This is a genomic window from Roseovarius carneus (assembly GCF_020141465.1).
Taxonomy (GTDB): domain Bacteria; phylum Pseudomonadota; class Alphaproteobacteria; order Rhodobacterales; family Rhodobacteraceae; genus Roseovarius; species Roseovarius carneus.
Genome location: NZ_JAHSPD010000001.1, coordinates 1,721,005 through 1,831,594 on the forward strand (window position 1 = coordinate 1,721,005; position 110,590 = coordinate 1,831,594).

Genomic DNA, 110,590 nt, shown 5'->3' on the forward strand with positions numbered 1-110,590 from the left:
GGTGGCCGCCTGCATCAAGGCTCATGCCGAGGATGGTGTCGCCGGGCTTCAGCAGCGCGAGGAAAACGGCCTGGTTCGCTTGGCTGCCCGAGTTGGGCTGCACATTGGCGAAACCACAGCTGAAAAGTTCCTTCGCGCGCTCAATTGCCAGCGTCTCGGCCACGTCCACATACTGGCACCCGCCATAGTAGCGGCGTCCGGGGTATCCTTCGGCGTATTTGTTGGTCATGACGGAGCCTTGGGCCTCCATCACGGCGGCCGAGACGATGTTTTCAGACGCGATCAACTCAATCTCGTCGCGCTGGCGGCCCAGCTCGGAGGTGATCGAGGCGAAAATCTCAGGGTCGCGCGTTGCCAGCGATTCGGTGAAAAAATCTGTATCGGGCTTCAGAGTGTTCTGCTTGTTCATGAGGATCATCTCCATGTTGGCGGTAACAGTTGCGAATTTCCTATCGGAAACATTATCGAAATGGAACCCAGTAAATCGACAATTCCATGCCTGTATGCGGCGACACTGGTACATAGCGCGAAACTGTGTTTCGATCAGCGTGAAATTGCTTGAATCCAAGACAGGCGGCACGGCATGACACAAAAGATCGCCTTCGTGGCCAGCGATGCACCGACCGCGCAGATCGCACGGGCTGCCCTTGCCACGCGGTTTGGCGCGGTGCCAGAGGCGCAGGCAGATGTTGTCGTGGCCTTGGGCGGCGACGGATTTATGCTGCACACGTTGCATGCGACGCAAGACCTCGATGTGCCGGTCTACGGGATGAACCGGGGCACGGTCGGGTTCTTGATGAATGAGTATAGCGAGAGTGACTTGCTGGAGCGGTTGGCGGCGGCGGAGGAAGAGGTGCTGAACCCTCTGGTGATGCGCGCGGAATGTGTGAATGGCGAAACGCACCGTGCGCTGGCGATCAACGAGGTGTCGCTGCTGCGGGCGGGGCCTCAGGCGGCGCAGCTCAAGATCAGTGTCGACGGCCATTTGCGGCTTGAGGAGTTGGTCTGCGATGGCGCGCTTCTGGCCACACCTGCGGGCTCCACCGCATATAACTATAGCGCGCATGGGCCGATCCTGCCGATTGGTTCGGACGTTCTGGCGCTGACGGCGGTGGCGGCATTTCGGCCCCGGCGCTGGCGCGGGGCCTTGTTGCCAAAATCGGCGACGGTGCGGTTCGACACGGTTGATCCGGGTAAACGGCCAGTCAATGCGGTGGCCGACAGTCTCTGGGTTGAGAATGTGCTCTGGGTTGAGGTCGCATCGGAGCCCAGCATCGCGCACCGCATTCTCTTCGATCCCGGCCATGGGCTGGAAGAGCGGCTGTTGCGCGAGCAGTTCGTCTAACGAGGGCTTGGGGCGGAACCACCCCGCGCTTGGTGCGTTGAGTTGCCAGAGGGGCCCGCTAGGCCCGCAACCAAACGCAACCGATAGGAGGCCCGATATGAACTGGGACCGCATTCAAGGGAACTGGACACAATTCAAAGGCAAGGTGCGCGAGCATTTTGGCGAGTTGACCTATGACGATCTGGCGGAGGCTGAGGGCAACCGTGAGCAGCTTATCGGCAAGGTGCAGGAACGCTATGGCATCGCCAAGCAAGAGGCCGAGGCGAAGGTCGACGAACTGGCCGCACAGCTTTGAATAGCGCGAAAAGCGGCCCCTGATTTCCGGGGGCCGCTTTTTCTATTTTGCGTAACCGATGGCTTGCAATGCGCTGCGGATTTCGTCCAGGATCGCTGGGTCATCAATCGTCGCGGGCATTTTGAACGCCTCGCTATCGGCGATCTTCACCATCGTCGCGCGCAGGATTTTGCCTGAGCGTGTCTTGGGCAAACGGTCTACCACCAATGCGAGTTTGAAGGCGGCTACGGGGCCGATCTTCTCGCGGACAAGCGTCACGCATTCCTTGGTGATGTCATCATGCGCGCGCTCTACGCCCTTGCTCAGGCACACAAACCCAACCGGCATCTGGCCCTTGAGTTGATCGGTCACGCCGATCACGGCGCATTCCGCCACATCCGGGTGGGCCGCAAGGACCTCCTCCATCGCGCCGGTGCTGAGGCGGTGACCTGCCACGTTGATCACATCATCCGTGCGCGCCATGATGTAGAGATACCCATCCTCGTCGATCATGCCCGCATCGCCCGTCTCGTAATATCCCGGAAAGGTGGTCAGATAGGATTTGAGATAGCGCGCCTCAGCGTTCCACAGGGTTGGTAATGTGCCGGGGGGCAGGGGAAGCTTGATCGCAATCGCGCCAAGCGTGCCCGGCGCTACCTGGAACCCTGCCTCATCGAGGATTTGAACGTCATAGCCGGGCATCGGCATGGCGGGGGAGCCTACCTTCACGGGCAGCGTCTCAATCCCCGTGGGGTATCCTGCGATGGTGAAGCCTGTCTCGGTCTGCCACCAATGGTCGTAGACGGGGACTTTCATCACGTCCTGTGCCCAGACAATCGTATCGGGGTCCGCCCGTTCGCCCGCGAGATAGAGCGCACGCAGGCAGGAAATGTCGTAATCCTTGATCGCCTCGCCCTTGGGGTCTTCGCGCTTGATCGCGCGCAAGGCGGTGGGGGCGGTGAAAAAGCTGCGCACATTATGCTCGGATATGACGCGCCAGAATGTGCCTGCATCGGGCGTGCCGATGGGCTTGCCCTCGAACACCACAGTGGTGTTGCCGTGGATCAGAGGGCCGTAGCAGATATAGCTGTGCCCCACGACCCAGCCCACGTCTGAGGCGGCCCAGAACACATCGCCGGGATCAACATTATAGACGTTTTTCATGGTCCAGTTGAGCGCGACCATGTGCCCGCCCGTATGCCGGATCACACCCTTGGGCGCGCCCGTGGTGCCAGAGGTGTAGAGGATATAGGCAGGATGATTGCCCTCGACGGGCACGCAGTCTGCTGGTGTTGCACCGGCCTGAAACCCGTGCCAATCGACATCGCGGCCCGGCTCAAGATGGGCAACCTCCTGCTCGCGCTGGAAGATCACGCAGAACTCGGGTTTGTGGGCGGCCTCATCAATCGCGCCGTCAACGAGGGGTTTGTAATGGACCACGCGGCCCGGCTCCAACCCGCAGGAGGCGGCGATGATGGCTTTGGGGGTGCAATCGTTGATACGCACGGCAAGCTCGGAGGCCGCAAACCCGCCGAAGACCACGGAATGGACCGCGCCGAGCCGCGCACAGGCCAGCATCGCCTCAAGCGCTTCGGGCACCATTGGCATGTAGATGATAACGCGGTCGCCTTTCTCAATGCCCTTGGCGCGCAAAGCCCCGGCGAGCGAGGCCACGCGGGTCTGAAGCTCGGCGTAGGTGATCTCGTGTTTGGTTTTCGTGATCGGGCTGTCATGGATGATTGCGATCTGGTCGCCGCGCCCGGCCTCAACATGGCGGTCCACAGCGTTGAAGCATGTGTTGGTCATACCATCGCTGAACCACTCGTAAATCGGCGAACCCTCGTCAAAGAGCGCCTTGGAAGGTTTGCGGGTCCAGTCGATCGCCTCTGCGGCCTGCATCCAGAAGCCTTCGGGGTCGGCCTTCCAGCCGTCATAGATGTCTTTGTAACCCATGCTCTTATCCTCCATTCGCTGGCCTTGTGTGTTAAGCGGCAGCGGTCTTTGCGTCCAGTGTCCCGCGCAGAATTGCGCGGCTTTGTTCAGCCGTAATTGGCCACCGGGGTGCCTGCGATTGCGGCCATGTTCAACAGCCCCCGTGCGGTGACGCCCGGTGTCACGATATGCGCGCGGTTGCCCATGCCCATCAGGATAGGACCCACTTCAAGCCCGCCACCCTTCATTTTCAGGATGTTGCGCACGCCCGAGGCCGCATCGGCGTTGGAGAAGATCAGCACATTTGCTGCGCCTTCCATCCGGTTGTCGGGCAAGAGCCGCGCGCGCAACTCCGCGTCGAGGGCTGCGTCCACGTTCATCTCGCCCTCATAGGAAAAATCGCGCGGGGCCGCGTCCAGTATGTCGAGTGCGGCGCGCAGACGCTTGCCGGAATCGCTGCCTTGATTGCCAAATTGCGATTGCGAGCAGAGCGAGATCTTGGGCTCGATCCCGAAACGGCGGACATGGCGCGCGGCACCGATGGCGCTCTGGGCCAGCTCTTCGGGGGTGGGATAGACGCGCACATGCGTGTCGGCGATGAAGAGCGGACCATCCTCTAGGATCATCATCGACAGTGCACCATGCGGCGTATATCCCGGCCCACCAAGCACCTGCGTGACATAGTTGAGGTGCCAGCGATATTCGCCAAACGCACCGCAGATCAGGCTATCGGCCTCGCCGCGATGCACCATGACCGCGCCGATGGCGGTGGTGTTGGTGCGCATCACGGCCTTGGCTAGGTCCGGGGTGACCCCGCGCCGTTTCATGATCTCGTGGTAGCTGCCCCAGTAATCGCGGTAGCGCGGGTCATCCTCGGGGTTGACGATGTGCACGTCGCGTCCGGGGCGGATATCGAGGCCCAGCCGCTCGCAGCGTGCCTCGATGACCTGTGGGCGGCCAATGAGGATGGGCTGCTCTGATGTTTCCTCCAACACGGCCTGTGCGGCGCGCAACACGCGCTCATCCTCGCCCTCGGCAAAGACGATGCGGCGTGCGTCTTTGCGGGCCGCATCGAAGACCGGGCGCATCAACAGCGAGGATTTGAACACCGATGCGTCCAGATCAGCCTTGTATGCTTCAAGATCCGCGAGGGGTCGCGTCGCCACACCGGATTCCATCGCGGCACGCGCCACGGCGGTGCTGACGATGCCCGACAGGCGCGGATCAAAAGGCTTGGGGATCAGGTAGTCCGGCCCAAATGTCATCTCCTCGCCCTGATAGGCCGCCGCGGCCTCGGCCGAGGTGGAGGCGCGGGCAAGCTCCGCGATCCCGTCCACGCAAGCGACCTGCATGGCGTCGTTGATCTCCGTGGCACCCACATCGAGCGCGCCGCGAAAGATAAACGGGAAACAGAGCACATTATTGACCTGATTGGGAAAATCCGAGCGTCCCGTGGCGATAATGGCATCGGGCGCCACGGCCCGTGCGGCGTCTGGCATGATCTCGGGGTTGGGATTGGCCAGTGCGAAGACAATGGGCTTGCGCGTCATCTTTGCGACCATCTCAGCCGTCAGGACATTGGGGCCGGAGAGGCCAAGGAACATATCCGCGCCGCTGATGACATCGTCGAGGGTCCGCAGATCCGTAGCCTGCGCGAAGGCGGATTTTTGCGGGTTCATATCCTCAACGCGCCCCTCATAGACCAGACCGTGAATGTCGCAGAGCCAGATATTCTCGCGCTTCACCCCCAGCTTCAGCAGCATGTTGAGGCAAGCAATCCCCGCCGCACCGCCGCCGGTGGAGACGATCTTGATATCGGCAAACCGCTTTCCCGCGACGTGCAGCGCGTTTGTGGCCGCGGCCCCCACAACAATGGCCGTGCCGTGCTGATCATCATGGAAAACGGGGATATTCATCCGCTCGCGGCAGATCTGCTCCACGATGAAGCAGTCGGGGGCCTTGATATCTTCGAGGTTGATCGCGCCGAATGTGGGCTCCAGCGCGCAGACGATATCGGCGAGGCGCTCAGGGTCTGCCTCGTTCAGCTCAATATCAAAACAATCAATATTGGCGAATTTCTTGAAGAGAACCGCCTTGCCCTCCATCACCGGCTTCGATGCCAGCGCCCCGATATTGCCCAGCCCCAGCACCGCCGTGCCGTTGGTCACCACAGCGACCAGATTACCGCGCGCAGTATAGCGGCTTGCCGTGGTGGGGTCGGCCTTGATCTCCAGACAGGCCTCGGCCACGCCGGGCGAATAGGCGCGGGCCAGATCGCGGCCATTGGCGAGGGGTTTGGTCGCGCGAACCTCAAGCTTTCCGGGTTTTGGAAATTCGTGATAGGCCAAAGCGGCCTGTCGCAGGTTCTCTTTTTGCGTATCGCTCATTGGGGCTGCGCGTCCTTTTGATGGGGTCCCTGTGGGGTCCGGGGCTGGGGTGCAAACTGCACCTTTGAGGCGCGGGGCGCAATATGGACGTTGCGCGGTCGGGACCCGGGCCATTGCCCTTGGCCGCGCCATCTGGAATGAAGGGGCGCGCAAATCAGGAGAGCCGCCATGCAAGAGCATCTGACCGTCGTCAAACACCCGCTGGTTCAGCACAAGCTGACCCTTATGCGCGAAAAGGGCACGCCCACGGCGGTCTTCCGGCAACTTCTGCGCGAGATCAGCCAGCTTTTGGCCTATGAAGTCACACGCAGCCTGCCGATGACCATGCGCACCATCGACACGCCGATGCAGGAGATGGAAGCGCCCGTTCTGGCAGGGCGCAAGCTTGCGCTGATCTCGATCCTGCGGGCTGGCAATGGGTTGCTGGACGGGATGCTGGAGCTGATTCCGTCGGCGCGGGTCGGGTTTGTCGGGCTCTACCGTGATGAAGAAACGCTGAAACCTGTGCAGTATTATTTCAAAGTGCCTGACCAATTGGGCAAGCGGATGGTGATCGTGGTCGATCCGATGCTGGCCACCGGCAACAGCTCTGCCGCCGCGGTGGACCTTTTGAAGGGCGCAGGCGCCAAGGATATCCGGTTTTTGTGCCTTTTGGCGGCGCCCGAAGGGGTCGCGCGGATGAAAGAGGCGCATCCCGATGTGCCCATTGTCACCGCATCGCTGGACGAGCGCCTCAATGATATTGGCTATATACTGCCCGGTCTGGGCGATGCGGGTGACCGTATGTTCGGCACGAAATAAGGCGCAAGAGCGCTTTACTCGCCTAGTGATTTGAGGCAAGATTCCCCTACATCTTGTGGGGGCAATATGAAGCTATTCAAAGCAATTGCGATTGTGGCTTGTGCTGCATCGCTTATCCCGGTCGATGCAGGGGCTCAGGCACTGCGCAACGCCGGAGAACCAGCAGAGTTTCCGCCATCATCCTTCACGGGTCGGCAATATGTCGACAGCAATGGCTGCGCGTTTATCCGCGCCGGGATCGACGGTAATGTGACTTGGGTGCCGCGCGTGACCCGCAGCCGCGAGCTGTCTTGTGGGTTCCAGCCAACCTTGGTGGCCCGTGCGCCTGTATCAGAGCCTGTGCCAGAGCCCCGTGCGACAGTGGCCGCCGCTCCGCAAGCCGCGCAGCCCAGTGTGCGCGTGGTGCAGGCCCAACCCACACCCGAGACAGTGCGCGTCGTGCGCACACAGCCCTCAGCGCAAACCGCAGCGCAAACCGTGGTGCCTGTGCGCCGCGTAGCCACCCCAACCGTCACCGCGCCGCGCAGCACGCCCGTACTGGCGGCACCCGTGCCGGTGCGGCCCACCGTTCAGACCACCACCCGCCGCGCGCCTTCCCAACTGGCCAGTGCCAATTGCGGTGCCAATGCGTTGTCGCGGCAATACCTGCACTCCTCGACACATAGTGTCCGTTGCGGGCCGCAGCGCGAGGATCACGTGACACGCGTGCCATATTCCGCCGCGCCCTCCTCTTATGTGCCGCGCACCGCACCTGCGCCGAATTACGCGCAGACGGCCCAAGTGGTGACGCCCGACACAAGGATCGCGCCGCGCCATGTGGTGCGTGACCAGCGGCTGAGCACCCAAGGGGTGAGCATCCCCGAAGGCTATAAACGTGTGTGGATGGATGGCCGTCTCAACCCGCAGCGCGCGCATCAGACCTTCGCCGGCAAGGCGCAGATGGATTTGATGTGGACCCGCACCACGCCGCGCCGCCTGATTGAGCGGCAAACAGGCCGCGAGGTGACGGCGCTGCATCCTGGTTTGAAATACCCTTATACCAGCTATGCGGCGCAGCCTGAGCATGTGACGAACAAACATCTGGCCTCCCAAGTGAACATGTCGAGCCGGACATTGCCTGTGGCGGTGGCGGAGCCTGCACGCGCGGCGAGCCACCGTTTCGTTCAGGCGGGCATCTACCGGACGCGCGCGCAGGCGCAGGTCGAGGCACGACGTGTCGCCAGCATGGGTCTGCCCACGCGGCTTGGCACAATACGGCGCAATGGCGAGGATCTGAGCATCGTTCTGGCCGGACCGTTCAACAGCCAGAGCGCGCTGACCTCCGCCATGACCCGCGTGCGCGGGGCCGGATTTGGCAATGCGGTGCTGCGGAAGTAAGCGGCCTCATAGCCCAGAAACGAGAGAGCCGGGTCCTGAGAGGGGCTCGGCTTTTTGCATTTCTGGGGTCTATCCGCCGCAGATACCTTGCAGGCGCAGCCAGTCGGCATCGCGTAAAAGCGGCTCTGGCACCTCGGCGGCAAAAGGGTCGGCTTCGATCAAGGCGAGCGTGCTTTCGCCGGAAATATCGTGGGCATAGGCATAAGGTGTGCTGCGCAGCCCGGCCTCCTCAAATGCTTGCAGCAGCACCTCATCGGGCACAGGTGCGGTGGGACGGGTCAGCATCGCCTCACCATATCGTTGCAGAGCGGCATCGCCGGGATTGCCCGTGGTCAACAGGCGCAAGGACGCCATGATCCCGCCGGTGCGCAGCAGATCATCAAGCGGGTCCGTGGATCTTGCGCGCAGGGATTGCGCGAGGGCAAAGCCTGCGACGACATCGGGTTCGTCGTAATCCTCAACCAGCGTGTGGTTGATCAAGATCGCGCCCCCCGGAAGGCTGGCCGTGCTGGCCACACCGCCCCGCAGGATGGTGAGCTGACCTGGGTTGATACCGGGCAGGCGTTCGGCAAGCAGGGCCAGTGCGGCGCGTCCACCGGGGGCGCGGCAAGGCGGGCCGGTCACGACCGATATCTGCTGCATCAGCGCCTCACCAATCGCCGCGCGTTTGACCTCGGGCACCACGCGCAGCGCATGTTCGCGCACAGCGCCGGGCAACCAGAATACCACAAGCGCGCCCACCGTGGCGACAGAGCCTGCTAGCATCGCCAACCGGAGCCGTCCGGGATGCGGGCGACGGCGCTCCACGGCGGTGCGCAATTGCTCAATCGCGTCGATCATCGCGGCTTCGTCCGCTGCAATCTCAAGCGTTTCGCCAGAATCGCCATCGGGGTGAAAGATTGCTGGGCGGTGGCCGGGATTGGCGCGGCTCACAGCCGGGATGGACCAATGGGCGAGGGGGCGGTCCCGCATGTCGGTGATCACGAGCGTGGCTTCGCCCACCGAAATTACGACTTCGGTGCGCTGGTCATCCGGGCTTGCGCGCCACAGGCCCGAGGCCTCAAGGCGGTCATAATTCTGGAGTGCTGTCATCTGCTCATGGGTTTGATATGCGGCCTTTTTTATCTGGCCTGATTTACCTCAACGGCCCAAGCCTAGCACGGGGGCCGGGGCCGCTCAATCGCCACGATCAAAGGTCTTTGGCAATGATGCGCAGCTCAAATTTCTGGATTTTGCCTGTGGAGGTTTTTGGCAGCTCTTGAAAGACCACTTTCTTGGGTGTTTTGAACCCCGCAAGCTTGGTGCGGACATGGGCGATGATCTCGGCCTCGTTACCCACCTCGCCCTCTTTCAGTTCTACAAAGGCACACGGCACCTCGCCCCATTTGTCGTCAGGCTTGGCCACCACGGCGCACAAAAGGACGGACGGATGCGTCATCAGCGCACCCTCCACCTCGATGGAGCTGATGTTTTCGCCGCCCGAGATGATGATATCCTTGGCGCGGTCGCAGATCTGCAAATAGTGATCGGGGTGCTGAAGGGCGATATCTCCCGAGTGGAAATAGCCGCCCCTGAAAGCCTCTTCTGTCGCCTCGGGGTTCTTGAGATAGCCTTTCATCACGGTGTTGCCGCGGATCATGATTTCGCCTTGGGTGGTTGCGTCCTTTGGGGTTTGGGCCATGGTCAGGCCGTCCATCGCGGTGATGTCCTCGGCCATCGGCATAGGCATGCCCGTGCGCGCCTTGATCGCGTAACGCTCCTCGGCGGGTTTTTCGTCCCATGCGCTGTGCCATGTGCATTCGGTGACGTGGCCATAGGTCTCGGTCAGCCCGTAGACCTGCATCACGTTAAAGCCCAACGGCTCAATCGCGGCGAGGGTGGCAGCAGGGGGTGGCGCGCCCGCGGTAAAGACCTCGACCGTGTGATCGAAATCACGACGGTCCTCTGGCTTGGCGTTGACGATGGTGTTGAGCACGATGGGCGCGCCACCGAAATGTGTGGCCCCTTCATCGGCAATGGCGTCATAGATGGCCCCCGCCGTGATATCGCGGCAGCAGATCAGCGTGCCGCCCAAAAGCGGTAGCATCCATGTGTGGTTCCAGCCGTTGCAATGAAAGAGCGGCACGATTGTGAGGTAGCGCGGATGGCGCGCCATTTGCCAGCTGATCGCGGTGCCCATCGTCATCAGATACGCGCCGCGGTGATGGTAGACGACGCCCTTGGGCCGCCCCGTGGTGCCGGACGTATAGTTGAGCGCGAGGCTCTCCCACTCATCTTCGGGCATGATCCATTGAAAATCCGGATCGCCCGAGGCCAGAAGATGCTCGTATTCCGCGTGCCGTCCTGAGCTGATTTGGCCCGCTTGCAGGTCTTCCACTTCGATCAGCAGGGGGGCGTGCCCTTCCATATGCGCGATCGCACTCTCAGCAAGGCTCAGGAATTGCGGGTCAACCAACACGACCTTGGCGTCGCCATGCTCAAGGATATAGGCAACTGTATCCACCTCCAGCCGCGTGTTGATCGTGTTGAGCACCGCCCCAGCGGCGGGCACACCGAAATGCGCCTCGGCCTGTGGGGGTAGGTTGGGGATCAGGGTCGCTACCACATCGCCGGGATTCACCCCCAGCTTGGCGAGGCCCGAGGCAAGACGCGTGCAGCGCTCGTAATATTCGGCGTAGGTGCGGCGGATAGTGCCATAAACCACCGCCTCATACTCGGGATAGAGCAAGGCCGCGCGGCGCAGATGTGACAGGGGCGTCAAGGGGACAAAATTGGCTTGGCGTCTCTCCAGCCCTGTTTCGTCTTTCATCCAACCCATGACGGCATCCTCCCCAGGTGATTCTGTCTTTGTATAGCCGGGTGAGGATATGGGCTTTGGCCGGGTGTTCAATTGTTAATGCGTTTCGCGCGGCATGTGGGGGCGTTAGGGTGGCGTTCATGATCCTATCACCTGGCCGCAATTACATCTTTGTGCACATCCCCAAAACGGGGGGAACGGCGCTCAGCGTTGCGTTGGAAAGCCGTGCGATGAAGGATGATATCCTGATCGGTGATACGCCGAAAGCGCGGCGGCGGCGCGGGCGGCTCAAGGGCGCGCAGGCGGCGGGGCGGATTTGGAAGCATTCAAGCCTTGCTGATATTGACGGGCTGGTGGCCCGTGATTTCGTTGAGGGCGCGTTTCGCTTTGCCTTGGTGCGCAATCCGTGGGACCGGGTGGTGAGCTACTACCACTGGCTGCGCGATCAGAGCTTTGATCACCCGGCGGTGCATCTGGCTGCCCGCGTGGGTTTTGCAGAGTTTGTGCAGAATGACGTGACGCAGGAGGCCTTGCGAGGTTTGCCTTATGGCTCATACTTGCGCGGCTGGGACGGGCTGGAACGCTCCGCGCATTTCATCCGGCTGGAGCATTTCGCGCAGGATGCGGCCCCGCTTTGGGCACATTTGGGTTTTTCTCTGGAGCTGCCGCATCTCAATGCGTCACGCCGTGAGGCTGGTTATCGCCACTATTACACCACCGCCACGGCACAAGTGGTCGAAGCGATCTGCGCCGAAGATATCGCGCGATTCGGCTATTCCTTCTGAGTGGGATCGATTGTGGCGCTATTGTTTCCGGGCTTTGCCTAACGCGTTTCGAGAAAAACCTGATGCGCTATTTTTCTTGAAACGCGCGCAATTTATAAGGTCTGCGCGCGTTTCAAATTATCTTCGTGCCTCAAGCATAATTTGAGACGTCTCAGGCCGCTTCTGAGGCATTGCCAAAACGGGCGTAGAAGCTTTGAGCCTTGCCCGCCATTTCGATTAGCAGTGCGGGTGGGGCAAAGCGCGCGCCATGCGCCTCAGAGAGTTCATTGCAGCGGGCGGCTGCATAGGGCGTGCCGATCATGTCGAGCCACGCAAACGGCCCGCCCGACCATGGCGCGAAGCCCCAGCCGAGGATCGCGCCCACATCACCTTCGCGGATATCCTCCAACACACCTTCTTCCAACGCGCGCACGGCCTCCAGAACTTGGGCGAACATCAGGCGGTGTTTTACCAGGGTCAGGTCCGGTTGCGCCCCATGCACGGGGTATTTCGCGCCAAGGCCGGGCCAGTATCCCAGCCGCTTGCCCTTGTCGTCATAGTCGTAAAACCCCGCGCCGGATTTGCGGCCCAAGCGGCCCTCGCCCTCCATCCAGAAGATCACCTCATCGACCGCCGCGTCCGGATAGGCGTCGCCCATCGCGGTCTTGGTGGCGCGGGCGATTTTCGCGCCCAGATCAATGGAGGTCTCATCGACCAGTTGCAGCGGCCCGACGGGGAACCCAAGCTGGCGCGCGGCATTGTCGATGAGCGCAGGTGTCACCCCTTCGGCCACCATGCGCAGGCCCTCGTTGATGTAGGGGATGATGCAGCGATTGGCATAAAAGAACCGCGCATCATTCACCACGATGGGCGTCTTGCGGATTTGGCGCACATAATCCAGCGCCTTGGCCGTGGCCCGCGGGCCGGTCTGGCTGCCCTTGATGATCTCGACCAGCATCATTTTCTCGACCGGGCTGAAGAAATGGAGGCCGATGAAGTTCTCCGGCCGCACGCTTGCCTTGGCCAGATCACTGATCGGCAGGGTGGAGGTGTTGGTGGCGAAGATACACTCCTCGCCCACCACGGCCTCGACCGCCTTCGTCACCTCAGCCTTGATTTCCGGGTCCTCGAACACCGCTTCAATGATCAGATCGCAGCCCTTGAGAGCTGCGTAATCCGTGGTGGCAGTGATCATGGCGAGGGCCGCGTCCTTCTTGGCCTCAGTCGCTTTGCCGCGTTTGATGCCTTGGTCCATGTAACTTGCGGTATAGGCTTTGCCCTTGTCCGCCGCGTCTTGCTTTTGGTCGATAAGGACAACTTCCATCCCGGCCATGGCCGACACAAGCGTGATGCCTGCGCCCATCATGCCCGCGCCCATGACACCGATCTTTTTGACAGTCGCATCGGGCACATCGGGGCGGTTAGCACCTTTCTCCAGCGCTTCTTTGTTGATGAAGAGGCTGCGGATCATGGCGCTTGAGGAGGGATCGAGCAGAATATGCGTGAACCAGCGCGCCTCGATCTTGAGTGCTGTGTCGAATGGCACGAGCGCGCCTTCATAGACGGCGCTCAGCAGGGCCTTGGCGGCGGGAAACGCGCCTTGGGTCTTGCCATTTACCATGGCTGAGGCACCAACGAAGGTCATGAACCCCGCCGGATGGTACGGCGCGCCACCGGGCATTTTGTAGCCCTTCTCGTCCCACGGCTTAACGATATTGGGCTCCGACAGCACCCATGCGCGGGCGGCGTCCATCAACTCATCGGCGGGCACCACCTCATCCACCACTCCGGCGGATTTGGCCTTTTTGGGATCGTTGAGTTTGCCTTCCAAAAGAAGCGGTGAGGCGCCCATCGCGCCCAGCTTGCGCACAAGCCGCGTGGTGCCGCCCGCGCCGGGAAAGATGCCGACCATGATCTCGGGCAGGCCAATCTTGGCCTTTGGGTTGTCGGCGGCAAAGATGCGGTGGCACGCGAGCGGAATTTCCAAGCCAATGCCAAGCGCTGTGCCGGGCAGGGCGGCGGCGATCGGCTTGCCGCCTTTGTTCTTGTCGTCCATGCCGCCGCGCTCGATCTTGCGCAGGATGGCGTGCATGCCCATTACGCCGTCGAAAAGGCCGCGTGCCGGGTCGTCGCCCGCATCCTCTTTCATCTTGGCGATGATGTTGAGATCCATGCCGCCTGCAAAGCTGCCCGGCTTGCCTGAGGTCAGAACGATGCCTTTCACGGCATCATCGGCCAATGCGTCATCAATCAGCGCCTCAAGGTCCAGAAACCCTTGGCCGTTCATCACATTCATGGATTTGCCAACCGTGTCCCAAGTGATGATCGCAACGCCATCGGCGTATTTTTCCAGTGTAAAGTCAGTCATTCCTGCACCTCAATCCCAACTTCTTGCAAGAATTTAAAAAGTTCTGGCGTCATTCTGTCTGCTTTCTGTGTGGATTTGAGAAGGCTTCTAAGGTCGATCAATTCGAAGTTTGACCAAACGTGATCCAGCTTCCCTGGCCCTTTAAATTGGTCAGCTGTTTTCCAAAGGGCCCGCATGCATGAACGCATTTCTGCAACCGTACAGTTGTTGCTTATCCAGACACCAGTGCCATGCGCACCGGGATCATTGATAAAACCGTTAGGTTCAAAAGCATTTTTTTTAAGAAGCCCCCGCAATGCACTGTATGTGTCGCCGTTCAGTGAAATGCGTATTGATGCCCTATAAATGTTGACGCTGTGTTTTGGTTTTTTCGTCATAATGTCACACCCGCTCGATGATGGTGGCCGCACCCATGCCGGATGCGATGCATAGCGTGGCGAGACCGACCTCCTTGTCGGTGCGCTCAAGTTCGTCCAGCAGCGTGCCGATGATGATCGCACCCGTGGCCCCAAGGGGGTGACCCATCGCGATGGAGCCGCCATTGGGATTGACGAGAGCCGGGTCCACATCGAAGGCCTGCATGAAGCGCAGCACGACCGAAGCGAAGGCCTCGTTCACCTCGAAAAGGTCGATATCATCGATATTCATGCCCGCATCGGTCAGGATTTTATGCGTGGCAGGCACAGGGCCGGTCAGCATGATCGTGGGGTCCGTCCCGATCTTGCAGGTCTGACGGATGCGGGCGCGGGGCTTGAGCCCGTAGGCGCGGCCAAACTCCGCATCGCCGATCAGAACGCCCGCCGCCCCGTCCACAATCCCCGACGAATTGCCCGCGTGGTGGATGTGGTTGATCCGCTCCAGATGGGGGTATTTCATCTTGGCCACCGCATCAAAGCCCGGCATCACCTCGCCCATTGCCTGAAAGCTGGCGTTCAGCGCGCCCAGCGTTTGCATATCGGTGCCGGGGCGCATGTATTCGTCGTGGTCCAGAATGGTCAGGCCGTTCTGGTCGATCACGGGCACGATGGATTTGGCAAACCGTTTGTCATCCCACGCGGCCTTCGCGCGCTTCTGGGATGTGACGGCGAGTGCGTCGGCCTGATCGCGGGTAAAGCCATATTCGGTGGCGATGATATCGGCGCTGATCCCTTGGGGGACAAAATAGGTGTCCATCGCCACGCTTGGGTCCACGGCAATCGCCGCCCCGTCGCTGCCCATGGCCACCCGGCCCATCATCTCGACCCCGCCCGCGATATAGGCGCGGCCCGCGCCGCCCTTCACCTGATTGGCGGCGATGTTCACGGCCTCCATACCGCTTGCGCAGAACCGGTTGATCGCAAGGCCCGGAATGCTCTCATCAAGGTCCGAGGCGAGGACCGCAGTGCGCGCAAGACAGCCGCCTTGCTCCATCACTTGGGTGACGTTGCCCCAGATCACATCCTCGACCGCGTGGCCCTCAAGCCCGCTGCGCTCTTTCAGCGCGTTGAGCACCTGAGCCGAGAGGCGCACGGCCGTGACCTCATGCAGGCTGCCATCTTTGCGGCCCTTGCCACGCGGCGTGCGCACGGCGTCATAGATATAGGCTTCGGTCATTGGGGTCTCCTGTTCAGGCGGGTGTCAGGCAGGGTAGTATCAAGCACGGTCAGCGGGGCTGCCGGGCATCAAATTGTAAGGGTGCGCCCAGCCGGGCAGGGCCTCGATATGGCCAAGCCAACGGTCGATATTGGGCCAGTCGGCGCGGGAAAAGCCGAAGGGCTCGGGGTAGAAAAGATATCCGCAACAGCTGAGGTCGGCATTGGTCACGGCACTGCCCACGATCCAGTCGCGGCCCGTCAGATGCGCGTCAAGCACGGCATAGGCGGCTTTAAGACGGCCTTGGGTGAAGGTGATCACCTCGGCGGGGCGTTTGTCCTCTGGCAGGAAATTCATCAAGAACCGGGCCATCCCGGCTTGTGAGCTGAGCTTGTGATTGTCCCAGAACACCCAGCGCATCACCTCGCGCGCCTCCTCGGGGGTCTGGCCGCCGAATTTGCCGGTCTTTTCGGTGACATACATCTGGATGACGCCCGATTGGGTGATCGTGGTGTCGCCATCGACCAACACAGGCACTTCGCCCATCGTGTTAATCTTGCGAAACGCGTCTGTGCGGCCCTCACCGCCAAAGAAATCGACGTAGACAGGCTCCCACGCGGCGCCCGAAAGCTCCAGCGCCAGCGCGGCTTTATAGGCATTGCCGCTCTCGCCCATACAGTAGAGTTTCATTGTCATCGCGTGTCTCTCCGGTTCTGTGGTGCTGGCCGTCGCGCTGTCTGTGGTGCTGGGCTGCGTGTATTCATTTCTTGCGCGCCTCTAGATCGGTATTGAATATCCTCAGGCGGTGCTCGAACGTGTCTTCGTTGATCACACTGTCGAAATTCTCAAAGAGAAACGACAGCGCCTCGCCCTCGTCCAGCCCCGCCTCCTGACTGAATTTGCGCAGCCGGCGGTAGCCATCTTCGGTCATGGCCGCGTTGAAGCGGCGGGTGAGGCGAAAGCGTTTGGGCATGGGTTTCCCTTCGGGGTCAGAACTGGCTGGCCTCTAGCGACATGACGGTCTCCGCGCCGGTCTCAATCCGGGCGAGGCGCAGCGCTGTGGCGGGCAGGCGGCGCGCCATATAGTAACGCCCGGTGGCCAGCTTTGTCTCGTAAAATGCTCGGTCCCCGGTGCCCTCGTCCAGCTTTGCAAGGGCGGCTTTCGCCATGCGCGCCCACATCAGGCCAAGGCAGACATGGCCAAAGAGATGCATGAAATCATAGCTGCCCGCGAGGGCGGCGTTTGGATTTTTCATGCCGTTCTGCATGAAGAACATGCCCGCCGCCTGAAGATCCTTGGAGGCCTTTTTCAAAGGCTCGGTGAAAGGCTCCATGCCGGGCGTGTCGGCGTTTTCCTTGCAGAAGGTTTTGACCATATCAAAGAAGGCCATTACATGCTTGCCGCTGTCCTGGGCCAGCTTGCGGCCCACCAGATCAAGCGCCTGTACGCCGTTTGCTCCCTCGTAGATCATCGCGATCCGGGCGTCGCGCGTATATTGCGACATGCCCCATTCTTCGATGTAGCCATGCCCGCCGTAAACCTGTTGTGCCAGCACGGTCATGTCGTAGCCCTCGTCGGTGAGGAACCCCTTGATCACGGGTGTCATCAGCGAGATCAGGCCTTCGGCAGCGGCATCATCGCTGCGCATCGACCGGTCGATCAGGTGCGAGCCCCAAAGAAGAAATGCACGGCCCCCTTCGATGAAGCTCTTTTGATCCATAAGGCTGCGGCGGATATCGGGGTGCACGATCAGCGGATCAGCGGGGCCGTCCGCATTTTCCGCGCCCGTCACGGCGCGGCCCTGAAGGCGGTCCTTGGCGTAGATCACGGCGTTTTGGTAAGCCGCCTCGGCCTGAGCGAGGCCCTGCATGCCCACACCGATCCGCGCCTCGTTCATCATGGTGAACATCGCGCGCATACCTTTGTGCATATCGCCCAAGAGATATCCCTTGGCCCCGTCATAATTCATCACGCAGGTGGAGTTGCCGTGGATGCCCATCTTGTGCTCGATCGCCCCACAGGACACGCCGTTGCGGCCCCCAAGGGTGCCATCAGCGTTCACGTGGAATTTGGGTACGATAAAGAGCGACACACCCTTGATGCCCTCTGGCCCGCCGGGGATCTTAGCCAGCACCAGATGGATGATATTCTCGGCCATGTCATGCTCGCCCGAGGAGATGAAGATCTTTTGCCCTGTCAGGGCATAGGAGCCATCGACCTGCGGTTCTGCCTTGGTGCGCATGAGGCCAAGATCGGTGCCGCAATGGGGTTCGGTCAGGTTCATCGTGCCGGTCCATTCACACGACGTCATCTTGGGCAGATAGGTATCTTTTTGTGCTTGAGTGCCATGCGCAAGGATCGCGGAGGCCGCACCATGGGTGAGGCCCTGATACATGGTGAAGGACATGTTCGCGGCCGAGGAAATCTCGCCTACAGCCGTGTACATCACATATGGCATGTTCTGCCCGCCATATTCCTCGGGTAGGTCTACGGCCGTCCAGCCGCCCTCTTTCACCTGCTCAAACGCCTCTTTGAAGCCGGTGGGCGTGCGCACCACGCCGTTTTCCAATGTGCAGCCTTCGGTGTCGCCCACGAGGTTTAGGGGGGCCAGAACACCCGATGCGATCTTGCCCGCCTCCTCAAAAATGGCGGCGGTGAAATCGGCGTCCAGATCGGCGTAGCCGGGTGTCTCTTGGTGCGAGGCTTCGAGCACATCGTGGAGAATGAATTGCATGTCTTGGATGGGGGCGGTGTAGCTGGGCATCGTCGGCTTTCCCTGTCTTAGGCGTGTCGGTGTTGCGGGCACGCATGTGTGCCGCGACGGCTGCGCTTTATTCGGCGGCCTTGTCGGATTTGGAGCGCGCGACCAGGGTCTGCTCCACCCATGTCATCTGCTCGCGCAGCTCATTGATGGCGCCACTTAGCTCGTCGCGTTGAACCTCCATGTCACGCAGGCGCTCGGCGGCAAGCTCGTGCGTGCGCAGCATTTGGGTGTGTTGCTGATCGCCCGTGTCGTAGAGGTCCAGGAGTTGCCGGATCTCCTCAAGGGTGAAGCCAAAGCGCTTTCCGCGCAGGATCAGCTTGAGCCGGGCGCGGTCGCGTTTGGTGAAGAGGCGCTTTTGACCCTCGCGGATTGGCGCGAGCAATTCCTTGGCCTCGTAAAAGCGCAAGGTGCGCGGTGTTACCTCGAACGTGTCGCACATTTCGCGGATTGTCAGTGTGTTGTTTGCCATGGGTCATGGGCCCCTGTCTTGTGTCTCGGTTACCCTTGATCTGGGGCGGTGAGGGGGCGGATGCAACAGCACATGACGTTGACGTAAACAAGACGTTACGTCACTTTGGGTGCTCGTTTGGGCTTAGCCCTTCAAATTCCCCGCCGTGACGTCGCGCAACGCCTGAAGCTCGGCTGTGGCCGTGTCAATTTGGGTGCGTTGCTCGGCCAATTCGGCGAGTTGCTTGTCCGCGAGGGCGATCCAGCTGCGCATCTGCGCTTCGGTGCCTTCGTTCTCATAGATCAACAGCCATTGCCGGATATCCTCCAGCGAGAATCCGAATTTGCGCCCCCGCAGGATCAGCGTCATTCTGGCTTTTTCGCGTGGCCCGTAGAGCCGCGAGCGCCCTTGCCGCTCGGGGTGCAGGAGCTCGATATACTCGTAATATCTCAGGGTGCGCGGGGTCACATCGAAATGCGCGCACATCTGTTTGAGCGTGAGGAGCGTTTCGGGCATTGGCGATCCTGACCTGTCAGGATGATGAGTGGGCTTACAAGACTGCCTGAAAATGTGGCATAAATAAAGCCCTGCGAGAGGAAGACATGATCACAAGTTAGTGCTTGCGCCCCTGCGACCAACGGCAAATAAAGAGGCCACTCCGAGCTTGAGGCCCTATTGCCGCGCCATGCCAGACACACCCAACCATCCCGCCATGGCCTTTTTTCAGGCGCTGCCCCATGCCCAAGCGCTGGGCGTGATCGCGCAGAAGATGGCCCAAGGTCATGCCGAGATGTCGATGCCATGGTCCGAAGATCTGGTGGGCGATCCTGAAACGGGTGTGATCCATGGCGGTGCGGTCAGCGCGCTTATGGACACCTGTTGCGGTGCCGCCGCGATGAGCCATCCCAGCGCCAAGGGGGCTACGGCCACGATTGGTCTGCGCATTGATTACATGCGTCCCGCCACGCCTGGACAGACTGTGCGCGCTGTGGCCGAGTGTTTTCACGTCACCCGCTCGGTCGCGTTTGTGCGGGCGATGGCGCTTGATGACGATACGACGCGCCCGGTGGCCACGGCGACCGGCACGTTCACGATTGCGGAGGCCTGAGCGATGGCGCGCACCCGGCCCGAGCCTGTGCAGGTGATCAAGCAGCGCCGCGACGAGGCGCTGACCGCCCTTGTGACGGGCGTGGCCTATATTCGCTTTCTGGGAATTGAGTTTGACAGGCGCGGGGATGAACTGACCGCACTCATGCCGTTTCGCGAGGCATTGATCGGCAACCCGCAACTGCCTGCACTGCACGGCGGGGCCACAGCCGCGTTTCTGGAGGTGACGGCCATCATCGGCCTCAGCTGGGCCATGCTCTGGCCCGAGATCGAAAGCGGTGCGTTTGACGCAGGACGCCTTGCTGCCGGGCAAATGCCGCGCCTGCCCAAGACGATTGATTTCACCGTGGATTACCTGCGCTCGGGCTTGCCGCGTGATGCCTATGCGCGCGCCGAGATTTCGCGGGCCGGACGGCGCTATGCCTCTGTGCGCGTGGAGGCGTGGCAGGACAACCGCGCGCGGGCCTTTGCACAAGGTGCGGGCCACTTCCTGATGCCGCGCCGCGATGTCTGACCCCGCCGCACCCCGCGAGATCACGCATAAACGTGTTCTCAATGTCGCGGTGCCCATCGTCATATCCAACGCGACCATACCGCTTCTGGGCCTTGTCGATACGGGTGTGGTCGGACAGTTGGGGGAGGCGGCACCGATTGGGGCTGTGGGCATAGGCGCGATTGTTCTGACCTCGATTTACTGGCTCTTCGGCTTTCTGCGTATGGGCACGAGCGGGCTTGCAGCCCAAGCGCATGGCGCGGGCGAGACAGGCGAGGTGGCCGCTTTGCTGACCCGCGCCTTGATGATCGGGGTGGTGTCTGGCGTGGTGCTGATCCTCGTACAGGTGCCGCTATTCTGGGGCGCGTTTCAGATTGCCCCCGCCAGTGATGAGGTCGAGACCCTCGCGCAGGGCTATATGGAGATCCGCATCTGGAGCGGACCTGCACTGATCGCGATGTATGGCGTCACCGGCTGGCTGATTGCGCTGGAGCGGACGCGGGCCGTTTTGCTCATTCAACTGGTGATGAACGGGTTAAACATTGCGCTGAACTTTTGGTTCGTGCTGGGCCTTGATCTGGGGGTAAACGGCGTGGCTTGGGCCACGTTCATTGCGGAATGGTGCGGGCTGATACTGGGCCTGTGGCTCTGCCGCGAGGCGTTTCGGGTGCCTGCGTGGTGCGACTGGCCCCGCGTGTTTGACCGGGTGCGGCTCAAACGAATGGCGGTGGTGAACTCCGACATCTTGATGCGGGCGCTGATGATCCAGATGATTTTCGTCTCGTTTCTTTTTCTCGCGGCTGATTTTGGCGACACGACCCTCGCGGCCAATCAGGTGTTGGTGCAGCTTCTCTATGTCACCTCCTACACGATGGACGGGTTCGCCATCGCGGCGGAATCTCTGGTGGGCCAAGCGGTGGGGGCCAAAGCGCGCGCAAGGCTGCGCCGGGCGGCGATCGTGACCAGCCAATGGGGGCTTGGGGCCTGCGTTTTGATGGCCGCCGGGTTTGCGCTCGGCGGACCTGCGCTGATCGCGCTTATGGCCAAGGCGGAGGATGTGCGTGCGGCCGCCGTGATCTTCCTGCCCTATATGGTGGCAGCCCCAATCCTTGGTTGGGCCGCATGGATGCTGGATGGGATTTTCATCGGTGCGACCCGCACCCGCGACATGCGCAATATGATGGCGGTGAGCCTTGCGGTCTATGTCGCCGCCGTTCTGATCCTCGTGCCGGTGATGGGCAATCACGGGCTCTGGACGGCCCTTTTGATTTCCTTCGCGGTGCGTGGGGTGACGCTGGCGCTGCGCTATCCGGCGCTTGAGCGTGCGGTCTAGGCTGTCGTCCTGATCCTTGAGCGTTGGACGACCCATATGGTGATGAGCGGAGCGAGAAGGCCTATCAAGGCGGCAATGATCAGCACGGTGCCAAGTTGGCTGTAATCTGCCTGAATCGTAATCTCGCCTGTGCTGCGGTCGGTCACCTCGCGCGACACCACGAAGATCTGGTTGAGGTATTTCGTCAAAAGTGCGCTGGCCGAGAGGGCCAGATTGGTAAAAGACGCCATGACGGCAAAGAACGTGGCCTTGAGATTGTCGGGCGCATTACGCGCGATCCATGCCAGCATCGGGATGAGGGCGATCTGGCTGAGCGGACTTTCGGCGGCGGTATCGAGCACAGCGATGAAACGCGCATCGACCACACCCCCGGTCAGCGGTGCTGTGATATCCTGCACGCCATAGTAAAGCCCGATATTGGGCAGCGCCAGAACCCCGCCCAGCACGGTCAGCATCAGGTAGACCCAAACCAGCTTGTGCCCCGCAATCAGCGGCCTCAGCGCGATCATCGCGGCCAGTGTCAGGATGGCGGCCACCAGTTGCAGCACCGACAGGAACTGCTGATCAAAGCCCAGCACGTCGATGGAGAACCACGTGGCCCCCTGACCGGGCAGGGGCACGGCGCGGAAGACGAAGACGATAAGGGCGGTGCCGACGAGCATCCGCGCCTGCTCGGGCGTGAGCACACGGACCAGTTGGCGCATCAACGCGATGATGATGGTCATGGAGCCCGCAAAGACGATTTCCTGACTATAGGGCACATCCAAAAGCCCCACGATGAGCGAGAGGGCCACAAACGCGCCGCCGCCGATGAAATACCACGGGTTTGCCTTGGTGGGTGGGCCGGGCCGCTCCTCGAAGGGGCTGGGGTCCTGGCCTTGGGCGCGGGCACGTGCGGCGGCGCGGCGGCGTTGCAGCCCGGCCAGAACAACGCCGGAGACAGAGATCAGCGGCACGCAAAGGGCGATGGCGTAGATTTGGGCATAGACCTCGGATTTGGCCGCGTCCTCCAGCAGCTCAACCCCGGCAAAGCCCACGATATTGACGCCTGCCACAATCAGCGTGCCACCGATGAGGGCCACCCGGCCCAGCGTCTGCATCGTCGTGTGCAGCCCGCGCAGCGTGTCCTCATCAAGCGGCATGCCAGAGGCATCCACACTCGGCACCGCCTCCACCGACATGGCGTCGGCCACGGCGTCCTGAAGCACCAAACCGCAAGGCGCGAGCAATGTAGAGGTGACAAACCACGCCTCGGCGGGCATCACCATCTCCATCATCGCAGGCGCGGAGACCAGCAGATACATGATGCTGAGGCTTGCGCCCACAAGCGCCGCCCCGATCCAGATCAAAAGCCATTTCCAACGCCAGATAATATCCACCAGATGGCCCAGCGGCATTTTCAGCGCCCAAGGCAGCCCGGCCCAGAAAGCCAGCCCAGCAAGGAACGCGGCGCTCAGGTCAAGGTATTCCTTTACGAAAAACGTGCCCACGATGGCGGTCAGCGTGGATATCCCAAAGGCCAGATAGACCATGAGCGGGGGCAAGAAAGACCAGCGCATCTGGCGCGCAAGATCAAAGATTACGGCGTCGATCCACGTGGCGGCGCGGCTCACAGCCACGCCTCTCGTTTGGTGCCGACGGCGCTTGCGACGCTCGCGTGCCCGTCCGTCTCCAAGAGCCGCTCAAGCCCGTGGCAAATCTCTGGGATGAGCGAGAGCCCGCGATAGACCAGAGCGGAGTAAAGCTGCACCGCGCTCGCGCCTGCGCAAATCTTGGCATAGGCATCCTCGGCGCTCGCGATCCCGCCCACCCCGATAAGGGGCACGCGGCCTTTGCTGAGATGGCTGAGCTGCGCCAGAACCCGCGTCGACTTCTCCATAAGCGGCGCACCCGAAAGCCCGCCCGCCTCGGATTTATGCGCCGAGCGTAGGCCACCCCGGTCCAGCGTCGTGTTGGTCGCGATAATGCCGTGCAGGCCCGCGCTTTGCACCACGTCCACGATCTCGCCAAGGGCTGCATCATCCAAATCAGGGGCGATCTTGAGGAAGATCGGAATAGGTTTTTCCAGCCAATTGCGCGCCTCCATCACCCCTGCCAGAAGCGCGCTCAGCGCCGCACCGCCTTGCAGGTCCCGCAGCTTTTCGGTGTTTGGCGAGGAGACATTCACCGTCGCAAAATCAAGGTGCCGCCCGCAATGGGCCAGCACACGGGCAAAATCCTCAGCCCTGTCATCGCTGTCTTTATTGGCCCCAAGGTTGAGGCCGATAACCGCGTCTTTCGGTCGGGCGCAGAGCCGCTTGGCCGCCGCCTCCATCCCCTCGTTGTTAAAACCGAAGCGGTTGATCACCGCGCCATCCTCGGACAGACGGAAAAGCCGGGGCCTCGGGTTGCCCTCCTGCGCGCGCGGTGTGATCGCGCCTACCTCCAAAAAGCCAAAACCGGCCCGCGCCAAGGGCGCCAGTGCCTCAGCGTTTTTATCAAACCCAGCCGCCAGCCCCACAGGGTTCGCAAGCTGCAACCCCGCCACCTCGCACCGTAAACGCGCGCTTGTGATCTGCCCGGGCAATCGCACCGCGCCCAAGCGGAGCCCTTTGAGCGCCAGCCCATGCGCGCGCTCGGGATCGAACTGCCGCAACGCCGTCAGCCCTGCGCGTTCCCAAAGGCTCATTCCACCCCCGCCGGAAACTGATGCACGCCGCCGACCAAGGGCAAAGGCTGCGCCCATGCCACATCCGACAGGCGCAACGCGCGGTAAAGATGCGGAAACTCCGCCCCCCCGCGCGACACTTCCCATCTCAGGTTATCGCCCAGCCGCTCGGTCTCGACCCCCAAAAGCATGAGCCCCTCGGCCCCGGCAAAATGCTTGGCTGCCGTCTCCGCCGCCTGCGCGGGTGTCGAGAAATGCACGAACCCATCGGCCAGATCCACTGGTGCGCCCATGGTCTCGCCCTTGGCCCGCAGATCAGCCCATTCCGGGCCACGCAATATCTTATAAATCACCATGGCTCCCGTGATGCCCGGCAGGTCCAAAGCCGTCAAGGCCCGTGCTTCTTCTTGCCTCAAATATCCCGGGGGACGTGGAATTTCCGGTGGAAATTCAACGTGGGGCAGAGCCCCAATCCCCCTTAACAATCACGTGTGCACGGGGCATAGTTTGCAGGCCCCGATTTGCAGGTCCAGAGAAGGACGCCCGATGAACACCGTTAAAGATCAGTATGAGGCCTATCCCTATCCTGCCCGCGATCCGGCGGATGAGGCGAAGCGCCTCATTCAAGGCTCACCCTCGCATCCGTTGGAGTTTGACCATTTCCTTTATGGCGGCGCGCGGGACTGGTCACGGCCGCTGCGCGCGCTCTTTGCCGGGGGTGGCACCGGCGATGGTTTGATCCAGTTGGCGCAGATTATGGAACAGGTCGGCCGAAAGGCCGAGATCACCTATATTGACCTCAGCACGGCCTCGCGCCGCATCGCCGAGGCGCGGGCCAAGGCGCGCGGCTTGACCTCGATCCGCTTCCTGACCGGGTCACTTCTGGATGCGCCCGATCTCGGCCAGTTTGACTACATTGATTGCTGCGGTGTGCTGCATCACTTGGCCGATCCGGCGGCGGGATTTGAGGCTTTGCGCGCGGCGCTGGCGCCCGGCGGGGGTATGGGGTTCATGGTTTATGCTCCTTATGGCCGGGCCGGGGTCTACCCGCTTCAGGCCGCATTCGGCGCGCTCTATGCAGGGCAGCCGCCCGAGGCGCGGCTCAAGACGGCGCAGGCGATTGTGGCCAATCTGCCTGAGGGGCATGCCTTCCGAGCCAACACCAATCTGGGCGATCACAAGGACAGCGACGCAGGCTTCTATGACCTGCTGTTGCACTCACAAGACCGGGCGTTTGATGTGCCGGAGCTTTTGGAGATACTGGAGCAAACCGGCTGGGCGCTCAGCGGCTTCACGATGCCAGCGCTCTACGATCTGGCGCGGATCGCGCCTGTGCCGGAACACATGAGTGCTGCGGAGCAAATGGCCGTGGCCGAACAGCTGCGCGGGACGATCAAGACCCATGTGGGCTATCTCGTGGCCGCAGATGAGGCCCGCGGGCCTGCGCGCGGCACGGACCGGCGCCTTGTGCCACATCTCAAAGGCGTGGCGGCCCCGGCCTTGGCTCAGGCGATTGCCAAAGGGCAGGCCCCTAAGCTGACCTTTCCGGGCATTGAGGCCACGCTGCGCCTGCCAAAACCCTCGGCACCGCTCATTGCGGGGATCGACGGCAAACGCAGCCTTGCGGACCTTGCCGCAGGCGCGAAGATCGACCCGGTGGCGTTCGGCGCGCTTTGGCCCAAGGTGGAGGCGGAACTGACCTCTTGGGGGATGCTTCTCTACTCATCCATTCTGCGCTGAGCCGATGTGCGGACGATTCGCCCTCACCCTACCGGATGATGCGATGGCGCAGCTCTTTGCGGCGCGTCCCGGCAATGATCTGCCGCGCGTGCCAAACCGCAATGTTTGCCCGACGGATTCTGTGCATGTGGTGACGGCGGAGGGTGGGCGGAGCCTCTCGGCGATGCGCTGGGGCTTCTTGCCCGCGTGGTACAAAGCGCCGAACGCTGGCCCGCTTTTGATCAATGCGCGGGCCGAGACGGTTGCAACCAAGCCAGCCTTTCGGGAGGCGTGCCGGGCACGGCGCTGCCTGATTCCGGCCACGGCGTTTTATGAGTGGACTGGGGAGAAGGGTGCCAAACAGCCGTGGCGGATCGCGCGGAGCGATGGTGCGCCACTGGCTTTTGCGGGGATATGGCAACGCTGGGGGCCTGAGGGCTTGCCCACTTGTGCGATTGTCACTTGCGGGGCGAATGAGGTGATGGCGCGGCTGCATCATAGGATGCCGGTGATTGTGGAGCCCGGTGACTGGCCGCTCTGGCTGGGTGAGGCGGGGCATGGGGCGGCCACGCTGATGCAGGCTGCGGCGGAGGATGCTCTGGTGTTTGAGGATGGCGGGCCGGTTTAAGCTCTGGTCTCAGGCGCCGTCGAATGCGCAGATCGTTTGGACGTCCATACCGAGCGCTTCAAGCCGCTTTCGCCCGCCAAGCTCGGGCAGGTCCACTACAAACGCACAGCTCAGGATCTTGCCGCCCAAACGCTCGATCAGACGGATGCCTGCCTCAGCCGTTCCGCCTGTGGCCAGAAGATCATCAACCAGAAGGATCACCTCGCCCGCCTCGATCGCGTCCTCATGCAGTTCCACCGTGGCTGCGCCGTATTCCAGCGTATAGTCTTGGCTGATTACCGCACCGGGCAGCTTGCCCGCCTTGCGCACGGGCACAAACCCTGTGCCAAGCTGATGCGCCACCGCACCGCCCAGGATGAAGCCGCGCGCTTCAAGCCCGACCACTTTGTCAATCCGCTGTCCCGCGTAAGGATGCAGCATCTGATCGACGGCCATGCGCAGCCCTCGCGGATCGGCGAAAAGCGTGGTCACATCGCGGAACATGATGCCGGCATGGGGGAAATCGGGGATGGTGCGGATGTAATCGCGGACAGTTTTGGTGGGCTGCATTAATAAGGCTTTCGTAAATATATCAAGGATTTGCGGCACGGCGCAGGAAGGCTGTGGCGATGCCCATCGCAATCAGGGCCGTGCCGCCGCCACGGGTGAGCCATGTGATCACCGACGGCCGCCCGATCGTATGGCGCAGACGATCCGCAAGCAGCGCAAAGATCAGCGCGTTGAGCGCGGCGAGGGTGACGAATGTCGCGATGAGGATGGCGAATTGCGGCCCGAGCGGCGCATTCAGCGTCAGAAACTGGGGCACGAAGGCGACGAAGAAGGCGATGGATTTGGGGTTCAGCGCCGTGACGGCGGTGGCGTTCCAGAAGACGCCGCGCGAGGAGATTTCCGCGCCTTTGGGCAAGGCAAATCCTTGGGACGGGGCGCTTCGGATCAGCCTGACCCCCAGCCAGATCAGATAGATCGCACCGGCCCATTTGAGCACGGTAAAGAGCGTGGCCGAGGCCATGACCAGCGCACCGAGGCCCAGAAGTGAGGCGGTGATCGCGACGAAATCACCCAAGGCCACGCCCGCCGCACAGGAGACGGCAACGCTGCGGCCTTTGGAGAGCGCATAACTGAGCACCATAAGGACGGTCGGTCCGGGGATCAACAAGAGCGCGGTGGACGCGGCGACATAGGCCAGCCATATCTCGAAGGTCATTTTTGAGGCTCCTTATGAGCGGGTCAGAACGCGGCCCGCGACCGCATCAAGCCGCGCCAGAATGGCCGGATCACGCGCCTCGGGCGCTGTGATGATGGCGTATTCCAGCGCGCGGTCACAGCCATGGGGGCAGGGCGCGCGGTCCTTGCCCAGAAGTGTCGGGAGGGCCGCGATGGTGCTGCGTGCGTTGCCTGCATTGCCCATCAGCGTCTCGATGATCTGGGTCACATCCACCTCGCCATGATCTGGGTGCCAGCTGTCGTAATCGGTGATCATCGCTATGGATGCATAGCAAAGTTCCGCCTCGCGGGCGAGCTTCGCCTCGGGCATGCCCGTCATGCCAATCACGTCACAGCCCCAGGCCTCGCGGTAGAGTTTGCTTTCAGCCAGCGTTGAGAATTGCGGGCCTTCCATGGCCAGATACGTGCCGCCCTCGTGCACCGTCACGCCCGCATCGCGCGCGGCCTCAGCACATGCCGCACCGAGACGGGGGCAGGTCGGGTGCGCAACGCTCACATGCGCCACGCAGCCAGGGCCGAAGAAGGATTTCTCGCGTGCAAACGTCCGGTCAATATACTGGTCCACAATAACAAAATCGCCGGGTGCCATCGCCTCCCGAAACGAGCCACAAGCGCTGACCGAGATCACATCCGTGACGCCGAGCCGTTTGAGCGCGTCGATATTGGCACGGTAGGGAACATCGCTGGGGCTGAGCACGTGGCCACGCCCATGGCGCGGCAGGAAGGCCATAGCGACGCCATCAAGTGTGCCTGTCAGGATCTCATCCGAGGGCGTCCCCCAAGGGGTCTCGACCGCCTGCCAGCGCGCGTCCTTGAGCCCATCAAGATCATAGAGGCCCGATCCACCGATTACGCCGATCATTGTGTCTGCCATGTGCCTCATCCCTTTCATCGTCTCACCGATAACCTCTAGGGGGAGGGGGCGGAAAAAGGAACCTCTTTTGCGGCCCTATTGCATCGGTATCGCCGCGTTGCAGGGCGGGCATGCAGGCGCGGGGGCTGGCCATTGGGGCGCGCAGGGTCTATGCGCGCAGCAGACACCGGCGCGGGTGCGCCAGATAACAGATGAGGATCTGCCCTTTGAAAACCTCCCTCGCCAGCTTTGCCAAAAACCTGACCATGCCAGATTTGCGCGTGATGCAGGACGAGCCCTTCTCTGTGTCTCGCGTGCGGATCGAGCTTCTTGCGGGTCTCACCGTGGCGCTCGCCCTTGTGCCCGAGGCTGTGGCCTTTGCGTTTGTCGCGGGCGTGCATCCGCTGGTCGGGCTTTATGCGGCCTTCCTTGTGGGGCTGGTGACGGCCCTTATCGGTGGGCGGCCCGGAATGATCTCGGGCGCTACGGGTGCGCTGGCGGTGGTGATGGTGGCGCTTGTGGCGCAGCACGGGGTTGAATACCTCTTTGCCACCGTGGTTTTGATGGGGATCATTCAGGTCACGGCGGGCGCGCTTCGCTGGGGCAAGTTCATCCGGCTGGTGCCGCATCCGGTGATGCTCGGCTTCGTGAACGGGCTGGCCATTGTTATTTTTCTTGCGCAGATGGGGCAGTTCAAAGTGCCCGGCACGATGGAAAATACTGGGCACGGCATGAGCGGGGGCGAATGGCTCAGCGGCTCTGCGCTTTACATGATGCTGGCGCTCGTGGCGCTGACCATGGCGATTATCTGGCTCATGCCGCGCATCACCAAGATTGTGCCTGCGCCGCTTGCGGGCATCGGGATCGTGGCTGCCATCGTGATTCTCTTTGGCCTTGATGTGCCGCGCGTGGGTGATCTTGCTTCGATCCAAGGCGGATTGCCCAGCTTTCATAACCCGTTTGGCGAAGGCCTTGGCCTCTACGGCACGCCGCTCGCTCCGCTCAATTGGGAGACGTTTCAGATCATCCTGCCTTATGCGGTGATCCTCGCTGCAATCGGTTTGATCGAGAGCCTTCTGACGCTGAACCTTGTGGGCGAGATGACAAACAACCGGGGCGGCGCGAGCCAGGAATGTATTGCGCAGGGGCTGGCCAATACGCTGACCGGGTTTTTTGGTGGCATGGGCGGCTGCGCCATGATTGGACAGTCGATGATCAACGTGAAATCCGGCGGGCGCACGCGGATCGCGGGGATCACGGCGGCGCTGTGTTTGCTGATCTTTATCCTTTTTGCTGCCCCCGCGATTGAGCAGATACCGCTGGCCGCCCTTGTGGGGGTGATGTTCATGGTGGTGATCGGCACATTCGCGTGGAACTCACTGACGATCATGACCAAAGTGCCGCTGACGGATGCGTTGGTGATCATCCTCGTGACGGCTGTAACGGTGAAATACGACCTCGCGATTGCGGTGGTCGTAGGGGTGATTGTCTCCGCGTTGGCTTATGCGTGGAACAACGCCAAGCGCATCCACGCCAAGACCTACACCACGCCCGAGGGCGCGCGGGTCTACCAGATCGACGGCCCCTTGTTCTTCGGGTCCGCCGAAGGGTTTGGCGAGATTTTCGACGTGGCTGGGGATCCGGACCTCGTGATCGTGGATTTCGACCAAAGCCGGGTGGTGGACCAATCAGCACTTCAGGCGATCGAGGCTTTGGCGGGCAAGTATCAGGCCGCGGGCAAGGTGCTGCAACTGCGCCATCTCAGCCGCGATTGTCATAAGCTTCTGGCCAAGGCGGGGCATCTGATGATCGACAGCGATGATGACCCCGATTACATGGTCGCGGTGGATTATGATGTGCGGACGGGCATTCTGGGTGCGCATTGACGGTAAAGGGCTAAAGGTAATGCCGGCGATATGACATTCTGGGTGATCCTTGCTGGGCTGATGCCATCCTTCGCGCTTGTGGGCCTTGGGGGGGTGGTGCGCACGCGGCTAAGCGAGACGGCGTGGCAGGGGCTTGATCGCCTCAATTTCGAGATATTCTTTCCGGCGCTTTTATTCGTTGCAGCCTCCAGCCGCCCGATTGAGCTGAGCGCGGTCGTCACCATGGCTCCTGCGATCTGGTCGCTTTTGGCGGCGGGCCTTGTTGCGGGTTATGGCGCTCGGCGGTTTGGGCCTGCGCGGTTTCTGGATTTCGCGGGCGGCTGGCAGACCGCTTGGCGGTTCAATTCGGCGCTGGCTATCGTAGCGGTAGGCGCGCTTAGCGGAGCGGACCCGGCGCTGATGGCGGTGGCGATTGGTATGGCGGTGCCGCTTGCCAATGTCTTTGCCGTCTCGGCGCTGTCGCGCGGCAGCGCGCTTGGGGGGTGGGGCACGCTACGGCGGATAGCGCTCAACCCTTTTTTGCTCGCTTCGCTCTCGGGGGTTGCGGTGGGCGTGTCGGGATACGCTGTGCCGGGTTTGGTTCTCGCACCGCTTGAACTTTTGGCGGTGGCGGCGATCCCGATTGCGTTGATTTCCGTGGGGGCGACGATGAACTGGGGCGCGCTTGCACGGCTCGACCGTTTCAGTGCGATCTTGTCTGGGGTGAAGCTGCTGCTGTTGCCGGGATTGGCGGTGGGCGGGGCGCTTTTGTTGGGCGTATCTGGGCCGCATGTCGCGGTGGTGGTGGTCTTTGCCGCATTGCCCACGGCGTCGGCGGCGCATGTGCTGGCCTCAGGCTTTGGCGCGAACCGCGAGGTTGTGGCTACGTTGGTCGCACAATCCACCTTGCTGAGCGCGCTGACATTGCCGATCTGGATGCTTGTGGCGCAGACGGTGTTTTTGCCGTGAGCGCTCTGCCGGGTGCTTAGTCGTCTGGACGGTCCAACGTAAACACCCGCTCCACCACCGCATAATCGCGATACCCCAGCCGCGCGAGGGGCTGGAATGTTGTCACGTCGAAACGGCCACCTTTGAGACAATCCTCGCGGATATGCACGCCCGTCACCGTGCCGAAGATGACGAAATTATCCTCGCCCTCCAGCTCCAGTATTTGCGTCATCCGGCATTCAAATGAGGCGGGCACACCAAGGATGCGGGGGCAGTCAATCGTTTCGCACTCCGCCACGTCAAGCCCGGCATGGGCGAACTCATCGACATGGCGCGGCAGGGCGGTGGAGGATTTATTCATAGGCCCGCGCATGTCGTGGGCCACGACATTGGTGCAAAACACGCCCGTCTCGCGGATGTTGTGGAGCGAATCCTTGGCCCCGTTGGAGGCGAACATGACCTGCGGTGGCGTGTAGGCCACCGCGTTGAAAAAGCTGTAGGGGGCCACGTTGCGCACGCCATCCGCGCCGATGGTGGATATCCAGCCGATGGGGCGTGGGGCCACTATGGCATTGAATGGATTATGCGGCAGGCCGTGGCCATCCTTGGGGCGGTAGAACATTTTTCGAGGCTCCTTTGCGCGCGGCATCAGTTGCGACAGGCCTAACGCCGTGCTACGCGACATGCCACTTGATTTTAGCCGCTGAAAGGCCCCGCCCGTGCTTGAGCTGCGCCCTGAGACAGAGGAGGATTGGTGGGAAGTGGAGGCGCTTTATGACCTCTGCTTTGCGCCGGGCCGTGAGGCGCTCAGCTCCTACCGTTTGCGCGATGGCGTGCCGCCTGTGGCGGGGTTGAGCATGGTTGCGCGCGATAGTGACGGGATTTTGGCGGGCGCGATCCGGTATTGGCCGGTGCGGATCGGCGCGCATGAGGCGATGCTTCTGGGCCCCATCGCGGTTCACCCGACGCGGCAGGGCGAGGGGCTGGGCGGGTTCTTGATGCGCTCCAGCCTTGAGGCAGCGCGCGATGGGGGCTGTCCGCGCGTGATGCTGGTGGGAGATGCGCCCTATTACGGCCGGTTCGGGTTCCGGCGGCTTGACGGGGTTGAGATGCCACCGCCGACCAACCCTGAGCGGGTTCTCGGCCTCGGCTTTGCGCCCGCCGCGTGGGACGGCGTGACCGGGAAAGTGACGCGGGCCGCTTGAAACCGCGCCTTGATGCGCCGATGTTACGTGCATGGATTTGCTTGGCCCCCCGATAGATAAAACTGCCGTCGATGCGCAGCTTGATGCGCTTGTGCTGCGCCATGCGCAGGCGGGCTCTGTCGGTATCCAAGTGCTCAACATGATCGGGAGCCGCGCTGAAAGCTTGCTGGACCGATTACCTGCGGACGTGCGCGGGCGGCTTGGTGACGGCACGCAGGAGGCGTTGCGGCTGGCAATGCGTGCGGCGGACCGCTCGCGCAGTGTTGTGGGCGGACAGCCGCAGTGGCTGACCCGTGCCGTGACCACGGCGATGGGGGCCGCGGGCGGTATGGGCGGATTGCCAAGCGCGCTGGCCGAGCTTCCGGTGACCACGACGATTTTGTTGCGCGCGATACAGGATGTGGCCGCCGAGCATGGGTTTGATCCGGCGGAAAAGGGCGTGCAGTTTGATTGCATCCATGTCTTTGCTGCGGCGGGGCCACTGGACCATGATGACGGCTCTGATCTGGCCTTTCTGAGCACGCGGATGGCTGTGTCGGGCAAGGGGGTGCAGGCGTTGATCGCGAAAGTTGCGCCGCGCCTCAGCACGGTTCTGGGCCAGAAGCTTGCGGCGCAGACGGTGCCGATTTTGGGCTCGGCGGCAGGGGCCGCGACGAATTACGCCTATACCAGCTATTATCAACAGATGGCGCATGTTCATTTCGGGCTGCGGCGATTGGCGATTGAAGCGGATATGGATCATGGCGCGGTGCTGGACGCGTTTTGCGCGCGCGTGGCGGTGCCTAAACGCCCCTGAGCACATCCAGCACATTGCTAAGAAACGGCAAATGCAAGCCACCGCTGAGCGTGTCAATGCCGGGCAGATGCGCCGCATCAGGGTCATAGCCGCCGATATTTTCGATCATCCAATTGGTGCCCACGCTCCAGACGATCATTTCCTCGATCACGGCGCGGTCAAGCCCCACGCTTTGGCCCAGCAGGATCGCCTCTGCGTTCAAGGCGTGATTTGCGGCGGCCATGATGCGAATCAGTGTGTCGATCAGATCTGATTGGTGCGCGGTTGGCGTAAACTCCGGGGCGCGGTAGTGCGCGGGCAGTTTGGGGGTCATGCGACCCAATGCGTCGGTGTCCATCTGCTCGCTGATGACAAAACTTGGGTCGATGCCGTATTTTGAAGGCGCGATGAAGCCGGGGATGCGGATGGCCATGTCGTTTGCATCTTCGGTCAGTTTCAGCACCTTGAGGTGGTTTTGGCTTGGGTCATAGACCTGTCCGGCGAGGGCATAGCGGTCACACACAAGGCGGCTGAGCGGGAGGGTGACACCGCGCTCTTCCGCAAAAGCGAGGGTGAGCGCCATGTCCTTGACGCCGATTGCGAGCGAGCATGAGGTGTCGTAGCTGCCATCGAACAGCATGGGGATGAATTGTGTCACGGTGACGGACGCCGCAGGGCTGCCCGCGATTTTCTCCCACATCCAATGGGTCGGTATGCCGGCATGCTGAGAGATGGCGAGGCAATCGCCGCTGATTGAGGCCGCGCCATAAAAGATAAGGTTTGTCAGCAGTTTGACCGCTTGGGCCGAGCCGATATCGCCGGTGAAGAACGAGATTTGGGCAACGGCCTCAAGGATGCCCTTGGCACTGTCATAGCCCGCTTTTTCGCCCGCGCAATAGACGCTGGAATTGCCGAAATCGACACCCATATGCGACAGGTTGCTGACCGGGGCCTCAAGGCAGAAGGCGCCGTTGGATTTGAGCACGTCCCTGATGCGGATTGTGCTGTGGTAGTCGGTCGTCGACAGGTTGATCCATATGGCCTCGGCCTGCATCGCGTGGGCGGCCCCATTATCCCCGAGCATCGCCTCGTTCACATGGCTGGGTTGCGCAAGGCAGGTGATGAGGCTGTCGGTACCTTTGGCGACATCTCGGGGCGTTTCGGCCCAAGTGGCGCCTGCAGCGATCACATCGGTTGCGGCGCTGCGGTATTTGTCGTGGACCTTCACGGTATAGCCTGCGGACAGGAGCGACCGGATAACTGGGGGTCCGATGCGGCCTGTGCCGATGAAGCCGATGATTTTATCTTGTGACATATGCCCTCCAGTGCTGAGGAGGAGCGTAGATGGGCAATGGACGGTTGGATACTGCATCTGCGACATTGGGTTTGTCGCCGTGGACCTCCTCCAGCCCTTGCGGGCTGTCTTCGGCTGTTATCCCTTGAGCGGATAGCGGTCGGTTTCCTCAAACACGTCGATCACGCGGCTTCCGGCGGCGATACGGGCGCTGTGCGTGACGCCTTCGGGGATGAAATAGCTGTCGCCGGGGCCGTAGATCTTGGTCTCGTCGCCGATCGTCATCTCGATCTCGCCTTCGATCACGCTACCCCACTGCGCCCTGTGGGCGTGGGGCGGCAGGTCCATGTCCTTGTGGAAGGTGAAGAACACGACAAGCCCCGCCTCGGAGAGGACCGCGTTGGATTGCACGATATCCTCGGGGAAGGGCAGGTTGAGGCTGGGCAAGGTCTGCATGAAATCGGGAAAGGGCATAGGGTACGGGGGCCTTTGGTCAGAGTTTCTCGCGCAGGTAATCCATCACATCTGCGCGCACCGATTGGTTGCCCGAGGCGCTGGCCTTGGCGATGACGCCGGCCAACTCATCAAGGTTCGTGCGGCGCAGGATGGATTTCACCGGACCGATGGAGGCGGGGCGCATCGACAGGTTGCGCAGGCCGATGGCTGCGAGGCACGCGGCCTCGACCGGGCGGCCTGCATCCTCACCGCAAAAGCTGAGCGGGGTGTTTGAGGCTGCACAGCGCGCGACGATCTGCTCGATGAAGGTCAGAAAGCTCACGTTGAGCGTGTCATAGCGGCGGCGCACGCGCTCGTTCTCGCGGTCGGCGGCGAAGAAGAACTGCTTGAGATCATTGCCCCCGATGGAGAGGAAATCGACCTCGCGGTAGAACTGCTCGGGCGAGAAGGCGAGGCTGGGTGTTTCCAGCATGGCACCCACCTTGAGCGCGCTGGGGATGGGGTGACCCAACACGCGCTCACGCTCCAGCGCCTTGTCCATCTCAGTACGGGCCATGGTGAACTCATCGCGCTGCGCCACGAAGGGGAACATGATCGAGAGGGGGCGCCCGGCGGCGGCACGGATCAGCGCCTGAAGCTGCATCCGCATCACGCCTGGCTTATCAAGCCCCACGCGGATCGCGCGCCAACCCATGGCGGGGTTGGGCTCATCCGTGGGCTTCATATAGGGCAGCACCTTGTCCGAGCCGATATCGAGGGTGCGGAAGATCACCGGCTTGTCGGCGGCGGCGTCCATCACGCGGGCGTAAAGCTCGCTCAGCTCGCCCCGGCGGGGCATTTGGGAGCGGATGAGAAATTGCAGCTCTGTCCGGAAAAGGCCCACGCCATCGGCGCCGGAGCCTTGCAGGCTAGGCAAGTCGGCCATCAGCCCCGCATTCATGTTGAGCGAGAGCGTCTTGCCACAAAGCGTCTCGGCGGGCTTGTCGCGGATCGAGGCGTAGCGTTCCTGCGCCTTGGCCTGCATCGCCATTTTGTCCTTGAAGGCAGCAAAGACGGTGTCGTCGGGGCGCAGATGTGCGATGCCCTGATCGCCATCGACGAGGATCGGATCGCCGTTGAGCGCCTCTGTCGTGATGCCGCGCGCGTTGATCACCAGCGGGATGGCGAGCGCGCGCGCGACGATTGTTGCATGGCTGCCGACCGCGCCTTCCTCCAGCACGATGCCCTTGAGGCTACGGCCATAATCCAAAAGCTCCGCCGGGCCGATATTGCGCGCAATGAGAATGGGATCGGGCGGCATTTCCGCCCCGGTCTGTCCGCCTTGGCCGGTGAGGATACGCAGCAGGCGATTGCTGAGATCATCGAGATCGTGCAAACGGTCGCGCAGATAGGCATCGGCCACCTGACCCATGCGGCTGCGGGCGGTCGATTGTTCTTTCTCGACGGCGGCCTCGGCGCTGAGGCCCCGGCCGATATCCGCCTCGATCCGCCGCATCCATCCCTTGGAATTGGCGAACATCCGGTAGGTTTCCAGCACTTCGAGCTGTTCTTTGTCGCCGGTGCGCACATGGTTGAGCATACGGTCCACGCCGACGCGCAGCTCGTCCACAGCCTCGTTCAGGCGTTCAAGCTCGCGGGTGGGATCTTCGGCGAACGGGTTGGTGACGACCACGCGCGGCTCGTGCAGCCACACATGACCGCGCGCGGCCCCCTCCTGTGCGGTGGCACCACGAAAGAGCACCGGTTGCTGGTGGCGGGCGGACATGGCAGCCCCCTCGCCGATAAAGGCGCCAAGCTCGGCCATTTCGGCCAGAACCATGGCGACCACCTCGACCGCGTAGACCTCATCATCGGAATATTTGCGCGCCTCGCGCGATTGCACCACAAGCACGCCCAGTTTCTCGCCCAGCCGCTGAATGGGCACACCAAGGAAGGACGAATACGCCTCCTCGCCCGTCTCGGGCATGTAGCGAAACCCCTTGGTGGAGGGCGCGTCGTCGGTGTTGATCACATGACCCTTGCGCGCGACACGCCCGACAAGACCCTCGCCCATCCGCATGCGTGTCTGGTGCACGGCCTCTTTGTTGAGGCCCTCGGTCGAGCAAAGTTCAAGCGTGTCCGCATCGCGGAACAGATAGATTGAGCAGACCTCGATCAGCATCTCTTCGGCAATCAGCCCGGTGATCTGGTCAAGCCGGGTCTGGCCACCCGCCTCGACCGCCATGATGTCGCGCAGCCGGCCCAGCAGCTTGCGGCTGTCGGTTTTCCTGTCGCGTGTCATAATGTCTGCGGCCCCCGGTCGGATCACCGGGACACGGCCCGGCGCACCAGTTTAAAGCATATCGGCGGGTGAAGCGAAACGGAAATATCGCGCGGGGCGGGAATTGCCACGCGCGCCGCAACCGTGCGCGCCGCATAAATGGGCAGCGGTCAGGCGGCCTTGTGCAGCTCAAACGCGTCATGCAGGGCCTGAACGGCCAGTTCCATGTACTTGCGGTCAATCAGCACCGAAATCTTGATCTCTGAGGTTGCGATAACCTTGATATTCACACCTTCGTCGCTGAGCGTTTTGAACATCAGCGCGGCCACGCCCGACTGGCTCCGCATCCCGATGCCCACCGCCGAGACCTTGGCCACATCCGTGTCGGCCACCAGATCATGGTAGTTGATCTCGCCACGATCCTGCGCGCCTTGCAGCGCTTTTGTCGCGCGCGCCACCTGATCGGTGGGGCACGAGAAGGTCATATCGGTGCGCCCTTCTTCGGCGATGTTTTGAATGATCATATCAACATTCACGCCCGCCTCGGAGAGCGGCCCGAAGATGGCGGCGGCGATGCCGGGGCGGTCGGCGACGGAGATAAGGGTCATTTTCGCCTCATCGCGGCTATAGGCGATGCCGGAGACAACATTGGATTCCATGATTTCCTCCTCGGCGCAGACCAGCGTGCCTGCGTCATCTGATTGTTCCTCAAAGCTGCTGAGCACGCGCAGTTTGACATTATAGCGCATCGCCAGCTCAACCGAGCGGGTTTGCAGCACCTTGGCCCCGAGCGAGGCCAGCTCCAGCATTTCCTCAAACGCGATCTTGTCCAGCTTGCGGGCCTTGGACGCTATGCGCGGGTCGGTGGTGTAGACGCCGTCCACATCCGTGTAGATATCGCAGCGCTCGGCGTTGAACGCGGCGGCAAAGCCCACGGCGGTGGTGTCGGACCCGCCACGGCCCAGTGTGGTGATGCGGCCCTCGGGGCTGACCCCTTGGAAGCCCGCGACGACGGCGACTTTCATACCCTCGGCGAACTTGGCGGTGATGTTCTCGGACGGGATCTCTTCAATGCGGGCGGCACTGTGCGCGGAGGTTGTCTTAACCGGCACTTGCCAGCCCTGCCAGCTGCGCGCGGGTACGTCCATTTCCTGCAAGGTGAGCGCCATGAGGCCTGCGGTGACGTTTTCGCCGCTGCTGACCACAGCGTCATATTCACGCGCATCATAAAGCGGCGATGTCTCATTCACCCAGCCGACAAGTTCGTTGGTCTTGCCCGACATGGCGCTGACGATGACGATCACATCATAGCCCTTGGCCACCTCGACGCCCACGCGTTTTGCAGCGCGGCGGATGCGGTCAAGATTGGCCACGGATGTGCCGCCGAATTTCATCACGAGAACGGGCATGGGTGCGGTCCTTGGAAGTCATGCATGATAGTGCTCGGCGTCCGTTTACGCGGGGGGCGCACGGCGTGCAAGGGTCAGGGGGTATCGGCCTCTGCTGCCATCTGGTGCAGGGCGTCTATAGCCGCCTCCGCGCGGGCCTCGGGGATGAAGAGGTGGTCGTGGTAAAACCCCGCGACCGGGTTCACGCCCATGTTGAGCGCTGCAAGCCGTATGGAGACGCGCGCAAGAAATCCCACCGCCTCCAGCGCCGAGTGGATATTGAGCGTGATCATGCGGCACGGAAACTCATACGGGATATGCGCGGCCTCAGCCTCGGCCTGCGTCAGGATCAGCGTGGTGCCCTCGGCCTCCTGAAACACCATTTGCGGGGTGAGACCCGCCGGGACGGGGCCCTTCACCGTGGCAAAAACAAAGGTGTTAGCGTCCAGAACCGGGTTCATGCCGCGCAGCAGCGTCGTTAGGTCATGCCCGCCGCTCATATGTCACCAGACATGGGTGCTGCCATCATAATTGAGAAAGCTGCCCGTGCTCTCAAGGCTCAGGCGATCAAAGCACGCGGTGAGGCCTGCCGCACTTTCTTCCACACTGATCTCGGCGTCATCTGTGCCCATATCGGTGCGGACCCAGCCGGGGTGATAGATGCCGATGGCGATCCCGTCGGGTTTCAGATCAACGCTGAGGTTGCGCCCAAGGTTCAGGGCAGCGGCCTTGGACGAACGGTAGATATAGCTGCCGCCGGGCGCGCGCTCCTGGCTGGCCATGGTGCTTGAAATTATGGCGATTTTCGGCGTTTGGGCCGCGCGCAGATGAGGCAGCAATGCCTCTATCGTCAGAAAGACCCCTGCCACGTTGACGGCGAATGTCTCGGCCCACTTATGCGGCTGATACCCCGCGCCAAGCGTATCCTCGCGGTCGAGATACACGCCCGCATTGCAAATCAGAAGATCGACGGGCGCTTTGAGATTGGCCGCGAAAGCCGCAATCTGCGCTGGGTCCGTGACATCGAGCTGTGTGGCCCCCGGCGCGCGGGTGGTGCCGGTGACAGTATCGCCGCGCGCGGTGTAATCCGCAGCGAGGGTGGCGCCGATGCCGCGATTGGCGCCAGTGATGACAACATGCATAGAGAGGCTCCTTCAGGGGCTCAGTTGGATTTGCGCGCAGGGCGGAAGGGCAGCGGCATGACCGGCACGCCGTCCTCTATGAGGGCTTTGGCCTCCTCCGGCTTGGCCTCGCCATAGATTGCGCGCGCGGGCGCTTCGCCGTCATGGATTTGGCGTGCTTCGGTGGCAAAGTTGAGGCCTACATAGTCGGAGTTTTCCTCCACCTCGCGGCGTATTTGGGCCAGGGCGCGTTCCTTGTCTGAGGTTGGGGCGCTCAGTGCGCCTTTGCGGCTGGCGCGAACTTTTGGCGCCATCAGCGACTTGCTGACCTCAGTCGTGCCGCAGATTGCACACGACACCATCCCGGCGGCGGCCAGCTTGTCATAGGCGTCCGCCGATTGAAACCAGCTGTCAAAGCTGTGATCGGCGCTGCATTTGAGAGAGAATTTTATCATTCCGCACCCCGAGCCTGATTGCTCTCCTCTACATCTACTGGCGGGGCGCGTGAAATCAAGCGTGCAGAGGTCAACCAGTGACGAAGCGGGGGTGGAAATTGTGGATGATCTCGGCCAACTCAGGTTCGGCAATGCGCGCGGCGGCCTTTTTGGGGCTCAGCCATTTGCGGCGTCTTTGGTCCATTTCGGGGTAGGTGGCGGAGATGGTTTTGACCTTCATCGCATAGATCATCGCCACGCAAGGCAGCTCTCTTTTGGGCTCCAGCAGCTTGTGATAAGAAAACAGTCCAAGGCAGCGATCATACATCTTACCGCGCACGCCGGCCTCTTCCCATGCTTCGATCGCGGCACATTCCGCAGGGGTTTTGCCGTCCATGGGCCAGCCCTTTGGCACGATCCAGCGTTTGGTGCCTCGGCTGGTAACCAGCAGGATTTCGGGCTTGTCGCGGACCATGCGAAAGCACAACGTGGCAAACTGAGTGCGCACGTCGCTCTTATGTGCCGACATCAAATCAATCGGTTCTTGTTTACCCGTTAAAAGGGACATTCTGCCCATACCGCTCTTCGGACCACTTTAGCCTTCTTCTTTTCTATCATATAAAGCTAAAACCAATGAAAACACTAGTTTGAAATGAATTCTTCGCACCAAACCCCTTCTGATATAGTTAATTTACGCCGCTTTTGGGGGGTGATGATGGGCTGTGTGTTGGGTTTTGTGGCCTGTTTTGGTGCTGGTCCTGCCCGCGCGGAGGCGCCGGTGGTTTTTGCGGCTGCCTCTTTGCGTGGCGCGCTTGATGCGGTGGCGGAGGCCTATGGTGGCGCTGTTTTGTCCTATGGCGGCAGCGGGTCAATGGCGCGGCAGGTGGCGCAGGGTGCGCCTGCGGATGTTGTGATCCTCGCATCGGATGAGTGGATGGAGTGGCTTGTGGCGCAGGGCGCTGTGCCTGAGGCGCAGGTGCTTTTGGGCAATTCCCTTGTGCTCATTGGGCCAGCCGGCGCTGAGGCTATGGCTGAGATTTCGGCGGAGACGATCCTTGCGCGGCTGGGCGGCGGACGTTTGGCGATGGGGCATGCGCAAAGCGTGCCCGCAGGGATCTACGCACGTGATTGGCTTGAGGGTGCGGGGCTTTGGGAGGCTCTTTCTCCGCATCTGGCAGAGACAGAAAATGTGCGCGTGGCGCTTGCGTTTGTGGCGCGTGGGGAGGCCCCTTTGGGGATCGTTTACGGTACCGACGCGCTGGCCGATCCGGGGGTGCAGGTGCTTTACGAGGTGCCGGAGGAACGCCATGCGCAGATCGTCTATCCGGCGGCGGCTTTGACCCCGAAGGGTAACAGCTTCCTCACGTTTCTAGAAGGTTCAGAGGCTAAAGAGATCTTTGAAGCTTACGGGTTTCGTCCCATGGCGGAGGACCCATAATGCTGGAACCTGCGGAATGGGCGGCGCTCATGCTCTCGCTCAGGGTGTCGTTTGTCGCGGTGATCGTGAGCCTGCCCTTGGCGGTCTATGTCGCGTGGCTTTTGGCGCGCGGGCAGTTTCGCGGCCACGCATTGCTCAGCGCATTGGTGCATTTGCCGCTCGTGTTGCCGCCTGTCGTGACCGGGTATCTGCTGCTGCTGACGTTTGGGCGCAATGGCGCAATCGGCGGGATGCTGGAAAGCGTGGGGATCGTCTTGGCCTTTCGCTGGACCGGGGCTGCTCTGGCCGCGGCTATCATGGGGTTTCCGTTGATGGTCAGGGCGATACGCCTCTCAATTGAAGCGGTCGACCCCAAGCTGGAGGAGGCGGCGGCCACGTTGGGCGCGCCGCGCTGGGCAGTATTTATGCGGGTGACATTGCCTCTGATCGCGCCGGGAATTTTGGCGGGCACAGTGCTGGGCTTTGCCAAGGCGATGGGCGAGTTTGGTGCGACGATCACCTTCGTGGCCAACATACCCGGCGAGACGCAGACATTGCCCTCGGCCATCTATGCGTTCTTGCAGGTGCCGGGAGGCGAGGGAGGTGCGATGCGGCTTCTGGTGCTGTCGCTTGTCGTAGCGGTCGGCGCAGTTCTTGTGTCCGAGTGGCTGGCCCGGCGCATGGCGGCGAGGGCACGGGCATGAGCCTCAATGTCGCCTTGCGCCACCGGTTCGCGGAGTTTGCGCTCGATGTGGCGTTCGAAGCGGGTGCGGGCGTGACGGCGCTTTTTGGCCCTTCGGGAGCAGGAAAGACCAGCGTTGCCAATGCGGTGGCGGGGCTTTTCCAACCGGACGAGGGGCGTATCACGCTGCGGGATAATGTGCTTTTTGACCGGGCGGCGGGGGTAAATGTGCCCACGGCGCGGCGGCGGATTGGTGTTGTGTTTCAGGACGGGCGGCTCTTCCCACATCTTGATGTGGCGGGCAATCTGGCCTTTGGCGCGCGCTATGCGCCGCAGGAGGCCGGGGGAGTTGAGGTCGGAGCGATCTGCGATCTGTTGGGGATCGGGCATCTCACGGCGCGCCTGCCCGGTGCGCTTTCCGGCGGTGAAAAACAGCGCGTGGCCTTGGCGCGCGCCTTGCTTATGCAGCCGCAGCTTTTGGTTATGGACGAGCCTTTGGCAGCGCTTGATGGGCCGCGCAAGGATGAGATCTTGCCCTATCTGGAACGGTTGCGCGACGCAGATGGCGCGCCGATCATCTATGTCAGCCACTCGGTCGCGGAGATTGCGCGTCTGGCGGACCGTATCGTTGTTCTGGACCAAGGCCGTGTGGTGCGGACGGGTCCGGTGGGGGATGTCCTGAGTGATCCTGTGATGATGCCTTTTGTGGGGGTGCGAGAAGCGGGCTCGGTGCTGGCGGCGGTTGTGCTTGAACGCCATGCGGACGGGTTGACGCGCCTTGGTCTGAGCGGGGGTGAAATGGTGCTTCCGGGTGTCGGTGCAGATGTGGGTAAGTCCTTGCGGATCAGAGTGTTGGCGCAAGATGTTATTGTGGCGCTTGAAAAGCCGAAAGGGCTGTCATCACGCAATATTCTACGCGCAGCGGTGGAGGAATTACACCCCGGCTCGGGCCCGGGCATGGCGGTGTCGCTGCGCCTTGGGGCGGATCGGCTTTTGGTGCGGATCACACGGCGCGCGGCGGAAGAGCTTTCCCTTGCGCCGGGTCTTGAGGTCTACGCGATCTTGAAGGCAACCGCGATTGCGCGGGGCGATATCGGGACGTGAGGTATGAATCCATGCGTTCAATCCCTCACTTATACACAGATATTGAACTTTGAATTTTGATATTCAGACTTTGAGGTGAAATTCGATCGTGGCGCGTGGGGCACGCTCGATTCAAAGCGAATTTCAACATGTTTCCAAGGCGCTCCCAAGCTGTTCTGAGCCTTTGCCAAACCCGGCTCTGGCCTTGACCCTCTGTGGCGCGGGGATTACGGATCAAAACACTCAGGTATCAGGGAGGCCCTACGCATAATGACTGAAACGCTGATGCACAGGCTGGCATGGGGCGTCGCTGCGCTTTGCGTGGCACCGATCATTGCGGCCGCGTTGGCGGCGCTTGGCGGCGATCTGAGCACGTGGCGCGATGTTTTGTCATCGGTCCTGCCGCGCTACACGATCACCACGCTGATATTGGTCTCCATTGTTGCTCTGGGCACGGCGTTGATCGGCACGGGGGCGGCTTGGCTGGTCACAGTCTACAAGTTTCCCGGCGTGCGATGGCTGGAGGTGGCGCTGGCGCTGCCCTTGGCATTCCCTGCCTATGTCATGGCCTATGCCTATACGGATTTGTTGGATCATCCCGGCGCGGTCCAGAGCCTCTTGCGCGATCTGACCGGTTGGGGCCCGCGCGACTACTGGTTCCCTGAAATCCGGAGCCTTGGCGGGGCGGCGATGATGCTGACCTTTGTTTTATATCCATATGTTTACCTGCTGGCGCGTGCGTCTTTCCGGCAGCAAAGCTCAAACGCTTTTTTGGTCGCGCGCACCTTGGGCCGCGCGCCGATGCGGGCGTTTTGGCGGGTGGCCTTGCCGATGGCGCGGCCTGCGATCATGGGGGGTGTGTTGCTGGCTGTGATGGAGACGATTGCGGATTATGGCACGGTTGCGTTTTTCAACGTGCAGACGTTTTCCACCGGGATTTATCAGGCGTGGTTCAGCGTGGGCGATCGGGCGGCGGCGGCGCAATTGGCGCTATGCCTCTTGTTCTTCGCGCTGCTCTTGGCGGGGCTGGAGCGGGCACAACGCGGGAAAGCCCAACGTGCGGGCCGGGGTGGTGCGCGGTTTGAGGTCTTGGCCAAGCCTGAGTTGACCGGCTGGAAAGGGTGGGGCGCATTTGCGCTCTGCATGGTGCCGGTGATGTTCGGTTTCGTGATCCCTGCGGTGATGCTCAGCGTGATGGCCGCAGGGTCGGGCCATAACATCAGCCAAGAGGTCTATTTGGGGCTGATGGTGAATTCGGTCACTTTGGCCAGTATCGCGGCGGTTCTGACCGTGCTCGGCGCAATATTGATCGGATTTCGGGCGCGCACTCGGCCCGGGCGCACCTCACGTGGCCTCGTGGTGGGCGCGGGGCTTGGCTATGCCGTGCCGGGGGGGGTGATTGCGGTGGGGCTGATGGTGCCGCTTGCGGGGCTCGACAATGCGATTGATGCGTTCATGGAGGCGCAGTTTGGCATTGATACCGGGCTTTTGATCACTGGGTCGATCTGGCTCATGGTGCTGGCCTATATGGCGCGGTTCATGGCGGCGGCTTTGAATGCCTATGACAGCGGAATGGCCACGGTGCCTGCGCATTACGACGCGATTGCGCGGTCCTTGGGGCAGGGGGCGGGGCGGCTTTTGTGGCGTGTCCATTTGCCCGTGGCGCGGACGTCCGTTTTGACGGCGCTGCTCATCGTGTTTGTCGATGTGATGAAGGAATTGCCTGCCACGCTGATCCTGCATCCGTTTAATTTTCAGACACTTGCGGTGCGCGCCCATAGGCTTGCCTCGGACGAGCGGCTGGCGGAGGCGGCGGTGCCGTCGCTCGCGCTGGTGGCGTTTGGGCTTGTTCCTGTGCTGATCCTGTGCCGCGCGTTGGGGCGGGAGAGCGCGCGGGGGTGAGGTGATATGCAGGGGCAGGTTTGAAGGGCTGTTTTGCTGGGTGAATGGGTGGTTTGAGCCTTACCAAGACCTTCGATTTTCAAATAATATCGATGTCCATGGCCCAATGTGGACCATGGAGGCGTTCATCTGAAGCGACCGATTTACGGGATGTGGCTCCAAATTTTCTGCGCAACCCTTGCGTTATCCGCAAGCTGCTGGGCTGGAATTTTGGACGATTGCGTCTGAATGCGATGAACAGTCAAACTAGGATTGGCAGCGATGTAGGCATTAATAGTGTCCACCGTGATGCCGCGCGACTTTGTTGCGCAGACCATGAGATCGCAGTTGTGTGTCTTAAAGCACTGAATGGCGTCTAATATCATAGCCCCTGTATCTCCAGCACTGCGAACACCAATCGTATATTGATTAGAATTCTTGGTCAGCGGGCCAGCATACTTGATGTCACCACGTCTCGGGACCGAAAAGTTTGGTAAATTGGCCCGTGCAAAATCCTTAATTGACGTGGACTTACCGCTGTTCCCGACGCCCTCTACTACAATTAAAATCGCCATTTTACTCTCCTATTTATAACGACAAACTAACGGCTGGAAGCACGGTTTGCTAGTGTTTTCAGCATTACCGCATTCGGTAGCCGATAATTCGACGAGCAAGCGTTTGGGCAGTGATAGGCGCTAAATAGCTGCGGGTATTCTAGGCATTATGGGTGTTCATTTCCTGCTATCGCTCGAGAATCCACACGTGACGGCACCCCGTTACTCACATGGCAGCGAAAATCCACTTTCCGCCAAATTTGCGATGTTGGCTGCAAATCGCGCCATAGTCGGTTTGTCCGCTTAGCCGCCATTGGCCGTTAAACCTGCACTATCATCATCGATATGATGAGATTTGAAAGATGGCGCGAGGTCGGGAGTGGGACAAAATACCCACCCGCCCTTGCAGGCCCTAGGGCGCAATACTAAGACTCCCTTAGGACCTGATCCGATAAGGATCGCACATAACCAGCAGGCAGGTGCATATGAACGACCCGATTGACACATACATGAATACACTCGTGCCGATGGTGGTCGAGCAGACCAGCCGGGGCGAGCGGGCCTATGACATTTTCTCGCGCCTCTTGAAGGAACGGATTATTTTCCTCAGTGGCCCTGTGCATGACGGTATGTCGTCGCTGATCGTGGCGCAGCTTTTGCATCTGGAGGCGGAGAACCCGTCCAAAGAAATCTCCATGTATATCAACAGCCCCGGCGGTGTCGTGACCTCTGGTTTGTCGATTTATGATACGATGCAGTATATCCGGCCTGCGGTCTCGACGCTTGTGGTCGGTCAAGCGGCCTCGATGGGCTCGCTCTTGCTGACTGCGGGCGAGAAGGGGATGCGTTTCTCGCTGCCCAACAGCCGCGTGATGGTTCACCAGCCTTCGGGTGGCTACCAAGGTCAGGCCACGGATATCATGATCCACGCCCAAGAAACCCAAAAACTGAAGACGCGTCTCAACCAGATTTATGTCAAGCATACGGGCCAGACATTGAAAAAGGTCGAGGATGCTCTGGAACGCGACAACTTCATGTCGGCGGAAGATGCGAAGAACTGGGGTTTGATCGACGAGATTGTCGAGAACCGCAGCAAGGTGGAAGACGATAAAAAGGCCTAGGTCACAGCTCTGTGCGGGCGGCCATTTTCAGATTGTGGCCGCTCCGCCCCTGTCCTAAGCTGGATTACAAATGCGCTCCGGGATTGTGTCAATGCGAGCCTGCGCGCTGCGCTCGAAAGGTAGATCATGTCGAATAACTCTGGCAGCGACAGCAAGAACACCCTCTATTGTAGCTTTTGCGGCAAGAGCCAGCATGAGGTGCGCAAGCTTATTGCGGGCCCCACGGTCTTCATATGCGACGAATGTGTCGAGCTTTGCATGGACATTATCCGCGAAGAAACACGCTCGGCGGGGCTGAAATCCTCAGACGGGGTGCCGACACCGCGCGAGATTTGTGACGTGCTGGATGACTACGTGATCGGGCAGGCCACGGCGAAACGGGTTTTGTCCGTCGCGGTGCATAACCATTACAAACGGCTTAACCATTCCGGGAAATCCGGAGAAATTGAATTGTCGAAATCCAATATCCTGCTGATTGGCCCTACGGGCTGCGGCAAGACGTTGCTGGCGCAGACGCTGGCGCGGATTCTCGATGTGCCGTTCACAATGGCGGACGCCACCACCCTGACCGAGGCGGGCTATGTCGGTGAGGATGTGGAGAATATCATCCTCAAATTGCTGCAAGCGTCCGAGTATAACGTCGAGCGCGCGCAGCGCGGCATCGTCTATATTGATGAGGTCGACAAGATCACGCGCAAGTCCGAGAATCCCTCGATCACCCGCGATGTGTCGGGTGAGGGCGTGCAACAGGCGCTCTTGAAGCTGATGGAGGGCACGGTTGCCGCGGTTCCGCCACAAGGTGGTCGTAAACATCCTCAGCAGGAATTCCTGCAAGTGGATACCACCAACATACTTTTCATCTGTGGCGGGGCCTTTGCAGGTCTCGACAAGATTATCGCGCAGCGCGGCAAGGGCAGCGCCATGGGCTTTGGTGCGGATGTGCGTGACGAGAGCAAGAAGGGCATCGGCGAGTATTTCAAGGATCTGGAGCCTGAGGATCTGTTGAAATTCGGCCTGATCCCAGAGTTTGTCGGGCGTCTTCCGGTGATCGCTACGCTGGAGGATCTGGACGAGGATGCGCTTGTGACGATCCTGACACAGCCCAAGAACGCTCTGATCAAGCAATACCAGCGTCTCTTTGAGCTTGAGGATGCGCAGCTGAGCTTCACCGATGATGCGCTGACCTCGATCGCCAAGCGCGCGATTGAGCGCAAAACCGGCGCGCGTGGCCTGCGGTCAATCCTTGAGGATATCTTGCTCGACACGATGTTTGAGCTGCCGGGTCTGGCGAATGTGGGTGAGGTCGTCGTCAATGATGAGGCGGTGAACTCGGACGCGGAGCCCTTGCTGATCTATGCCGATCCCAAGAAGGAAGAGGCCAGCGCGGGCTGATTTTTTGCCCGCCGCAAGCCCCGAGCGGAGCGTGCGGAAGGCCATTGCGGATATGACAGTTTTATAAGGCGCGTCCTTGCCGGCGCGCCTTTTCCTTGTGACGCGCCACTGGACCTTTGAGTGGTGATACGCCATATCTGAGGGGATGAAATCCGGAGGTCCTGATGGGCATTCTTAAGACTTTGCTGCGCTCGGTCACATGGTGGCATGGGCAGACATTGAACACGCAACTTTGGACGTGGCGCAAAGGCGTCAAGGTCGGTGAGGATGCGCAAGGCAACAGCTTTTACCACACGCGCGACGGCAAGCGGCGCTGGGTGATTTTCAACGGTGAGGCTGAGGCGAGCCGCGTCGGCCCCGAGTGGCACGGCTGGCTGCACCACACCTATCAAGAGCCGCCCACGCAGAGTCCCTTGCCCCGCAAGGTATGGGAAAAGCCGCATCAGGAGAATCTGACAGGCACGGCGCTGGCTTATGCGCCTGCGGGATCACTCCGGCGGGCTGAGCCGAAGGAGCGCCGCGATTACGAGGCGTGGAGCCCGGAATAGGGATATGTCGGAAAACAAAACAGAGATTATCGTGGGTGGCGCCGTCTTAGCGGCTGCTATCGGGTTTTTGGTCTATGCGGGGCAGGTCACCGGGTTTTCCACGGGCGGTGAGGGCTATGAGCTGAACGCCAGCTTCCGCTCTGCGGATGGGATCGACGTGGGCACGGATGTGCGCCTTGCGGGTGTCAAGGTGGGCCGGGTGACGGCCATGAACCTCGACCCCGAGACATACCGCGCAGGCACGACCTTTACCGTCACTCAAGGCATCAGCGTGCCGGATGACAGCGCGGTTGCGATCTCGTCTGAGGGCCTTTTGGGTGGGAATTACGTCGAGATTTTGCCCGGTGGCTCGCCCTTCGTCTTTGAGGCGGGTGATACGATTGAATTCACCCAAGGATCAGTCAGCCTTGTGTCGCTTTTGATGAAATTCGTTGGCGGGGATGACGGCGGTAGCGCGGAATGATGCGGAGTGTCGCGGTTGCATGTCTCCTCGCGGCGCCCGCTTTTGCGCAGCAGGAAGTGATGGCTGGCACTGGCGCTGTTTTGCGCGCGCTCGACAAGGTGAATGGGGATGTCACGGATATCACCATCGCGCCCGGTGAGCAGGCCGGGTTTGGCCGACTTGTTGTGCGCATGGCGCAGTGCCGCTATCCGGCCGGGAACCCTGCGGGGGATGCGTTTGCATTTCTCACGATGCGCGATATCGACGCGGATGAGGACATGTTTTCGGGCTGGATGGTTGCCTCATCTCCGGCTCTGAACGGGCTTGATCATCCGCGCTACGATGTCTGGGTCATGCGCTGCAAGACTGAGTGAGTGTCTGCGTCGAGCGGGACTGCATGAATATCTGCGCGTGTGGCGAGGGCCAATTCGAGCCGCAGGTGGTACGTGCTGCGTGATATCTCTTTCGCACCAAGGCTTTCGAGATGCGATGTGATAAATTGCGTATCAAACAGAGTGAAGCCGCAGCGGCGTAGGTGATCTACCAGATGCGCAAGCGCGCGTTTTGAGCCGTCAACCCGCGCCGAAAACATGCTCTCTCCGAAGAACGCCGATTGCAGCGCCACACCGTAGACGCCCCCTGTAAGCGCGCCGCCCTCCCAAACCTCAAGTGAATGGGCGTGGCCCATGTGGTGCAACGCGCTGTAAAGGCTTCTAATTTCTGCGCTGATCCATGTCTCATCGCGCGCGGCACAGCCGTCAACCACGCCCTCGAAATCCGCATTCAGGCTGACCGTGTAGCCGCCGCGCCGCATCCGCCGCGCAAGGCTTCGGGAGATATGAAACCCATCCAGCGGAAGGATGCCGCGCCGCTTGGGATCGACCCAGTAAATCTCTGGGTCCTCGCGGCTTTCGGCCATGGGGAATATGCCCGCGGCATATGCGTTGAGCAAAAGGGCGGGCGTGAGGGTGAAATTATCATCCTTCATCTGTGCCCTTTCCCGTCGTCATCCCCGCAGGTTCGTCTCCAGCCACTTTTCAAGCCAGTGGATGTTGTAGCTGCCCGCCTGAATATCGGGCTCTTGCAGCAGCGCATGGAATAGCGGGACAGTCGTGTCCACTCCGTCCACGATCAACTCCCCCAGAGCGCGGTTCAGCCGGGCCAGTGCGGCAGGGCGGTCGGGCCCATGCACGATCAATTTGCCAATCAGCGAATCGTAATAGGGCGGGATCGTGTAGCCATCATAAAGCGCACTATCCATCCGCACGCCCAGCCCACCGGGGGCGTGGAACTGTGTGATCTTGCCGGGGCGTGGTGCGAATTCGGGCAGTTTCTCGGCGTTGATGCGCACTTCAATGGCGTGGCCGTTGATCTTCAGATCATCCTGGCCAAACGACATGGGCAGGCCTTCGGCGACGCGGATCTGCTCGCGCACAAGGTCCACACCGAAGATGGCTTCGGTCACTGGGTGTTCGACCTGAAGCCGGGTGTTCATCTCGATGAAATAGAACGCGCCGTTTTCATAAAGAAATTCAATCGTGCCCGCGCCCGTGTAGTTGATCCGGGCAATGGCATCGGCGCAAATCTTGCCGATCGATGCGCGCTCTTCGGGGGTGATCGTGGGGCCGGGGGCCTCCTCAAACACTTTTTGGTGACGGCGTTGGAGCGAGCAATCGCGCTCGCCCAGATGCACAGCACCGCCTTTGCCATCGCCGAAGACCTGAATTTCGATATGGCGCGGGGTGGTGAGATATTTCTCGATATAGACTTCGGGGTTGCCGAACGCTGCTTTGCCCTCGGCGCGCGCGGTTTGAAATGCGCTTTCCATATCGGCAGCTGTCTGCGCCACTTTCATGCCGCGCCCACCGCCGCCCGCCGTGGCCTTGACGATCACGGGGTATCCTACTTCCTCACCAATCCGCTTGGCCTCTGCCAGATCCGCCACGCCGCCTTCGGAGCCGGGCACGCAGGGCACGCCAAGCTCCTTCATCGTGTCCTTGGCGGTGATCTTGTCACCCATGACGCGGATATGCTGCGCCGTGGGGCCGATAAAGGTCAGGCCGTGATCTTCGACGATTTGCACAAAATTGGCGTTTTCCGACAGGAACCCATAGCCGGGATGGATCGCCTGCGCACCGGTGATTTCGCATGCGGCGATGATCGCGGGGATCGACAGGTAGCTTTCGGTGCTGGAGGGCGGGCCGATGCAGACCGATTCGTCGGCCATGCGCACATGCATCGCATCGGCGTCGGCTGTGGAGTGTACCGCGACCGAGGCGATGCCCATCTCGCGCGCGGCGCGGATCACCCGGAGGGCGATCTCGCCGCGATTTGCCACTAGGATTTTATCGAACATTGCGCGTGCCTTATTCGATGATCATCAAGGGAGAACCATATTCCACGGCGGCACCATCTTCCACCATGATCCGCTTGACCGTGCCGCCACGCGGGGCGGGGATGTGGTTCATGGTCTTCATCGCCTCAATAATCAAAAGCGTGTCGCCCTCGTTCACTTGATCCCCTACGGAGGCAAAGGACGGCGCACCGGGTTCGGCCTGCATATAGACTGTGCCGACCATGGGCGACGTGACCGCGCCGGGATGGCTTGCGGGATCGTCGACCGATGCGGCAGGGGCTGTTGCTGTGGCCGCAGGGGCCGCCAATGCGGCGGCAGGAGCGGGGGCTTGGGCCAGCATCTGCACCGCCGGGGCGGCCTCGATCTTGCGGCTCACGCGGACATTCAGGCTGTCGTCGGGGCCATAGTCGCGTTTGACCTGAAGCTCTGTCAGGTCATTGTCGTTGAGAAGTTCAGCCAGCGCTTTGATGAAGGCCACGTCGTCGGAATTGGGTGATTTGGGCATTGAGTTCCTCGAACCGGTGCCGCCCTTTTGTGCATGGCGGCTTGCTTGTTTGGGTCGTTATAGGCCATGCGCTGCTGTGAGAAAAGCAGGCAGTTGCCCCATGAGGTGGGGTATGACGGCTGTGATTGCGGGGCGCTAGGGGAAATTACTGTAAATTCGATCACGTGGCGCACAAAAATTCTCTTGTTTTGCGTCGAGACTGCTGGCTGCGATAAAATGAAGAGGCTTTGGGAATGGTTGATTTGACGGGGCGCACGGCGCTTGTGACGGGCGGGATGCAGGGCGTGGGGCGCGGCGTGGCGCGGGCGTTTGCACGGGCGGGTGCGCGGATCGCGCTGAATGATCTGCCGGGGCGGGATGCGAGCGCGGTGCTGGCCGAGCTTGCGGAGCTGGGCGCGGGCGGTGTGCAGTATTTTGGCGCTGATCTGGAGCAGCCTGCGCAGATTGACGCAATGTTGGCGCAGGTTGCCGCATGGGGCGCGGTCGATATCTTGGTGAACAATGCGGGGATCGGGCAGACGGGGCCGCTGGCTGATTTGCCGCGCGCGGTATGGGACCGGGTGCTGGCCATCAATCTCAGCGCGCCCTTCGCTTTGATGCAGGGGCTTTTGCCGGGCATGTCCGCGCGCGGGTATGGTCGTGTGATCAACGTGGCCTCTATTCACGGGCTGGTCGGCAATCCAGGCAAGGCGGCCTATGCAACCGCAAAACACGGTCTGGTGGGCCTCAGCCGCGTGGCTGCGATGGAATATGCCGAGGCCGGAAGCCGCATGTCGGGCGGGGTGACGGTGAACGCAATCTGCCCCGGTTGGGTCGACACGCCTTTAGTGCAGAGCATGGTGGCCGCGCGTCAAGACGCGCTGGGCACCACGCGGGAGGAGGCAATTGCGAACCTTCTGGGCACCAAGCAACCCACAAGGCGTGGCATCGACCCTGAGGAGATTGGCGCGATGGCACTATGGCTGACCGACCCGCTGTCGCATAACGTGACCGGCGCGGCCCTGCCCCTGGATGGGGGCTGGACGGCACATTAGGACGCGCCAGACAACCCCTGCCTTGCCAAACTGTTCCAAACAGCCTAGCTAGCGCCTCAATACGCGGTCGCAGCCTACCCGCTCAAAACAAGGACGAGATAGTGAAGACAATGGTCATCTGCTCCGGCGGGATGGACAGCGTTGCCTTGGCGCACAAGGTCGCGGCTGAACAGACCCTCGCGGGCCTTATCACCTTCGATTACGGACAGCGGCACGCCAAGGAAATCACCTTTGCCGCTGCTGCCGCCACGCGTCTTGGTGTGGCGCATCACGTGATAGATATCCGCACAATTGGCGCGGCGCTTACGGGCTCGGCCCTTACCGATGATATCGACGTGCCCGACGGGCATTATGCGGAAGACACGATGAAGCTGACCATTGTGCCCAATCGCAATGCGATCATGCTGACAATCGCCTTCGGCCTTGCCGCCGCGCAAAAGGCCGATGCCGTGGCCACAGCGGTGCATGGGGGCGATCACTTCATCTATCCCGATTGCCGCCCCGGCTTCATCGACGCGTTTGCAAAGATGCAGGCCGAGGCGCTGGACGGCTATGCCGATATCACGCTCTACACGCCCTATGTTCACGGCTCCAAGGCCGATATTGCCTTGGATGGCGCGGCCCATGGCGCGCCCTTTGCCGAGACATGGTCCTGCTACAAGGGGGGCGACGTGCATTGCGGGCGCTGCGGCACATGTGTGGAGCGGCGCGAGGCGTTTCATATCGCGGGCCTGCCTGATCCAACCATTTACGCTGACCCGGACTTCTGGAAAGCAGCCATCGCCACCGCCGACAAAAAGGGGGCATCTTGATGTACCGCATAACCAAGGAATTTCATTTCTCCGCCTCGCATCAGCTCTTCGGCCTCCCCGAGGAGCATCAATGCGCGCGCCTGCACGGGCATAACTATATCGTGGTGATCGAGCTGGCGTCGCCCGAGTTGAACGATCACGGGTTCATCCGGGACTACCTCGATCTGGCGCCGCTCAAGCGGTATATCGACGACACGTTTGATCACCGGCATCTCAATGATGTGCTGGGCGATGATGGGGTGACGGCCGAGCGTATGGCCAAGCATTTCTATGATTGGTGCGCCGCCCAGTGGCCCGAAACTGCGGCGGTTAAAATAAGCGAGACACCCAAGACCTGGGCCGAATACCGGCCATGAGCGAGGCGATCCGCGTCTCCGAGATTTTCGGCCCCACGATACAGGGCGAGGGGGCTTTGATCGGTCTGCCTACAGTATTCGTGCGCACGGGGGGCTGCGATTTTCGCTGCCTGTGGTGCGATAGCCTTCATGCGGTGGATAGTGAGTATCGCCACACATGGGCCGCGATGAGCGCAAGTGCGGTGATGGGCGAGGTGCGCCGCCTTGCGGGTGGGCCGCTGATGGTGACGCTCTCGGGCGGGAACCCCGCGATCCAGCCCTTGGGCGATTTGATCACGCTGGGCCAGGCCGAGGGCTATGGGTTTGCGATGGAAACGCAAGGATCTGTCGCGAAGGACTGGTTCGCGAATCTTGATATGCTGGTGCTCAGCCCCAAGCCGCCATCGTCGGGGATGCAGACGGATTGGGAGGCGTTTGCCGCCTGTGTGGCCGCCGCCAAGAGCGCGCAAACCGTGCTGAAAATCGTGGTGTTCGATGAGGCCGATTATGGCTATGCGCGGGACGCGGCGGCGCGGTTCCCTGATCTGGCAGTCTATTTGCAACCGGGCAACCACACACCGCCCCCGCCCGAGGATGATGACGCGGAGGTAGATCTCGCGGGGATCGAGGCGCGGATGAATTGGCTGATTGAGCGGGCGGCGCAGGATCATTGGCACAACGCGCGCATCCTGCCGCAGCTGCATGTGATGCTTTGGGGAAACAAGCGGGGCGTGTGACGCCCTGACAAGGAGACGGATATGAGCGACAGTATTTACAGCGATCTCAAGCAATTGGGCACTATGACGGGCCTGCCGGATGATCCGGCAAAGGCCGAGCTGGAGCGGGTGCAAAACCCCCAAGCCGATGTGATGTATAACGTGCGGTTTGTGGCGCCTGAGTTTACCTCGCTCTGCCCCATGACGGGCCAGCCGGATTTCGCCCATCTGGTGATTGATTACGTGCCTGGCGCGTGGCTCGTGGAGAGCAAATCACTCAAGCTTTTCCTTGGGTCGTTCCGCAATCATGGCGCGTTCCACGAGGATTGCACGATCACCATCGCGCGCCGCATTGCTGATTTTACCGAGGCCAAGTGGCTGCGTATCGGCGGCTATTGGTATCCGCGCGGGGGTATTCCCATTGACGTGCATTACCAGACGGGGCCGATGCCAGAGGGCTTGTGGATTCCTGATCAGGGCGTGCCGCCTTACCGCGGGCGCGGTTAAAGCGTTTTGAATTTTCCCTGGCGCGGGAAAGGCGCAAAACGCTTTAGCGCGCCTCTCGCTCGGGCGCTTCTTCCAGCGGTTCAAGCACCAGTCCGGGGGTGAAGGCCGCCTCGGCGATGACTGTGTCATCGTCATTGCGCCGCGCCGCGCGTAGCTCCCGCAGACCGACATAAAGGCCTGAGCCGATGATCAGCGTCATGCCAATCCCTGTCTCCAGCGGCGGCACCTCGTCAAACAAAAGCCACGCGATGAGAACTGCGATGGGCAGGTAGGTATAGTCAAACGGCGCGATCAGCGAGGCGTTTGCGACCTGATAGGCGCGGCTGAGAAGCATCCAGCCCACCATGCCAGCCCCGCCCAGAAGCAGGAGCTTGGGCCAGTCCTGCGCCGTCTCTGGCGGGACGTCCATGCGCAGGTGGTGAAACTCGGGGCCCAGCGGCACAAACGAACTGACCAGCCAGCCCAACGGCAGGATCATCAACCCCATGAAGGTGATGGTTTGAAAGCCGGTGGTAAGAGTCGTATCCCGCTCGCCGATCTGGCGGGCGATGATCTGGCTGATCGCGTAGGTCAGCGCGCAGATCAGCGGCAGCACCGCGATCCATTCAAACTGCGCGGGGTTCATGGCGATGATCACCCCGATAAAGCCGACGATCAGCGCGATGATCCGGTGGATGCCGATCGTCTCACGTAGGACCAATGCGGCGAGAAGGGCGGTCATGAGGGGCGCGGAGAAAAAGATCGTCGTGACCTCAGCCAGCCCCATAAATGGAAACGCCGCATAGAACAGCGCGAACCCCACGGCAAGCAGGGCCGCACGGGCCAGATGCAGTGGCCAGAATGGGGTGAGAAGGCGGTGCGGACCGCCCAAGTAGAGCATGATGGGCATCAAAAGCGCAATCGTCACGATCGTGCGCACGAAGATCAGGTTCCAGACCGGGTGCACATCGACGAGGGTTTTGACCAACACGTCTTGGATCACAAACAGGGCCATACCCGCTTCGGCGCACAAGATGCCATGCACGGCGCGCGACTGCGGGGCGACGGTATGGGGGGAGGTCGTGGTCATGCCCTAAGGCTTGGCATCCGGGCCGTGGGCGGGTCGCGCTTGTTTGCGACGCGGTGTCGTTTTTGGGGGGTGGGGGGTAAGAAATAGCAGCGGCGAGGCCAAATTGACGCCCAGCACTTCGATCAAATGCCGAAGGGAACACCGCCTGTTACAGGGAGATTCATACCAGTGACGTAATTTGCTTGCGGCCCAGCAAGATAAGCCACTGCGTTGGCAACATCTTCCGGTAGTCCCGCATCTCTCAACGCCACATTCGCATATCGCTCTTTTTTTATCTTGGCGATTGATATTCTCCGCTCATTTGCCAATCGCTTGTTTGCAGCGGTATGCATGTCCGTAGCAATGTAGCCGGGGCAGACGGTGTTGCACAAAATACCGTCGGGGCCAAACTCTGCGGCAAGTGTTTTGGAAAATCCGACCAACCCATGCTTCATGGTCGTGTATGCTCCAAAGCCCGGCTCGGCTCCAAGGCTGCCCGTCGATCCAATATTGATAATCCGCCCACCACCAATCTCACGCATCTGCGGTATCACCGCTTGCGAGAGCATCATGGGCCCCAAAAGGTTCACATTAAAGCTCGTGCTCCACTGTTCAGGTGTTGTTGACAAAAAGTTGTCCGAACCGGCCAGCGAGCCCGCATTATTGACGAGAATATCTATCCGCCCAAATTGCGAGAGCGTTTGCTCTATCCCTGTCTCAATGTCTCTGGCGTTCGTCACATCCAAAATCAAAGATTTCGCCGTTCCGTTAGCGCCTTCAATCTCGGCAACGATGCTGTCTAACAGTTCGGCACGCGGCATTAAGTTACCGTCAACATCCATATGACCGTCAATGTCCGTGACAACGACGGCTGCACCGTCTTGCGCAAGCCGTCGAGCAATTGCGCGCCCAATACCATGTGGTGCCGATGCCCCAGTGACTAACGCGACTTTACCTTCAAGTGGATACATAGCCGTGTCTCTCATAAGGAAATCTATTCAAGCAAGAGCTACATGAATTCCCAAAGGTATCAAGGTGGCTAGGGTCTCATTACGAAATAGTAAAATGCCGCAAGCTAAAATTTTATAGCCGCGCAACAAGAGTTTTTTGGACATCTGTCTTCAGCGACTTTCTCCACCACCAAAAACTCCTTACAAAGACCCAGCGATTGTCGAAGGGTTTCGCCTCTCTTCAGGTAGTGAGCGTCCATGCCTTACCGTGCATCCGTCAAAAAGGCCCCGCACTACAGGGCCTTTTCGCAATCACCTTAGACTCGAAAGCCTCCTATCAACCCCGGTTCATCCGGTTCTCAATGAGATCCTCCACAACTGCAGGCTCGGCCAGCGTTGAGATATCGCCCAATGCGCCGAAGTCATCCTCGGCGATTTTGCGCAGGATGCGGCGCATGATTTTGCCGGAGCGTGTTTTCGGCAGGCCCGGCGCCCATTGGATGAGGTCGGGCTTGGCGATGGGGCCGATCTCGGTGCGGACCCATTTCTCAAGCTCTTTGCGCAGCTCGTCTGTGGCCTCCACCCCGTTCATCAAGGTGACATAGGCGTAGATGCCTTGGCCCTTTATATCGTGCGGATAGCCGACCACGGCGGCCTCGGCTACGTTTGCGTGGGCCACCAGGGCGGATTCCACCTCCGCCGTGCCCATGCGGTGGCCGGAGACGTTGATCACGTCATCGACGCGGCCCGTGATCCAGTAATAGCCATCCGCATCGCGGCGGCAGCCATCACCGGTGAAGTAATAGCCTTTGTAATCCGAGAAATATGTCTTTTCGAAGCGCTCATGGTCGCCGTAGACGGTGCGCATCTGGCCGGGCCAGCTGCCCTTCATGCACAGAACGCCTTCGGCCACGGTCTCGTGGATTTCTTCGCCCGAGGTAGGGTCAAGGATCACAGGCTCCACCCCGAAGAAGGGCCGTGTGCAGGAGCCAGGCTTGGTCGCTGTGGCGCCGGGCAGGGGGGTCATCAGGTGCCCGCCTGTTTCGGTTTGCCACCACGTGTCGACGATGGGGCATTTGCCCTTGCCCACGACGTCGTTGTACCAGCTCCACGCCTCGGGGTTGATCGGCTCGCCCACGGTGCCCAGCAGTTTGAGCGCGCTGAGATCACAGCTCTCGACGAAGCTGTTGCCCTGACCCATCAGCGCGCGCAGGGCGGTGGGGGCGGTGTAGAACTGATTGACGCTGTGCTTTTCGCAGACTTGCCAGAAGCGCGAGGCATCGGGATAGGTCGGCACGCCCTCGAACATGACCGTGGTCGCGCCATTGGCCAAGGGTCCGTAGACAATATAGCTGTGGCCGGTGACCCAGCCGACATCGGCGGTGCACCAGTAGACATCGCCCTCGTGGTAGTCGAACACCAGCTCATGGGTCATTGACGCATAGACAAGATAGCCGCCGGAGGTGTGGACGACGCCTTTGGGTTGGCCCGTGCTGCCGGAAGTATAGAGGATGAAGAGCGGGTCTTCGGCGTTCATCTCCTCGGGGGGGCATTCGGGGCTGGCCGCCGCCATAAGGGCGGTGCAATCGTGATCATGCTCGGTCCATGTGATCTGACCGCCTGTGCGTTTGACGACTAGGCATTGCACCCGGTCGTCGGTATGCAAAAGCGCCTGATCGGTATTGGATTTGAGCGCCGTCTTGCGCCCGCCGCGTGGGGCCTCATCGGCGGTGATCACCACCTTGGCGCCGCACCCGTTGATCCGCGCGCCCAGAGCATCGGGCGAGAAGCCTGCAAAGACGATGGAGTGGATCGCGCCGATCCGCGCGCAGGCGAGCATGGCATAGGCCGCTTCAGGGATCATGGGCAGGTAGAGGACAACGCGGTCACCCTTGCCCACGCCCAGATCCTTGAGGACATTGGCCATGCGACAGGTCTGATCGTGCAATTCCTGATAGGTGATGTGCTGGGCGGGCGTTTCTGGATCGTCTGCCTCCCAGATGATCGCGGTCTGACCCGCGCGCGTGGCAAGGTGGCGGTCGATGCAATTGGCCGAGACATTCAGCGTGCCATCCGCAAACCAGTTGATGCCGACAGTGCCCAAATCAAACGATACATCGCGGACCTTGGTGAAGGGCGTCATCCAGTCGATGCGCTTGCCATGCTCGGCCCAGAACGTATCGGGGTCTTTGATGGAGGCTGCATACATTGCGTCATATCTGGCGGCGTCGATATGGGCCTTGGCGGCGAAATCGGCGGATGGCGGATAGGTTGTATCGGACATATCGGACCTTTGTCTTTTAGAGCACATGTCTTTTAAATCGCGGTGTCCGGGCGGGGTCACGCGTTGGCGGTGGGTCCCGGCCCAGATGGAAGGGGCCCACCCGAAGGCAGGCCGTTATACGTGATGTCGAGCTTAGATCGCCAAGTATTCGGCGCGCAGCTCTTCGTTTTCGAGCACCTCTGTGGCGGTGCCGTCAAACACGATCCCGCCCGTGTCGAGGATGATTGCGCGATCGGCCAGTTGCAAGGCGCGCACTGCGTTTTGCTCCACGAGGATTGTCGTGATGCCTTGTTCCTTGATCACCCGGAGGGTCTTTTCGATCTCGTCCACGATCACGGGCGCAAGGCCCTCGTAAGGCTCGTCCAGCAGCAGCACCTTGATATCGCGGGCCAGCGCGCGGGCCAGTGCGAGCATCTGTTGCTCACCGCCCGACAGGGTGACGCCATCTTGCTTGCGGCGCTCCTTGAGGCGGGGAAAGAGGTCGTAGATGCGGTCCAGCGACCAGCCGATGGGCGGCGCGATCTGGGCCAATTGCAGATTCTCCTCGACGGTGAGGCCGGGGATGATGCGGCGATCTTCTGGCACGAGGCCGATCCCGGCGGTCGAGGCCTCGTGGCTTTTCATCTTGTGAAGCGGCTGGTGATCCAGCCAGATTTCGCCATGGTTCAGCTGTGGGTCATCCATCCGCGCGATGGCACGCAGGGTGGTTGTCTTGCCGGCGCCGTTGCGGCCCAGAAGGGCGAGGATCTCGCCCTCATGCACATTAAAGCTGATGCCTTGAACGATGTAGCTTTCGCCGTAATAGGCCTGCATGTCCCAGACCGACAGGAAGGCGGGGGCTGTGGCGGCCTGATTGGCGTTCTTCGAGAAGTCGGGTTTGACGTTCATTTTATGTGTCTCCCGGTCCGGGCTTGATCCGGACCCTCATGGTTGGCCGCGAGGCCCCGGCGCATTGGCCGGGGCGCGGGTATATCTGGATCAGACGCTTTCGCCCAAATAGGCTTCGCGCACTTTGGGGTGGCCTTTGATGTTCTCCGGCGTGTCCTCGACCAATGGGCTGCCTTGGGCCAGCACGGTGATCCGCTCGGCCAAGGAGAACACAACATGCATGTCATGCTCAATGATCGCGATGGTGATATCGCGCTCTTCCTTGATCTGCTTGAGCAGGTCGATCGTGTTGTTGGTATCCGCCCGCGCCATGCCCGCTGTGGGCTCATCCAGAAGCAGCAGGCGCGGCTCCTGCGCGAGGCACATACCGATCTCAAGGCGGCGCTTGTTGCCCCGGCTCATCGCGGCGGCGTTATCGTGGCGCGCATCGGCGAGGTTGAGGCTCTCCAGGATATGCTCTGCCTGTTCGATGATGCTCTTTTCGTTCTGCGTGCTCTCGATTGCATGCATCCGGAAAGCCCCGTCGCGTTTGGCGAAAATCGGGATCATCATGTTTTCCAGCACTGTAAGATCGCTGAATATCTCGGGCGTCTGAAAGACGCGGGAGATGCCCATCTGGTTGATCTCGTAGGGTTTGCGCCCCAGCACCGATTGGCCGTCAAAGCTAACCGAGCCTGTGTCGGGGATCAGCTTGCCCACCAACACGTTGAGCAAGGTAGACTTGCCCGCGCCATTGGGGCCGATGATGGCATGCACGCTATTTTCCGCGATGCTCAGGTTCACATCGCCCAAGGCCTGCAACCCGCCGAAGCGTTTGTTGACGTTTTTGACTTCAAGAATTCCCATCGTCACGTCTCCTTATTCGGCTGGGGTGGATTGGGTGTCTTTGGCATCGGCTTTTTTGCCGCCGCCAAAGAGCCGTGCAAGACGCTGTCCGCCTTCGACCAGCCCGCCGGGCAGGAAGATCACGACGCCCATGAAGATCAGGCCCAGCGTCAGGTGCCAGCCTTTGCCGATAAACGGATAGACCATCGTGACCATAAGGTCTTCGATCCCATCGGGCATGAAGGCGAACCACTGATGCAGGATCGTGTCGTTGATCTTGGAGATGATGTTCTCCATGTATTTGATCATACCTGCACCGAGAACAGGCCCAATCAGCGTGCCTGCGCCGCCGAGGATGGTCATCAAAACGACCTCGCCCGAGGCGGTCCAGAACATACGCTCAGGTCCCACCTGGGTGTCCATCGCCACCATGAGGCCACCGGCGAGGCCGGCATACATGCCGGAGATCACGAAGGCCGCGAGGGTGTATGGCTTGGCGTTGAGGCCGGTGTAATTCATCCGGGTGTTGTTGGATTTGATCGCCCGCAGCATAATGCCGAAAGGCGAGCGGAAGATGCGGATGCTGAGATAGAAGGCCAGCAGCATCACGATGGCGGCGATGTAATAGCCTACGTTGAAGGTAAACTCCCACGCGCCGACATTCAGCTCATAACTCGATGTCATCTCTAGCCCAAAGAGGTTAGCCCGGCTGATGCCGCCACCTTCGGGTGCGCTTTCAAGGATGCGCGCGTCGGTGTTGCGCAATTGCAGCCCGGTCTCACCGCCCGTCAGAGGCGTGAGCACCGAATAGGCCATCGCGAAGGACATCTGAGCGAAGGCTAGCGTGAGGATCGAGAAGTAGATCCCCGAGCGGCGCAGGGAGATATAGCCCACGATCAGCGAGAAGAGCCCGGCAATGATCACCGCCAGCACCATCGCGGGGATGATGTTGGTCGTGAGAAGCTTCATCATCCAGATCGCAGCATAGGACCCGACACCGAGGAAAGCGGCATGTCCGAAGCTGAGATAGCCGGTGAGGCCAAAGAGGATGTTGAACCCGATTGCGAAGATCCCAAAGATCACGAAACGCTGCATCAGGTCTGGATAGCCCGCGTTGAACTGCGCCATAGCGCTGCCTTCGGGGAAGGGGTTGAGGATGAAGGGTGCCAGCATGGTCAGGGCGACCACCAGCATCAGCAAAGAGAAGTCTTTTTTGGTAAGTCCAAGCATGGCTTATTCCTCCATCACGCCCTTGCGGCCCATAAGGCCACGCGGACGGGTAAGCAGAATGATGATGGCGACCAGATAGATGATGATCTGGTTGAGGCCCGGCAACGTCTCAAGAACGATGGCCATTGAGGCGAAGCTTTCGAGAATACCCAAGAGGAACCCTGCAAGCACAGCCCCCGGAAGCGATCCCATTCCGCCGACGACGACCACCACGAAACTCAGGACCAGAAAGTCCATGCCCATATGGTAATTCGGCGAGTTGATGGGGGTATACATCACCCCCGCCAGTCCCGCGACAGCCGCCGCAATGCCGAACATGATGGTAAAGCGCTTGTCGATATTGATGCCCAGAAGGCCCACCGTCTCACGGTCGGCCATACCGGCCCGCACGACCATCCCGAAGGTGGTGAACTGCAAGAAGGCGAAGACCGCGCCGATGATCAGGGCGGCAAAGGCGAAGTAAACCAGACGCCAGTAGGGGTAGATGATCGTTTGCGGGTCAAAACCCACGAGGGCTCCGAAATCAAACGAGCCTGCAAATGCTTCCGGCGCGGGGGTGGGGATTGGGTTGGCACCGTAGAAGTATTTGATGATTTCCTGAAGCACGATGGCAAGGCCGAAGGTCACGAGGATCTGGTCCGCGTGAGGGCGCTTGTAGAAATGCTTGATAAGGCCGCGCTCCATGATGACCCCGATCAGGATCATGACGGGAATGGCGAAGAGGATCGCCAAGGGCACGGACCAGTCGATGATCGCCTCTCCTGCGGCTTGGCCGAATATGTCGTAGATATAGGGCACATCGACCTTCAGCGGATTGCCGAGGAAGTCGGTCTGCGTCTCGTCGATCACCGTATAGCTCAGGCTGAAGATACGGCTGAGCGTGACGGCGCAGAACGCACCAATCATGAACAGGGCGCCATGGGCGAAGTTCACAACCCCCAAAGTGCCAAAAATCAGGGTCAGGCCTAGAGCGATGAGCGCGTAGGCGCTGCCCTTGTCCAGACCGTTCAGAATTTGCAGGAGTATTGCATCCATGTCGTGTCCCACCTTGTCAGGTTGCGCTCCGGAAGGAAGTTTCCGGCAAAACACATGGCGCCCGCCCCTAAAGGAGGGGCGCCATGTGTTCGTGTTTTATGGAAGTGCGTTAAGGCCGCCCCGAGAGGCGGCCTTGCAGCAGATCAGGCGCCAGCGTTGCAGCTGCCCAGTGTCGCCTCGGGACCGCCCATCTGGGGGTGATCAGGGGCGTAGGTCACTTGCTCGACCGGTGTTACTTCGACGATTTCGACCAGGTCGAATTCGTTCTCAGGCTCTTCTTTACCCTTCACGACCAGCACGTCTTTGAAGCACTGGTGATCTTCGCCACGATAGAGTGTTGGGCCGTTGCCCATCCCGTCGAATTCGAAGTCTTTCAGAGCTTCGCCAACCGCACATGGGTTGAACGAGCCTGCGCGTTCCACGGCATCCGCATAAAGCAGCGCCTGAACATAGCCGGTATGTGCGGCCTGGCTGGGTGGGAAGCCATACTTCTCGCCGAACGATTTCACAAACGCGTTGGTGCCTGTGTAGCGCGCGCCAAGCTGGTTTTCGAGTTTCCAGTCCCAGTTTTGCGAGCCAAAGATGCCCTTCACGTTTTCGCCCGCACCGCGCGCCATAAGCTCGGAGTAGAGCGGCACAACAATTTCGAACTTCTTGCCGTTTACTTCCAGATCGCGCAGGCCGAACTGCACAGCGTTGGTCAGCGAGTTGACCATGTTGCCGCCGTAGTGGTTCAGAACCAGAACATCGGCACCCGATTGCAAAACAGGCGCGATATAGGCGCTGAAATCTGTGGCTGTGAGCGGGGTCAGAACTGTTTCGACCGTTTCCCAGCCCATGGCCTCAGTGGAGGTGCGCACGGCCTCTTCGGTGGTGTAGCCCCAGTTGTAGTCTGCGGTCAGGTGGTACGCTTTGCGGTCTGTGCCGTAGTTGGAGGCCAGAACCGGCGCGAGGGCTGCGCCCGACATGTAGGAGTTGAAGAAATGGCGGAAGCCATTGGCCTTGCGGTCCTTGCCGGTGGTGTCGTTGGAGTGCGTGAGACCGGACATGAAGATGATGCCTGCCTCTTGGCAAAGCGCCTGCACAGCCACGGCCACGCCGGAGGAAGATCCGCCTGTAACCATCACAGCGCCGTCTTTTTCAATCATCGACTTCGCCGAGGCGCGCGCCGCATCGGATTTGGTCTGCGTGTCGCCGGTGACATACTGGACTTTCTTGCCCATGATGCCGTTGCCTTGCAGAGCTTTGGACGTGAACGTGTTCAGCATCCCGCCATCGCCTTCACCATTCAGGTGCTCAACGGCCAGTTTGTAGGCGCGCAGCTGATCGGCACCCTCATCGGCATAAGGGCCGGACTGTGGCACGTTGAAGCCGAGGGTGACTGTATCACCGGTGGGCTCATTGGTGTGCGCGGCAGCGGAGCCTGCGGTGAAAATCGTCGGAGCGGCAAGGCCGGCGCCGGCAATCGCGCTGGTCTTCAGCAGACCGCGGCGCGTGAAGCGTGAATTGGACATTAACATCCTCCCGTTTGAATGATCAAAGCGACGCCTCCCAGCGCGGCTCAGATGGCACTATTGTGCAAATGTCTTATGCCACGGGATAAGAAAACTTCTCAACAAGCGCCTTTAGCCAAACAATATTTTTGTCAAAAAATAAACACAATCCAGTTGCAATTTGTAAATAAGTTTCCAAACTGTTACCAAGTGCGTTGAATCTGCAAGGGAAATGGCGTGTCTGAAAGTGCTATCACAGGAACCCGCATCCGTGAGCGGCGGCAGGCCTTGGGCCTAAAGCAGAGCGCATTGGCCGCGAGTGCGGGGATATCGCCCTCCTATCTCAACCTCATTGAGCATAACCGGCGCAGAATCGGCGGTAAAATCCTGCTCAGGCTCGCCGAGGCGCTGGATGTGGAGTCTCAGGCGCTGAGCCAGGGGGCCGAGGCCGCGCTGATCGCGGGCCTGCGCGAGGCGGCGAGCGATCGCGACGGTGCGCCCGAGCTTGCGCGTCTGGAGGAGTTTATCGGGCGCTTTCCCGGCTGGGCCGCGTTGATGCTGGCGCAGTTTCGTGAGGGGCAGGAGCGCGCGCAGATGGTGCAGACCCTGACAGACCGTTTGGCGCATGACCCGCATCTGGCGGCCTCCATCCATGAGGTGATCTCGGTCGTGACCGCCATCCGCTCCACTGCCGCGATCCTCGTGGATACCGAAAAGTTGGAGCCCGCATGGCAGGCGCGGTTTCACCGCAACATCAACGAGGACAGTCAGCGTCTGGCCGAGGGCGCCACATCGCTGGTGCGCTATCTGGATGCGGCACCGGGGCAGGAGGTGGCGGGCGTGCGCTCACCTCAGGATGAGGTCGATCTCTTTCTGGAGGCGCATGGGTTTCACTTTGCGGCCATCGAGACGGGCGGGGCAGACGCGATTGACGGGCTCTTGGCAGCGTCAGATGTCCTCAGCCTGCCTGCCTCCGGGCTGATGGCGCGCAGTGTGCTGGAGCGGTATGCGGCAGATGCTGCTCGCCTGCCGCTTGGTGCCTTGACCGCAGCGTTGGAGGCGCTTGGCCCGGACCCGGTTGCATTGGCTGAGCGGTTTGACGCGGATTTGCCGTGCGTCCTGCGCCGTCTGGGTATGTTGCCGCCGGAGATCATGGGGCCGGTCGGGCTTGTGATCGTGGACGGGTCGGGGGCGGTTTTGCTGGCGCGGGCGATAGACGGGTTTTCGGTGTCGCGCATGGGCGGGACCTGCCCGCTTTGGCCCGTCTTTCGCGTGCTGGCGCAGCCTGCTGTGCCGCTGCGAATGGAGCTTGTGCAAGCCTCACGTGACGCGCGCCCTGTGACCGCGCTCGCCATTACCGAGCCGCTTGGGCCCCCCGATTTCAACGCGCCGCCCTTGGTCCGGGCCTACATGCTGCTCTTGCCGGGCGCGGACGGGGAGACGCCTGCGGCGGTGGGAACAAGCTGCCGCATCTGCCCGATCGACCGATGCACCGCGCGGCGCGAGCCGTCGATCCTCACCGAGGCGGCGGGCACAGAGGCGTGATGCCCCTGAGCAAGGCTTTGACAGCGCGCCCCGGAGCGCTGATAGTAAACCATCCGGCCTGCGCAGACCGGAGATGCGATTTGAACCGGAGGGGAGACCGGCCAAATGGGCAAGCATGTTTTGCTGATCGAGGACGAACCGAACATCATCGAGGCGATCAGCTTTATCCTGTCGCGTGACGGGTGGGATGTGAAAACACATTCCAACGGCCATGACGCGATGGATGTGATGCGCGCGCGCCGCCCCGATCTGGTGATCCTTGACGTGATGCTGCCTGGGCGCAGCGGGTTTGACCTTCTGGGCGACATCCGAGGGGACGCGGCTCTGGGGGCGCTTCCGGTGCTGATGCTGACTGCGCGAGGCCAACGCAAGGATCGCGAGATGGCCGAAGCGGCGGGCGTCAGCCGTTACATGACTAAACCCTTTTCCAATGCGGATGTATTGGAGGCTGTGCGCGATCTGGTGCGCGAATGAAGCCAGCGAAGTCTGTCTTTCTTGAGCGTGACAGCTATCGGCGGCGGCGCATGGGTGATGCGGCGGTGTTGCTGCCGCTTTTTGGCACGGTTCTTTTGGTGATCCCGCTCTTGTGGCAATCGGGTGATGGCGGCGCGCGGACCACGGATGTGATGCTCTATATCTTCGGCGTTTGGGCGCTTCTGGCGGGGCTCGCGCGTTTGGTGTCCGGGTATTTGGACGTGGTGCCATCAGGCTCTGAGGAGGAGGCTGTCGATAGGTCCCCTGAGGGCCGGGGCTGATGGCCACGCTGAACCTGCTGATTGCGGTCTCTATCGTCTATGTAGTGTTTTTGTTCGGCGTGGCCTTTGCGGCTGACCGCGCCGCGCGGCAGGGGCGGGGGGCGTGGCTGCGCTCGCCGCTCATCTACACATTGTCGCTCTCGATTTACTGCACCGCGTGGACGTTTTACGGTGCCGTGGGGTTTGCCGCGCGTTCGGGGCTTGAGTATCTGACCATCTATCTTGGTCCCACGCTGGTGATGATCGGCTGGTGGTGGAGCCTGCGCAAGCTGGTGCGGATTGGGCGGGCGCAGCGCATTACCTCCATCGCCGATATGATTTCCTCGCGTTATGGCAAGTCGAACCTTCTGGCCGTGATCGTGACGCTCATCGCCGTTATCGGCACCACGCCTTATATCGCGCTGCAATTGCAATCGGTGAGCCTGTCTTTCGCGGCCTTCGCCGAGACGGAGCGGGGCTTTGTCGATGCAGGTGCCGTGCAGGCCACAGCGCTCTATGTGGCGCTGGGGCTTGCGGTCTTCACCATCCTTTTCGGCACACGAAACCTTGATGCGAATGAGCGTCATCACGGCGTGGTCATCGCCATCGCACTTGAAGCTGTGGTCAAGCTTCTGGCGCTTCTGGCGGTGGGGGTCTTCGTGGTCTGGGGCTTGAGCGACGGGATCGCCCACACGATGGCGCGGATCGACGCCAGCCCGATCGCGGATTGGGAGGTCTCTCCCAGCCGTTGGACCGGGCTGACGCTGGTCTCGGCGGCGGCGTTTCTCTGCCTGCCGCGCATGTTTCAGGTTATGGTGGTTGAAAACGAGGACGAGGGCCATTTGCGCACCGCGTCCTGGGCGTTTCCGGTATACCTTATGCTGATAAGCCTTTTCGTGGTGCCCATTGCTGCGGTGGGGCTTGAGGTCATGCCGACAGGAGCGAACCCCGATCTTTTCGTGCTCAAGCTGCCGCTCTTGGCGGGGCAGGAGGGGTTGGCGATCCTGTCTTTCCTTGGCGGTTTTTCGTCTGCCACGTCGATGGTGATCGTGGCGGCGATTGCGCTCTCCACTATGGTGTCGAACCATATCGTGATGCCGATCTGGCTGCGCGCAACGGGGGGTGCTGCGACCGTCTCGGGTGATGTGCGGCAGGTGGCACTTCTGGCACGGCGGCTCTCAATCGCGGGGATCGTGCTGTTGGGCTACGTCTATTTTCGCCTGTCGGGCGGCGGCACGGCGCTGGCGGCCATCGGCCTTGTGGCCTTCGTGGGTGTGGCGCAGTTTTTGCCCGCGCTTATGGGCGGGCTCTTTTGGCGGGGGGGCACGCGGACGGGGGCGCTTGCGGGGCTTTGCACAGGGTTCGTTGTTTGGCTCTATTGCCTCTTTCTCCCCAGCTTTGGCCCCGGCGTTGTCTTGCCGCAATCGGTGTTCGACGCAGGCCCACTCGGGCTGAGCTGGCTGCGGCCCTATGCGCTTTTTGGGGCCGAGGGGATGGACCGCGTGGTCCATGCGGTCATGTGGTCTTTGCTTTTGAACACGGCGGCCTTCGTTATTGGCTCGATCCTCAGCTTTCCCAGCCCGATGGAGCGGCTTCAAGGCGCGCAATTCGTCAATGTGTTCGAGCATTCGCGCACCGCAGGAAGCTGGTCCGGGGGCATGGCGCAATCCGAAGACCTGCTGATCATGTCCCAGCGGATAATGGGCGCGCGTGAGGCGCAGGCTCTCTTTGCAGATATGGCGCAGCGTCAGGGGCTTTCGGGCTACCTGCCTGAGCCGTCGCCCGAGTTTCTTGAGCGGTTGGAGCGGGAGCTATCGGGCTCGGTCGGGGCCGCGACCGCCCATGCGATGATCAGTCAGATCATCGGACGCGCGACCGTGTCGGTGGAGGACCTTCTGGCGGTGGCCGATGAGACGGCGCAGATCATGGAATATTCCAGCCAGCTTGAGGCGAAATCCGAAGAGCAGGCCCGCACCGCCCGGCAATTGCGCGAGGCCAACACGTTGCTGACACAGCTTTCGCTGCAAAAGGACGAGTTTCTCAGTCAGGTGAGCCACGAGCTGCGCACGCCCATGACCTCGATCCGGGCATTTTCCGAAATCCTGCGCGACACAAACGAGTTGGGGCCCGAAGCGCAACAGAAATATTCCTCGATTATCCATGACGAATCGCGGCGCCTCACGCGGCTTTTGGATGATCTGCTCGACCTCAGCGTGTTGGAAAGCGGGAAGGTCACGCTCAACACGCAAAACGGGCGGCTGGGCGATATGCTGGACCGGGCCGTGGCCGCGACGAGCGGCGATCCGGGGCTGCGCATCGTCCGCGAGACCGCGCAGGAAGATGTGTGGCTGACCACGGATCACGACCGTCTGGCGCAGGTCTTTATCAATCTGATCGCTAATGCGCGCAAATATTGCGATGCACCCGATCCGCACCTGACCATTCAACCGCGCCTGCAAGGTGGCCGCCTCGTGGTGGATTTCTCCGACAATGGCAGCGGGATCGCGATGGCTGATCATGGGCTGATCTTTGAGAAGTTTTCGCGCATCGGTGAGACGAAAACCAGCGGGGCGGGGCTGGGTCTTGCGATTTGCCGCGAGATCATGGCGCGGCTGGGCGGCACGATCAGCTATCTGCCCGGCCAAAAGGGCGCGACCTTCCGTGTGGTTTTGCCGCTCCAGACGCGGCTCGCCGCGCAATAATCCGGGCCGTGCTGGCGGGTGTAAAGGATCTGGTAACCATCCGCGCGGTATGAAGGAATTTCACAGCATTTGGCATAGGGCGGCGTTACCGGCATGAGCGAGCGAGACGGCAATACGGTCATCCTTCGCAAGGCGCGTAGCGGTCGGGCGGAGCATCAGGCCCGTGGCATGTCCCCGTCCAAGGCGCTGCGGCTGGCGCTCGCTCAAACTGCTGATGCGCTCTATGACATGCCCGTGGCCGTCGCCGCGGTGGAACAGGTGGAGATTTCGCAAACGGGGCTCGACCGGGAGCTTGGCGGTGGCGGCCTTTTGATCCTGCTCGATGGTCCGGACGGCGCGCGCGGGGCTTTGCGGATGGATCTGGGGCTTCTTGGGGCGTTGATTGAGGTGCAGACAACGGGCCGGGTGTCTGGGCGCGCCACCGCTGATCGTGCCGTGACGCGCACGGATGCCGCGATTTCCGCGCCGCTTATTGATGCGATGCTCGCCCGGTTCGAGGCACAGCTTCGCGAAGAGACGCCCGCGCATTGGGCGCAGGAGTTCAGGTATGGCGTGATGATGGAGGATGTGCGCGGGATGCAGCTTGCCCTCACCGCGCCGGCGTTTCATGTGCTGCGCCTGATGGTTGAGACGGGGGATGTGGCCCAACCCGGCGCGCTGACCCTGATCCTGCCCGCGCCGCCGGAGACCCCCGAGGCGGATGACCCGAAGCAAGAGGCGGTTCTGGCCCGCACGCTGGAGGCTTGCGCGATGGGCGTGCCTGTGCGGCTTGAGGCCGTGCTGGGCCGGATAAAGATGCCGCTGGGCGAGGTTTGTAGGCTTAAGCCCGGCGATACGCTGCCTGTGGCGCTGGACAAGCCGATGCGCATATGGCTGGAGGCCAGCGAGAAACATGTGGTTGCAATGGCGCATCTTGGTCAGTCGGACGGGCTGCGCGCTGTGCGGTTGCTGCTGCCCCAAAGCGAGCGGGCGGCGCTGCCCACCGAGGTGGCGGAGGAGGCCCCGTCGCGCATAGCACCCAAACGTGTCGCACCGGATGTAGAAGACGCGGCCCTATCCGAGCCGGGCGCGGCACCCCCTGAACCAAGCCCATCGGACATGAAGGCCTTCGCAGATCAGCTCTCGGAATAGCGCTCAGAGCTTGTTGATCGGCAGTTTGAGAAACACATCGCCCTCGGCGTCGGGTTCGGGCATATGCCCTGCGCGCATGTTGATTTGCAGGGATGGCACGATGAGCTTGGGCATCGGCAGGGTGGCATCGCGGGTCTGGCGCATCTTGGTGAAATCCTCTTTCGATGTGCCGCCGCCGATATGCACATTGAGCGCCTTTTGCGCCCCCACGGTCGTCTCCCAGGCAAACTCATCGCGGCCCGGCGCTTTGTAGTCATGGCCAACGAAGATCCGGGTCGCCTCTGGCAGGCGCAGGATTTTCTGGATGGACGCGTAGAGATCATCCGCGCTACCGCCCGGAAAATCGCAGCGCGCCGTGCCGAAATCTGGCATGAAAAGCGTATCACCCACAAAGGCTGCATCGCCGATCACATACGTCATGCAGGCTGGCGTATGCCCCGGCGTATGAAGCACATCGCCGCGCAGCTGACCGATGTGAAAGCTGTCGCCTTCCGCAAAGAGCTGGTCGAATTGCGAGCCGTCGCGGGCGAACTCTGTCCCCTCGTTGAACACTTTGCCAAACGTGTCCTGCACGGTGCAGATCCCCTCGCCAATCCCGATGCGCCCGCCCAGATGCTCTTGGATATAGGGGGCGGCGGAGAGGTGATCGGCATGGACATGACTTTCCAGAAGCCATTGCACCTCAAGCGCCTCGTGGCGCACGAATTCAATGATCCGGTCCGCCGATGTGGTGGAGGTGCGCCCCGCCGCGTGATCGAAATCGAGCACGGTGTCGAGGATGGCGCAGGCTCGGCTCATCGGGTCACGCACCACATACGAGATCGTATTGGTCGCATCGTCAAAAAAGGCGGTGACATCCGGTGACATGGGCATCGTTTCGGTGGGGTCCTTTCAGCCTGCGTTATGTGATGCTAGCGCGCGGGGCGTGTCCCTGTCCAGCATACCACCTTGCGAGCGGGGGCAGGCCGCGCCTTTATGCGCGCAGATAAGTTGGGGCCCTGCTTGGCCGGGCATGTTGGGAGCGAAGTCCGTTGCGCAGGGTTCGCCGATGCAGACGCTTACGGTGCGGCGTTGAGCGCGGCGTGGCGGGAGATATCCGCCTCAGAAGGTATTCTGCGCGCCCATGAGGCGCCGCGCGGGTTTTACAGGCGCATTTAGCTGAGCACGATGCCCACGACGACCATCATCAGGCCGATCATCGACAAGAAGAGCGCGCCGGAATTGACCGGCACCACGCGTTTCAGCAATGCGTGCATATCGTCTTCGCCCATACCTGCGCGCCGCGCGCGCCACACCTGCCCGATGCAATAGACGAGACCGCCCAAGCCGATCAAAGAGACTGCCGCACCGGCCCAAACGAGGTATTCCATGGCACTGCCTCCTTGCAGATTTGCCCTTGCGGTTCAGGTAGTGGAAAAGCGTGGCAAGCTCAAGCGGGGCCTTGCGGGCGCGCGGGTGGCAGGATACCCAGAACGCCCCTGATATGCCCCCGGAGAGACAGATATGAACGACACCAGCCCCGATAGCAGCTACCGCGTCACCGCAGATGAGCTGCGCCAGTTTATTGAACGGATCGAGCGCCTTGACGCCGAGAAAAAGGACATCGCCGAGCAGCAAAAAGAGGTGATGGCCGAGGCCAAGGGCCGTGGATACGACACCAAGGTGATGCGCAAGGTGATCGCTCTGCGCAAGCGCGACAAGGATGATATCGCCGAGGAAGAAGCGGTGTTGGAGATGTATAAAGAGGCGCTTGGGATGGGCTGATCACAGCCCTCGGGCCGTAGTCCGGTCCAGACATGAAAAAGCCGCGCAGGGTGACCCGCGCGGCTTTTGTTTGTTTTGGTCTGAGAGGGCTCAGGCGCGGTCTTCGTCCGCATCGCCTTCGGGCAGAACGTCTTCGACAGTCTCGGCCAGATCGTCATCGTCGGACGCAGCGGCACCGATATCGTCAAAAAGCTCGGCGATCTCGAAATCTGCCGCGGCTTCTTCTTCGGCGGCCATTTCTTGGATCGATTTGCCGGAGGCTTGCAATTCGGCCTCTTCCGGCGAGCGTGCGACGTTCAGTGTGATGGTCGCGTCAACCTCAGGGTGGAGCGAGACATGCACATCGTGCAGGCCCAGATCCTTGATCGGGTTGACCAGAGCCACCTGTTTGCGATCGACGGTGAAGCCGTTCTCAGAGGCTGCATCGGCAGCATCGCGGGTGGTGACAGAGCCATAAAGCGCGCCAGAATCGGCGGCCTGGCGAATCACGACGAATTGCTGACCGTTCAGCTTTTCGGCCATCGCTTCGGCTTCTTTGCGGGTCTCAAGGTTCTGCGCTTCGAGCTGCGATTTACGCGTCTCGAATTGAGCAATGTTCTTGTCCGAGGCCGAAAGGGCCTTGCCTTGCGGCAGCAAATAGTTGCGGGCATAGCCGGGCTTTACGTCCACGACTTCGCCCATCTGGCCAAGCTTGGCCACGCGTTCGAGAAGGATCACTTGCATGTCAGGGTCTCCTTACTTGACGGCATAGGGCAGCAGGGCGAGGAAGCGGGCGCGCTTGATGGCACGGGCCAGCTCGCGTTGCTTCTTGGCCGAGACGGCGGTGATACGGGACGGCACGATCTTGCCGCGCTCGGAGATATACCGTTGCAGCAGGCGCGTATCTTTGTAATCGATCTTGGGTGCATTGTCGCCCGAGAAGGGGCAGACTTTGCGACGGCGGAAAAATGGTTTGGTAGCCATGTGTTAGCGTCCTTTTCTAGGCGTTGATCAACGGCGCTCGCGGCGCTCGGCGCGCTCGTCGCGTTTTTGCATCTGGACCGAAGGGCCCTCTTCGTGACCGTCGACCTTGATGGTCATCACGCGCATCACGTCGTCATGCAGGCGCATCAGGCGTTCCATTTCCTGCACCGCTGCGGCGGGCGCATCGGTCTTGAGGAAGGCATAGTGGCCCTTGCGGTTCTTGTTGATCTTATAGGCCATCGTCTTGACGCCCCAATACTCGTGCTCGACGAGTTTTCCGCCATTGTCGGCCAGAATTGTGCCGAAATGTTCGATCAGGCCCTCGGCCTGTGCGGAGGAGAGATCCTGCCGCGAGATAAAGACATGCTCGTAAAACGACATGTTTCGTGTCCACTTCTATCAAGGCGCATTTCATAGGCGGGGCATTATTCCTTCTGCGGCCCTGCCACGAGAGTCTGCGCGGTTCATCAAACGTGCAGAAGGAAGCGCCCTGATAGGGCAGAACGCATAGCGGTGCAAGGGCTTGGAATGGACCCTGCGCGGTGCCTCACCTTGCCTGAACATCTCCCTATGGGTGCCGCATTAATGCCCTGTTTATTGATCAATTGTTAACCAAGAAGAAACAACAGACCAGTTTCGAGGGCAAAGACATGACAGTACTTCCCGATACCATGATGCCAGACGGGCCGCTTCGTAGCCAAAGAACGATTCCGGTGTATTACAAGCCAGCCGAGGTGGACGGTTTTCTGCGCGCGCTTGCGCTGCGCTGTGCCGGAGTGGCGGCGATGGTGGCCTCGATCGGCCTTTGGATTGTGCCGGGTATAGATGGTGATGCGGCGATGCAGCTGTCCAAGCTTCTGGTCTCGGCAATACTCCTCGTCGGTGGTGCGGCGATGATCGGAGTTTCTCGCCGCAGTGATGCGCCCGAGGTGGTGATCGACACAAAAAACCGGCACTTGACGGTGATTACGCGTGACCGGCGCGGGCATGTCACCTCGCAGACAAGCCACGCGATTGACGATTTGCGCGAGATCGAATTGCGCGACGGCCTGCTGACGGCGCGCGACAAGATGGGCGAGCCGCTTATCGCGCTCCCGGTGGAGGATGCGGAGGTCGAGGGCGCTTTGCGCAGTTTGCTGAGCCGCCCCGCCGTATAACGCCGCGCCCCACGCCCCTCGCAAAGGGCGTGCGCAGCGGTGGCGCGTCGCTGCGCACACGCAGTGTTGAGCGATGCGCAATTGCAATCAACCGCGCGCGCTATATCTCTTTTCGGTAATTACAAACCCGAAAAGGAGATCCCAATGAAGCCGATGATTCTCGCCGCAGCCCTTGGCCTTGCCGCCACGAGCGCCTACGCCGCCCCCGAAAAATTCACCCTGGATGCCAGCCATAGCCAAGTGCTCTTTGCCTATGACCATCTTGGGTTTTCCACCACATTTAACATGTTCTCCGGCTTTGAAGGCGAGATCATGTTCGACAAAGAAGATCCTGCCAATTCTTCGGTGAATGTCGCCATCCCTGTCATGTCGCTTTTCACCGGGTGGGAAGCGCGCTTCAACCACTTCATGGGCGATGATTTCTTCGCGGCGGCTGAGGGCGATATGATCACCTTCACCTCCACAGATATCTCCGTGACCAGCGAGGACGAGGCGATGATCACCGGCGATCTGACGATCAATGGTGTGACCAAATCTGTGGTGCTGGAGGCCGAGCTGAACAAGGCCGGTATGCACCCGATGGCCGGTAAAGAATGGATCGGCTTTGACGCGGAGACCAAGATCCTGCGCTCGGATTTCGGGCTTGGCAACTTCGCCCCCAATGTGAGCGACGAGCTTGATGTCGAGATTTCCATCGAGGCGCAGAAGGCTGAGTAAGCCAATCTGCCGGTGATTTGAGCGCCTGCGCGGGGGAAACCTCGCGCAGGCGTTTTTCGTATTCAGCGCTGGGCGGTCAGGGCGAAAGTGATCTCGACCGCGAAGGCCAATGAGGCCTCATCGCCCACGCTCATCCCGATGCCAAAATCGCGTCGATCCACACTCAACGCGCCTGATGCGGTAGCGATATCGCCCTCAATGCTGAGGGTCACGGGCATGGAGACTGGAATCTCCGTCTCTTTGATTCTCAGCGTACCATCTGCGATCAAACTGCTGTCGCGGGTGATCAGGTCCGCTTTGAACGTGGCGGTTGGATGCGCCTCGGCGTTGAAGAAATCGGCGGCCATCGCTTGGCCGGTCACCGACCCGAGTGTCAGCGAGGGGATGGCCACGGTCACACTGACCGCGCCATGCGTGCCGTTTGTGTCTGGCATCTCGTCATAGGTGATCTCGGCGGTCCAATCTGCGAAGCTGCCGGTGACCTCTGCCCCACCTTGGGTGATGGCGATGGCGAGTGTGCCCTCCTGCACGGTCCAATCGCTTTGCACCTCGGCGAGGGCGGTTTGGCTCGGTGCCTCTTTGGAAAACCACCCAAGGCCCGCGCTTGCGCCCATGGCCGCGCCCCAGACCATGAGGGCGGCAACCAGCGGCAAGGCGTGACCCGGTTGCGCCGTAGTGGTCTCAGCCGTCCCGCCGCCCGGCAGCATCCGGCGCAGCGTGGCGTCTTTGTCGATGACATGGTGTTTGATCGCGCCCGCCGCGTGCAGGGCGATGGACCCGGCCAGCACCCATTGCAGGATGTAATGCACCGCGCCGCTGATCTCGGCCACATGTGGATCGCGGGGCACAAACGGCAACGTTTGTCCGAAGGGCCACCAGATCGGCGCGAATCCGGTGGTGGCCGCGTGATGCACCCAACCGCTGAGCGGGACCGCGACGAGCGAGCCATAAAGCAGCCAATGCACGGTCACGGCCAGCCGCGCCTCCACCACGTGATCGCCGTTGAGAAGGCCGGGCTTGGGCTGCGCAATCGCCCATCCGATACGGGCCAGCGCGACAGCGAAGAGCGTGAGGCCAAGGGTTTTGTGGACCGAAAACAGCAAGACGGCCCAGTCGATGATGTCCTGACCTGCCGTGCCTGCCTTGATCTGATCCGCCAGATTGCTGCCGATAATGCCAAGTGCAAACAGCGTGAGGATCATCAGTGCGCTGATCCAGTGGAAGGTCTTGGTGATGGCGCCGTAGCTTTGGCGCGTGTTGGTCAGGGGCATGTGGCTTGGCCTTTAATGGGTCGGTCGCGCGAGGCGGTTTAAGATCTTGTCGCAACCTAGCTGTTTCTGGAGGCTGGGCAATCTGCGCCGCTGCACAGCCGCCCTGCATGGATGTTCTCCACAGTTGCTCTGAGCGCCGCGCCGCGCTATCGCATGGGAAACGCAGGACGAAAAGGGGCAAGTATGAGCCGCGCATTCATTTTTCCGGGGCAGGGTGCCCAGACGATCGGCATGGGGCAGGCCTTGGCCGAGGCCTATCCGGCGGCTCGGGCCGTGTTCGACGAGGTGGACGAGGCGCTGGGCGAGAAGCTCTCAGCGCTGATCTGGGAAGGGGAGCAGGACGTGCTCACCCTGACGCAGAACGCGCAGCCCGCGCTGATGGCCACATCTTTGGCGGCCCTGCGGGCGCTTGAGGCGGAGGGGGCCACGCTTGAGGTTGCGTCCTTCGTGGCGGGCCACTCATTGGGCGAATACGCGGCGCTGGCGGCGGCAGGCACGTTTAGTGTGGCTGATACCGCAAGGCTTTTGCGAACGCGGGGACGCGCGATGCAAGAGGCTGTCCCGGTGGGCGTCGGGGCCATGGCCGCCATTCTGGGGCTTGATTTTGCCGCCGTGCAGGCGGTGGCCGAGGATGCCGCGCAAGGTGAGGTGTGCCAAGCTGCGAATGATAACGACCCCGGACAGGTGGTCGTCTCGGGACACAAGGCCGCCGTGGAGCGGGCGGTGGATCTGGCCAAGGCAGCGGGTGCGAAACGCGCCATGCTCTTGCCAGTGAGCGCGCCGTTTCATTGCGCACTGATGGGGCCGGCGGCCGAGGTGATGGCCGAGGCCTTGGGGGCTGTGCAGATGCACGCGCCATCCGTGCCGCTGGTGGCCAATGTGGAGGCGTCGGCAGTCAGTGATCCCGCGCAAATCCGTGCGCTTTTGGTGGCGCAGGTCACAGGTTCGGTGCGGTGGCGCGAGAGCGTTGCTTACATGAGCGCGCAAGGCGTCACCGAGACATGGGAGATTGGCGCGGGCAAGGCTCTGTCGGGTATGGTGCGGCGTGTGGACCGGGAGATCGCCGTGCGCAATATTGGCGCGCCGGAAGATGTCGTCGCGGCCGTGGCCGCGCTTAACAGATAGATTGCGGCCGTGGCCGCGCTTAACAGGTAGACTGAGGCGGTGGCGGCGCTGAGCGCGTATTACAACAAGAAGGACTGAGCATGTTTGATCTGAGCGGAAAAGCGGCGCTGGTAACGGGCGCATCGGGTGGCATTGGTGGCGCGATTGCCACGGCTTTGCACGGCGCTGGCGCCACTGTGGGCCTGAGCGGGACGCGCGAGGCGCCTCTGGAGGCGCTGGCGGCGCAGTTGGGCGCGCGGGCGCATGTGCTGCCCTGCAACCTCAGCGATGCGGAGGCGGTTGAGGCCCTGCCCAAGGCGGCGATCGCTGCGATGGGGGCGCTCGATATTCTCGTGAACAATGCCGGGATCACGCGCGATCAGCTTTTCATGCGCATGTCGGACGAAGATTGGCAGAGCGTTCTGGACGTGAACCTTACCAGCACGATGCGCCTGTGCCGGGGCGTGATGCGCCCGATGATGAAGGCGCGCTGGGGACGGATCATCAATATCAGTTCCATCGTGGGGGCCACGGGCAATCCGGGTCAGGCCAATTATGCCGCCTCCAAGGCGGGCATGGTGGGGATGACGAAATCCATCGCCTATGAGGTGGCCAGCCGTGGCATCACCGCCAACGCGGTGGCCCCCGGCTTTATCGCCACGCCCATGACCGAGGCGCTGACGGAGGATCAAAAGGCCAAGATCAACGAGCAGATTCCCGCCGCCCGTATGGGCACGCCCGAGGAGATTGCGGCAGCCGTGCTTTATCTGGCAAGCGCCGAGGCGGGCTATGTCACAGGTTCCGTCCTGCATGTGAATGGTGGGATGGCGATGCTCTGAACGGGGGATGGCGAAAGCATTTGCCAAGGCGCGCCCATGTGCTATAGGCGGCGCAGATTTGCCGGGGCGGGCCTTGCGCGCGCTTGGGGACCCCTGCTAGAGGGGTGCAGTCAACCGCGCCCCGTTTCGGGGTTTACTCAAAGGCCGCGACCCTAACAGGGCGCGGCAATACCGGGCCGAACGGCTCAACGAACAATGAGGATTATGACATGAGCGATATCGCAGACCGCGTGAAGAAGATCGTTGTGGAGCATCTTGGCGTCGAAGAAGACAAAGTTGCTGAAAATGCATCCTTTATCGACGATCTTGGCGCAGACAGCCTCGACACGGTTGAGCTGGTCATGGCCTTTGAAGAAGAGTTCGGCATTGAGATCCCTGATGATGCGGCCGAAACCATTCAGACGTTTGGTGACGCGGTGAAGTTCATCACAGAAGCGTCCTGAGCTGCTGCGGGGCTTGTGCCCGCGCCTTAAGACAACAAGATCACGACCCCCGGCGCTTTCTGCGGCGGGGGTTTTTTCTTGTGCGCCCAATGGTTGGATAAGCGGATTCGTGCGGATTTTTCCATAAGCGGCGCAAATCCGGGAGTGGCGGGCGTTTTGTGAATATTGCGGAGCAGTCGGGCTATGCTAGGGTCACATTGCGCGGGGGATGCCGGGCCAGATATTTAACCGGGAGCTACGTGTCATGCTGATCTATCCGACGTTGGAACTTTTGGACGGTAAGTGCGTGTCGCTCACGCGGGGGCGGCTGGAAGAGCCAACGCTTTGGCATGTGGACCCGGTCGAGACCGCGCGCAGCTTTGCCGCCGCCGGGGCCGAGTGGATGCATGTGACAGACATCAACGGGCTGCGCGGGGACGGCGACAATGCGGAGCTGATCGAGGAAATCATCCGCGCGGCGGGTATCCCGGTGCAGCTTGGCGGGGGCTTTCGCAGCCGTGATACGATTGAGCATTGGATCGACAAGGGCGCGGGACGCGTGGTGGTGGGCACGATGGCGGTGCGTGATCCGGATCTTTTCCGCGCACTGGCCAAGCTTTACCCCGATCAGATGGTTCTGGCGGTCGATATCTATGAGGGCTACGTGATGACGGATGGGTGGCAGTCGCGCTCCAGCTTCTCGCCCGAGGCCTATGTCGCGGCGTTTGATACGGACCCTCTGGCCGGGATCATCGTCACTGATATCGACGCCTCGATGAGGGACCGCGATGCGAGCCTTGGGGTGATCACCGGGCTTGCGGCGGCCACGCGCCACCCGGTGATTGCGCGCGGCACGGTGCGTAGCGTCGATGATGTGGCGCGGCTGACCTTCGTGCCCAATCTTGCGGGTATGTTGATCGGACGGGCGCTTCTGGCGCGCGATGTGGATCTGGCCGAGGCGCTGGAGGTGGCACAGGCCGCGGGTGCGCCTGTGGCCGAGTTCCGCTAGAGACACTGGTTACAATACGTGGGCCGCGCGGGATTTTGCCGCTTGCGCCGCGCGGCACACTCTTGCCCCTTGGGCCCAAGCCGGGGTAAGAGCAGCGTCAAGCAAGCGTTGAGAGGGGCCATATCATGCGCCGAGTTGTTGTCACCGGATTGGGATTGGTCACGCCTTTGGCCTCGGGGGTCGAAGAGACGTGGACGCGCCTTTTGGACGGGCAATCGGGCGCGGGTCCGATCACACGGTTCGATCCTGTCAATGTCATTACCAAATATGCCTGCCAAGTGCCGGATGGTGATGGCACGGAGGGCACGTTTTTCGCCGATACCTACATGCAGCCCAAAGAGCGCCGGAAGGTGGATGATTTTATCCTCTACGGTATCGCCGCCGCCCAGCAGGCGGTTGAGGATGCAGGATGGATGCCTGAGGGTGAAGAGGACCGTTTGCGCACCGGCGTGATGATCGGCTCCGGCATTGGCGGGCTGCAATCCATTGAAGAGACCACGCTCATCATCCGCGACAAGGGTGTGCGGCGCGTGTCGCCCTTCTTTATCCCCGGCGCGTTGATCAACCTGATCTCGGGTCAGGTGGGCATCCGCTATGGCTTCAAAGGGCCCAATCATGCGGTTGTCACGGCCTGCTCTACGGGGGCGCATGCGATTGGCGACGCCGCAAGGCTCATCATGTTTGGCGATGCCGAGGTGATGGTCGCAGGTGGGGCCGAGGCCGCAATTTGCGAGATTGGCATTGCGGGTTTCAACGCTTGCAAGGCGCTCAGCACCAAGCGGGCCGATGATCCCAAGGCCGCCAGCCGGCCCTATGACGCGGATCGTGACGGGTTCGTGATGGGCGAGGGCGCGGGTGTTGTCGTGCTGGAGGAATATGAGCACGCAAAAGCGCGCGGTGCGAAAATCTATGCTGAGATTCTGGGCTATGGCCTTTCGGGTGATGCCTATCACATCACTGCGCCTTCCGAGGATGGCGATGGCGGGTTCCGGGCCATGCAAAGCGCGCTGAAGCATGCGGGCGTCGCGCCGGGAGATGTGGATTACATCAACGCCCATGGCACCTCGACCATGGCCGACACGATTGAGCTTAAGGCCGTGGAGCGTCTCTTGGGCGATGCGGCGGGTGATGTCGCAATGAGTTCGACGAAATCGGCCACAGGGCACCTTCTGGGGGCTGCGGGCGCGATTGAGGCAATCTTTGCCATTCTCGCCGTGCGCGATCAGGTGGTCCCGCCGACGATCAATCTCGACAATCCTGCGGTCGAGACGCCGCTTGATCTGGTGCCCAACACAAAACGTGCGCGCAAGGTGGATGTGGCGTTGTCCAACAGCTTTGGCTTTGGCGGCACGAATGCCAGCTTGTGTGTCGGGAAACTGCGCTGATGTGGCGACATATCGCGTCCAATGCGCTGACCTTTCTTGTCGTTCTTACCTTCCTTCTGGGCGGCATGATCCTGTGGGGGCAGAGCAGCTATACCGCCGAGGGGCCGCTTGAGGAGCAGATCTGCCTGCGGGTCGAGCGCGGCTCGAACATGCGCGCGGTCTCGGAAGATCTCTTGGCCGAGGGGGCTGTGACCAGCGGCGCGCTGTTTCGGATCGGGACGGAATATGCGGACAAGGCGCAGGACCTCAAGGCCGGAAGCTGGCTCTTGCCGCAAGGCGCCAGCATGGGCGAGATCACCGAGATCATTACGCGTGGCGGGGCGAGCACCTGCGGCACCGAAGTGGTCTACCGCATTGGCGTGACGCGCAGCGAGGTGCAGGTGCGCGAGCTTGATCCCGCGACCAACCGTTATGTGGAAATGGCGGCCTTCGTGCCGGGCGAGGAAGACCCCGCGCCCGAATTTGAGGCTGTGCGCGATCTCAACGACACGCGGTTCCGGGTGACAATCGCCGAGGGGGCCACCAGCTGGCAGATCGTTGATGCGATGAACGCGGTCGATGTTCTGGAGGGCGAGGTCGCCACGCTGCCCCCCGAGGGCAGCCTTGCGCCCGACAGCTATGAGGTGCGTGAGGGCGATACGCGGCAAAGCCTGATTGACCGGATGCAGGCCGCGCAGGCCGTGATCATCGCCGAAGCCTGGCAAAATCGCGCAGAGGATCTGCCCTTGCAGAGCGCTGAGGAGATGTTGATCCTTGCCTCGATCATCGAAAAGGAAACCGCCGTCGCCGATGAGCGGCGTCAGGTCAGTTCGGTCTTCATCAACAGGCTCAATCAGGGCATGCGTTTGCAAACCGACCCCACGGTGATTTACGGCGTGACCGAGGGCAAAGCGCCGCTGGGTCGCGGCTTGCGTCAGAGCGAGCTGCGCGCGGAGACGCCGTGGAACACCTATGTGATCTCGGGGCTGCCGCCCACGCCCATCGCCAATCCGGGCCGTGCCAGCATCGCAGCGGCGGTTGACCCCGATGGCAGCGATTACATCTTCTTCGTGGCCGATGGAACGGGTGGGCACGCGTTCGCACGCACGCTGGCCGAGCATAACGCGAATGTTGCCGTCTGGCGGCAGATCGAGGCGGAGCGGGCAGAGCAGGGCAACTGATCCCTGCGGCAACGCGCGCGGCCCGAAGGCCTTGACCCCGAGGGCGGGGGGGGCCAGAAACCTGACTTAATGATGACGAAAAAGGGAGCGCCGCGATGGTGCGCAAAGTCGGACCCGGCGCGGACGATACAGAACGGGAAAAATCCAAGAAGCTGAGCGCGCTTGCAGCTCTTGGGCCATTCCTTGCGCCGTACAAACTGTTGATCGCGTGCGCGATTACGGCGCTGGTGCTGACGGCGGCTATGTCGCTCACCTTGCCTTTGGCGGTGCGGCAGGTGGTGGATAATTTCTCCATCAAGGACGAGACGCTGCTCAACCTTTATTTCGCCGCCGCTATCGGGATTGCGGCCCTTTTGGCGATTGGCACCGGCGTGCGCTATGCGCTTGTCACCCGGCTGGGCGAGCGTGTGGTGGCCGATATCCGCTGCGCGGTGTTTGACCGGGTGATCGGGATGAGCCCTGCGTTTTTTGAGCGGATCATGACCGGCGAAGTGCTGAGCCGGATCACGACAGACACAACCTTGATCCTCAGTGTGGTTGGGTCGTCGGTTTCGATTGCGCTGCGCAACGTGCTTTTGCTGATTGGCGGGCTCGTGTTCATGATGTTCACCTCGCCCGCGCTCACGGGGATGGTGCTTTTGCTGGTGCCGCTCATCTTGGTGCCGATCCTGACGCTGGGACGCCGGTTGCGTGTGCTCAGCCGCGATAATCAGGATTGGATCGCGCAAAGCTCAGGCAGCGCATCGGAGGCGCTGTTGAGTGTGCAGACCGTGCAGGCCTTCTCTCAAGAAGCGCACACGCGGGCCGCGTTTGCGGATGTGACCGAGGCCAGCTACCGTTCGGCGCGCGAACGGATTTGGGTCCGGGCGCTGATGACTGTGATCGTGATTTTCTTGGTCTTTGGCGGCATTGTCGGGATCTTGTGGTTCGGGGCGCTTCAGGTGCGCAGCGGCACGCTCAGTGCGGGCGCGATGGTGCAGTTTGTGATCTATTCCGTGCTGGTGGCCAGCGCGGTCGCGGCCCTGTCGGAAATCTGGGGCGAATTGCAGCGCGCGGCGGGGGCCACCGAGCGATTGGTGGAGCTTTTGGGCGCAGAGGACGCGGTGAAAGACCCCGGTATCGCGCGCGATTTGCCCAATCCGCTGCGCGGTGAGATTGTCTTCTCAGGCGTTGAATTTGCCTATCCATCGCGGCGCGAAACGACGGCGCTCGCGGGGTTCGACCTCAGCATCAAGCCGGGCGAGACGGTGGCTCTTGTTGGCCCTTCGGGCGCAGGCAAGACGACCGTGATCCAGTTGATCCAGCGGTTTTATGACCCGGATGCAGGGCGGATCACATTGGACGGCGTGCCAATCTCAGAGATGCGCCGCGAGGTGTTTCGCCGGGCGCTGGCGCTGGTGCCGCAGGACCCTGTGATCTTTGCGACCTCCGCGCGCGAAAATATCCGCTTCGGGCGTCTCGGCGCCACGGATGCCGAGGTTGAGGCGGCCGCACACGCGGCCAATGCGCATGACTTCATCGCGGCGCTGCCCCAAGGCTATGACAGCGATGTGGGCGAGCGGGGCGTCATGCTCTCGGGGGGGCAGAAGCAGCGCATCGCCATTGCCCGTGCGATCCTTCGTGACGCGCCGGTGCTATTGCTCGACGAGGCGACAAGCGCGCTCGATGCCGAAAGCGAACGCGCCGTGCAGAATGCGGTGGCCCGCCTCTCAGAAGGGCGCACGACGATCATCGTGGCACACCGCCTTGCAACCGTGAAGCAAGCGGACAGGATCGTGGTGTTGGAGGCCGGGCGCATTGTGGCAACAGGTACCCATGACAGCCTTGTGGCTGAAGGCGGGCTTTATGCACGCTTGGCCCGGCTGCAATTCACCGACGGTGAAGCGGCCTGAGGCTTTGTGCGTCATGCCACGCTTGGTTTCTGGTGCTATTGACCGGGAAAACAGGCTGGGAAAGGACGCAGTTACTGGTAACGTGGCGCTTTAGCGAGGTGGACCCCCATGAAAATAGCAACCGCAGCCTATCCGCTCGACCCAGTCAGAAACTGGGCTGAGTTTTCTGCAAAGCTCACCGATTGGGTGGCCGGGGCCGCCGGGCAGGGCGCGGAGCTTTTGGTGTTCCCAGAATACGGCTCGATGGAGCTTGCGATGTTGGCAGGCCCTGAAGTCGCGGCAGATCTGGAGCGGTGCTTGCACGCGGTGTCGGATGTGATCGGGGATGTGGATGATCTGCATAGCGATCTGGCTGCGCGCTACGGCGTGCATATCCTCGCAGCCTCCGCCCCGGTGTTTGATCCCGCCATCGGCGCGCGGCCCGTGAACCGGGCGCGGCTTTTTGCGCCCACGGGCGGGCGTGGCATTCAGGACAAGCAGATCATGACGCGGTTCGAGCGTGATCCGTGGGATGTGATCCCCGGCGGCGGGCTTGAGATTTTTGACACGAGCCTCGGCAAGATCGCGATCCTGATTTGCTATGATAGCGAGTTTCCTCTTCTGGGCCGCGCGGTGGCGGAGGCTGATCTTCTCTTGGTGCCGTCCTGCACCGAGGCGTTGGCGGGCTATACTCGCGTGCGGATCGGGGCACAGTCGCGCGCGTTGGAAGCGCAATGCGTGAGTGTCATGTCGTCGGTTGTGGGCCTTGCGCCATGGTGTCCGGCGGTGGATGAAGGCACGGGTATGGGCGGCATTTTTGGCCCGCCGGATGTGGGTTTTCCTTCCAACGGCGTGATCGCCGAAGGGGTGCTCAATCAACCCGACTGGACCTACGGCGAGGTCGATCTGGGGGCCGTTGCCCATGTGCGCGCGGATGGCGGTGTTCTCAACCGTTTGCATTGGGATGATCAGGGCGGGCGACACAGCTCGCCGCAATTGCGCGCCTTGCGCTAGAGCCGTTTCGCGTTCAATTGAATTCAGTTAAACGCGAAACGCTCTAATCTGTGCTTGAAAACCCCTGCGAATGAGGCCATTTACTGCGACAATCTGCTAGATGCGGAGATGTGGATCGAAGGAGACCCCATGGCCAAGGAAGATACGCTCGAATTCCCCGGTGTCGTCAAGGAACTCCTGCCGAACGCGACATTCAGGGTCGAGCTTGAAAACGGCCATGAGATTATCGCACATACGGCAGGGAAAATGCGCAAGAACCGCATTCGCGTGCTTGCTGGTGACAAGGTGCAGGTCGAGATGACCCCCTATGATCTGACCAAGGGCCGGATCAATTACCGCTTCAAGTAAACGGCGTGCCCATCATGTTGGGCGCGTGAGATGAAGCTGATTCTGGGATCGGGAAGCCCGCGCAGGCGCGAGCTTTTGGCGCAGATCGGCGTTGTGGCGGATGATATCCGCCCCCCCAATATTGACGAGACGCCCATGCCGGCAGAGTTGCCGCGCCCCTATTGCGTGCGCATGGCTGCTGAGAAGGCGCGCGCCGTGCAGGCAGGCGTCGATGATATCGTGCTGTCAGCCGATACCACCGTGGCTTTGGGGCGGCGCATTCTTGGCAAGCCCATTGACGCAGCTGAGGCAGAGGGATTCTTGCGGCTTCTGTCGGGGCGGCGGCACCGGGTGATCACCGCCGTGGCGGTGCGTCGGGGCGCGCAGATCTGGGAGCGTGATGTGCTCAGCGCCGTGAAGATGAAGCCCCTCTCGCAAGAGGACATCACCGCCTATATCGCCACCGGAGATTGGCAGGGCAAAGCGGGCGGATACGGGATACAGGGGCCTGCGGGCGCGCTTATCCCGTGGATATCTGGCTCGTTCACCGGAATTGTCGGCTTGCCCTTGGCCGAGACGGCGGGGCTTTTGCGCGCCGCAGGCTGGAGGATGCCATGAGACGCAGGCGGGAGATCACATGAGCCGCGATACCATCGTTCTGGACCATATCGGCACGCTGGAGGCCGCAGCGCTGATGCGCGGCGGGCGGCTTGAGGATTTGCTGGTGGATGTGGACGCACCGCGCCCCGGCACGATCTACCGCGCCATTGCCGACCGGCCCATCAAGGGGCAGGGCGGCATGTTTTTGCGCACGCCCGATGGCCCTGCCTTCTTACGGCAGGTCAAGGGGTTGGCCCCCGGTCAGGCCCTTTTGGTGCAGGTGACAGGCTATGCCGAGCCCGGCAAGGCGCTGCCGGTGACGACGAAGCTTCTCTTCAAGAGCCGGTTTGCGATTGTTACGCCGGATGCGCCGGGGCTGAACATCTCGCGCAGCATCCGCGACGAGGCGCGCCGCGATGCGCTCTTGGAGATTGCGCATGGTGAAATGGGGGGCGAGGCTATGGGGCTGATCCTGCGCTCATCCTGTGATGGGGCCGAGGCCGCTGAGATCGCCGAGGATATCCGCGCCATGGCCGATCTGGCGGCTGCGGTGATGGCCGATAGCGAGGGCGAGGCGGAGGTGCTCACTGAGGGGGATGGCCCGCACCAGCTTGCGTGGCGTGACTGGACCGCGCCTGCGGATGTGGTGACCTCTGCGGGTGGCTTTGAGCAGGAAGGCGTACTCGATGCGCTGGAGGTGCTCTCGGGCGCTCAGGCCCCTCTGAGCGCCGGTGCGTCGATGTTTATTGAGCCGACCCGCGCGCTGGTCGCGGTGGATGTGAACACCGGCGGCGATGCGACGCCCGCGGCGGGGCTGAAGGCAAACCTTTCGGCAGCGCGCGAGCTGCCCCGGCAGCTGCGTCTGCGGGGCCTCAGCGGGCAAATCACACTCGATCTGGCGCCCATGGCCAAGAAAGATCGCCGCCAGTTTGAACAGGCGCTGCGCGCAGCGTTCAAAGGCGACGCAGTCGACACGGCCCTTGTCGGATGGACCCCTTTGGGTCATTTTGAGCTGCAACGAAAACGTGACCGTGCGCCGCTGGAGACTGCCTTGCCATGAGTTGCCCGATCTGTTCCAAAAAGGCGGAGCCCGCCTTTAGGCCCTTCTGCTCCAAACGCTGCGCAGATCTGGATCTGGCCAAATGGTTCAGCGGCTCCTACGCGATCCCCAGCGAAGATTTCGAGGACATCGAGACAGCCCTCGACGAGGCCGCCCGCGCCGCCACCGACGACACGTCCAAACCCCATTGATATTTTCGTCAAAGCCTATGGACACCCCGCCACCCCTCGCCTAGAACGCGCTCACCCGAACGCATTTGCGTTCCCGGTGCCCGGGTAGCTCAGGGGTAGAGCAGTGGATTGAAAATCCTCGTGTCGGTGGTTCGATTCCGCCCCCGGGCACCACTAATAAAGTAAAAATCTGTACCAAAGGTGGCAGCGAGCCATAAGAACCTCAGCCGCGCATTCAAGGAGCTGAAGCCTTGTGGTGTTACAGTCAAGGGTAGTTGGATCGGGGTAACTGACCTGGAATGCCTCGCCCGGTTTTCCAAACCGAACCCGTTGATCGCCGGCTGACGACTTTAGAGTTTAATAATTGACACCATGACCAAACAGATGCCCGGCGCCGCCGGAGACCTCGCAGACCAGCCCCCCAGTATCTGGAGCGCCTATTCAAGCTTCGGTAAGGCTTGCGCCGAGGCAAGCCCGCTCAGCGCGCGCGAGCGGCGGCTGGTGAAGCTGGCGCTCGCGATCGGGACAAATTCGGAAGAGGCCGTGCCTTCGCACACCCACCGGGCGCGGGCCAAAGGGATCGAGGATGCAGCGCTGCATCAGGTGGCGCTATTGGCCATCGGTCCCTTGGGCCTGCCGCGTGCCGTTGCGTCCAAGACCTGGACAGAAGACCAGTAGCGCTCTGCCGTCTTGAGACAGGGCAGGTAGCAGCCTTCCAGCCGTCGCAATGAGTTGCCCCCGCCGCGCGGAGCGATTAACACCGAATGCGCAGCCCGGGCGCATGCTCCGGGGGCCAATCGCATCGGAGGCAGGTCATGAAACGCGCCCTTATCACCGGGATCACCGGACAGGACGGCTCATATCTGGCCGAACTTTTGCTGGAGAAGGGTTACGAGGTCCATGGCATCAAACGCCGTGCCTCGTCCTTCAACACGCAGCGGATTGATCACATCTACCAAGATCCGTTTCAGCCCGATCCCAAGCTGAAGCTGTGGTATGGCGACCTTACGGATACCTCAAACCTCACCCGGCTCTTGTCGGAAATCCGGCCAGATGAGGTCTATAACCTCGGCGCGCAGAGCCATGTCGCGGTGAGCTTCGAGGCCCCGGAATACACCGCTGATGTGGACGCAATGGGCACGCTGCGCCTTTTGGAGGCGATCCGGTTTCTGGGTATGGAGAAGACCTGCCGTTTCTATCAGGCTTCCACCTCCGAGCTTTATGGGCTGGTGCAGGAAACCCCGCAGACCGAGACGACGCCGTTTCACCCGCGCAGCCCTTATGCGGTGGCCAAGCTCTATGCCTATTGGGCCACGGTCAATTACCGCGAGGCGTATGGGATGTATGCGTGCAACGGCATCCTCTTTAACCACGAAAGCCCCCGGCGCGGCGAGACCTTCGTGACCCGCAAGATCACGCGGGGCCTCGCCAATATCGCGCAAGGGCTCGAAGATTGTCTGCATATGGGCAATATCGACGCGCTGCGCGATTGGGGGCATGCGAAAGATTACGTGCGGATGCAGTGGATGATGCTGCAACAGGACGCGCCCGAGGATTTCGTGATCGCCACGGGCACGCAATATTCGGTGCGCGAATTTATCATATGGTCGGCGGCGGAGCTTGGGATTGATCTGGCGTTTTCCGGCACGGGCCTCGATGAGATCGCCACGGTGACGGGCGTGACCTCCGATGCGGCACCTGCTGTGAAGCCGGGCGATGTGATCTTGCGCATTGATCCGCGCTATTTCCGCCCCGCCGAGGTTGAGACGCTTCTGGGTGATCCGAGCAAGGCCAAGACAAAGCTGGGATGGGTGCCGCAGATCACCGCCCGCGAGATGTGTGCAGAAATGGTTGCCGCAGATCTCAAGACCGCGCGCCGCCATGCTCTTTTGAAGGCGCATGGCATGGACCTTCCGGTGAGTGCCGAGAATTGAGGGGTGCTGCGCGATGACGATCTATGTGGCCGGGCACCGAGGTATGGTGGGCAGCGCGATCTGCCGTCAGTTGGCCGCGCGCGGTGTGTCGCCCAAGGATATCCTCACCCGCACCCATGCTGAGCTTGATCTGGTGGATCAGGCGGCTGTGCGCGCATTTATGCAGGCCGCGCGCCCGGAGGCTGTGATCCTTGCTGCGGCTAAGGTGGGCGGCATCCATGCCAACAACACGTACCCTGCGGACTTCATCTACGTGAATCTGATGATGCAGGCCAATGTGATCCATGAGGCCTTTGGCGCGGGGGTGCGGCGGCTTTTGTTCCTCGGGTCATCCTGCATCTATCCGCGCGCCGTGGCCCAGCCGATGCGCGAGGACGCGCTTCTGACCGGCGTGCTGGAACCCACGAACGAGCCTTATGCCATAGCCAAGATCGCCGGGATCAAACTTTGCGAAAGCTATAACCGCCAGCATGGCACCGATTATCGCAGCGTGATGCCGACCAATCTCTATGGCCCCGGCGATAATTTCCACCCCGAGAACAGCCATGTCCTGCCCGCGCTGATTCGCCGCTTTCACGAGGCGCATGCGGCAGGCCACGAGGAGGTGGTGATCTGGGGCAGCGGCACGCCGCGCCGCGAATTTCTGCATGTGGATGACATGGCCGAGGCGAGCCTTTTTGTCATGAACCTTGACCGCACAGCCTATGAGACCAACACCGATCCGATGCTCAGCCATATCAATGTCGGCACCGGGGTGGATGTCTCCATCGCGGAGCTTGCGCAAATGGTGGCGGATGTAACGGGTTATAAAGGTCGTATAGCGTATGACAGCGACAAACCGGATGGCACACCGCGCAAGCTGATGGATGTGAGCCGTCTGGCTTGTATGGGCTGGCGCGCGCGCACCGGCCTGCAAGACGGTCTGCGCGAGACCTATGACTGGTACAAAGGCAATGCCCATTCCGTAAGGGAGACATGAGTTGAAAACCCGCCCCCAAGATCCGGTATGCGCGCTATGACAGATGCGCCTTTGATTTATCCCGTGATCCTATGCGGTGGGTCCGGCACGCGGCTCTGGCCGCTGTCGCGCAAAAGTTATCCTAAGCAATTCAGCGCGCTTACCGGCGATGGCAGCCTCTTTCAGGCGTCGGCGCGCCGGGTGCAGGGCGATGGGTTTGCCGCTCCCGTGATTCTGACAGGTGAGCCGTTTCGCTTCATCGTGATTGAGCAATTGGCCGCCGCCGAAATTCAGCCCCAAGGCGTTCTGATCGAGCCTGAGGGGCGCAACACAGCGCCCGCCGTTCTCGCCGCAGCCCTCTGGCTTGAGGCGCGCGATCCCGGCGCGCTTATGCTGGTGGCGCCGTCCGATCATGTGATCCCTGATGAGGCCGCGTTTCGCGCCGCCGTTCTGGCCGCAGCTCCGCGCGCGGCGGGCGGCGATCTGGTCACGTTCGGTATCCGGCCCACGCGGGCTGAGACAGGCTATGGCTGGCTTGAACTGGCCGCCGGGGCCGACGCGGAGGCGCAAAGCCCCCAAGCGTTGGAGCGGTTCGTCGAGAAGCCTCAGGCGGACAAGGCCGAGGAGATGCTGGCGGCGGGGAATTACCTTTGGAACGCCGGGATTTTCCTCTTCTCCGTGAGCGCCTTGATCAAAGCGTTTGAGGATCATGCGCCTGCCATGATCGCACCGGTGCGCGCCGCCGTTGAGCACGCGCAGGGTGATCTGGGCTTTACCCGTCTTGATGCGGGCGCTTGGGCGGATGTGCCCGAGGATTCGATTGATTACGCGATTATGGAGCCTGCGCAGAACCTTGCCGTGATGCCCTTTGGCGCGGGCTGGTCCGACCTTGGCGATTGGCAGGCCGTCTGGCAGGAAAGCGGGCCGGACGCGGATGGTAATGTGGTCTCGGCCAATGCCACTGCGCTCGATTGTGCCGGGACCTTGCTGCGTTCGGAGAATGCCGCGCAGGAGCTGGTCGGGATCGGCCTTGAGGACATGATTGCCGTGGCCATGCCCGACGCCGTCATCGTGGCGCGGCGCGCCGACAGCCAGCGTGTGAAGGAGGCCGTGGCGGCCTTAACTGCGCGCGGCGCGAAACAGGCCACCGCCTTTCCGGTTGATCACCGGCCATGGGGCTATTTCGAGAGCCTCGTGATCGGCGAGCGGTTTCAGGTTAAGCGGATCGTGGTCAAACCCGGCGCTGCGCTAAGCCTTCAAAGCCATCACCACCGCTCAGAGCATTGGATCGTGGTGCAAGGCACGGCGAAGGTGACGGTGGACGCGGATGTGAACCTGGTGGGCGAAAACGAAAGCGTTTTCATCCCCTTGGGCGCGGTTCACCGGATGGAGAATCCCGGCAAGCTCGACATGGTTCTGATCGAGGTGCAGACGGGCAGCTATCTCGGCGAGGATGATATCATCCGATACGAGGACGTTTATGCCCGCTCTTGATGGGTCCGGTCTTGAGGCGCGCAGGTTTGGTGCCGCGCGGCCCGACTGGCTGATGGTGGGCGCATCGGGCAGGGTAGGGCGCATGATGCGTGCCGCGTGGCCCTCTGGCCCGGACGCACGGATGCGGATCGTGCCGCAGATGCGTGTTCCGCAAGCGGGGCAGGCGCAGGCAATGGGCGAAGGCGCGCTCTGCTGGGCCCCTCTGGAGGGGCCGGAGCCGTTTGAACGCTATGTGCGTGCCGACGGAACTCCGGCGGCAATGCTGATGCTGGCCGGTGTGATTCCCGGCGCGGGCGCGGATTATACGGCCAATGTGGGTCTTGCCGTGGCCTGTCTTGAGGCGGCTAAAGAGGCGGGGTGCGGGCGGGTGATCATCGCCTCTTCGGCCGCTGTCTATGATCCTTTCGCACACATGCCTGTGGCCGAGGATGGCGTGCTCGCCCCGGCATCGGCCTATGGCGCGTCCAAGCTGGCGATGGAGCAGGCCTGTGCGCCTTACCGCGCGTTGGGCATAGATGTGTGCAGCCTTCGGATTGGCGATGTTCTGGGGGCGGACGGGTTGATGCGCAATGCCCATAAGGGCAGGCCGCTCGTCATTGACCGCTTTGCCGATGGGCGTGGCCCCATGCGATCCTATATTGGGCCCGCAACGCTGGCGCGGGTGCTGGGGACGCTGGCCGCTTCGCCGGACCCTTTGCCCGAGGTGCTGAACGTGGCCGCCCCTTTCGGATGCGCCATGGTCGATATCGCGGAGGCGGCTGGGCTTGATTGGGCATGGCGCGACGCGCCTGTGGACGCCGTGCAAAACGTGACGCTGGAGACGGCGCGCTTGGAAGAGATCTATACGTTTGCCCGTGACGAGGTTACGGCCCGAGATATGGTCGCGCAGCTGCGCCATATGCCCCGCGCGCAGTGAGCGCAGGTCCCATGCGACGCATCAGCCCGAGCAAACGGGCGTTTGATATCGCGCTGGCCCTTCTCTTGGGGCTGCTCACACTGCCGCTCATGGCCATTTTGACGGCGCTGATCCTGATCACTGATGGCGCGCCCGCGCTCTACCGGTCCGAGCGGATGCGCACGCCCGAACAAAGTTTCGGGATGCTCAAATTCCGCACCATGATGCCCGCGGGGGACGATACCGGCGTGACGGGCGGCGACAAGCGGCACCGGATCACGCGGTTGGGCCATCTGCTGCGGCGCACCCATCTGGACGAGTTGCCCCAGCTTTGGAACGTGCTGGTGGGCGAGATGAGCTTCGTCGGGCCACGCCCGCCACTGCGCCAATATGTGCAGGCGGCCCCGCTGATCTATAGGGACGTGTTGCGGATGCGGCCCGGGATCACGGGGCTCGCCTCTGCGCGGCTTGATCGGCGCGAGGCGCGGCTTCTGGCAGCCTCATCCAGTGCGGCTGAGACGGAGGCGATCTATCTGCGCCGCTGCGTGCCCGTGAAGGCGCGGCTGGACCGGATCTATGCGGCACGGCGCAACTTTTGCTGGGATCTGGTGATCTTGTGGCAGACTGTCTTTGGCACTCGGTTTTGATCCTTTCCAAGCCCCAAGTGATCTATTTGTTTGATGGCGCCGCGCAATAGATAAAAGATGCCTCCGATGAGCCTGCTTGGCGAAGATTTGTGTCTCAAGGGGTCGGACCAACGCAAAGCCACGCTCGGGGATGAGTATGTCGAGAAGAACCTCGCCGCCGCCGCTGAGTTTACGAAGCCCTTTCAGGAGGCGATGACGGCGTGGTGCCGGGGCACGTCTGGGCCTTTGAGCGGAGGGCAGCATGGCAAATGATGTGGCGGTCAAACCGTGTATCTTATGTGTCACGATCACCGGGTCCGTGCCGACCAAGGCCGACAATCCTGCCGTGCCGATCAGCACCGCGGAGCAGATCGAGAGCACGCATGCGGCGTTGATCGCGCGGGCGGCGGATTTGTGCGAGACATATATCTGCCCTATGGTGTCACCTGCATGGGCGCGCGACATTCTCGGGCTGCGCACGGCCTGAGGCGGAGATCCCCAAGCAGCAAGCCCGGACGGGGGGCTTTGGGCGAAAGCCCCAAGGGGAATGTGGCGAAATGTGGCAAAATCTGTACAGAAGCGCGGGTGGCTCCCCTGCGATGACGTAGAGGCTCAAACAGTGTTTTTAAGTGAAAATCCCTTATTCACGACCGGTCGGACAAAGCCCGTGTGGTTAAAACGTCACAAAGTTGCCTAGAGATAAAGACCTCCCCCGCCCCTTCGTTGACAGTGCAGGTCAAAATGCAGCATCACTCCCCCAAGCCGCATCCCATCGTGGGGCGTGGCGGATAATGACACATATCCCCGATAATATGAGGAGGGACTCCCTTTGAAAAAGCATCTGCTTTGCACCAGCGCGATCATCGGTTGCGCGATGGCAGCTCCAGCTACGGCCCAAGAATGGGACCTGAACTGGGGTGGCTTCATGAACCAACACATCGCGTTCGCTGACGTCAGCGGCACGACGGTCACTACCAGTGCCAACGATGGCATCGTGTTCCTGTCGACCACAGAAATCATCTTCACTCCTTCGGTTACGCTCGACAACGGCCTGACCTTCGGTGTGAATGTGCAGATGGAAGGCGAGAATAACGGCGGCGGCGCAATCGGTATCGATGAGACATACATGTCGATCTCCGGCGACGCATTTGGCCAACTCGACATCGGTTCCGAGAACTCGGCTGGTTATAAGATGAGCGTTGCCGCACCTGGTGTGACATCCATGTTCATCAACTCGCCTTCGATCTCCGCGTTTATCCCGCTGTCCTCGGCTTTGCCATGGAACTTCCGTCAGGCTGGCGTGTCCGCCTACACTGAGGTCGCAGGTAACAATGACGTTGACCGTCTGACCTACTACACGCCTTCGTTCAATGGCCTGACACTTGGTGTGTCGTATGCCCGTAACAACCAAGGCAACGCGGTTTCGTCGAGCAACGCCAACGCAGCCGGTTCCGTCGAGGATATTTTCGACATCGGCGTGGCATACAGCCAGACCTTCGGCACTACATCGGTTGACCTGTCGGCACGTTTCGGCACCGGTGATCGTACCGCACTTCCAGCAGCTGCAGCAGTCGCCGCGACTCCTGGTAACGCTGGTACAGCTGCAGTGACAGCAGTTCCTGCTGGCACCGTGGAAACATGGGCGGTTGGCGCACAGTTCGGCTTCGGCGACTTCGCAGTTGGCGGTCACTATGCTGAGAACGATGCTGGCCTCGTAGGCGACAATGGCGACCAGTCCAGCTGGGGCCTTGGCGGCACATACGACATGGCTGGCCCATGGGCGTTTGAAGCGGTCATGTTCTTCGGTGAGTTCGAAAACAGCGGTACAGCTGGCGCAGACGAAGAGTACAACGCATACCGTATCGGCGCGAGCCGTGACCTGGGTCCAGGCGTTGACTGGGACATCTACGCTGTCTACGCAGAAGCTGATGACAAAGGCGCCGTTGGCACCGAAGTCAAAGGTACTGTGATCGGTACAGCGATCAACCTGAGCTTCTAAGCTTTAGGTTCATCGATAAAGTCAGGGCGAGGGGGTGCATTCCCCCTCGTCTTCTTTTATGTGAAGGGCATCTGTTCATCAGGGTGCAGGACGCATGAAAAAAAGCATTATCTGGCTGGCCTCCTATCCTAAATCCGGCAACACATGGACCCGGATTTTTCTGGCTAATTATCTCGCAAATTCAGCAAAACCGCTTTCTATCAATGAGGCGCATCGTTTTTGCATGGGCGATACGATCGCATCAACCTATCACAAAGTTGCTGGGTGCCAGATCGACACAAAAGACATTGGGCTGACGCTGCGCCTACGACCCAAAGTGCTGGCGGGGATCGTGGCCAACAATGCGGATGTAAATTTCGTCAAAACTCACCATATGCGCAGAAGTGCCGGAAATATGGCGCTGATCCCGCCTGAGGTCACGCGCTCGGCCATTTATATCATGCGCAATCCGCTGGATATGGTGCTGTCTTATGCGCGACATTACGGCATTACGCCCGCTGTGGCTGTTGCTCAGATCGGAAACGAGGACAACGCAAACGCGGCTGATGAGAATTCTGTAGCACAGTTTCTCGGCTCTTGGTCCGGGCATGTCAAAAGTTGGACCTCCCCCTCGCCCTACCCGGTGCTTGTGCTCCGCTATGAGGATCTTTTGGAGGATCCTGAGGCGCAATTTGCCCGCGTTTTGACCCATATCGGGATTCCTGTGGAGAAGGAGCGGCTTAAAAAGGCTGTTGAGTTCGCGAGCTTCAAGGAATTGTCGCGCCAAGAGGAGAGCGCGGGCTTTATTGAGCGCCCCAAGCAAACGGAGAAGTTCTTTGCCAAGGGCGCAGCCGGGCAATGGAAAGACGATCTCGACAAACCGCTCATTGATGAAATCAAGCGCACCCACCGCAAGGTTATGAAGAAACACGGGTATCTGTGATGCAGGATCTCAAACGCGTAATCTGGCTGGCTTCCTATCCTAAATCGGGGAACACGTGGATCAGGTCCCTTCTGGCGCATTACTTCATGCCGCCCGGAAAAGCGCCTGATATCAATAATCTACGCCAGTTTACCACGGCGGATGTGCGGCAGGACTTCTTTGACGCGGCCAATGGCGGAGCCTTTCAGGGCAAGGGGCTTGAGGAATGGGTGAGGATGCGCGGCCCCGCCCTGCGCCTGATTGCGGCCTCCAAACAGGGCCATCATTTCGTCAAGACCCATTGCCAGACGATCCAGCTTTTCGGGGCCGACCTCATTCCGCCCGAGATTACGGCGGGCGCAATTTACGTGATGCGCAATCCGTTCGATCTCGCACCGTCCTTTGCGCGCCACCAATCCGCCGATATCGACACTGCGATTGAGCGGATGTGCCTTGAGAACACGGTGATGGGCACGCCCACAGGCATTTATGATGCGCTCGGGCGGTGGGACGATCATATCGCCCGCTGGACCGAAGCGCCGGGCCTCAAACGCAGGATCGTGCGGTATGAGGACCTTCTTAAACGCCCTGCAAAGGAAATGCGTGGCCTGCTCGAAGACTTCCTTAGCGTCAAGGTGGAGCCGCAAAAGCTCGCCCGCGCCGTGAAGGCCACCAGTTTTGCCAATATGCAAAAACAAGAGCGCGAGAAGGGTTTTAACGAGCGGCCCGAGGGGATGAAGGCGTTCTTTGCCAAGGGCCAATCAGGCGTCTGGCGGACGGATCTGACACCCGCTCAGGTTGGTCGCATCCGCGAAGCGTTTTTGCCCACGCTTGAGACGTGGTACCCTGAGCTTCTGGATGAGACGGCGGCGTTCGCCAAAGGCTGATACCCGCGTGCGTATATCTGTTGGAACCCTGTTTGGAAGGTCACGCTATGAAACCTCTGTTTGCTTCTTTCGCGGCTCTCGCCCTTGGCGCGTGCGCCGTTGCGGCCCCACAGGGCACGCGCACTCTTGGCTCCGATCTGGCAGTTGGAGGGGGCACGTATAATTCCCCCGGTGGCCTCAGCGTTGCGGCAGAGGTGCAGAATATCGGCGGTAAAATAGGGGTTTGCGGTGTCTGGGCGCAGAGCGAGAGCCAATCCGTGCTAACCAAGTTCTCGGCCAAGAACGTCTTGGCCAAGGGCGTGGTTCTCTTGAACAACGAGGTGATCCTGAGAGGGCTCGACCGTCTGGCCGAGGTCCCGCCCGCGCCGTCCTATGTGGGCCAAATGGGCAATTGCTTTGTGACCGAGGCACCTTGGACCGGCGGCGGAGAGGCGCGGATTTCGATCCCCCGCCAAGTGGTTGGCCGTGACGGGGATCTGGATCTGAGCGAGGAGGGCGGGTTTGTTGTGGTCTTCCGTCCCGGCGGCCCAAGCGCGCATCCCAGCGACCCAAAGCCTTGGGATTGACCCGCCGAACAGGCGTGGGCGCTGCGTTTCTACGCGGCGTAAACTCCTGCATGGCTGATTGCACAGTAGACAGCCCGCGATTTGTTCAACAAAGTGACAAGACGCTGGATTTAGGTGCGTGACAGCCGACAGGCTTGTACGATCTCGGTGCGGACTTGGGAGGGTTCTATGACACAAGCGGAGCGGCCGTGGACGGCTTTTTACGGGCCCGGCGTCCGGGTGGATATGGGTGCACCGTCCTACCGCAATCTGGCCGATTTGATCCGCTCGGTCGCCGAGACTTATGGCAAGGCTCCGGCCTTCACTTGCTGCTTGCCCAACGGAATGAACGGCACGCTGAGCTATGCCCAAGTCGATGAGATGTCCGATGGGTTTGCGGCCTATCTGCGCGAGGTGGCGGGGCTGAACAAGGGCGACCGGGTGGCGCTTCAGATGCCCAACGGGCTGGCCTTTCCGGTGGCGGCGTTTGGCGTGCTCAAGGCCGGGTGCATCTTGGTGAACGTCAATCCGCTCTACACCGCCGAGGAAATGGCGCGGCAGTTTGAGGATAGCAAACCTCACGCGTTGATCATCGTGGATATGTTCGCGGATAAGGTGCCGGCCGCCACGCGCGTGCACAAAATTCCCAACATCATCGTCACTCGTGTGGCCGAGTTTTTTCCTGCCATGCCGCGCGGGATCGTGGGCCTGGTGCAGAAATACTGGGACCGCTCAATCCAACCTGTTGAGATGCCCCATATCCGCTTGCCCGATGCCATCGCCGCCGGGCGACGGCATGTGTCGGAGGCGCGTGTCGAAGTGGACGCCTATCATCAGGGCGTGGGCACTGAGGATGTGGCGGTGCTGCAATATACTGGCGGCACCACGGGTGTGTCGAAAGGCGCGATGCTGACCCATGGCAATCTGATCATGAACATGGAGCAGACGATGGAGATGCTCTCCACGGCTGTAAAAAAGGGCGAAGAGGTCGTGCTAACAGCGCTGCCAATGTATCACATCTTTGCCTTCACGGTGAACCTACTTGGGTTCTATTGGCTGGGTGCGCGCAATATCCTGATCCCCAACCCGCGGCCTCTGTCGAGCCTCAAGCGGGCGTTTGAGAATTATAAAATCACTTGGATGAGCGGCGTGAACACGCTTCTCAACGGGCTGTGTAACGAGGCATGGTTCACCGACAGCCCTCCCAAACACCTCAAATATGCTGTCGCGGGCGGTATGGCTTTGCAATCCTCGGTGGCGGAGCGGTGGCAGCAGATCACCGGCGCGCCGGTGCTTCAGGGGTACGGGCTGACCGAGACATCGCCCGTGCTGACCTTTGAGCCACCGGGCAAGGCCCGGCCCGGCACGATCGGTGTGCCGGTCCCCTCCACGCAGGTGAAATGCGTGGCCGAAGACGGCAGCGACGCCGCCATTGGCACGCCCGGCGAGATCGCGGCGCGCGGCCCGCAGATCATGAAGGGCTATTGGGAGAAACCCGAGGAAACGGCCAATGTGATGCTGGGCGATTGGTTTCTCACCGGCGATATCGGCGTGATGGAGGCGGATGGTTATTTCCGCATCGTTGACCGCAAGAAGGACATGGTGGTTGTCTCTGGCTTCAACGTCTACCCCAATGAGGTGGAGGATGTTCTGGCGGCCCACCCCGGCGTTCTGGAAGTGGCCGTGATCGGCATTCCGGATGCCGCGGCGGGCGAGGCGGTCAAAGCGTTTATCGTGCCGGCCGATCCGGGCCTCACCAGAGACACCGTGCGCGCCTATTGCAAGGAGCATATGACCGCCTACAAGGTTCCGAAACAAGTGGAGTTCAGAGATAGTCTGCCAAAATCCAATGTCGGGAAAATCCTCAGAAAAGACCTGCGCGGCGAAGAGTCGCGCGGGCTTGCAGCGGAGTAGGATGAGTGGTCGGAGCATTCGAGCAGGCGCTTTTGGCGTTGATGATTTTCGTGATCATGCTGGGGATGGGCGCATCGCTTACCCCGCGTGATTTCTACCTCGCGCTCAAGCGGCCCTACGGCCTGGCCATCGGCGTGGTCAGCCAATATGGCTTCATGCCGTTCATTGGCTTCTTGCTCATCACCTTTTTGCCATTGCCGAGCGCGGTGGCGGTGGGGGTGTTGATCATGTCGTGTATGCCGGGCGGGACGACCTCGAATATCTTCACCTATTTCTCAAAGGGTAATCTGGCGCTTTCGGTTTTGATGACCGTGACGTCAACCGTTTTTGGCGTGCTTTTGATCCCGATTTTGCTGTTGATCTATGCCAACGCGCTGGATCTGGAGATCCCGCGCGAAAACATCATTGCCACGCTTGTTCTGCTGCTTGTGCCTGTGGCCATCGGCATGGGCCTGCGCCGGTTGAACGCCAATGGGGGGGCGGTTACGGAGTTCATGGGCTCGCTTCTGGCGGTGTTCTTTATCGCCTTCATCCTGATCAGCTGGGTCCCGCGCAACTGGGAATTCCTGCTCACGACCACGCCTGCGACCTATGTGGCGTCGATCGCTCTGGGCGTGTGCGGTATCGCAATCGGCTACGCCTTTGCCCGTGTGCTGCGTCTGCATCCGCGCAATGCGCGCACCGTGGCGCTTGAGACGGGCATCCAGAACGGCCCGCTCGCCATTGCCATCGTCGCCTTCACCTTCTCGGGCACCGAGGCGCAAAGCTATATGGCCGTGCCTGCGCTTTACTCGCTCTTCATCGTGATCGTGGCCACGTGCGTGACCTTCATCTTCCGCCGCGCGAACACGGCGGCGGAGCAGAAGATGCCGGATGGGTTGCTCTGAGGCGACACGCTCTAGCGGAGGTATTCCTTCCGCATCGATGCGCCGAGCGTGTATTTCGGATCGACGATGTTGCCCACGCGCATTTTGCCCGCCTGAGTGGCGAGGAAATACGCCTCGACCTCGTCAAAGCCGTGATCCTCGACCATCCAGCGTACCAGATCGCGATAGGCCATGCGCGCGGCATCCTCCATCGGGCGCGCGGAGCCTACGGACATGATGAAATCTTCGGTCTCAAGCCGCACGCCCGGAATGGACCAGCCCTTGATCAAGTCGATCTGAAGCACCACGGTCGCCGCGATTTCCACCGCCACGCCGCAAAGCTCGCCGTCGCCTTGGCGGCCATGGCAATCGCCGACGAAGAAATGCGCGTCCTTGCGCTGCACTGGGAAATAGACGACAGCACCCGGTGCCACATCGGGCAGGTCCATGTTGCCGCCCCAATAATCAGGCTGAAGGGATGTGACCGCCTCGATCTCGGGGCTGATGCCCATCGTGCCGATAAAAGGCTCAAAGGGCAGTGTGATACGGTCGGAGAATTTCACGCCCGCCTCCGTCACCTCCATTTTCTTTACCCGCTCAGGCAGGCCGGGGTTGAGCATCATATTCGCATCCGCCGCGAGCGCGCCAAAGCTTGGGATCAGCGCGGTTGTCCCCGCAGGCTGTGGCCCGCGCGGCAGGACGCTGTGGATATGGACCGCCAGAACATCGCCCTTCTCGGCCCCCTCCACGGCGATGGGGCCGTTTTGCGGATTGACGAAGGGCATGTTGAGAAGCTCGGAAGGTTTGTCATCCTCGGTTTTGATCAGCCCACCGAACGCGTCAATCGTCTCGACCTCCACCACATCGCCGGGCGCGATGCGCATCACCGGCTCGGAATAGGGGCCATAGACATAGTGGAATTCGCCTTGATCCTCTTCCGTAAGGGTGTGCCTTGCGCCCGCCTTGCCGCCCGCGAGGGCCTTGCGGCCCATGACCGATTGCATGATCCATGACATGTTGTGAAGTGCCTCCGTGTTAGTATGTGGCCTCATAGGCGGCGCAGCGGGCGGGGGTATCCATCTCCGCCAGATGCGCGATTTCAGCATTTTTATGCGCCCGGTAGACTGCGGCGAAACTGTCGGGGAACCATCCTTTGGCCACAGGGTCCGCCTCAAACGTATCGAGCGCGGCCTCCAGCGTTTCGGGCAGGCGGACAAAGCCGCGCGCATGCAGGTCCGCAGGGCTCAGCAGCGACAGATCTTCCTCAGTGGGGGCAGGGGCCGTCAGCCCATCCTCGATCCCCTGACAGCCCGCATGGACAATCGCGGCCAGCGCCAGATAGGGCGAGGCTGCGGCATCGGCGGCGCGGTATTCGATGTTGAACTGCCGCGCGATGGAGGCGGGGTCCTTGGCCGTGACCGGGCAGACCCGCAAGCTTGCCTCGCGGTCGCGGAACCCAAGGTTGTTATAGGCCGCCGACCAGCGATGCGGCGTGAGCCGCTCGTAGGAAATCACCGACGGCGCGGTGAGCGCCACGATGCTCGGCATGTATTTCAGGACCCCGGCGGCAAATGCATCGGTGATGGCTGACATGCCGCAAGGCCCGTCCGCGTTATAGGTCACGGGCGCGCCGCTATCACCCACAAAGCTCATGTGGATATGCACGCCATTGCCCACGCTTCGTGTGTCGCGGATGGGCGAGAATGTCGCCTCCTCGCCAAAGCTGCGGGCGGTGTCGCGGGTGAATTCGCGCAAGATCACCGCCTGGTCGGCGCTGCGCACGCCTTGGGCGGGGCCGACGACGACCTCATATTGATTGGGCCCGTATTCCTTCATGATGCTGTCCGGCTCCAGCCCCGCACCGTGCAGCACCGCAATCAGCGTCTCGCAGAGATCACGCTGAAGCTCGAACCCGCCGCGCCCATAGGCCTGATGATCGAGGGCGGGGGGGGATTTGAGCTGAAATTCATGCTCGAACGCGGCGATGAGATGCACACCTGCCGCCTTGTGGAGCCGTGCCAGCGCGCCTTTGAGGGCCGAGCGCATGCACAGATCCCAAGGTGCGCCCTCCAGCGTTGTCACATCGCCGAGCATAAGGCGCGTGGGCGCGCCGTCGCCAAATTGCGTCTCGGCCAATGTATCCACATCGGGGATGAGCAGCAGATCCCCCAACGCGCCAAAGGGGCTTTCCGCGATCACGTCAAAGCAGGTGATCTGCACATTCGTCGGCGTCCAGCCGAGGCCGCGCTGGAGGCGCTTGTCGAGCTGATCGGCTGGGAAGGCTTTGCCGCGCACCTTGCCGGCAATGTCGCATAGGGCTGCGAAAATCAGGGGCGTCTGGGTCATGTCTGGTCCTCTTTGGGTCTTAGTCTCAGGGCTTCCCATGCTTCCATCCGGGCGCGGGTCTTGTCCCAGTCATGCTCCGCGATGCGGGTCACGATTGCCTCGGTCACGGCGAGGGCGGCAGAATATGTGTCCCAGAGGGTGCCGCTATCAATGGGCACGGGCAAGACCTCACGCGCATGTTTGGCGATGGGCGATATCCATTTATCGGTCATGAGTATTATGCGGGCATGTCGGCTTTGTGCGGCGCGACTGGCCAATTGCTCCAACAGTGGCTCATAGCGGCGGAAATCCACCAGAAATAGGATATCGCCCTGCCGCATCCGTAACAGATACTCCGGCCATCCTTCGGCATTGGGTGGCAGGTGATAGACATCCTTGCGGCTCAGCTGCAAATGGAAGGTCAGATGCTTGGCAATCGTGTCGCTGATCCGCCCGCCAATGACATAGATGCGCCGCTTGGGATCGGCCAGAAGGGTGCAGATCTGGAGGAACTGATCCTCGGTGATCGCATCCGCTGCAATGGCCATTTGCGACGTGGATTTGGCGATGAAATCCTTGAGAAAGCCGCCCTCGACGGGGCGTCCGGGCGCGTGCAGATCAAGCGGTGATCGCATGCCTTGTTTCAGCTCAGAGATCAGCTCGCGTTGAAACTCCTGATAGCCTTCAAGCCCGATCTTGGTGACAAAGCGCGAGATGGACGGGGCCGAGACCTCCGAATGCCGGGCCAGCTCGTGAATGGGGGCGAGGCCCGAGAAGGGATAGTCCGACAGGATCATGGCGGCGAGCTTGCGCTCTCCGATCGTCAGGGTTTCGGCTGCGTTCTCAATGCGTTCTCGGACAATCATAGGGCTGGCGATCTGCCTTTTGTTTAGGCAAGGGTGTGTGAATTATTTTTTCACGTCAACAATTTTAATTGACAATGAAACAACAGTTTCGTTTCCTTAGCGTCACCCAACCGGGTCAGGGCGATGCCACCGCCTCAGAATCATGCCCGGTCTGCTCGCCGATTTGCTCCTTTTGCCACAAGAAAAGAATACCACATGACACAAAATAAGACCGGAGTTTTGACGCGTGAGGTGCCTTTGGTGCCCACCCAATCGGGTCTGCTGTTCATCGACGTGCAGAATTTCAGCGCCAAGCGCGAGGGGGCCGAGTTCGCGCATCTTTCGGATGCGGAGTTCCGGAAAAGCTATGGCTGGTTCTTCGATGAGCTCGGCGCGCGGGTGATCCCCAATATGCAGGCGCTTCAGGCGGGGTGCCGGGCCGCTGGGGTCGAGGTGATGTATACGACTATCGAGAGCCTTACGAAGGACGGGCGCGACCGCAGCCTTGATTACAAGATAACCGGGTTCAACGTGCCCAAAGGGTCATGGGACGGCAAGGTGATCGACGAGATCGCACCGGGCGATGATGAGATCGTATTGCCGAAATCGTCCTCCTCGGTCTTCGTCTCGACCCATATTGATTATCTGCTGCGCAATCTTGGGATTCGCCAGATTGTGCTCTGTGGCCTGATCACCGATCAATGCGTGGAAAGCGCGATCCGCGATGCCTGTGATCTGGGATATCTGGTGACGCAGGTGACGGATGCGTGCCTTACCTACACGCCAGAGCGGCACGACCATTCGCTGCGCACGATCAAAGGCTATTGCCGGCAGGTGACCACGGCTGAACTGCTTGCGGAACTCGCTGGCCATGGATGAGTGCGCCCATGAGTGACGCGGCGTTTCTCACGCATCCCGCGCGGTTGCGCGCGGCGAACACGGCGCGCACGCTTGTGTGTATTGCCCTTTTGGCAGTGGTTGTGGCGGTGCTCACGCTGGTCTTTGGCCGCTCGGGCGAGCGGATCGCGGTGCAGATGTGCGTGAACGTGGCCGCCGTTGTGGCCCTTGGTGTTTATTGCGGCAACACGGGCATCGTGTCCTTCGGGCATGGCGCGTTCATGGCGATCGGCGCCTATACTTCGGCCATTCTGACCATGCCTGCTGGTATTCAGCGCACGGCCCTGCCGGACTTGCCCGTATTCATGGCTGGATATGAGCTGTCGCTCTGGATGGCCTTGCCGGTGGTTGCTATTGCCGGGCTGGCCTTTGCAGCACTCAGCGGAAGTGCGATTGCCCGGCTTGCCGGGGCGTCTGCCGCGATTGCCTCTCTGGGGCTGTTGATCATCACCCATAGCGTGGCCATCGGCGCGCGCGAGATCACACGCGGCAGCCAGACATTCTTTGGCGCCCCCCGTGTGGTGGACCTGACGCTCGCCTTTGCCGCAGCGGTGGTTTTCATTGTTCTGGCAAGGCTCTACCGCGAAAGCCCGCAGGGTCTTTTCGCCCGCGCGGCGCGCGATGATCCGGATGCCGCAGCCGCGCTCGGCATCAATCCACAGCGCACGCGCTTCATCAGCTGGTGCCTGTCGGGGACGATGTGTGCCGTCGCAGGCGCGCTTTATGGTCATATGCTCGGGGCGTTTTCGCCTGCGTCTTTTTACCTGTCGCTGGTGTTTGCGCATGTGGCGATGATGATCGTGGGCGGCATGGCCTCGGTCGGAGGAGCCGTAGCAGGCGTTATCGCCGTCACGCTTTTGCAAGACACCGTGCGCCAGTTTGAGGGCGGTGTGGAGCTTTTCGGCGTCGTGATGCCCGAGGTTTTCGGGCTGACCACGGTGTCCTTGGGTCTTGCGATCCTTCTGGTGATCTGGCTGAGGCCCACGGGGCTTGTGGGCAGTTTTGAGCTTGGCCCCGGGGCGGGCGCGCGCATCTTTGACCGGATCACGGGACGCACTGAGCCCGCGCCTGCGCCCGCGCAGGTGGGTGAAATGACACTCTCGGCTGAGGGGTTGTCGAAAAGCTTTGCGGGGGTGAAGGCCGTGACGGACATGAGCTTTGAGGCCCCTACAGGCCGGGTGACCGGGTTGATCGGGCCGAATGGTGCGGGCAAATCCACTTTGGTGAACCTCATCACGCGGCAATATCATGCGGATACGGGGCGCACGCATCTGTCGGGCACGGATCTCAGCCATGTGTCGCGCGAAGGGATAGCGCGCGCAGGCGTCTCACGCAGCTTCCAGAACCTGAGGCTTTTTCAGGGGCTTACGGTCTATGAGAACGTCTTCGTCTCCGCCCTTGCCGCGGGCCGGGGGCGCAGCGAGGCGGCGTCTGTGGCCCTGCGTGAGCTCTATGCGTTTGATCTGGGCGCACTGGCGGCCACGCGGGCGGACGCGCTGCCCTATGGCGCGCGCAAACGGTTGGAGGTTGCGCGGTCGCTGGCGCAGGAGCCCGTGATCTTGCTGCTGGACGAGCCTGCGGCGGGCATGAACCCCGCCGAGACCGATGACCTTGCCGATCGGCTGATCCGGGTCCGCGACGAACGTGGCATCGGGATTTTGCTGATCGACCATGATCTGCGTTTCGTCAACCGACTGTCGAGTTGGACGGTCGTGATGAATCGCGGCACCTTGATTGCCCAAGGCACGCCGGAAGACGTGCGCGCCAATCCGGCGGTGATCGAGGCCTATATCGGGCGTGGACGCACCGCTGCCTCCGTGGCCGATACTGTGGCCGACAAAGAAGAAGAAACCACCACTCACCCCACCTCTCAACAAGGAGTAACACCATGATTTTTCGAAAATTTCTTTTGACAACCACCAGCGCGCTTGTCGTTGCTGGCGCGGCGAATGCCGAGGAGTATCTGATCGGCGTGATGTCGGCGCAATCGGGATATCTGGCACCTTATGACGGGCCCGCCTATGCGGGTTTTCAGTTCTGCGTGGACCAAAAGAACGCCAATGGCGGGCTGAACGGCACGCATATGGTGCGGACCATCGTGAAGGACACCCGCTCGGACATTGCCGAGGGTGTGAAGGTCGTGCAGGAAATGCTCGATGACGGCGCGCAGTTCATCGTCTCCTCCGCCGATGCGGACCCTACGATTGCCGCCGCGCAAATCACCTTGGCCGACGGTATCCCCACCATGACATTCGCGGGCACAGCGCCCGTGCTCACGCAAGTGGGCGAGCATGTGTTCGGAAGCTATCCTGCGGATAACCAACAAGGTGCCGTTCTGGCCGCCTATGCGCGCGACCAGGGCTTTGAGAATGTCTATCTCGTGAAATCCCCCGATAGCGCCTATACGCTGGGCGGTCCTGAGTATTTCGGTGAGGCATTCGAAGCGCTCGGCGGCAATATCGTCGGCACCTCCAACTATTCGCTGAACCAGCCTGACTTCTCGGCCATCGTGACCACGATCAAGGCGGCTGAACCAACACCGGACGTGATCGTGACATGGGCGTGGGAGCCGGACTTCCCGGCCTTCATCAAGGCCGTGCGCGGCGCGGGTCTCGACACCCAAGTGATGGGCGGCGACGTGCTTGATACACCCACCGTGCGCGGTTTGGGCGAAGTGGTGGGCGGTGTTGTCCACACATCGGGCGGCTTCCCGGATGAAGGCTCGGCCTATGCGCAGTTCATCGCGGATTTCACCGAGGCCAACGGTACCGCACCGGACAATAACTACTACGTCAACGGCTGCGATATCGTGAACATGATCGAACAGGCATTGGCTGCCGCAGGCTCGACCGAGCCCGCCGCAGTGGTTGCCGCCATGGCCGAAATTGAAAACGGGCAGGGCATCATGTCCAACTTCACCTTCAAGGGCACAGACCGGATGCCGCTGCGCGAAGTGGTTGTGGCGCGGATCACCGGCGATGGTCAGAAAGAGTTCGTCAAGCGTACGATGGCGGACCCTGCAACCCTGCCACAGCCGTAAGACAAAGGGGCATGGAAACCGCACTCACCATAAAAGCGCTCGACGTTCGCTATGGTCCGGTTCAGGCCACGCGCGGCGTGGACCTGACGGCGGCCAAGGGCGGCGTCACGGCCCTTCTGGGCGCGAATGGCGCGGGCAAGACATCGACCGTGATGGCCATTGCAGGCGCGCGGAAGATCTCCGCAGGGTCGGTTTCCATCTTCGGCACGGATATGACAGGGGCCACGCCCGACGCCATTGTGCGCGCGGGCGTGGCCATTTCACCGGAGGGGCGGCGCGTTTTTGCGGCCCTGTCCGTGGAGGATAATCTGACGCTGGCAGGGTCGGTGATCGGGGATGCGGCCACCGCGTCTGCGCGTAAGGCCGCGATGATGGAACGGTTTCCCATTCTCGGCGAGCGGCGCCGCCAGCTTGCGGGGCTTTTGTCGGGCGGCGAGCAACAGATGCTGGCCGTGGCGCGGGCGCTGATGAGCGGGCCTCGGCTTCTCTTGATGGACGAGCCGTCTCTGGGCCTCGCGCCGCAGATGGTGGATACGATTTTCGGCATCGTGGAGGAGCTGCGCGATGAGGGGATTTCCATCCTTCTGGTCGAGCAGAATGCGACACTGGCCCTTGATGTGGCCGATCATGCGGTGGTTCTGGCCAATGGGGCCGTGGCCGCAGCAGGCCCGCCGGAGGATTTGAAAAATGACAAGCTGCTCCAAGCAGCCTATTTGGCGGCCTGACCTATGGACCTGATTTTGCAACAATCCATCAACGCGATCAGCCTTGGGGGCATCTATGCGATGCTGGCCTTGGGTCTTGCGATTGTGTTCTCCATCGTTGGGCTCATCAACTTCGCCCACGGCGATATCATGACATTCGGCGGCTACGGGATTTTCCTGGCGCTTGTCTTTGGGATGCCGCCTGCGGTGGCGTTGGCCATTGGTATCGGGGCGGCGGTGGTGATGGCGCTGGCCTTGGAGCGCACGGCGTTTCGCGCGATGCGCGGCGCGGATGTGGTCACGCTTTTGATCACCAGCTTTGCGGTCTCGGAAATTCTCAAAGTGGTCTTCCAAAACACCATCTCCGCGCGCCCCGTGCCGATTTCCTTTCCTGCGGAATGGTCGGGGACCTATCAGGTGGGCGGGGCGACCATCGGCGTGGTGCCCACCGTGTCGATCATCGTGGCGTTCGCCTCGCTCGCGGGGCTGACATGGGTGCTCAAGCGGACGGCCACGGGCATGGCCATGCGGGCCGCAGCAGAAGATTTGGAGATGCTCAAGCTTCTCGGTGTGCGGGCCAATCGCGTGGTGGCCGTGGCCTTTGCCATCTCGGGCCTGCTGGCGGGGATCGCGGCGGTGATCTGGACCGCGCAGCGCGGCTCGGTCGATCCGATGATGGGGTTCTTTCCGGTGCTCAAGGCATTTATCGCCACGGTTCTGGGGGGGCTGGGCAGCCTCAGTGGTGCGGTTCTCGGCGGCTTCGTGATTGGTATTCTGGAGGTTTTGACGCAAGCCTTCTTGCCTGACACGCTCTCGCCCTACCGCGACGCTATCGTGTTGGCGCTTGTCATTGCGGTGCTGTTGTGGCGCCCCGATGGGCTTTTGCCCGGCAAAACCGGGAACCGCTCGTGACAGGGGCGTTGACTGCGCCGGGTGATCCCATAGCGGTGGAGTGGGTCCATCCCGAGAGCAAGAGCGAGGTCCTGTTGTTGTGCGAACATGCGGGGCAGGCGATCCCGAAGCGGCTTGGGGGGTTGGGTCTGCCCGAGGGGGCGCTGGACCGTCATATCGGCTGGGATATCGGCGCGGAACGGCTG

115 protein-coding genes, 1 tRNA gene and 2 pseudogenes (2 of these 118 running past the window's edge) are annotated in these 110,590 nt (G+C 61.4%); 69 read left to right on the forward strand and 49 right to left on the reverse strand.

Annotated features, from left to right (window positions below):
- Positions 1-424: the 5' portion of a serine hydroxymethyltransferase gene (gene glyA / locus KUD11_RS08655; protein WP_318010144.1), read on the reverse strand. The gene continues 896 nt to the left of window position 1, outside the view; 424 of the gene's 1,320 nt are visible here — the first part of the coding sequence; it begins with the start codon at positions 422-424; its stop codon lies off the left edge, out of view.
- Between the two features lie 159 nt (positions 425-583).
- Here glyA and KUD11_RS08660 point away from each other — a divergent pair, with 159 nt between their 5' ends.
- A complete protein-coding gene (locus tag KUD11_RS08660; protein WP_109385059.1) occupies positions 584-1,345 on the forward strand; it encodes an NAD kinase in 762 nt (253 codons plus the stop codon).
- 97 nt (positions 1,346-1,442) lie between these two features.
- Positions 1,443-1,640 carry a CsbD family protein gene (locus KUD11_RS08665; RefSeq protein ID WP_109385058.1) on the forward strand — a complete coding sequence of 66 codons (198 nt, stop codon included), beginning with the start codon at positions 1,443-1,445 and terminating at the stop codon, positions 1,638-1,640.
- A 42-nt stretch (positions 1,641-1,682) separates the two neighbouring features.
- On the opposite strand, the gene prpE is transcribed toward KUD11_RS08665, so the two are convergent.
- Complete coding sequence (prpE, locus tag KUD11_RS08670; protein ID WP_109385057.1) at positions 1,683-3,572, reverse strand: propionate-CoA ligase PrpE; 1,890 nt, start codon at positions 3,570-3,572, stop codon at positions 1,683-1,685.
- A gap of 86 nt (positions 3,573-3,658) precedes the next feature.
- Positions 3,659-5,938 (reverse strand): NADP-dependent malic enzyme, encoded by a 2,280-nt coding sequence (locus KUD11_RS08675; protein ID WP_109385056.1) that lies wholly within the window; start codon positions 5,936-5,938, stop codon positions 3,659-3,661.
- A gap of 168 nt (positions 5,939-6,106) precedes the next feature.
- Here KUD11_RS08675 and upp point away from each other — a divergent pair, with 168 nt between their 5' ends.
- Positions 6,107-6,739, forward strand: a complete 633-nt coding sequence (gene upp / locus KUD11_RS08680; RefSeq protein WP_109385055.1) for a uracil phosphoribosyltransferase — start codon at positions 6,107-6,109, stop codon at positions 6,737-6,739.
- Between the two features lie 66 nt (positions 6,740-6,805).
- On the forward strand, positions 6,806-8,116 hold the full coding sequence (locus KUD11_RS08685; protein ID WP_109385054.1) for an SPOR domain-containing protein: 1,311 nt from the start codon (positions 6,806-6,808) through the stop codon (positions 8,114-8,116).
- Between the two features lie 69 nt (positions 8,117-8,185).
- On the opposite strand, the gene KUD11_RS08690 is transcribed toward KUD11_RS08685, so the two are convergent.
- On the reverse strand, positions 8,186-9,208 hold the full coding sequence (locus KUD11_RS08690; protein ID WP_109385053.1) for a hypothetical protein: 1,023 nt from the start codon (positions 9,206-9,208) through the stop codon (positions 8,186-8,188).
- A gap of 97 nt (positions 9,209-9,305) precedes the next feature.
- Positions 9,306-10,934: an AMP-binding protein gene (locus KUD11_RS08695; RefSeq protein ID WP_109385052.1), complete on the reverse strand. Its 1,629-nt coding sequence runs from the start codon at positions 10,932-10,934 to the stop codon at positions 9,306-9,308.
- A 119-nt stretch (positions 10,935-11,053) separates the two neighbouring features.
- On the opposite strand from KUD11_RS08695, the gene KUD11_RS08700 reads away from it, so the two are divergent.
- Positions 11,054-11,698, forward strand: coding sequence for a sulfotransferase family 2 domain-containing protein (locus KUD11_RS08700; protein ID WP_109388027.1), 645 nt, complete (start codon positions 11,054-11,056; stop codon positions 11,696-11,698).
- 151 nt (positions 11,699-11,849) lie between these two features.
- Here KUD11_RS08700 and KUD11_RS08705 read toward each other — a convergent pair whose 3' ends face one another.
- The 8 genes from KUD11_RS08705 to KUD11_RS08740 form a co-directional block, all read right to left on the reverse strand.
- Positions 11,850-14,045 (reverse strand): 3-hydroxyacyl-CoA dehydrogenase NAD-binding domain-containing protein, encoded by a 2,196-nt coding sequence (locus KUD11_RS08705; RefSeq protein WP_109385051.1) that lies wholly within the window; start codon positions 14,043-14,045, stop codon positions 11,850-11,852.
- Positions 14,042-14,422, reverse strand: coding sequence for a hypothetical protein (locus KUD11_RS08710; protein WP_146190840.1), 381 nt, complete (start codon positions 14,420-14,422; stop codon positions 14,042-14,044). The genes KUD11_RS08705 and KUD11_RS08710 overlap by 4 nt, the downstream gene beginning before the upstream one ends.
- A 4-nt stretch (positions 14,423-14,426) precedes the next feature.
- Positions 14,427-15,638, reverse strand: coding sequence for an acetyl-CoA C-acetyltransferase (locus KUD11_RS08715; protein ID WP_109385049.1), 1,212 nt, complete (start codon positions 15,636-15,638; stop codon positions 14,427-14,429).
- A gap of 39 nt (positions 15,639-15,677) precedes the next feature.
- Positions 15,678-16,313 (reverse strand): glutathione S-transferase family protein, encoded by a 636-nt coding sequence (locus KUD11_RS08720; RefSeq protein ID WP_109385048.1) that lies wholly within the window; start codon positions 16,311-16,313, stop codon positions 15,678-15,680.
- A 64-nt stretch (positions 16,314-16,377) separates the two neighbouring features.
- On the reverse strand, positions 16,378-16,590 hold the full coding sequence (locus tag KUD11_RS08725; protein ID WP_109385047.1) for a hypothetical protein: 213 nt from the start codon (positions 16,588-16,590) through the stop codon (positions 16,378-16,380).
- Between the two features lie 16 nt (positions 16,591-16,606).
- A complete protein-coding gene (locus KUD11_RS08730) occupies positions 16,607-18,382 on the reverse strand; it encodes an acyl-CoA dehydrogenase C-terminal domain-containing protein (RefSeq protein WP_109385046.1) in 1,776 nt (591 codons plus the stop codon).
- A gap of 67 nt (positions 18,383-18,449) precedes the next feature.
- Positions 18,450-18,851, reverse strand: coding sequence for a MerR family transcriptional regulator (locus KUD11_RS08735; RefSeq protein WP_109385045.1), 402 nt, complete (start codon positions 18,849-18,851; stop codon positions 18,450-18,452).
- A gap of 123 nt (positions 18,852-18,974) precedes the next feature.
- A complete protein-coding gene (locus KUD11_RS08740) occupies positions 18,975-19,346 on the reverse strand; it encodes a MerR family transcriptional regulator (protein ID WP_109385044.1) in 372 nt (123 codons plus the stop codon).
- Positions 19,347-19,515: 169 nt separating this feature from the next.
- On the opposite strand from KUD11_RS08740, the gene KUD11_RS08745 reads away from it, so the two are divergent.
- Genes KUD11_RS08745 through KUD11_RS08755 form a run of 3 tightly spaced genes read left to right on the forward strand, consistent with a single transcriptional unit; the run spans position 19,516 to position 21,763 of the window.
- Positions 19,516-19,938, forward strand: a complete 423-nt coding sequence (locus KUD11_RS08745; protein WP_109385043.1) for a PaaI family thioesterase — start codon at positions 19,516-19,518, stop codon at positions 19,936-19,938.
- A gap of 3 nt (positions 19,939-19,941) precedes the next feature.
- Entirely contained in the window at positions 19,942-20,451 is a 510-nt protein-coding gene (locus KUD11_RS08750; protein ID WP_109385042.1) for a PaaI family thioesterase, read from the forward strand.
- Positions 20,444-21,763: an MATE family efflux transporter gene (locus KUD11_RS08755; protein WP_109385041.1), complete on the forward strand. Its 1,320-nt coding sequence runs from the start codon at positions 20,444-20,446 to the stop codon at positions 21,761-21,763. Before KUD11_RS08750 ends, KUD11_RS08755 begins: the two co-directional genes overlap by 8 nt.
- Here the strand turns inward: KUD11_RS08755 and KUD11_RS08760 are convergent.
- From KUD11_RS08760 to KUD11_RS08770, 3 genes are read right to left on the reverse strand one after another with little or no spacing between them, the layout of a single operon-like run.
- On the reverse strand, positions 21,760-23,322 hold the full coding sequence (locus KUD11_RS08760; RefSeq protein WP_181375349.1) for an MFS transporter: 1,563 nt from the start codon (positions 23,320-23,322) through the stop codon (positions 21,760-21,762). The two genes, KUD11_RS08755 and KUD11_RS08760, sit on opposite strands and share 4 nt — an antisense overlap.
- Before the next feature lie 50 nt (positions 23,323-23,372).
- Positions 23,373-24,431: a quinone-dependent dihydroorotate dehydrogenase gene (locus tag KUD11_RS08765; protein ID WP_109385040.1), complete on the reverse strand. Its 1,059-nt coding sequence runs from the start codon at positions 24,429-24,431 to the stop codon at positions 23,373-23,375.
- Positions 24,428-24,766 carry a DUF952 domain-containing protein gene (locus tag KUD11_RS08770; RefSeq protein WP_109388023.1) on the reverse strand — a complete coding sequence of 113 codons (339 nt, stop codon included), beginning with the start codon at positions 24,764-24,766 and terminating at the stop codon, positions 24,428-24,430. Before KUD11_RS08770 ends, KUD11_RS08765 begins: the two co-directional genes overlap by 4 nt.
- Before the next feature lie 190 nt (positions 24,767-24,956).
- Between KUD11_RS08770 and KUD11_RS08775 the strand changes: the two genes are divergently transcribed.
- Together KUD11_RS08775 and KUD11_RS08780 are read left to right on the forward strand one after the other, a co-directional pair.
- The gene (locus tag KUD11_RS08775) at positions 24,957-26,150 is read left to right on the forward strand and encodes a class I SAM-dependent methyltransferase (protein ID WP_109385039.1); all 1,194 of its coding nucleotides are present in this window, start codon (positions 24,957-24,959) and stop codon (positions 26,148-26,150) included.
- 4 nt (positions 26,151-26,154) lie between these two features.
- On the forward strand, positions 26,155-26,757 hold the full coding sequence (locus KUD11_RS08780; protein ID WP_109385038.1) for an SOS response-associated peptidase: 603 nt from the start codon (positions 26,155-26,157) through the stop codon (positions 26,755-26,757).
- Positions 26,758-26,766: 9 nt separating this feature from the next.
- Here the strand turns inward: KUD11_RS08780 and KUD11_RS08785 are convergent, their stop codons facing one another.
- The 3 genes from KUD11_RS08785 to KUD11_RS08795 are packed head-to-tail and all read right to left on the reverse strand — an operon-like array spanning position 26,767 to position 28,855.
- Positions 26,767-27,306, reverse strand: coding sequence for an adenine phosphoribosyltransferase (locus KUD11_RS08785; protein ID WP_109385037.1), 540 nt, complete (start codon positions 27,304-27,306; stop codon positions 26,767-26,769).
- 22 nt (positions 27,307-27,328) lie between these two features.
- Complete coding sequence (locus tag KUD11_RS08790) at positions 27,329-27,961, reverse strand: LysE family translocator (protein WP_109385036.1); 633 nt, start codon at positions 27,959-27,961, stop codon at positions 27,329-27,331.
- Between the two features lie 12 nt (positions 27,962-27,973).
- Complete coding sequence (locus KUD11_RS08795) at positions 27,974-28,855, reverse strand: S-methyl-5'-thioadenosine phosphorylase (protein WP_109388021.1); 882 nt, start codon at positions 28,853-28,855, stop codon at positions 27,974-27,976.
- A gap of 245 nt (positions 28,856-29,100) precedes the next feature.
- On the opposite strand from KUD11_RS08795, the gene KUD11_RS08800 reads away from it, so the two are divergent.
- Both KUD11_RS08800 and KUD11_RS08805 read left to right on the forward strand, forming a co-directional pair.
- A complete protein-coding gene (locus KUD11_RS08800) occupies positions 29,101-30,720 on the forward strand; it encodes a SulP family inorganic anion transporter (protein WP_181375348.1) in 1,620 nt (539 codons plus the stop codon).
- 30 nt (positions 30,721-30,750) lie between these two features.
- Complete coding sequence (locus tag KUD11_RS08805) at positions 30,751-31,668, forward strand: AEC family transporter (protein ID WP_109385034.1); 918 nt, start codon at positions 30,751-30,753, stop codon at positions 31,666-31,668.
- Between the two features lie 16 nt (positions 31,669-31,684).
- On the opposite strand, the gene KUD11_RS08810 is transcribed toward KUD11_RS08805, so the two are convergent.
- Positions 31,685-32,269: a flavin reductase family protein gene (locus KUD11_RS08810; protein WP_109385033.1), complete on the reverse strand. Its 585-nt coding sequence runs from the start codon at positions 32,267-32,269 to the stop codon at positions 31,685-31,687.
- A gap of 97 nt (positions 32,270-32,366) precedes the next feature.
- Here KUD11_RS08810 and KUD11_RS08815 point away from each other — a divergent pair, with 97 nt between their 5' ends.
- Together KUD11_RS08815 and KUD11_RS08820 are read left to right on the forward strand one after the other, a co-directional pair.
- Entirely contained in the window at positions 32,367-32,852 is a 486-nt protein-coding gene (locus tag KUD11_RS08815) for a GNAT family N-acetyltransferase (RefSeq protein ID WP_109385032.1), read from the forward strand.
- Between the two features lie 31 nt (positions 32,853-32,883).
- Positions 32,884-33,648 carry an EcsC family protein gene (locus KUD11_RS08820; protein ID WP_109385031.1) on the forward strand — a complete coding sequence of 255 codons (765 nt, stop codon included), beginning with the start codon at positions 32,884-32,886 and terminating at the stop codon, positions 33,646-33,648.
- On the opposite strand, the gene KUD11_RS08825 is transcribed toward KUD11_RS08820, so the two are convergent.
- The 8 genes from KUD11_RS08825 to KUD11_RS08860 all read right to left on the reverse strand — a co-directional run bounded on the left by KUD11_RS08825 (position 33,635) and on the right by KUD11_RS08860 (position 41,109).
- Positions 33,635-34,942 carry an NAD(P)-dependent oxidoreductase gene (locus KUD11_RS08825; RefSeq protein WP_181375278.1) on the reverse strand — a complete coding sequence of 436 codons (1,308 nt, stop codon included), beginning with the start codon at positions 34,940-34,942 and terminating at the stop codon, positions 33,635-33,637. The genes KUD11_RS08820 and KUD11_RS08825 overlap by 14 nt on opposite strands.
- 117 nt (positions 34,943-35,059) lie before the next feature.
- A complete protein-coding gene (locus KUD11_RS08830; protein ID WP_109385029.1) occupies positions 35,060-35,395 on the reverse strand; it encodes a cupin domain-containing protein in 336 nt (111 codons plus the stop codon).
- 19 nt (positions 35,396-35,414) lie between these two features.
- Positions 35,415-37,658, reverse strand: a complete 2,244-nt coding sequence (ptsP, locus tag KUD11_RS08835; protein WP_109388019.1) for a phosphoenolpyruvate--protein phosphotransferase — start codon at positions 37,656-37,658, stop codon at positions 35,415-35,417.
- A gap of 149 nt (positions 37,659-37,807) precedes the next feature.
- On the reverse strand, positions 37,808-39,046 hold the full coding sequence (locus tag KUD11_RS08840) for an aspartate kinase (protein ID WP_109385028.1): 1,239 nt from the start codon (positions 39,044-39,046) through the stop codon (positions 37,808-37,810).
- A gap of 74 nt (positions 39,047-39,120) precedes the next feature.
- Complete coding sequence (locus KUD11_RS08845) at positions 39,121-39,525, reverse strand: ACT domain-containing protein (protein ID WP_109385027.1); 405 nt, start codon at positions 39,523-39,525, stop codon at positions 39,121-39,123.
- A 3-nt stretch (positions 39,526-39,528) separates the two neighbouring features.
- Positions 39,529-40,167 carry an SDR family oxidoreductase gene (locus KUD11_RS08850; RefSeq protein WP_109385026.1) on the reverse strand — a complete coding sequence of 213 codons (639 nt, stop codon included), beginning with the start codon at positions 40,165-40,167 and terminating at the stop codon, positions 39,529-39,531.
- A gap of 20 nt (positions 40,168-40,187) precedes the next feature.
- Positions 40,188-40,601 carry a DUF1178 family protein gene (locus KUD11_RS08855; RefSeq protein ID WP_109385025.1) on the reverse strand — a complete coding sequence of 138 codons (414 nt, stop codon included), beginning with the start codon at positions 40,599-40,601 and terminating at the stop codon, positions 40,188-40,190.
- Between the two features lie 70 nt (positions 40,602-40,671).
- On the reverse strand, positions 40,672-41,109 hold the full coding sequence (locus KUD11_RS08860; RefSeq protein WP_224380175.1) for an NUDIX hydrolase: 438 nt from the start codon (positions 41,107-41,109) through the stop codon (positions 40,672-40,674).
- Between the two features lie 183 nt (positions 41,110-41,292).
- On the opposite strand from KUD11_RS08860, the gene modA reads away from it, so the two are divergent.
- From modA to KUD11_RS08880, 4 genes are all read left to right on the forward strand, one after another.
- On the forward strand, positions 41,293-42,018 hold the full coding sequence (gene modA / locus KUD11_RS08865) for a molybdate ABC transporter substrate-binding protein (RefSeq protein ID WP_109385023.1): 726 nt from the start codon (positions 41,293-41,295) through the stop codon (positions 42,016-42,018).
- A complete protein-coding gene (modB, locus tag KUD11_RS08870; RefSeq protein ID WP_109385022.1) occupies positions 42,018-42,701 on the forward strand; it encodes a molybdate ABC transporter permease subunit in 684 nt (227 codons plus the stop codon). The genes modA and modB overlap by 1 nt, the downstream gene beginning before the upstream one ends.
- Positions 42,698-43,783 (forward strand): molybdenum ABC transporter ATP-binding protein, encoded by a 1,086-nt coding sequence (gene modC / locus KUD11_RS08875; protein ID WP_109388017.1) that lies wholly within the window; start codon positions 42,698-42,700, stop codon positions 43,781-43,783. Before modB ends, modC begins: the two co-directional genes overlap by 4 nt.
- A gap of 249 nt (positions 43,784-44,032) precedes the next feature.
- Entirely contained in the window at positions 44,033-45,664 is a 1,632-nt protein-coding gene (locus tag KUD11_RS08880; protein ID WP_109385021.1) for an ABC transporter permease, read from the forward strand.
- A gap of 143 nt (positions 45,665-45,807) precedes the next feature.
- Here KUD11_RS08880 and KUD11_RS08885 read toward each other — a convergent pair whose 3' ends face one another.
- Positions 45,808-46,218, reverse strand: coding sequence for a hypothetical protein (locus KUD11_RS08885; protein WP_109385020.1), 411 nt, complete (start codon positions 46,216-46,218; stop codon positions 45,808-45,810).
- Between the two features lie 464 nt (positions 46,219-46,682).
- Between KUD11_RS08885 and KUD11_RS08890 the strand changes: the two genes are divergently transcribed.
- The 5 genes from KUD11_RS08890 (at position 46,683) to KUD11_RS08910 (ending at position 50,074) form a co-directional block, all read left to right on the forward strand.
- Positions 46,683-47,318, forward strand: a complete 636-nt coding sequence (locus KUD11_RS08890) for an ATP-dependent Clp protease proteolytic subunit (RefSeq protein ID WP_109385019.1) — start codon at positions 46,683-46,685, stop codon at positions 47,316-47,318.
- A 126-nt stretch (positions 47,319-47,444) separates the two neighbouring features.
- Positions 47,445-48,710 carry an ATP-dependent Clp protease ATP-binding subunit ClpX gene (gene clpX, locus KUD11_RS08895; protein ID WP_109385018.1) on the forward strand — a complete coding sequence of 422 codons (1,266 nt, stop codon included), beginning with the start codon at positions 47,445-47,447 and terminating at the stop codon, positions 48,708-48,710.
- A 164-nt stretch (positions 48,711-48,874) separates the two neighbouring features.
- Positions 48,875-49,258 carry an NADH:ubiquinone oxidoreductase subunit NDUFA12 gene (locus KUD11_RS08900; protein ID WP_109385017.1) on the forward strand — a complete coding sequence of 128 codons (384 nt, stop codon included), beginning with the start codon at positions 48,875-48,877 and terminating at the stop codon, positions 49,256-49,258.
- Between the two features lie 4 nt (positions 49,259-49,262).
- Complete coding sequence (mlaD, locus tag KUD11_RS08905) at positions 49,263-49,721, forward strand: outer membrane lipid asymmetry maintenance protein MlaD (RefSeq protein WP_109385016.1); 459 nt, start codon at positions 49,263-49,265, stop codon at positions 49,719-49,721.
- A complete protein-coding gene (locus KUD11_RS08910) occupies positions 49,721-50,074 on the forward strand; it encodes a DUF2155 domain-containing protein (RefSeq protein WP_109388015.1) in 354 nt (117 codons plus the stop codon). The genes mlaD and KUD11_RS08910 overlap by 1 nt, the downstream gene beginning before the upstream one ends.
- On the opposite strand, the gene aat is transcribed toward KUD11_RS08910, so the two are convergent.
- From aat to accB, 3 genes are read right to left on the reverse strand one after another with little or no spacing between them, the layout of a single operon-like run.
- Positions 50,038-50,688, reverse strand: a complete 651-nt coding sequence (aat, locus tag KUD11_RS08915; RefSeq protein ID WP_109385015.1) for a leucyl/phenylalanyl-tRNA--protein transferase — start codon at positions 50,686-50,688, stop codon at positions 50,038-50,040. The genes KUD11_RS08910 and aat overlap by 37 nt on opposite strands.
- A gap of 18 nt (positions 50,689-50,706) precedes the next feature.
- Entirely contained in the window at positions 50,707-52,056 is a 1,350-nt protein-coding gene (gene accC, locus KUD11_RS08920) for an acetyl-CoA carboxylase biotin carboxylase subunit (RefSeq protein WP_109385014.1), read from the reverse strand.
- A gap of 10 nt (positions 52,057-52,066) precedes the next feature.
- On the reverse strand, positions 52,067-52,561 hold the full coding sequence (accB, locus tag KUD11_RS08925; protein WP_109385013.1) for an acetyl-CoA carboxylase biotin carboxyl carrier protein: 495 nt from the start codon (positions 52,559-52,561) through the stop codon (positions 52,067-52,069).
- 233 nt (positions 52,562-52,794) lie between these two features.
- On the opposite strand from accB, the gene KUD11_RS08930 reads away from it, so the two are divergent.
- The 5 genes from KUD11_RS08930 to queF all read left to right on the forward strand — a co-directional run bounded on the left by KUD11_RS08930 (position 52,795) and on the right by queF (position 55,965).
- Positions 52,795-53,595, forward strand: coding sequence for a 3-hydroxybutyrate dehydrogenase (locus KUD11_RS08930; protein ID WP_109385012.1), 801 nt, complete (start codon positions 52,795-52,797; stop codon positions 53,593-53,595).
- Positions 53,596-53,696: 101 nt separating this feature from the next.
- Entirely contained in the window at positions 53,697-54,407 is a 711-nt protein-coding gene (queC, locus tag KUD11_RS08935; protein ID WP_109385011.1) for a 7-cyano-7-deazaguanine synthase QueC, read from the forward strand.
- Positions 54,407-54,763, forward strand: coding sequence for a 6-carboxytetrahydropterin synthase QueD (gene queD / locus KUD11_RS08940; protein ID WP_109385010.1), 357 nt, complete (start codon positions 54,407-54,409; stop codon positions 54,761-54,763). Before queC ends, queD begins: the two co-directional genes overlap by 1 nt.
- Entirely contained in the window at positions 54,760-55,479 is a 720-nt protein-coding gene (gene queE / locus KUD11_RS08945) for a 7-carboxy-7-deazaguanine synthase QueE (protein ID WP_109385009.1), read from the forward strand. The genes queD and queE overlap by 4 nt, the downstream gene beginning before the upstream one ends.
- A gap of 21 nt (positions 55,480-55,500) precedes the next feature.
- Positions 55,501-55,965: a preQ(1) synthase gene (queF, locus tag KUD11_RS08950; RefSeq protein WP_109385008.1), complete on the forward strand. Its 465-nt coding sequence runs from the start codon at positions 55,501-55,503 to the stop codon at positions 55,963-55,965.
- Positions 55,966-56,008: 43 nt separating this feature from the next.
- On the opposite strand, the gene KUD11_RS08955 is transcribed toward queF, so the two are convergent.
- From KUD11_RS08955 to KUD11_RS08990, 8 genes are all read right to left on the reverse strand, one after another.
- Positions 56,009-57,034, reverse strand: coding sequence for a DMT family transporter (locus KUD11_RS08955; protein ID WP_109385007.1), 1,026 nt, complete (start codon positions 57,032-57,034; stop codon positions 56,009-56,011).
- A gap of 122 nt (positions 57,035-57,156) precedes the next feature.
- On the reverse strand, positions 57,157-57,984 hold the full coding sequence (locus KUD11_RS08960) for an SDR family NAD(P)-dependent oxidoreductase (protein WP_181375277.1): 828 nt from the start codon (positions 57,982-57,984) through the stop codon (positions 57,157-57,159).
- 316 nt (positions 57,985-58,300) lie between these two features.
- Positions 58,301-60,247: an acetate--CoA ligase gene (gene acs, locus KUD11_RS08965; protein WP_109385005.1), complete on the reverse strand. Its 1,947-nt coding sequence runs from the start codon at positions 60,245-60,247 to the stop codon at positions 58,301-58,303.
- Positions 60,248-60,379: 132 nt separating this feature from the next.
- Positions 60,380-61,135, reverse strand: a complete 756-nt coding sequence (locus KUD11_RS08970) for an ABC transporter ATP-binding protein (protein WP_109385004.1) — start codon at positions 61,133-61,135, stop codon at positions 60,380-60,382.
- Positions 61,136-61,225: 90 nt separating this feature from the next.
- Positions 61,226-61,981 (reverse strand): ABC transporter ATP-binding protein, encoded by a 756-nt coding sequence (locus KUD11_RS08975; protein ID WP_109385003.1) that lies wholly within the window; start codon positions 61,979-61,981, stop codon positions 61,226-61,228.
- 12 nt (positions 61,982-61,993) lie between these two features.
- Entirely contained in the window at positions 61,994-63,190 is a 1,197-nt protein-coding gene (locus KUD11_RS08980) for a branched-chain amino acid ABC transporter permease (RefSeq protein WP_109385002.1), read from the reverse strand.
- 3 nt (positions 63,191-63,193) lie between these two features.
- Positions 63,194-64,225 (reverse strand): branched-chain amino acid ABC transporter permease, encoded by a 1,032-nt coding sequence (locus tag KUD11_RS08985; RefSeq protein ID WP_109385001.1) that lies wholly within the window; start codon positions 64,223-64,225, stop codon positions 63,194-63,196.
- 143 nt (positions 64,226-64,368) lie between these two features.
- Positions 64,369-65,739 carry a substrate-binding protein gene (locus KUD11_RS08990; RefSeq protein WP_109385000.1) on the reverse strand — a complete coding sequence of 457 codons (1,371 nt, stop codon included), beginning with the start codon at positions 65,737-65,739 and terminating at the stop codon, positions 64,369-64,371.
- Between the two features lie 216 nt (positions 65,740-65,955).
- Between KUD11_RS08990 and KUD11_RS08995 the strand changes: the two genes are divergently transcribed.
- The 5 genes from KUD11_RS08995 (at position 65,956) to KUD11_RS09015 (ending at position 71,830) form a co-directional block, all read left to right on the forward strand.
- Positions 65,956-67,263 (forward strand): helix-turn-helix transcriptional regulator, encoded by a 1,308-nt coding sequence (locus tag KUD11_RS08995; RefSeq protein ID WP_109384999.1) that lies wholly within the window; start codon positions 65,956-65,958, stop codon positions 67,261-67,263.
- 105 nt (positions 67,264-67,368) lie between these two features.
- Positions 67,369-67,737: a response regulator transcription factor gene (locus KUD11_RS09000; protein WP_109384998.1), complete on the forward strand. Its 369-nt coding sequence runs from the start codon at positions 67,369-67,371 to the stop codon at positions 67,735-67,737.
- Positions 67,734-68,018 carry a hypothetical protein gene (locus tag KUD11_RS09005; RefSeq protein WP_109384997.1) on the forward strand — a complete coding sequence of 95 codons (285 nt, stop codon included), beginning with the start codon at positions 67,734-67,736 and terminating at the stop codon, positions 68,016-68,018. Before KUD11_RS09000 ends, KUD11_RS09005 begins: the two co-directional genes overlap by 4 nt.
- On the forward strand, positions 68,018-70,699 hold the full coding sequence (locus tag KUD11_RS09010) for an ATP-binding protein (protein WP_109384996.1): 2,682 nt from the start codon (positions 68,018-68,020) through the stop codon (positions 70,697-70,699). The genes KUD11_RS09005 and KUD11_RS09010 overlap by 1 nt, the downstream gene beginning before the upstream one ends.
- A 93-nt stretch (positions 70,700-70,792) precedes the next feature.
- Positions 70,793-71,830 (forward strand): FliM/FliN family flagellar motor switch protein, encoded by a 1,038-nt coding sequence (locus KUD11_RS09015; protein ID WP_109384995.1) that lies wholly within the window; start codon positions 70,793-70,795, stop codon positions 71,828-71,830.
- A 3-nt stretch (positions 71,831-71,833) separates the two neighbouring features.
- On the opposite strand, the gene KUD11_RS09020 is transcribed toward KUD11_RS09015, so the two are convergent.
- Entirely contained in the window at positions 71,834-72,697 is an 864-nt protein-coding gene (locus KUD11_RS09020; protein WP_109384994.1) for an MBL fold metallo-hydrolase, read from the reverse strand.
- 287 nt (positions 72,698-72,984) lie between these two features.
- Positions 72,985-73,200 carry a hypothetical protein gene (locus tag KUD11_RS09025; RefSeq protein ID WP_109384992.1) on the reverse strand — a complete coding sequence of 72 codons (216 nt, stop codon included), beginning with the start codon at positions 73,198-73,200 and terminating at the stop codon, positions 72,985-72,987.
- Positions 73,201-73,333: 133 nt separating this feature from the next.
- Here KUD11_RS09025 and KUD11_RS09030 point away from each other — a divergent pair, with 133 nt between their 5' ends.
- The gene (locus KUD11_RS09030; RefSeq protein ID WP_109384991.1) at positions 73,334-73,594 is read left to right on the forward strand and encodes a DUF2312 domain-containing protein; all 261 of its coding nucleotides are present in this window, start codon (positions 73,334-73,336) and stop codon (positions 73,592-73,594) included.
- Between the two features lie 90 nt (positions 73,595-73,684).
- On the opposite strand, the gene rplI is transcribed toward KUD11_RS09030, so the two are convergent.
- The 3 genes from rplI to rpsF are packed head-to-tail and all read right to left on the reverse strand — an operon-like array spanning position 73,685 to position 74,938.
- Complete coding sequence (gene rplI / locus KUD11_RS09035) at positions 73,685-74,317, reverse strand: 50S ribosomal protein L9 (protein WP_109384990.1); 633 nt, start codon at positions 74,315-74,317, stop codon at positions 73,685-73,687.
- A 12-nt stretch (positions 74,318-74,329) separates the two neighbouring features.
- Complete coding sequence (rpsR, locus tag KUD11_RS09040) at positions 74,330-74,557, reverse strand: 30S ribosomal protein S18 (RefSeq protein ID WP_013961325.1); 228 nt, start codon at positions 74,555-74,557, stop codon at positions 74,330-74,332.
- A 27-nt stretch (positions 74,558-74,584) separates the two neighbouring features.
- Positions 74,585-74,938 carry a 30S ribosomal protein S6 gene (gene rpsF / locus KUD11_RS09045; RefSeq protein WP_109384989.1) on the reverse strand — a complete coding sequence of 118 codons (354 nt, stop codon included), beginning with the start codon at positions 74,936-74,938 and terminating at the stop codon, positions 74,585-74,587.
- A 269-nt stretch (positions 74,939-75,207) separates the two neighbouring features.
- On the opposite strand from rpsF, the gene KUD11_RS09050 reads away from it, so the two are divergent.
- Both KUD11_RS09050 and KUD11_RS09055 read left to right on the forward strand, forming a co-directional pair.
- Positions 75,208-75,714: a hypothetical protein gene (locus KUD11_RS09050; RefSeq protein ID WP_146190839.1), complete on the forward strand. Its 507-nt coding sequence runs from the start codon at positions 75,208-75,210 to the stop codon at positions 75,712-75,714.
- A 144-nt stretch (positions 75,715-75,858) separates the two neighbouring features.
- The gene (locus KUD11_RS09055; RefSeq protein ID WP_109384987.1) at positions 75,859-76,431 is read left to right on the forward strand and encodes a YceI family protein; all 573 of its coding nucleotides are present in this window, start codon (positions 75,859-75,861) and stop codon (positions 76,429-76,431) included.
- 62 nt (positions 76,432-76,493) lie between these two features.
- On the opposite strand, the gene KUD11_RS09060 is transcribed toward KUD11_RS09055, so the two are convergent.
- Positions 76,494-77,702, reverse strand: coding sequence for a cytochrome b/b6 domain-containing protein (locus KUD11_RS09060; protein WP_109384986.1), 1,209 nt, complete (start codon positions 77,700-77,702; stop codon positions 76,494-76,496).
- Positions 77,703-77,885: 183 nt separating this feature from the next.
- On the opposite strand from KUD11_RS09060, the gene fabD reads away from it, so the two are divergent.
- The 27 genes and pseudogenes from fabD to KUD11_RS09195 all read left to right on the forward strand — a co-directional run bounded on the left by fabD (position 77,886) and on the right by KUD11_RS09195 (position 101,703).
- Positions 77,886-78,827, forward strand: coding sequence for an ACP S-malonyltransferase (gene fabD / locus KUD11_RS09065; RefSeq protein ID WP_109384985.1), 942 nt, complete (start codon positions 77,886-77,888; stop codon positions 78,825-78,827).
- Positions 78,828-78,907: 80 nt separating this feature from the next.
- Positions 78,908-79,645: a 3-oxoacyl-[acyl-carrier-protein] reductase gene (fabG, locus tag KUD11_RS09070; RefSeq protein ID WP_109384984.1), complete on the forward strand. Its 738-nt coding sequence runs from the start codon at positions 78,908-78,910 to the stop codon at positions 79,643-79,645.
- A 209-nt stretch (positions 79,646-79,854) separates the two neighbouring features.
- Positions 79,855-80,088 carry an acyl carrier protein gene (locus KUD11_RS09075; protein ID WP_035247318.1) on the forward strand — a complete coding sequence of 78 codons (234 nt, stop codon included), beginning with the start codon at positions 79,855-79,857 and terminating at the stop codon, positions 80,086-80,088.
- 244 nt (positions 80,089-80,332) lie between these two features.
- Positions 80,333-81,076, forward strand: coding sequence for a 1-(5-phosphoribosyl)-5-[(5-phosphoribosylamino)methylideneamino] imidazole-4-carboxamide isomerase (locus KUD11_RS09080; protein WP_109384983.1), 744 nt, complete (start codon positions 80,333-80,335; stop codon positions 81,074-81,076).
- Between the two features lie 125 nt (positions 81,077-81,201).
- Positions 81,202-82,461, forward strand: a complete 1,260-nt coding sequence (gene fabF, locus KUD11_RS09085; protein WP_109384982.1) for a beta-ketoacyl-ACP synthase II — start codon at positions 81,202-81,204, stop codon at positions 82,459-82,461.
- Positions 82,461-83,621, forward strand: a complete 1,161-nt coding sequence (gene mltG / locus KUD11_RS09090) for an endolytic transglycosylase MltG (RefSeq protein WP_109384981.1) — start codon at positions 82,461-82,463, stop codon at positions 83,619-83,621. Before fabF ends, mltG begins: the two co-directional genes overlap by 1 nt.
- Positions 83,622-83,716: 95 nt before the next feature.
- A complete protein-coding gene (locus tag KUD11_RS09095) occupies positions 83,717-85,513 on the forward strand; it encodes an ABC transporter transmembrane domain-containing protein (protein ID WP_109384980.1) in 1,797 nt (598 codons plus the stop codon).
- A gap of 108 nt (positions 85,514-85,621) precedes the next feature.
- A complete protein-coding gene (locus KUD11_RS09100) occupies positions 85,622-86,506 on the forward strand; it encodes a carbon-nitrogen hydrolase family protein (protein WP_109384979.1) in 885 nt (294 codons plus the stop codon).
- Positions 86,507-86,635: 129 nt separating this feature from the next.
- Positions 86,636-86,854, forward strand: a complete 219-nt coding sequence (gene infA, locus KUD11_RS09105; protein ID WP_005978431.1) for a translation initiation factor IF-1 — start codon at positions 86,636-86,638, stop codon at positions 86,852-86,854.
- Between the two features lie 30 nt (positions 86,855-86,884).
- Entirely contained in the window at positions 86,885-87,451 is a 567-nt protein-coding gene (locus KUD11_RS09110; protein ID WP_109384978.1) for a Maf family protein, read from the forward strand.
- 19 nt (positions 87,452-87,470) lie between these two features.
- Entirely contained in the window at positions 87,471-88,493 is a 1,023-nt protein-coding gene (locus KUD11_RS09115) for a ribonuclease E/G (RefSeq protein WP_109384977.1), read from the forward strand.
- Positions 88,490-88,684: a DNA gyrase inhibitor YacG gene (locus KUD11_RS09120; protein WP_109384976.1), complete on the forward strand. Its 195-nt coding sequence runs from the start codon at positions 88,490-88,492 to the stop codon at positions 88,682-88,684. The genes KUD11_RS09115 and KUD11_RS09120 overlap by 4 nt, the downstream gene beginning before the upstream one ends.
- Positions 88,685-88,762: 78 nt before the next feature.
- Positions 88,763-88,837 (forward strand) — tRNA-Phe (locus tag KUD11_RS09125).
- A 198-nt stretch (positions 88,838-89,035) separates the two neighbouring features.
- Positions 89,036-89,341 (forward strand): carboxymuconolactone decarboxylase family protein, encoded by a 306-nt coding sequence (locus KUD11_RS09130; RefSeq protein ID WP_109384975.1) that lies wholly within the window; start codon positions 89,036-89,038, stop codon positions 89,339-89,341.
- Between the two features lie 137 nt (positions 89,342-89,478).
- Positions 89,479-90,597 (forward strand): GDP-mannose 4,6-dehydratase, encoded by a 1,119-nt coding sequence (gene gmd / locus KUD11_RS09135; RefSeq protein ID WP_109384974.1) that lies wholly within the window; start codon positions 89,479-89,481, stop codon positions 90,595-90,597.
- Between the two features lie 13 nt (positions 90,598-90,610).
- Positions 90,611-91,576 (forward strand): GDP-L-fucose synthase, encoded by a 966-nt coding sequence (gene fcl, locus KUD11_RS09140; RefSeq protein WP_109384973.1) that lies wholly within the window; start codon positions 90,611-90,613, stop codon positions 91,574-91,576.
- A gap of 36 nt (positions 91,577-91,612) precedes the next feature.
- A complete protein-coding gene (locus KUD11_RS09145; RefSeq protein ID WP_397545209.1) occupies positions 91,613-93,049 on the forward strand; it encodes a mannose-1-phosphate guanylyltransferase/mannose-6-phosphate isomerase in 1,437 nt (478 codons plus the stop codon).
- Positions 93,036-93,965, forward strand: coding sequence for an NAD-dependent epimerase/dehydratase family protein (locus tag KUD11_RS09150; protein ID WP_181375275.1), 930 nt, complete (start codon positions 93,036-93,038; stop codon positions 93,963-93,965). The genes KUD11_RS09145 and KUD11_RS09150 overlap by 14 nt, the downstream gene beginning before the upstream one ends.
- An 11-nt stretch (positions 93,966-93,976) precedes the next feature.
- Positions 93,977-94,591: a sugar transferase gene (locus KUD11_RS09155; RefSeq protein ID WP_146190838.1), complete on the forward strand. Its 615-nt coding sequence runs from the start codon at positions 93,977-93,979 to the stop codon at positions 94,589-94,591.
- A 66-nt stretch (positions 94,592-94,657) separates the two neighbouring features.
- Positions 94,658-94,804 (forward strand): annotated as a pseudogene (locus KUD11_RS09160) (carboxymuconolactone decarboxylase family protein); the annotation flags it as partial.
- A 28-nt stretch (positions 94,805-94,832) separates the two neighbouring features.
- Positions 94,833-94,979 (forward strand): annotated as a pseudogene (locus KUD11_RS09165) (3-keto-5-aminohexanoate cleavage protein); the annotation flags it as partial.
- 420 nt (positions 94,980-95,399) lie between these two features.
- Positions 95,400-96,569, forward strand: coding sequence for a porin (locus KUD11_RS09170; protein ID WP_224380176.1), 1,170 nt, complete (start codon positions 95,400-95,402; stop codon positions 96,567-96,569).
- A gap of 94 nt (positions 96,570-96,663) precedes the next feature.
- On the forward strand, positions 96,664-97,491 hold the full coding sequence (locus tag KUD11_RS09175; protein ID WP_109384971.1) for a sulfotransferase domain-containing protein: 828 nt from the start codon (positions 96,664-96,666) through the stop codon (positions 97,489-97,491).
- A complete protein-coding gene (locus tag KUD11_RS09180; RefSeq protein WP_109384970.1) occupies positions 97,491-98,357 on the forward strand; it encodes a sulfotransferase domain-containing protein in 867 nt (288 codons plus the stop codon). The genes KUD11_RS09175 and KUD11_RS09180 overlap by 1 nt, the downstream gene beginning before the upstream one ends.
- Positions 98,358-98,404: 47 nt before the next feature.
- On the forward strand, positions 98,405-98,923 hold the full coding sequence (locus KUD11_RS09185) for a hypothetical protein (protein WP_109384969.1): 519 nt from the start codon (positions 98,405-98,407) through the stop codon (positions 98,921-98,923).
- 168 nt (positions 98,924-99,091) lie between these two features.
- Positions 99,092-100,816: an AMP-binding protein gene (locus KUD11_RS09190; RefSeq protein WP_109384968.1), complete on the forward strand. Its 1,725-nt coding sequence runs from the start codon at positions 99,092-99,094 to the stop codon at positions 100,814-100,816.
- A 5-nt stretch (positions 100,817-100,821) separates the two neighbouring features.
- The gene (locus KUD11_RS09195) at positions 100,822-101,703 is read left to right on the forward strand and encodes a bile acid:sodium symporter family protein (RefSeq protein ID WP_109384967.1); all 882 of its coding nucleotides are present in this window, start codon (positions 100,822-100,824) and stop codon (positions 101,701-101,703) included.
- 11 nt (positions 101,704-101,714) lie between these two features.
- Here KUD11_RS09195 and KUD11_RS09200 read toward each other — a convergent pair whose 3' ends face one another.
- Genes KUD11_RS09200 through KUD11_RS09210 form a run of 3 tightly spaced genes read right to left on the reverse strand, consistent with a single transcriptional unit; the run spans position 101,715 to position 104,873 of the window.
- On the reverse strand, positions 101,715-102,698 hold the full coding sequence (locus KUD11_RS09200; RefSeq protein ID WP_109384966.1) for an acetamidase/formamidase family protein: 984 nt from the start codon (positions 102,696-102,698) through the stop codon (positions 101,715-101,717).
- A 19-nt stretch (positions 102,699-102,717) separates the two neighbouring features.
- Entirely contained in the window at positions 102,718-104,028 is a 1,311-nt protein-coding gene (locus tag KUD11_RS09205) for a glutamine synthetase family protein (protein WP_109384965.1), read from the reverse strand.
- Complete coding sequence (locus tag KUD11_RS09210; protein ID WP_109384964.1) at positions 104,025-104,873, reverse strand: MurR/RpiR family transcriptional regulator; 849 nt, start codon at positions 104,871-104,873, stop codon at positions 104,025-104,027. Before KUD11_RS09210 ends, KUD11_RS09205 begins: the two co-directional genes overlap by 4 nt.
- 195 nt (positions 104,874-105,068) lie before the next feature.
- Between KUD11_RS09210 and KUD11_RS09215 the strand changes: the two genes are divergently transcribed.
- The 6 genes in view from KUD11_RS09215 to KUD11_RS09240 are tightly spaced (at most 11 nt apart) and all read left to right on the forward strand, a layout consistent with a single transcriptional unit that may run on beyond the window.
- Entirely contained in the window at positions 105,069-105,731 is a 663-nt protein-coding gene (locus tag KUD11_RS09215) for an isochorismatase family cysteine hydrolase (RefSeq protein ID WP_109384963.1), read from the forward strand.
- Entirely contained in the window at positions 105,728-107,641 is a 1,914-nt protein-coding gene (locus KUD11_RS09220; protein WP_109384962.1) for a branched-chain amino acid ABC transporter ATP-binding protein/permease, read from the forward strand. Before KUD11_RS09215 ends, KUD11_RS09220 begins: the two co-directional genes overlap by 4 nt.
- Complete coding sequence (locus KUD11_RS09225) at positions 107,638-108,789, forward strand: ABC transporter substrate-binding protein (RefSeq protein WP_109384961.1); 1,152 nt, start codon at positions 107,638-107,640, stop codon at positions 108,787-108,789. The genes KUD11_RS09220 and KUD11_RS09225 overlap by 4 nt, the downstream gene beginning before the upstream one ends.
- An 11-nt stretch (positions 108,790-108,800) precedes the next feature.
- Positions 108,801-109,514, forward strand: coding sequence for an ABC transporter ATP-binding protein (locus KUD11_RS09230; RefSeq protein WP_109384960.1), 714 nt, complete (start codon positions 108,801-108,803; stop codon positions 109,512-109,514).
- Positions 109,515-109,517: 3 nt separating this feature from the next.
- A complete protein-coding gene (locus KUD11_RS09235) occupies positions 109,518-110,405 on the forward strand; it encodes a branched-chain amino acid ABC transporter permease (protein WP_181375273.1) in 888 nt (295 codons plus the stop codon).
- Positions 110,402-110,590, forward strand: partial view of an N-formylglutamate amidohydrolase gene (locus KUD11_RS09240; RefSeq protein ID WP_224380177.1) — the start only. 570 nt of this gene lie beyond the right edge of the window; 189 of the gene's 759 nt are visible here — the first part of the coding sequence; the start codon lies at positions 110,402-110,404; the stop codon falls past the right edge of the window. The genes KUD11_RS09235 and KUD11_RS09240 overlap by 4 nt, the downstream gene beginning before the upstream one ends.

Bases quoted from the DNA above. Each gene is read 5' to 3' on its own strand.
- KUD11_RS08660 (WP_109385059.1), top strand. From the start codon at position 584: ATGACACAAAAGATCGCCTTCGTGGCCAGCGATGCACCGACCGCGCAG.
- KUD11_RS08665 (WP_109385058.1), top strand. From the start codon at position 1,443: ATGAACTGGGACCGCATTCAAGGGAACTGGACACAATTCAAAGGCAAG.
- prpE (WP_109385057.1), bottom strand. From the start codon at position 3,572: ATGGGTTACAAAGACATCTATGACGGCTGGAAGGCCGACCCCGAAGGC.
- KUD11_RS08675 (WP_109385056.1), bottom strand. From the start codon at position 5,938: ATGAGCGATACGCAAAAAGAGAACCTGCGACAGGCCGCTTTGGCCTAT.
- upp (WP_109385055.1), top strand. From the start codon at position 6,107: ATGCAAGAGCATCTGACCGTCGTCAAACACCCGCTGGTTCAGCACAAG.
- KUD11_RS08685 (WP_109385054.1), top strand. From the start codon at position 6,806: ATGAAGCTATTCAAAGCAATTGCGATTGTGGCTTGTGCTGCATCGCTT.
- KUD11_RS08690 (WP_109385053.1), bottom strand. From the start codon at position 9,208: ATGACAGCACTCCAGAATTATGACCGCCTTGAGGCCTCGGGCCTGTGG.
- KUD11_RS08695 (WP_109385052.1), bottom strand. From the start codon at position 10,934: ATGGGTTGGATGAAAGACGAAACAGGGCTGGAGAGACGCCAAGCCAAT.
- KUD11_RS08700 (WP_109388027.1), top strand. From the start codon at position 11,054: ATGATCCTATCACCTGGCCGCAATTACATCTTTGTGCACATCCCCAAA.
- KUD11_RS08705 (WP_109385051.1), bottom strand. From the start codon at position 14,045: ATGACTGACTTTACACTGGAAAAATACGCCGATGGCGTTGCGATCATC.
- KUD11_RS08710 (WP_146190840.1), bottom strand. From the start codon at position 14,422: ATGACGAAAAAACCAAAACACAGCGTCAACATTTATAGGGCATCAATA.
- KUD11_RS08715 (WP_109385049.1), bottom strand. From the start codon at position 15,638: ATGACCGAAGCCTATATCTATGACGCCGTGCGCACGCCGCGTGGCAAG.
- KUD11_RS08720 (WP_109385048.1), bottom strand. From the start codon at position 16,313: ATGACAATGAAACTCTACTGTATGGGCGAGAGCGGCAATGCCTATAAA.
- KUD11_RS08725 (WP_109385047.1), bottom strand. From the start codon at position 16,590: ATGCCCAAACGCTTTCGCCTCACCCGCCGCTTCAACGCGGCCATGACC.
- KUD11_RS08730 (WP_109385046.1), bottom strand. From the start codon at position 18,382: ATGCCCAGCTACACCGCCCCCATCCAAGACATGCAATTCATTCTCCAC.
- KUD11_RS08735 (WP_109385045.1), bottom strand. From the start codon at position 18,851: ATGGCAAACAACACACTGACAATCCGCGAAATGTGCGACACGTTCGAG.
- KUD11_RS08740 (WP_109385044.1), bottom strand. From the start codon at position 19,346: ATGCCCGAAACGCTCCTCACGCTCAAACAGATGTGCGCGCATTTCGAT.
- KUD11_RS08745 (WP_109385043.1), top strand. From the start codon at position 19,516: ATGCCAGACACACCCAACCATCCCGCCATGGCCTTTTTTCAGGCGCTG.
- KUD11_RS08750 (WP_109385042.1), top strand. From the start codon at position 19,942: ATGGCGCGCACCCGGCCCGAGCCTGTGCAGGTGATCAAGCAGCGCCGC.
- KUD11_RS08755 (WP_109385041.1), top strand. From the start codon at position 20,444: ATGTCTGACCCCGCCGCACCCCGCGAGATCACGCATAAACGTGTTCTC.
- KUD11_RS08760 (WP_181375349.1), bottom strand. From the start codon at position 23,322: ATGCGCTGGTCTTTCTTGCCCCCGCTCATGGTCTATCTGGCCTTTGGG.
- KUD11_RS08765 (WP_109385040.1), bottom strand. From the start codon at position 24,431: ATGAGCCTTTGGGAACGCGCAGGGCTGACGGCGTTGCGGCAGTTCGAT.
- KUD11_RS08770 (WP_109388023.1), bottom strand. From the start codon at position 24,766: ATGGTGATTTATAAGATATTGCGTGGCCCGGAATGGGCTGATCTGCGG.
- KUD11_RS08775 (WP_109385039.1), top strand. From the start codon at position 24,957: ATGAACACCGTTAAAGATCAGTATGAGGCCTATCCCTATCCTGCCCGC.
- KUD11_RS08780 (WP_109385038.1), top strand. From the start codon at position 26,155: ATGTGCGGACGATTCGCCCTCACCCTACCGGATGATGCGATGGCGCAG.
- KUD11_RS08785 (WP_109385037.1), bottom strand. From the start codon at position 27,306: ATGCAGCCCACCAAAACTGTCCGCGATTACATCCGCACCATCCCCGAT.
- KUD11_RS08790 (WP_109385036.1), bottom strand. From the start codon at position 27,961: ATGACCTTCGAGATATGGCTGGCCTATGTCGCCGCGTCCACCGCGCTC.
- KUD11_RS08795 (WP_109388021.1), bottom strand. From the start codon at position 28,855: ATGGCAGACACAATGATCGGCGTAATCGGTGGATCGGGCCTCTATGAT.
- KUD11_RS08800 (WP_181375348.1), top strand. From the start codon at position 29,101: ATGCCAGATTTGCGCGTGATGCAGGACGAGCCCTTCTCTGTGTCTCGC.
- KUD11_RS08805 (WP_109385034.1), top strand. From the start codon at position 30,751: ATGACATTCTGGGTGATCCTTGCTGGGCTGATGCCATCCTTCGCGCTT.
- KUD11_RS08810 (WP_109385033.1), bottom strand. From the start codon at position 32,269: ATGTTCTACCGCCCCAAGGATGGCCACGGCCTGCCGCATAATCCATTC.
- KUD11_RS08820 (WP_109385031.1), top strand. From the start codon at position 32,884: ATGGATTTGCTTGGCCCCCCGATAGATAAAACTGCCGTCGATGCGCAG.
- KUD11_RS08825 (WP_181375278.1), bottom strand. From the start codon at position 34,942: ATGTCACAAGATAAAATCATCGGCTTCATCGGCACAGGCCGCATCGGA.
- KUD11_RS08830 (WP_109385029.1), bottom strand. From the start codon at position 35,395: ATGCCCTTTCCCGATTTCATGCAGACCTTGCCCAGCCTCAACCTGCCC.
- ptsP (WP_109388019.1), bottom strand. From the start codon at position 37,658: ATGACACGCGACAGGAAAACCGACAGCCGCAAGCTGCTGGGCCGGCTG.
- KUD11_RS08840 (WP_109385028.1), bottom strand. From the start codon at position 39,046: ATGCCCGTTCTCGTGATGAAATTCGGCGGCACATCCGTGGCCAATCTT.
- KUD11_RS08845 (WP_109385027.1), bottom strand. From the start codon at position 39,525: ATGAGCGGCGGGCATGACCTAACGACGCTGCTGCGCGGCATGAACCCG.
- KUD11_RS08850 (WP_109385026.1), bottom strand. From the start codon at position 40,167: ATGCATGTTGTCATCACTGGCGCCAATCGCGGCATCGGCGCCACCCTC.
- KUD11_RS08855 (WP_109385025.1), bottom strand. From the start codon at position 40,601: ATGATAAAATTCTCTCTCAAATGCAGCGCCGATCACAGCTTTGACAGC.
- KUD11_RS08860 (WP_224380175.1), bottom strand. From the start codon at position 41,109: ATGTCGGCACATAAGAGCGACGTGCGCACTCAGTTTGCCACGTTGTGC.
- modA (WP_109385023.1), top strand. From the start codon at position 41,293: ATGATGGGCTGTGTGTTGGGTTTTGTGGCCTGTTTTGGTGCTGGTCCT.
- modB (WP_109385022.1), top strand. From the start codon at position 42,018: ATGCTGGAACCTGCGGAATGGGCGGCGCTCATGCTCTCGCTCAGGGTG.
- modC (WP_109388017.1), top strand. From the start codon at position 42,698: ATGAGCCTCAATGTCGCCTTGCGCCACCGGTTCGCGGAGTTTGCGCTC.
- KUD11_RS08880 (WP_109385021.1), top strand. From the start codon at position 44,033: ATGACTGAAACGCTGATGCACAGGCTGGCATGGGGCGTCGCTGCGCTT.
- KUD11_RS08885 (WP_109385020.1), bottom strand. From the start codon at position 46,218: ATGGCGATTTTAATTGTAGTAGAGGGCGTCGGGAACAGCGGTAAGTCC.
- KUD11_RS08890 (WP_109385019.1), top strand. From the start codon at position 46,683: ATGAACGACCCGATTGACACATACATGAATACACTCGTGCCGATGGTG.
- clpX (WP_109385018.1), top strand. From the start codon at position 47,445: ATGTCGAATAACTCTGGCAGCGACAGCAAGAACACCCTCTATTGTAGC.
- KUD11_RS08900 (WP_109385017.1), top strand. From the start codon at position 48,875: ATGGGCATTCTTAAGACTTTGCTGCGCTCGGTCACATGGTGGCATGGG.
- mlaD (WP_109385016.1), top strand. From the start codon at position 49,263: ATGTCGGAAAACAAAACAGAGATTATCGTGGGTGGCGCCGTCTTAGCG.
- KUD11_RS08910 (WP_109388015.1), top strand. From the start codon at position 49,721: ATGCGGAGTGTCGCGGTTGCATGTCTCCTCGCGGCGCCCGCTTTTGCG.
- aat (WP_109385015.1), bottom strand. From the start codon at position 50,688: ATGAAGGATGATAATTTCACCCTCACGCCCGCCCTTTTGCTCAACGCA.
- accC (WP_109385014.1), bottom strand. From the start codon at position 52,056: ATGTTCGATAAAATCCTAGTGGCAAATCGCGGCGAGATCGCCCTCCGG.
- accB (WP_109385013.1), bottom strand. From the start codon at position 52,561: ATGCCCAAATCACCCAATTCCGACGACGTGGCCTTCATCAAAGCGCTG.
- KUD11_RS08930 (WP_109385012.1), top strand. From the start codon at position 52,795: ATGGTTGATTTGACGGGGCGCACGGCGCTTGTGACGGGCGGGATGCAG.
- queD (WP_109385010.1), top strand. From the start codon at position 54,407: ATGTACCGCATAACCAAGGAATTTCATTTCTCCGCCTCGCATCAGCTC.
- queE (WP_109385009.1), top strand. From the start codon at position 54,760: ATGAGCGAGGCGATCCGCGTCTCCGAGATTTTCGGCCCCACGATACAG.
- queF (WP_109385008.1), top strand. From the start codon at position 55,501: ATGAGCGACAGTATTTACAGCGATCTCAAGCAATTGGGCACTATGACG.
- KUD11_RS08955 (WP_109385007.1), bottom strand. From the start codon at position 57,034: ATGACCACGACCTCCCCCCATACCGTCGCCCCGCAGTCGCGCGCCGTG.
- KUD11_RS08960 (WP_181375277.1), bottom strand. From the start codon at position 57,984: ATGTATCCACTTGAAGGTAAAGTCGCGTTAGTCACTGGGGCATCGGCA.
- acs (WP_109385005.1), bottom strand. From the start codon at position 60,247: ATGTCCGATACAACCTATCCGCCATCCGCCGATTTCGCCGCCAAGGCC.
- KUD11_RS08970 (WP_109385004.1), bottom strand. From the start codon at position 61,135: ATGAACGTCAAACCCGACTTCTCGAAGAACGCCAATCAGGCCGCCACA.
- KUD11_RS08975 (WP_109385003.1), bottom strand. From the start codon at position 61,981: ATGGGAATTCTTGAAGTCAAAAACGTCAACAAACGCTTCGGCGGGTTG.
- KUD11_RS08980 (WP_109385002.1), bottom strand. From the start codon at position 63,190: ATGCTTGGACTTACCAAAAAAGACTTCTCTTTGCTGATGCTGGTGGTC.
- KUD11_RS08985 (WP_109385001.1), bottom strand. From the start codon at position 64,225: ATGGATGCAATACTCCTGCAAATTCTGAACGGTCTGGACAAGGGCAGC.
- KUD11_RS08990 (WP_109385000.1), bottom strand. From the start codon at position 65,739: ATGTCCAATTCACGCTTCACGCGCCGCGGTCTGCTGAAGACCAGCGCG.
- KUD11_RS09000 (WP_109384998.1), top strand. From the start codon at position 67,369: ATGGGCAAGCATGTTTTGCTGATCGAGGACGAACCGAACATCATCGAG.
- KUD11_RS09005 (WP_109384997.1), top strand. From the start codon at position 67,734: ATGAAGCCAGCGAAGTCTGTCTTTCTTGAGCGTGACAGCTATCGGCGG.
- KUD11_RS09010 (WP_109384996.1), top strand. From the start codon at position 68,018: ATGGCCACGCTGAACCTGCTGATTGCGGTCTCTATCGTCTATGTAGTG.
- KUD11_RS09015 (WP_109384995.1), top strand. From the start codon at position 70,793: ATGAGCGAGCGAGACGGCAATACGGTCATCCTTCGCAAGGCGCGTAGC.
- KUD11_RS09020 (WP_109384994.1), bottom strand. From the start codon at position 72,697: ATGTCACCGGATGTCACCGCCTTTTTTGACGATGCGACCAATACGATC.
- KUD11_RS09025 (WP_109384992.1), bottom strand. From the start codon at position 73,200: ATGGAATACCTCGTTTGGGCCGGTGCGGCAGTCTCTTTGATCGGCTTG.
- KUD11_RS09030 (WP_109384991.1), top strand. From the start codon at position 73,334: ATGAACGACACCAGCCCCGATAGCAGCTACCGCGTCACCGCAGATGAG.
- rplI (WP_109384990.1), bottom strand. From the start codon at position 74,317: ATGCAAGTGATCCTTCTCGAACGCGTGGCCAAGCTTGGCCAGATGGGC.
- rpsR (WP_013961325.1), bottom strand. From the start codon at position 74,557: ATGGCTACCAAACCATTTTTCCGCCGTCGCAAAGTCTGCCCCTTCTCG.
- rpsF (WP_109384989.1), bottom strand. From the start codon at position 74,938: ATGTCGTTTTACGAGCATGTCTTTATCTCGCGGCAGGATCTCTCCTCC.
- KUD11_RS09050 (WP_146190839.1), top strand. From the start codon at position 75,208: ATGACAGTACTTCCCGATACCATGATGCCAGACGGGCCGCTTCGTAGC.
- KUD11_RS09055 (WP_109384987.1), top strand. From the start codon at position 75,859: ATGAAGCCGATGATTCTCGCCGCAGCCCTTGGCCTTGCCGCCACGAGC.
- KUD11_RS09060 (WP_109384986.1), bottom strand. From the start codon at position 77,702: ATGCCCCTGACCAACACGCGCCAAAGCTACGGCGCCATCACCAAGACC.
- fabD (WP_109384985.1), top strand. From the start codon at position 77,886: ATGAGCCGCGCATTCATTTTTCCGGGGCAGGGTGCCCAGACGATCGGC.
- fabG (WP_109384984.1), top strand. From the start codon at position 78,908: ATGTTTGATCTGAGCGGAAAAGCGGCGCTGGTAACGGGCGCATCGGGT.
- KUD11_RS09075 (WP_035247318.1), top strand. From the start codon at position 79,855: ATGAGCGATATCGCAGACCGCGTGAAGAAGATCGTTGTGGAGCATCTT.
- KUD11_RS09080 (WP_109384983.1), top strand. From the start codon at position 80,333: ATGCTGATCTATCCGACGTTGGAACTTTTGGACGGTAAGTGCGTGTCG.
- fabF (WP_109384982.1), top strand. From the start codon at position 81,202: ATGCGCCGAGTTGTTGTCACCGGATTGGGATTGGTCACGCCTTTGGCC.
- mltG (WP_109384981.1), top strand. From the start codon at position 82,461: ATGTGGCGACATATCGCGTCCAATGCGCTGACCTTTCTTGTCGTTCTT.
- KUD11_RS09095 (WP_109384980.1), top strand. From the start codon at position 83,717: ATGGTGCGCAAAGTCGGACCCGGCGCGGACGATACAGAACGGGAAAAA.
- KUD11_RS09100 (WP_109384979.1), top strand. From the start codon at position 85,622: ATGAAAATAGCAACCGCAGCCTATCCGCTCGACCCAGTCAGAAACTGG.
- infA (WP_005978431.1), top strand. From the start codon at position 86,636: ATGGCCAAGGAAGATACGCTCGAATTCCCCGGTGTCGTCAAGGAACTC.
- KUD11_RS09110 (WP_109384978.1), top strand. From the start codon at position 86,885: ATGAAGCTGATTCTGGGATCGGGAAGCCCGCGCAGGCGCGAGCTTTTG.
- KUD11_RS09115 (WP_109384977.1), top strand. From the start codon at position 87,471: ATGAGCCGCGATACCATCGTTCTGGACCATATCGGCACGCTGGAGGCC.
- KUD11_RS09120 (WP_109384976.1), top strand. From the start codon at position 88,490: ATGAGTTGCCCGATCTGTTCCAAAAAGGCGGAGCCCGCCTTTAGGCCC.
- KUD11_RS09130 (WP_109384975.1), top strand. From the start codon at position 89,036: ATGACCAAACAGATGCCCGGCGCCGCCGGAGACCTCGCAGACCAGCCC.
- gmd (WP_109384974.1), top strand. From the start codon at position 89,479: ATGAAACGCGCCCTTATCACCGGGATCACCGGACAGGACGGCTCATAT.
- fcl (WP_109384973.1), top strand. From the start codon at position 90,611: ATGACGATCTATGTGGCCGGGCACCGAGGTATGGTGGGCAGCGCGATC.
- KUD11_RS09145 (WP_397545209.1), top strand. From the start codon at position 91,613: ATGACAGATGCGCCTTTGATTTATCCCGTGATCCTATGCGGTGGGTCC.
- KUD11_RS09150 (WP_181375275.1), top strand. From the start codon at position 93,036: ATGCCCGCTCTTGATGGGTCCGGTCTTGAGGCGCGCAGGTTTGGTGCC.
- KUD11_RS09155 (WP_146190838.1), top strand. From the start codon at position 93,977: ATGCGACGCATCAGCCCGAGCAAACGGGCGTTTGATATCGCGCTGGCC.
- KUD11_RS09175 (WP_109384971.1), top strand. From the start codon at position 96,664: ATGAAAAAAAGCATTATCTGGCTGGCCTCCTATCCTAAATCCGGCAAC.
- KUD11_RS09180 (WP_109384970.1), top strand. From the start codon at position 97,491: ATGCAGGATCTCAAACGCGTAATCTGGCTGGCTTCCTATCCTAAATCG.
- KUD11_RS09185 (WP_109384969.1), top strand. From the start codon at position 98,405: ATGAAACCTCTGTTTGCTTCTTTCGCGGCTCTCGCCCTTGGCGCGTGC.
- KUD11_RS09190 (WP_109384968.1), top strand. From the start codon at position 99,092: ATGACACAAGCGGAGCGGCCGTGGACGGCTTTTTACGGGCCCGGCGTC.
- KUD11_RS09200 (WP_109384966.1), bottom strand. From the start codon at position 102,698: ATGTCATGGATCATGCAATCGGTCATGGGCCGCAAGGCCCTCGCGGGC.
- KUD11_RS09205 (WP_109384965.1), bottom strand. From the start codon at position 104,028: ATGACCCAGACGCCCCTGATTTTCGCAGCCCTATGCGACATTGCCGGC.
- KUD11_RS09210 (WP_109384964.1), bottom strand. From the start codon at position 104,873: ATGATTGTCCGAGAACGCATTGAGAACGCAGCCGAAACCCTGACGATC.
- KUD11_RS09215 (WP_109384963.1), top strand. From the start codon at position 105,069: ATGACACAAAATAAGACCGGAGTTTTGACGCGTGAGGTGCCTTTGGTG.
- KUD11_RS09220 (WP_109384962.1), top strand. From the start codon at position 105,728: ATGAGTGCGCCCATGAGTGACGCGGCGTTTCTCACGCATCCCGCGCGG.
- KUD11_RS09225 (WP_109384961.1), top strand. From the start codon at position 107,638: ATGATTTTTCGAAAATTTCTTTTGACAACCACCAGCGCGCTTGTCGTT.
- KUD11_RS09230 (WP_109384960.1), top strand. From the start codon at position 108,801: ATGGAAACCGCACTCACCATAAAAGCGCTCGACGTTCGCTATGGTCCG.
- KUD11_RS09235 (WP_181375273.1), top strand. From the start codon at position 109,518: ATGGACCTGATTTTGCAACAATCCATCAACGCGATCAGCCTTGGGGGC.